116 protein-coding genes, 1 tRNA gene and 1 riboswitch (2 of these 118 cut by a window edge) are annotated in these 112376 nt (G+C 70.1%); of the genes, 48 read left to right on the plus strand and 69 right to left on the minus strand.

The features are described 5' to 3' along the window. The 5 genes from BLQ91_RS23325 to typA all read right to left on the minus strand — a co-directional run. A protein-coding gene (locus BLQ91_RS23325) for an ABC transporter permease (RefSeq protein WP_425412525.1) crosses the window boundary here: on the minus strand, positions 1-223 show its 5' portion. Its footprint begins 710 nt before the window's first position; the window shows 223 of its 933 coding nt (coding positions 1-223); its start codon is at positions 221-223; its stop codon lies off the left edge, out of view. Continuing rightward, entirely contained in the window at positions 216-1214 is a 999-nt protein-coding gene (locus tag BLQ91_RS23330; RefSeq protein WP_090099771.1) for an ABC transporter permease, read from the minus strand. The genes BLQ91_RS23325 and BLQ91_RS23330 overlap by 8 nt, the downstream gene beginning before the upstream one ends. 92 nt (positions 1215-1306) lie before the next feature. Beyond that, entirely contained in the window at positions 1307-2962 is a 1656-nt protein-coding gene (locus BLQ91_RS23335) for an ABC transporter family substrate-binding protein (RefSeq protein WP_342670664.1), read from the minus strand. A gap of 423 nt (positions 2963-3385) precedes the next feature. Further along, positions 3386-5047, minus strand: a complete 1662-nt coding sequence (locus tag BLQ91_RS23340) for an ABC transporter family substrate-binding protein (RefSeq protein WP_090099776.1) — start codon at positions 5045-5047, stop codon at positions 3386-3388. 310 nt (positions 5048-5357) lie between these two features. Further along, positions 5358-7253 carry a translational GTPase TypA gene (gene typA, locus BLQ91_RS23345; RefSeq protein ID WP_090099778.1) on the minus strand — a complete coding sequence of 632 codons (1896 nt, stop codon included), beginning with the start codon at positions 7251-7253 and terminating at the stop codon, positions 5358-5360. 165 nt (positions 7254-7418) lie between these two features. On the opposite strand from typA, the gene BLQ91_RS41570 reads away from it, so the two are divergent. Next, on the plus strand, positions 7419-7574 hold the full coding sequence (locus tag BLQ91_RS41570) for a hypothetical protein (RefSeq protein WP_176959914.1): 156 nt from the start codon (positions 7419-7421) through the stop codon (positions 7572-7574). Beyond that, a complete protein-coding gene (locus tag BLQ91_RS23350) occupies positions 7571-8404 on the plus strand; it encodes a S41 family peptidase (RefSeq protein ID WP_176959915.1) in 834 nt (277 codons plus the stop codon). The genes BLQ91_RS41570 and BLQ91_RS23350 overlap by 4 nt, the downstream gene beginning before the upstream one ends. Here the strand turns inward: BLQ91_RS23350 and BLQ91_RS23355 are convergent. After that, positions 8401-8703, minus strand: a complete 303-nt coding sequence (locus BLQ91_RS23355; RefSeq protein ID WP_090099783.1) for a YciI family protein — start codon at positions 8701-8703, stop codon at positions 8401-8403. The genes BLQ91_RS23350 and BLQ91_RS23355 overlap by 4 nt on opposite strands. 179 nt (positions 8704-8882) lie before the next feature. Here BLQ91_RS23355 and trpS point away from each other — a divergent pair, with 179 nt between their 5' ends. Next, positions 8883-9806 carry a tryptophan--tRNA ligase gene (trpS, locus tag BLQ91_RS23360; protein WP_090099785.1) on the plus strand — a complete coding sequence of 308 codons (924 nt, stop codon included), beginning with the start codon at positions 8883-8885 and terminating at the stop codon, positions 9804-9806. On the opposite strand, the gene BLQ91_RS42845 is transcribed toward trpS, so the two are convergent. From BLQ91_RS42845 to BLQ91_RS23375, 3 genes are read right to left on the minus strand one after another with little or no spacing between them, the layout of a single operon-like run. After that, complete coding sequence (locus tag BLQ91_RS42845) at positions 9799-10572, minus strand: (deoxy)nucleoside triphosphate pyrophosphohydrolase (RefSeq protein WP_245733762.1); 774 nt, start codon at positions 10570-10572, stop codon at positions 9799-9801. The two genes, trpS and BLQ91_RS42845, sit on opposite strands and share 8 nt — an antisense overlap. 9 nt (positions 10573-10581) lie before the next feature. Then, on the minus strand, positions 10582-11841 hold the full coding sequence (locus tag BLQ91_RS23370; protein ID WP_245733763.1) for a sensor histidine kinase: 1260 nt from the start codon (positions 11839-11841) through the stop codon (positions 10582-10584). Beyond that, positions 11838-12551, minus strand: a complete 714-nt coding sequence (locus tag BLQ91_RS23375; RefSeq protein WP_176959927.1) for a response regulator transcription factor — start codon at positions 12549-12551, stop codon at positions 11838-11840. Before BLQ91_RS23375 ends, BLQ91_RS23370 begins: the two co-directional genes overlap by 4 nt. Positions 12552-12704: 153 nt before the next feature. On the opposite strand from BLQ91_RS23375, the gene BLQ91_RS23380 reads away from it, so the two are divergent. The 3 genes from BLQ91_RS23380 to BLQ91_RS23390 are packed head-to-tail and all read left to right on the plus strand — an operon-like array spanning position 12705 to position 15594. Beyond that, positions 12705-13790 (plus strand): LolA family protein, encoded by a 1086-nt coding sequence (locus BLQ91_RS23380; RefSeq protein ID WP_090099789.1) that lies wholly within the window; start codon positions 12705-12707, stop codon positions 13788-13790. Next, a complete protein-coding gene (locus BLQ91_RS23385) occupies positions 13787-14791 on the plus strand; it encodes an ABC transporter ATP-binding protein (RefSeq protein ID WP_090099792.1) in 1005 nt (334 codons plus the stop codon). The genes BLQ91_RS23380 and BLQ91_RS23385 overlap by 4 nt, the downstream gene beginning before the upstream one ends. A 32-nt stretch (positions 14792-14823) precedes the next feature. Then, entirely contained in the window at positions 14824-15594 is a 771-nt protein-coding gene (locus BLQ91_RS23390; protein WP_245733764.1) for an ABC transporter permease, read from the plus strand. Here the strand turns inward: BLQ91_RS23390 and BLQ91_RS23395 are convergent. The 4 genes from BLQ91_RS23395 to BLQ91_RS23410 all read right to left on the minus strand — a co-directional run bounded on the left by BLQ91_RS23395 (position 15591) and on the right by BLQ91_RS23410 (position 19890). Then, positions 15591-16346: an SDR family oxidoreductase gene (locus tag BLQ91_RS23395; RefSeq protein ID WP_090099796.1), complete on the minus strand. Its 756-nt coding sequence runs from the start codon at positions 16344-16346 to the stop codon at positions 15591-15593. The two genes, BLQ91_RS23390 and BLQ91_RS23395, sit on opposite strands and share 4 nt — an antisense overlap. Before the next feature lie 12 nt (positions 16347-16358). Further along, positions 16359-17309, minus strand: coding sequence for an ABC transporter ATP-binding protein (locus BLQ91_RS23400; protein WP_090099798.1), 951 nt, complete (start codon positions 17307-17309; stop codon positions 16359-16361). After that, the gene (locus BLQ91_RS23405) at positions 17309-18916 is read right to left on the minus strand and encodes an ABC transporter permease (RefSeq protein WP_425412529.1); all 1608 of its coding nucleotides are present in this window, start codon (positions 18914-18916) and stop codon (positions 17309-17311) included. The genes BLQ91_RS23400 and BLQ91_RS23405 overlap by 1 nt, the downstream gene beginning before the upstream one ends. After that, complete coding sequence (locus BLQ91_RS23410; protein WP_090099800.1) at positions 18892-19890, minus strand: thiamine ABC transporter substrate-binding protein; 999 nt, start codon at positions 19888-19890, stop codon at positions 18892-18894. Before BLQ91_RS23410 ends, BLQ91_RS23405 begins: the two co-directional genes overlap by 25 nt. Beyond that, a riboswitch (TPP riboswitch) is annotated at positions 19884-19996 on the minus strand. Its footprint overlaps the gene before it by 7 nt. 32 nt (positions 19997-20028) lie before the next feature. Here BLQ91_RS23410 and BLQ91_RS23415 point away from each other — a divergent pair. After that, positions 20029-20322 (plus strand): 4a-hydroxytetrahydrobiopterin dehydratase, encoded by a 294-nt coding sequence (locus tag BLQ91_RS23415; protein WP_090099803.1) that lies wholly within the window; start codon positions 20029-20031, stop codon positions 20320-20322. Between the two features lie 15 nt (positions 20323-20337). Here BLQ91_RS23415 and BLQ91_RS23420 read toward each other — a convergent pair whose 3' ends face one another. The 3 genes from BLQ91_RS23420 to ychF all read right to left on the minus strand — a co-directional run bounded on the left by BLQ91_RS23420 (position 20338) and on the right by ychF (position 23520). Beyond that, complete coding sequence (locus BLQ91_RS23420; RefSeq protein ID WP_090099805.1) at positions 20338-21552, minus strand: mannosyltransferase; 1215 nt, start codon at positions 21550-21552, stop codon at positions 20338-20340. 273 nt (positions 21553-21825) lie between these two features. Then, positions 21826-21981, minus strand: a complete 156-nt coding sequence (locus BLQ91_RS41575; protein ID WP_090007203.1) for a DUF6131 family protein — start codon at positions 21979-21981, stop codon at positions 21826-21828. A 459-nt stretch (positions 21982-22440) separates the two neighbouring features. Next, a complete protein-coding gene (gene ychF, locus BLQ91_RS23430) occupies positions 22441-23520 on the minus strand; it encodes a redox-regulated ATPase YchF (protein WP_090099807.1) in 1080 nt (359 codons plus the stop codon). A gap of 80 nt (positions 23521-23600) precedes the next feature. Between ychF and BLQ91_RS23435 the strand changes: the two genes are divergently transcribed. Together BLQ91_RS23435 and BLQ91_RS23440 are read left to right on the plus strand one after the other, a co-directional pair. Beyond that, positions 23601-24887, plus strand: a complete 1287-nt coding sequence (locus BLQ91_RS23435; protein ID WP_090099809.1) for a bifunctional transcriptional activator/DNA repair enzyme AdaA — start codon at positions 23601-23603, stop codon at positions 24885-24887. After that, positions 24884-25381: a methylated-DNA--[protein]-cysteine S-methyltransferase gene (locus BLQ91_RS23440; protein ID WP_090099811.1), complete on the plus strand. Its 498-nt coding sequence runs from the start codon at positions 24884-24886 to the stop codon at positions 25379-25381. The genes BLQ91_RS23435 and BLQ91_RS23440 overlap by 4 nt, the downstream gene beginning before the upstream one ends. 61 nt (positions 25382-25442) lie before the next feature. On the opposite strand, the gene BLQ91_RS23445 is transcribed toward BLQ91_RS23440, so the two are convergent. After that, positions 25443-28319, minus strand: a complete 2877-nt coding sequence (locus BLQ91_RS23445) for an AAA family ATPase (RefSeq protein ID WP_090099813.1) — start codon at positions 28317-28319, stop codon at positions 25443-25445. Then, positions 28316-29455: an exonuclease SbcCD subunit D gene (locus BLQ91_RS23450; RefSeq protein WP_090100027.1), complete on the minus strand. Its 1140-nt coding sequence runs from the start codon at positions 29453-29455 to the stop codon at positions 28316-28318. Before BLQ91_RS23450 ends, BLQ91_RS23445 begins: the two co-directional genes overlap by 4 nt. Before the next feature lie 99 nt (positions 29456-29554). On the opposite strand from BLQ91_RS23450, the gene BLQ91_RS23455 reads away from it, so the two are divergent. Continuing rightward, complete coding sequence (locus BLQ91_RS23455) at positions 29555-30466, plus strand: DNA recombination protein RmuC (RefSeq protein ID WP_090099815.1); 912 nt, start codon at positions 29555-29557, stop codon at positions 30464-30466. An 89-nt stretch (positions 30467-30555) separates the two neighbouring features. Continuing rightward, the gene (locus BLQ91_RS23460; protein WP_245733765.1) at positions 30556-31284 is read left to right on the plus strand and encodes a DUF6542 domain-containing protein; all 729 of its coding nucleotides are present in this window, start codon (positions 30556-30558) and stop codon (positions 31282-31284) included. A gap of 61 nt (positions 31285-31345) precedes the next feature. On the opposite strand, the gene BLQ91_RS23465 is transcribed toward BLQ91_RS23460, so the two are convergent. Next, positions 31346-32290, minus strand: a complete 945-nt coding sequence (locus BLQ91_RS23465; RefSeq protein WP_176959917.1) for a 4-hydroxy-3-methylbut-2-enyl diphosphate reductase — start codon at positions 32288-32290, stop codon at positions 31346-31348. Between the two features lie 62 nt (positions 32291-32352). Here BLQ91_RS23465 and BLQ91_RS23470 point away from each other — a divergent pair, with 62 nt between their 5' ends. The 8 genes from BLQ91_RS23470 to BLQ91_RS23505 all read left to right on the plus strand — a co-directional run bounded on the left by BLQ91_RS23470 (position 32353) and on the right by BLQ91_RS23505 (position 37829). After that, positions 32353-32847 carry a lipid droplet-associated protein gene (locus BLQ91_RS23470; protein ID WP_090099820.1) on the plus strand — a complete coding sequence of 165 codons (495 nt, stop codon included), beginning with the start codon at positions 32353-32355 and terminating at the stop codon, positions 32845-32847. Next, a complete protein-coding gene (xseA, locus tag BLQ91_RS23475) occupies positions 32844-34094 on the plus strand; it encodes an exodeoxyribonuclease VII large subunit (RefSeq protein ID WP_090099822.1) in 1251 nt (416 codons plus the stop codon). Before BLQ91_RS23470 ends, xseA begins: the two co-directional genes overlap by 4 nt. Beyond that, on the plus strand, positions 34084-34428 hold the full coding sequence (locus BLQ91_RS23480) for a sugar ABC transporter substrate-binding protein (RefSeq protein WP_245733766.1): 345 nt from the start codon (positions 34084-34086) through the stop codon (positions 34426-34428). Before xseA ends, BLQ91_RS23480 begins: the two co-directional genes overlap by 11 nt. Continuing rightward, positions 34425-34640 (plus strand): exodeoxyribonuclease VII small subunit, encoded by a 216-nt coding sequence (locus tag BLQ91_RS23485; RefSeq protein WP_090099824.1) that lies wholly within the window; start codon positions 34425-34427, stop codon positions 34638-34640. The genes BLQ91_RS23480 and BLQ91_RS23485 overlap by 4 nt, the downstream gene beginning before the upstream one ends. A gap of 67 nt (positions 34641-34707) precedes the next feature. After that, a complete protein-coding gene (gene glpX / locus BLQ91_RS23490) occupies positions 34708-35748 on the plus strand; it encodes a class II fructose-bisphosphatase (RefSeq protein ID WP_090099826.1) in 1041 nt (346 codons plus the stop codon). A 132-nt stretch (positions 35749-35880) separates the two neighbouring features. Next, on the plus strand, positions 35881-36651 hold the full coding sequence (locus BLQ91_RS23495; protein WP_090099828.1) for a S1 family peptidase: 771 nt from the start codon (positions 35881-35883) through the stop codon (positions 36649-36651). 295 nt (positions 36652-36946) lie between these two features. Continuing rightward, positions 36947-37306 (plus strand): L,D-transpeptidase, encoded by a 360-nt coding sequence (locus tag BLQ91_RS23500; protein ID WP_245733767.1) that lies wholly within the window; start codon positions 36947-36949, stop codon positions 37304-37306. Positions 37307-37418: 112 nt separating this feature from the next. Then, positions 37419-37829 carry a L,D-transpeptidase gene (locus BLQ91_RS23505; RefSeq protein WP_090099830.1) on the plus strand — a complete coding sequence of 137 codons (411 nt, stop codon included), beginning with the start codon at positions 37419-37421 and terminating at the stop codon, positions 37827-37829. 32 nt (positions 37830-37861) lie between these two features. On the opposite strand, the gene BLQ91_RS23510 is transcribed toward BLQ91_RS23505, so the two are convergent. Continuing rightward, positions 37862-38830 (minus strand): Glu/Leu/Phe/Val dehydrogenase, encoded by a 969-nt coding sequence (locus BLQ91_RS23510; RefSeq protein ID WP_176959918.1) that lies wholly within the window; start codon positions 38828-38830, stop codon positions 37862-37864. A gap of 83 nt (positions 38831-38913) precedes the next feature. Between BLQ91_RS23510 and BLQ91_RS23515 the strand changes: the two genes are divergently transcribed. Beyond that, entirely contained in the window at positions 38914-39375 is a 462-nt protein-coding gene (locus BLQ91_RS23515) for an Lrp/AsnC family transcriptional regulator (RefSeq protein WP_090099832.1), read from the plus strand. An 18-nt stretch (positions 39376-39393) separates the two neighbouring features. On the opposite strand, the gene BLQ91_RS23520 is transcribed toward BLQ91_RS23515, so the two are convergent. After that, entirely contained in the window at positions 39394-40362 is a 969-nt protein-coding gene (locus BLQ91_RS23520) for an NAD(P)/FAD-dependent oxidoreductase (RefSeq protein ID WP_090099834.1), read from the minus strand. Positions 40363-40425: 63 nt separating this feature from the next. Here BLQ91_RS23520 and BLQ91_RS23525 point away from each other — a divergent pair, with 63 nt between their 5' ends. Continuing rightward, positions 40426-41820: a class II fumarate hydratase gene (locus BLQ91_RS23525; RefSeq protein WP_090099836.1), complete on the plus strand. Its 1395-nt coding sequence runs from the start codon at positions 40426-40428 to the stop codon at positions 41818-41820. A gap of 102 nt (positions 41821-41922) precedes the next feature. On the opposite strand, the gene trhA is transcribed toward BLQ91_RS23525, so the two are convergent. Beyond that, complete coding sequence (trhA, locus tag BLQ91_RS23530) at positions 41923-42606, minus strand: PAQR family membrane homeostasis protein TrhA (protein ID WP_090099838.1); 684 nt, start codon at positions 42604-42606, stop codon at positions 41923-41925. Between the two features lie 77 nt (positions 42607-42683). Here trhA and BLQ91_RS23535 point away from each other — a divergent pair, with 77 nt between their 5' ends. Then, a complete protein-coding gene (locus BLQ91_RS23535) occupies positions 42684-43466 on the plus strand; it encodes an isoprenyl transferase (protein WP_090099840.1) in 783 nt (260 codons plus the stop codon). Between the two features lie 53 nt (positions 43467-43519). On the opposite strand, the gene BLQ91_RS23540 is transcribed toward BLQ91_RS23535, so the two are convergent. After that, positions 43520-43792 carry a hypothetical protein gene (locus BLQ91_RS23540; RefSeq protein WP_090099842.1) on the minus strand — a complete coding sequence of 91 codons (273 nt, stop codon included), beginning with the start codon at positions 43790-43792 and terminating at the stop codon, positions 43520-43522. A gap of 89 nt (positions 43793-43881) precedes the next feature. After that, positions 43882-44247, minus strand: coding sequence for a hypothetical protein (locus tag BLQ91_RS23545; protein WP_245733768.1), 366 nt, complete (start codon positions 44245-44247; stop codon positions 43882-43884). Positions 44248-44473: 226 nt separating this feature from the next. Here BLQ91_RS23545 and BLQ91_RS23550 point away from each other — a divergent pair, with 226 nt between their 5' ends. Both BLQ91_RS23550 and phoH2 read left to right on the plus strand, forming a co-directional pair. Continuing rightward, complete coding sequence (locus tag BLQ91_RS23550) at positions 44474-45724, plus strand: DUF885 domain-containing protein (protein ID WP_090099846.1); 1251 nt, start codon at positions 44474-44476, stop codon at positions 45722-45724. 387 nt (positions 45725-46111) lie between these two features. Next, complete coding sequence (phoH2, locus tag BLQ91_RS23555) at positions 46112-47416, plus strand: RNA 5'-3' helicase PhoH2 (protein WP_425412530.1); 1305 nt, start codon at positions 46112-46114, stop codon at positions 47414-47416. A gap of 60 nt (positions 47417-47476) precedes the next feature. Here the strand turns inward: phoH2 and BLQ91_RS23560 are convergent, their stop codons facing one another. From BLQ91_RS23560 to pdxR, 6 genes are all read right to left on the minus strand, one after another. Further along, entirely contained in the window at positions 47477-48247 is a 771-nt protein-coding gene (locus BLQ91_RS23560; RefSeq protein ID WP_090099850.1) for an ABC transporter permease, read from the minus strand. Then, positions 48244-49197 carry an ABC transporter ATP-binding protein gene (locus BLQ91_RS23565; RefSeq protein WP_090099851.1) on the minus strand — a complete coding sequence of 318 codons (954 nt, stop codon included), beginning with the start codon at positions 49195-49197 and terminating at the stop codon, positions 48244-48246. The genes BLQ91_RS23560 and BLQ91_RS23565 overlap by 4 nt, the downstream gene beginning before the upstream one ends. Positions 49198-49201: 4 nt before the next feature. Further along, entirely contained in the window at positions 49202-50641 is a 1440-nt protein-coding gene (locus tag BLQ91_RS23570) for a GuaB1 family IMP dehydrogenase-related protein (RefSeq protein ID WP_090099853.1), read from the minus strand. A 136-nt stretch (positions 50642-50777) separates the two neighbouring features. Then, positions 50778-51563, minus strand: a complete 786-nt coding sequence (locus tag BLQ91_RS23575) for a GNAT family N-acetyltransferase (protein WP_090100032.1) — start codon at positions 51561-51563, stop codon at positions 50778-50780. A gap of 87 nt (positions 51564-51650) precedes the next feature. Next, positions 51651-53183, minus strand: coding sequence for an ATP-dependent DNA ligase (locus BLQ91_RS23580; protein WP_090099855.1), 1533 nt, complete (start codon positions 53181-53183; stop codon positions 51651-51653). A 131-nt stretch (positions 53184-53314) separates the two neighbouring features. Continuing rightward, positions 53315-54667 (minus strand): MocR-like pyridoxine biosynthesis transcription factor PdxR, encoded by a 1353-nt coding sequence (gene pdxR / locus BLQ91_RS23585; protein WP_090099857.1) that lies wholly within the window; start codon positions 54665-54667, stop codon positions 53315-53317. A 47-nt stretch (positions 54668-54714) separates the two neighbouring features. Here pdxR and BLQ91_RS23590 point away from each other — a divergent pair, with 47 nt between their 5' ends. After that, positions 54715-55617, plus strand: coding sequence for a DMT family transporter (locus tag BLQ91_RS23590; RefSeq protein ID WP_090100033.1), 903 nt, complete (start codon positions 54715-54717; stop codon positions 55615-55617). Positions 55618-55682: 65 nt separating this feature from the next. Here the strand turns inward: BLQ91_RS23590 and BLQ91_RS23595 are convergent, their stop codons facing one another. From BLQ91_RS23595 to BLQ91_RS23605, 3 genes are all read right to left on the minus strand, one after another. After that, positions 55683-56339: a hypothetical protein gene (locus BLQ91_RS23595; RefSeq protein ID WP_090099859.1), complete on the minus strand. Its 657-nt coding sequence runs from the start codon at positions 56337-56339 to the stop codon at positions 55683-55685. A gap of 106 nt (positions 56340-56445) precedes the next feature. Further along, positions 56446-57000: a hypothetical protein gene (locus BLQ91_RS23600; protein ID WP_090099861.1), complete on the minus strand. Its 555-nt coding sequence runs from the start codon at positions 56998-57000 to the stop codon at positions 56446-56448. A gap of 52 nt (positions 57001-57052) precedes the next feature. Then, positions 57053-59029, minus strand: coding sequence for a thioredoxin domain-containing protein (locus BLQ91_RS23605; RefSeq protein ID WP_090099863.1), 1977 nt, complete (start codon positions 59027-59029; stop codon positions 57053-57055). A 54-nt stretch (positions 59030-59083) separates the two neighbouring features. On the opposite strand from BLQ91_RS23605, the gene BLQ91_RS23610 reads away from it, so the two are divergent. Genes BLQ91_RS23610 through BLQ91_RS23620 form a run of 3 tightly spaced genes read left to right on the plus strand, consistent with a single transcriptional unit; the run spans position 59084 to position 63515 of the window. Next, positions 59084-60421: a 3' terminal RNA ribose 2'-O-methyltransferase Hen1 gene (locus tag BLQ91_RS23610; protein WP_090099866.1), complete on the plus strand. Its 1338-nt coding sequence runs from the start codon at positions 59084-59086 to the stop codon at positions 60419-60421. Beyond that, a complete protein-coding gene (locus BLQ91_RS23615; RefSeq protein ID WP_090099868.1) occupies positions 60421-62889 on the plus strand; it encodes a polynucleotide kinase-phosphatase in 2469 nt (822 codons plus the stop codon). Before BLQ91_RS23610 ends, BLQ91_RS23615 begins: the two co-directional genes overlap by 1 nt. After that, a complete protein-coding gene (locus BLQ91_RS23620) occupies positions 62886-63515 on the plus strand; it encodes a nucleotidyltransferase domain-containing protein (RefSeq protein ID WP_090099870.1) in 630 nt (209 codons plus the stop codon). The genes BLQ91_RS23615 and BLQ91_RS23620 overlap by 4 nt, the downstream gene beginning before the upstream one ends. A gap of 79 nt (positions 63516-63594) precedes the next feature. On the opposite strand, the gene BLQ91_RS23625 is transcribed toward BLQ91_RS23620, so the two are convergent. Further along, positions 63595-63867, minus strand: coding sequence for a hypothetical protein (locus tag BLQ91_RS23625; RefSeq protein WP_090099872.1), 273 nt, complete (start codon positions 63865-63867; stop codon positions 63595-63597). A gap of 2 nt (positions 63868-63869) precedes the next feature. Then, positions 63870-64739 carry a mycothiol conjugate amidase Mca gene (gene mca / locus BLQ91_RS23630; protein WP_090099874.1) on the minus strand — a complete coding sequence of 290 codons (870 nt, stop codon included), beginning with the start codon at positions 64737-64739 and terminating at the stop codon, positions 63870-63872. Between the two features lie 95 nt (positions 64740-64834). Here mca and BLQ91_RS23635 point away from each other — a divergent pair, with 95 nt between their 5' ends. Next, positions 64835-65257, plus strand: a complete 423-nt coding sequence (locus tag BLQ91_RS23635; RefSeq protein ID WP_245733769.1) for a DUF4307 domain-containing protein — start codon at positions 64835-64837, stop codon at positions 65255-65257. 186 nt (positions 65258-65443) lie between these two features. Then, positions 65444-65938, plus strand: a complete 495-nt coding sequence (gene greA, locus BLQ91_RS23640) for a transcription elongation factor GreA (protein WP_176959919.1) — start codon at positions 65444-65446, stop codon at positions 65936-65938. Positions 65939-65966: 28 nt separating this feature from the next. Here greA and BLQ91_RS23645 read toward each other — a convergent pair whose 3' ends face one another. Continuing rightward, a complete protein-coding gene (locus tag BLQ91_RS23645; RefSeq protein ID WP_090099878.1) occupies positions 65967-66476 on the minus strand; it encodes an Lrp/AsnC family transcriptional regulator in 510 nt (169 codons plus the stop codon). A gap of 74 nt (positions 66477-66550) precedes the next feature. Between BLQ91_RS23645 and hppD the strand changes: the two genes are divergently transcribed. Both hppD and BLQ91_RS23655 read left to right on the plus strand, forming a co-directional pair. Then, positions 66551-67732: a 4-hydroxyphenylpyruvate dioxygenase gene (gene hppD, locus BLQ91_RS23650; RefSeq protein ID WP_090100034.1), complete on the plus strand. Its 1182-nt coding sequence runs from the start codon at positions 66551-66553 to the stop codon at positions 67730-67732. Positions 67733-67787: 55 nt separating this feature from the next. Further along, entirely contained in the window at positions 67788-68033 is a 246-nt protein-coding gene (locus BLQ91_RS23655; RefSeq protein ID WP_090099880.1) for a hypothetical protein, read from the plus strand. Between the two features lie 56 nt (positions 68034-68089). Here BLQ91_RS23655 and BLQ91_RS23660 read toward each other — a convergent pair whose 3' ends face one another. The 3 genes from BLQ91_RS23660 to BLQ91_RS23670 all read right to left on the minus strand — a co-directional run bounded on the left by BLQ91_RS23660 (position 68090) and on the right by BLQ91_RS23670 (position 71931). Then, on the minus strand, positions 68090-69235 hold the full coding sequence (locus BLQ91_RS23660; protein WP_090100035.1) for a cystathionine gamma-synthase: 1146 nt from the start codon (positions 69233-69235) through the stop codon (positions 68090-68092). 118 nt (positions 69236-69353) lie between these two features. After that, entirely contained in the window at positions 69354-70475 is a 1122-nt protein-coding gene (locus BLQ91_RS23665; RefSeq protein WP_090099882.1) for an RDD family protein, read from the minus strand. A gap of 85 nt (positions 70476-70560) precedes the next feature. Beyond that, positions 70561-71931 carry a cystathionine beta-synthase gene (locus BLQ91_RS23670; RefSeq protein ID WP_090099884.1) on the minus strand — a complete coding sequence of 457 codons (1371 nt, stop codon included), beginning with the start codon at positions 71929-71931 and terminating at the stop codon, positions 70561-70563. A 118-nt stretch (positions 71932-72049) separates the two neighbouring features. On the opposite strand from BLQ91_RS23670, the gene BLQ91_RS43400 reads away from it, so the two are divergent. From BLQ91_RS43400 to BLQ91_RS23685, 3 genes are all read left to right on the plus strand, one after another. Then, positions 72050-72922: an SGNH/GDSL hydrolase family protein gene (locus BLQ91_RS43400; protein WP_090100036.1), complete on the plus strand. Its 873-nt coding sequence runs from the start codon at positions 72050-72052 to the stop codon at positions 72920-72922. A gap of 92 nt (positions 72923-73014) precedes the next feature. Continuing rightward, a complete protein-coding gene (locus BLQ91_RS23680) occupies positions 73015-74235 on the plus strand; it encodes an acetyl-CoA C-acetyltransferase (protein ID WP_090099886.1) in 1221 nt (406 codons plus the stop codon). Positions 74236-74395: 160 nt separating this feature from the next. Then, positions 74396-74605: a hypothetical protein gene (locus tag BLQ91_RS23685; protein WP_090099888.1), complete on the plus strand. Its 210-nt coding sequence runs from the start codon at positions 74396-74398 to the stop codon at positions 74603-74605. Here BLQ91_RS23685 and BLQ91_RS23690 read toward each other — a convergent pair. Then, complete coding sequence (locus BLQ91_RS23690) at positions 74602-74988, minus strand: GNAT family N-acetyltransferase (protein WP_245733770.1); 387 nt, start codon at positions 74986-74988, stop codon at positions 74602-74604. The genes BLQ91_RS23685 and BLQ91_RS23690 overlap by 4 nt on opposite strands. A 238-nt stretch (positions 74989-75226) precedes the next feature. Continuing rightward, complete coding sequence (locus tag BLQ91_RS23695) at positions 75227-76027, minus strand: Bax inhibitor-1/YccA family protein (protein WP_090099892.1); 801 nt, start codon at positions 76025-76027, stop codon at positions 75227-75229. A 320-nt stretch (positions 76028-76347) separates the two neighbouring features. Here BLQ91_RS23695 and BLQ91_RS23700 point away from each other — a divergent pair, with 320 nt between their 5' ends. Genes BLQ91_RS23700 through BLQ91_RS23710 form a run of 3 tightly spaced genes read left to right on the plus strand, consistent with a single transcriptional unit; the run spans position 76348 to position 79643 of the window. After that, complete coding sequence (locus tag BLQ91_RS23700) at positions 76348-77736, plus strand: SpaA isopeptide-forming pilin-related protein (protein ID WP_090099894.1); 1389 nt, start codon at positions 76348-76350, stop codon at positions 77734-77736. Then, entirely contained in the window at positions 77721-78434 is a 714-nt protein-coding gene (locus BLQ91_RS23705) for a class F sortase (protein WP_245733771.1), read from the plus strand. Before BLQ91_RS23700 ends, BLQ91_RS23705 begins: the two co-directional genes overlap by 16 nt. 57 nt (positions 78435-78491) lie before the next feature. Beyond that, positions 78492-79643 carry a polysaccharide deacetylase family protein gene (locus BLQ91_RS23710; protein ID WP_245733772.1) on the plus strand — a complete coding sequence of 384 codons (1152 nt, stop codon included), beginning with the start codon at positions 78492-78494 and terminating at the stop codon, positions 79641-79643. 6 nt (positions 79644-79649) lie between these two features. On the opposite strand, the gene BLQ91_RS23715 is transcribed toward BLQ91_RS23710, so the two are convergent. Beyond that, on the minus strand, positions 79650-80684 hold the full coding sequence (locus BLQ91_RS23715) for a PQQ-dependent sugar dehydrogenase (protein WP_090099899.1): 1035 nt from the start codon (positions 80682-80684) through the stop codon (positions 79650-79652). Between the two features lie 288 nt (positions 80685-80972). Between BLQ91_RS23715 and pqqA the strand changes: the two genes are divergently transcribed. The 7 genes from pqqA (at position 80973) to BLQ91_RS23750 (ending at position 85655) form a co-directional block, all read left to right on the plus strand. Then, entirely contained in the window at positions 80973-81095 is a 123-nt protein-coding gene (gene pqqA / locus BLQ91_RS40440) for a pyrroloquinoline quinone precursor peptide PqqA (protein ID WP_143022780.1), read from the plus strand. Between the two features lie 79 nt (positions 81096-81174). Beyond that, positions 81175-81870: a pyrroloquinoline-quinone synthase PqqC gene (pqqC, locus tag BLQ91_RS23725; RefSeq protein WP_090099903.1), complete on the plus strand. Its 696-nt coding sequence runs from the start codon at positions 81175-81177 to the stop codon at positions 81868-81870. Beyond that, positions 81867-82145, plus strand: coding sequence for a pyrroloquinoline quinone biosynthesis peptide chaperone PqqD (gene pqqD / locus BLQ91_RS23730; RefSeq protein ID WP_425412527.1), 279 nt, complete (start codon positions 81867-81869; stop codon positions 82143-82145). The genes pqqC and pqqD overlap by 4 nt, the downstream gene beginning before the upstream one ends. Continuing rightward, complete coding sequence (gene pqqE, locus BLQ91_RS23735) at positions 82138-83217, plus strand: pyrroloquinoline quinone biosynthesis protein PqqE (RefSeq protein WP_090099905.1); 1080 nt, start codon at positions 82138-82140, stop codon at positions 83215-83217. Before pqqD ends, pqqE begins: the two co-directional genes overlap by 8 nt. Next, on the plus strand, positions 83214-84086 hold the full coding sequence (gene pqqB / locus BLQ91_RS23740; RefSeq protein WP_090099907.1) for a pyrroloquinoline quinone biosynthesis protein PqqB: 873 nt from the start codon (positions 83214-83216) through the stop codon (positions 84084-84086). The genes pqqE and pqqB overlap by 4 nt, the downstream gene beginning before the upstream one ends. A 145-nt stretch (positions 84087-84231) precedes the next feature. Continuing rightward, entirely contained in the window at positions 84232-84972 is a 741-nt protein-coding gene (locus tag BLQ91_RS23745; protein ID WP_176959920.1) for an inositol monophosphatase family protein, read from the plus strand. Continuing rightward, positions 84969-85655 carry an SDR family NAD(P)-dependent oxidoreductase gene (locus BLQ91_RS23750; protein WP_090099911.1) on the plus strand — a complete coding sequence of 229 codons (687 nt, stop codon included), beginning with the start codon at positions 84969-84971 and terminating at the stop codon, positions 85653-85655. Before BLQ91_RS23745 ends, BLQ91_RS23750 begins: the two co-directional genes overlap by 4 nt. 370 nt (positions 85656-86025) lie before the next feature. On the opposite strand, the gene BLQ91_RS23755 is transcribed toward BLQ91_RS23750, so the two are convergent. The 12 genes from BLQ91_RS23755 to BLQ91_RS23805 form a co-directional block, all read right to left on the minus strand. After that, positions 86026-86102, minus strand: a tRNA-Leu gene (locus tag BLQ91_RS23755). 118 nt (positions 86103-86220) lie between these two features. After that, a complete protein-coding gene (locus tag BLQ91_RS23760) occupies positions 86221-87324 on the minus strand; it encodes an ATP-grasp domain-containing protein (RefSeq protein WP_245733773.1) in 1104 nt (367 codons plus the stop codon). Beyond that, entirely contained in the window at positions 87321-87443 is a 123-nt protein-coding gene (locus tag BLQ91_RS43405; RefSeq protein ID WP_256238980.1) for a hypothetical protein, read from the minus strand. The genes BLQ91_RS23760 and BLQ91_RS43405 overlap by 4 nt, the downstream gene beginning before the upstream one ends. Positions 87444-87675: 232 nt before the next feature. Next, entirely contained in the window at positions 87676-89001 is a 1326-nt protein-coding gene (locus BLQ91_RS23765; RefSeq protein WP_090099913.1) for an NAD(P)/FAD-dependent oxidoreductase, read from the minus strand. A gap of 142 nt (positions 89002-89143) precedes the next feature. After that, on the minus strand, positions 89144-89605 hold the full coding sequence (locus BLQ91_RS23770; protein ID WP_090099915.1) for a hypothetical protein: 462 nt from the start codon (positions 89603-89605) through the stop codon (positions 89144-89146). Next, positions 89599-90828 (minus strand): DUF58 domain-containing protein, encoded by a 1230-nt coding sequence (locus BLQ91_RS23775; RefSeq protein ID WP_090099917.1) that lies wholly within the window; start codon positions 90826-90828, stop codon positions 89599-89601. The genes BLQ91_RS23770 and BLQ91_RS23775 overlap by 7 nt, the downstream gene beginning before the upstream one ends. Next, positions 90825-91775 carry an AAA family ATPase gene (locus BLQ91_RS23780; RefSeq protein ID WP_218130388.1) on the minus strand — a complete coding sequence of 317 codons (951 nt, stop codon included), beginning with the start codon at positions 91773-91775 and terminating at the stop codon, positions 90825-90827. The genes BLQ91_RS23775 and BLQ91_RS23780 overlap by 4 nt, the downstream gene beginning before the upstream one ends. 2 nt (positions 91776-91777) lie before the next feature. Further along, entirely contained in the window at positions 91778-92128 is a 351-nt protein-coding gene (locus BLQ91_RS23785) for a hypothetical protein (protein ID WP_143022781.1), read from the minus strand. Further along, the gene (locus BLQ91_RS23790) at positions 92125-92727 is read right to left on the minus strand and encodes a DUF4129 domain-containing protein (protein WP_090099923.1); all 603 of its coding nucleotides are present in this window, start codon (positions 92725-92727) and stop codon (positions 92125-92127) included. The genes BLQ91_RS23785 and BLQ91_RS23790 overlap by 4 nt, the downstream gene beginning before the upstream one ends. 145 nt (positions 92728-92872) lie before the next feature. Beyond that, positions 92873-93082 carry a hypothetical protein gene (locus BLQ91_RS23795; protein WP_090099925.1) on the minus strand — a complete coding sequence of 70 codons (210 nt, stop codon included), beginning with the start codon at positions 93080-93082 and terminating at the stop codon, positions 92873-92875. Between the two features lie 24 nt (positions 93083-93106). Further along, positions 93107-93532, minus strand: a complete 426-nt coding sequence (locus BLQ91_RS23800) for a hypothetical protein (protein ID WP_090099927.1) — start codon at positions 93530-93532, stop codon at positions 93107-93109. A 332-nt stretch (positions 93533-93864) separates the two neighbouring features. Beyond that, a complete protein-coding gene (locus BLQ91_RS23805) occupies positions 93865-94485 on the minus strand; it encodes a uracil-DNA glycosylase (protein ID WP_236221094.1) in 621 nt (206 codons plus the stop codon). A 30-nt stretch (positions 94486-94515) separates the two neighbouring features. Here BLQ91_RS23805 and BLQ91_RS23810 point away from each other — a divergent pair, with 30 nt between their 5' ends. Further along, a complete protein-coding gene (locus BLQ91_RS23810; RefSeq protein WP_090099929.1) occupies positions 94516-95973 on the plus strand; it encodes a S10 family peptidase in 1458 nt (485 codons plus the stop codon). Continuing rightward, the gene (locus BLQ91_RS23815) at positions 95970-96398 is read left to right on the plus strand and encodes a GNAT family N-acetyltransferase (RefSeq protein WP_090099931.1); all 429 of its coding nucleotides are present in this window, start codon (positions 95970-95972) and stop codon (positions 96396-96398) included. The genes BLQ91_RS23810 and BLQ91_RS23815 overlap by 4 nt, the downstream gene beginning before the upstream one ends. Before the next feature lie 53 nt (positions 96399-96451). Here the strand turns inward: BLQ91_RS23815 and BLQ91_RS23820 are convergent, their stop codons facing one another. The 13 genes from BLQ91_RS23820 to BLQ91_RS23890 all read right to left on the minus strand — a co-directional run bounded on the left by BLQ91_RS23820 (position 96452) and on the right by BLQ91_RS23890 (position 109665). Continuing rightward, entirely contained in the window at positions 96452-97447 is a 996-nt protein-coding gene (locus tag BLQ91_RS23820; RefSeq protein WP_090099933.1) for an ABC transporter ATP-binding protein, read from the minus strand. Then, on the minus strand, positions 97440-98426 hold the full coding sequence (locus BLQ91_RS23825; protein WP_090099935.1) for an ABC transporter ATP-binding protein: 987 nt from the start codon (positions 98424-98426) through the stop codon (positions 97440-97442). The genes BLQ91_RS23820 and BLQ91_RS23825 overlap by 8 nt, the downstream gene beginning before the upstream one ends. 10 nt (positions 98427-98436) lie before the next feature. Continuing rightward, positions 98437-99411, minus strand: a complete 975-nt coding sequence (locus BLQ91_RS23830) for an ABC transporter permease (protein ID WP_090099937.1) — start codon at positions 99409-99411, stop codon at positions 98437-98439. After that, on the minus strand, positions 99404-100333 hold the full coding sequence (locus BLQ91_RS23835) for an ABC transporter permease (RefSeq protein WP_090099939.1): 930 nt from the start codon (positions 100331-100333) through the stop codon (positions 99404-99406). Before BLQ91_RS23835 ends, BLQ91_RS23830 begins: the two co-directional genes overlap by 8 nt. Positions 100334-100456: 123 nt before the next feature. Beyond that, entirely contained in the window at positions 100457-102079 is a 1623-nt protein-coding gene (locus tag BLQ91_RS23840) for a peptide ABC transporter substrate-binding protein (protein ID WP_090099941.1), read from the minus strand. 176 nt (positions 102080-102255) lie between these two features. Continuing rightward, the gene (locus BLQ91_RS23845) at positions 102256-103197 is read right to left on the minus strand and encodes a Ppx/GppA phosphatase family protein (protein ID WP_090099943.1); all 942 of its coding nucleotides are present in this window, start codon (positions 103195-103197) and stop codon (positions 102256-102258) included. Positions 103198-103360: 163 nt separating this feature from the next. Next, positions 103361-103519 carry a DUF397 domain-containing protein gene (locus tag BLQ91_RS23850; protein WP_090099945.1) on the minus strand — a complete coding sequence of 53 codons (159 nt, stop codon included), beginning with the start codon at positions 103517-103519 and terminating at the stop codon, positions 103361-103363. Positions 103520-103532: 13 nt separating this feature from the next. Beyond that, the gene (locus tag BLQ91_RS23855) at positions 103533-104363 is read right to left on the minus strand and encodes a helix-turn-helix domain-containing protein (RefSeq protein ID WP_090099947.1); all 831 of its coding nucleotides are present in this window, start codon (positions 104361-104363) and stop codon (positions 103533-103535) included. A gap of 102 nt (positions 104364-104465) precedes the next feature. Further along, a complete protein-coding gene (locus tag BLQ91_RS41580) occupies positions 104466-105809 on the minus strand; it encodes a lytic transglycosylase domain-containing protein (RefSeq protein WP_176959929.1) in 1344 nt (447 codons plus the stop codon). A 152-nt stretch (positions 105810-105961) separates the two neighbouring features. Beyond that, entirely contained in the window at positions 105962-106459 is a 498-nt protein-coding gene (locus tag BLQ91_RS23875; protein WP_090100043.1) for a DUF501 domain-containing protein, read from the minus strand. Beyond that, on the minus strand, positions 106441-106935 hold the full coding sequence (locus tag BLQ91_RS23880) for an FtsB family cell division protein (protein ID WP_236220434.1): 495 nt from the start codon (positions 106933-106935) through the stop codon (positions 106441-106443). The genes BLQ91_RS23875 and BLQ91_RS23880 overlap by 19 nt, the downstream gene beginning before the upstream one ends. Positions 106936-106946: 11 nt before the next feature. Continuing rightward, positions 106947-108233: a phosphopyruvate hydratase gene (gene eno, locus BLQ91_RS23885; RefSeq protein ID WP_090099955.1), complete on the minus strand. Its 1287-nt coding sequence runs from the start codon at positions 108231-108233 to the stop codon at positions 106947-106949. A 208-nt stretch (positions 108234-108441) separates the two neighbouring features. Then, positions 108442-109665, minus strand: a complete 1224-nt coding sequence (locus BLQ91_RS23890) for a cytochrome P450 (RefSeq protein WP_090099957.1) — start codon at positions 109663-109665, stop codon at positions 108442-108444. Between the two features lie 15 nt (positions 109666-109680). Between BLQ91_RS23890 and BLQ91_RS23895 the strand changes: the two genes are divergently transcribed. Continuing rightward, on the plus strand, positions 109681-110385 hold the full coding sequence (locus tag BLQ91_RS23895) for an alpha/beta fold hydrolase (RefSeq protein WP_090099959.1): 705 nt from the start codon (positions 109681-109683) through the stop codon (positions 110383-110385). Here BLQ91_RS23895 and BLQ91_RS23900 read toward each other — a convergent pair. Together BLQ91_RS23900 and BLQ91_RS23905 are read right to left on the minus strand one after the other, a co-directional pair. Beyond that, entirely contained in the window at positions 110375-111115 is a 741-nt protein-coding gene (locus BLQ91_RS23900; RefSeq protein ID WP_090100045.1) for a glucose 1-dehydrogenase, read from the minus strand. The two genes, BLQ91_RS23895 and BLQ91_RS23900, sit on opposite strands and share 11 nt — an antisense overlap. Positions 111116-111165: 50 nt before the next feature. Next, positions 111166-112376, minus strand: the 3' portion of a protein-coding gene (locus BLQ91_RS23905) for an AfsR/SARP family transcriptional regulator (protein WP_176959923.1). Its footprint extends 307 nt past the window's final position; the window shows 1211 of its 1518 coding nt (coding positions 308-1518); its start codon lies beyond the right edge, outside the window; its stop codon occupies positions 111166-111168.

Genomic DNA, 112376 nt, shown 5'->3' on the forward strand with positions numbered 1-112376 from the left:
TCACGTCCTCGTAGTCGTAGGTCCAGATGAACGGACCGACGAACGCGAAGAGCACGAGGAAGACGAAGACGCCGAGGCTCACCATGGCGAGCCGGTGGCGGAGGAAGCGCCGCAGGACGAGCTGGCCCTGGGTGCGGGTCTTGGTGGCGTCGAACTCGTGGGAGTCGGCCTCGGGAGCGCTGTTCACCACGCCGCCCTCGGACGCCAAGTTGATGTTAGCCAAGGCGAATCCTGGGGTCGAGGATGCCGTACACGACGTCGGCGATCAGGTTGAACAGCACGATCAGGGTCGCCGTGACGGCGAGCCAGCCCATCAGCATCGGCGGGTCGAACTGCCGCACGGAGTTCACGAGCAGCGTGCCCATGCCGGCCCAGCCGAACACGGTCTCGGTGATGATCGCGCCGGACAGCACGGCACCGAAGTTCAGCGAGAACAGGGTGGCGACGGGGATCAGCGCGTTGCGGAAGGCGTGGCGGAAGATCACCCGGCTCTGCGAGATGCCCTTCGCCCGCGCGGTGCGCACGAAGTCCGAGTGCAGGATCTCCAGCATGGAGGCCCGTTCGAACCGGCTGTAGGCGGCGAAGCTGATCAGCATCAGCGCGACGGTCGGCAGCAGGAACGTGCCGGTGTACTTGAAGACCACCTCACCGAAGCTGCCGGAGAACCCACCCGGCCGGGGACCGGCGGTGGTGAGCCAGCGGTCCAGCCCCATCGACTCCAGGACGTTGTTGAACTGGATGCCGTAGTTCTTCACGATCACCGCGACGCAGAAGATCGGCATCGAGAACATGAGGAACGCGGTGCTGGTGGCGAGGTAGTCGAAGATCGAGTACTGGCGCACGGCGGCGAGCACGCCGACCGAGACACCCAGTGTCAGAGCGAGCAGCTCAGCGCCGATGACGAGGCGGCCGGTGGTCCACAGCGCGTCCGTGACGGCCGGGAAGACAGCGGTCTTGGCCTGACCGAGGGCGATGCTCTGGCCCCAGTCGCCCGACAGGAAGTCGGTGAGCCAGTTCCAGTAGCGGACGATGACGGGCTTGTCCAAGCCCAGGGTGGCCTCGGCGGCCCTGATGTCGGCGTCGGTGACGCCGGGCCGGAAGCGCATCTCCGCCAAGGGGTTGCCGGCGGTGGCGACGAGGACGTAGCAGGCGAAACTGCCGATGATCAGGATGGGTATCGAGATCAGCAGCCGTCGGATGATGTAGCGGATCACGGCGGGCTCCTAGGGGGCAACCCGGCTCGGGCGGGGCCGGACTCGTGGTCCGGCCCCGCCCGATCAGGCGTTGCGCACTTCAGCTATGGCGATTACTTGGTCTGCCACTCGTTGGCGTTCCACAGCGCGCCGTAGTAGCTCTGGAAGTACACGCGGTCGAGCCCCTTGAAGGCCCACATGTTCGGCATCTGGAACAGCGGCAGCGAGCCGTAGGCGTTGGCCAGCTCCGCGTCCGCCTCGGCGAAGAACTTCAGCGAGTCGGAGATCGAGGTCTGCGAGACCGCCTGCTTCATGGCCTCGTCGGCCTTCGGCACGCTCAGGTTCTGCCAGTTCTGGCCGCCACCGGTCTCGTAGATCGACTTCTTGCTGCCCTTGAAGGGGCTGCCGGACCAGGCGAACAGCGCGACGTCGTAGTCACCCGCGGAGACGCGCTCGTCGAGGAAGTTCGGGTCGGTGTCGTCCTTGACCTCGATGCCGGCTTCCTTGCACTGGCCCTGGATGAGCTCGACGGTCTGCTTGCGGCGCGGGATGTCGGTGTGGCTGATCCGGAAGGAGGCACGCACGCCGTCCTTCGCGAACACGCCGTCGGCACCCTGCGTCCAGCCCGCGCCGGTCATGATCTTCTTGGACTCGGCCGCGTCACCCTTGGACTTGTCGGCGTAGTTGTCCTTGTAGCCCTCGTCCTTCGGGAAGAAGATCAGGCTGCCGAGCGGCTTGGCGTCGGTCTGGACCTCGCTGATGAGCTTGTCGATGATGTCCTGGCGCTTGACGCACATGAAGAAGGCCTTGCGGACCTCTTCCTTCGACAGCACCGGGTGCTTCATCTGGATGTCCAGGTGCTCGAACGACAGGCCGGGGCCCGCGCCGAACGTGACGCCCTGGGCGTTCAGGCTCTTGAGCTTGGTGGCCGCGTTCGCGTCCGGCTGCGCGAAGGAGTTGACGGCGACCTCACCGTTCTCCAGCGCCTGCGCCTGCGCGACCGGGTCCGAGATGGCCTTCAGCACGATCTTCTCGGGACCACCGGGCTTGCCGACCCACTTGGGGTTGCGCTCGAGCGTCACCGACTGGTTGGGCTCGAAGCCGGTCAGCACGTAGGAACCCGCGCCGGGCATGAGCTCCTTGGTGAAGCCGTTCCACTTCTCGTTCCAGAAGTCAGCGGCCTTCTGGATCTCGGCGGCGGCGCTGTCCTTGTTGAGCTTCGTGATGTCGGCGATGCCGGCGTTCTTCTCGAGGATGTGCGCCGGGAGGATGTCGTTGTTGAACATGTCCTCGTAGTCCGGGTACGGAGACGAGAACGTGCCGACGAACGTCTGGTCGTCCTTGCACTCACCGGTCGACAGGTCGTACCCCGTCGTGCCGGCGGGCTTGAAGTACTTGCCGCCGTCGGCCTTCTTCGCCGAGTTGCTCTGCGTGAACCACGCCATGTAGAAGTCGTCGCAGTCCCACGCCTCGCCGTCGGACCAGGTGACGCCCTTCTTCAGCTTCCAGGTCACGACCTGCGGAGACTTCGAGGTGACCTCGACGGACTCCATGACGTCCTTGTTCAGGACGACCTTGTTGTTGCCGTTCAGCAGGTGCGCACCAGGCTGCACGAGCGTCAGCGCGAACGTGTTGTAGGACTGGTTGGCGTCCTCCGTCGCGTTGTTGTACGAGGTGAACGGCTTGTCGGTCGTGACGACGACCTGACCGCTCTGCTTCGTCTCCGGCGCGGTGTAGCCGTCAGCGGACTCGCCGCGTGCGGTCGCCATCTCCGCGATGGTGGCGTCTCCACCATCTGCGTCGTTGGTCCCTCCACCGCCGCCACAGGCACTCAGCACGAGAGACGCGCTGGCCACCAGCGCGATCGCCGGCAGTGCTTTGGTTCTCCTCATCGACACGTGCCCTCCTAGCACTGGGCGGCTGCGGCCTGGTCGGCCTGCACGCCCATAACCGAGATGTGCCATACGCGCCCCGAACCGGCACATCGTGGGCAGCACGGTAGAAACCCGTTGAGGCGGCGGTCACTACCTGGGAGGGTGATCGTGACCCAATGGAAACAGGTTGTAGCAGGCCGCGATGGCCCGATTACCGGGCGACAGCGTTCGTTGACCGGGCACGTGAAATTCTGTCAACGAAGGCGCCCGAACGTATCAACGCGAAAAGGGCTTGCGCAACGGATTCCGGGGCGTCCGCTACCTGTCCAGACGCCGCCATTCGGGTGCACCGCTGAGCACGCCCGCCAAGGGTGCCCCGGCGTCGACCCCTGAAACCGTGGGAAGCACACCGAGCAGATCGACGACCTGGAAAAGGGGCACCGACACGGCCTGGGCGGCGATCAACGGCTCGACCCTCGCGAGCACGTCCGACAGCAGCACCTTGCCGTTGAGAGCGGCCTCGAGGTCGGCCTGGACCGCCGGGTCGCAGAAGCCCGCGGGGTTGCGCGGGTTCGGCGTCGCCCCGTCCGGAGCGTCACCGGCGCACCCGTACGAGCTCGCGAGCGCCGCCGCCGAGTCGCCGGCGTCGACCCTCGGCACGACAGCGATGTCAACGTTCGACTCGACCAGCTGCTTGCTGTGGAGGTCCTCCGCGGTCGGCGTGAGGACCTCGGAGTCGATCCCGCGCTCCTGCAGCTGCGCCTTGATCCGGTTCGCGATGGAGACGTACGGCTCTGCCTTGTCCGGCGCGACGATCCGGAGCTTGAGCGCCTTGCCCGCCTTCTGCCACCCACCACCGGTCTTCGAGTACCCGGCCCCGGTCAGCAGCTGCTCGCTCGCCGCGGCGTCGAGGGTGTTGGCGGTGATGGTCTTCCGGTACCCGGTGCGGCTCGGCGGCACCACGTAGGAGTCGGCCCGGAACTGGGCGCTGGGCCCGCTCTGCGTCCCGAAGGAGATGAGCGCCTCCCGGTCGAGCGCCGCCACGACCGCCTTGCGCACGTTCACGTCTCCGAGCTGCTCGCTCACGGGCCGCAGCAACACCTGCACGACCTCGTTGCGCGGCACCGGTTTCGTCGTGAGGTCCTTGATCCCCCGCAGCAGGTTCACGTCCGCCGCGTCGGCCCGCAGCAACACGGCCTGGTTGTCGCCTTTGGACAGCGACTCGGCCATCGCGCTGTGCGTGGCCCGGCGGATCACGACCCGGTCGAGCGTCGTCGGCACCTCCCAGTACCGGTCGCTGCGCTCGAGCACGACCTCCCCGCGCGGCTCGTCGAGGCTGCGCACCTGGAACGGCCCCGCCGTGGCGGGGAACCCGGTCGCGAGCACGTTCGACCACGTGCCGGGCGCGTCCTTGAGCAGGTGCGCCGGCAACAGGTTCGAGAACAGGCTCCGCCACCCCGGGAACGGCTTGCCGAAGGCGACCTCGACGACCTTGCCGCCCTCACGCGCGCTGATGTTGTTGATGAGCCGGTAACCCGCCGGATCCACGACTCCGGGCTCGGCGCGCATACGCTGCCACAGGTAGTAGAAGTCCTCGGCGGCGATGGGCGCGCTGTCGGACCAGCTGGCGTCCTTGCGGATCGTGTAGGTGACGGTGAACGGCTCGGCCTTGGTGACCTTCGCGCTGACCATGAGGTTCCGGTCGAGCTGCGGCGCACCGTCGTTGCCCGGCCGGAAGGGGCTCGGGAGCAGCAGGGAGCTGAGCGCCGTGGTGATGGGGCTCTGCGCGGCCAGCGAGTGCGGGTTGTAACCGCCCGCCACGTCGTCCACGCCGACCACGATCTCCGTGACCTTCGGCCCCGTCGTGGTGATCACGGGCGCCTCGGTCTTCGGCACCAGGGGCGGAGGCGGCGCGTTCGTGCACGCCGCCGCGGTGCCGCACAGGACGGCCGCGACCAGCACTCCCCCGAGACGCCTCATGGTCCTCACACTGCCAGAAGGATGGTGGTGGCGTTCGGGCAACCCGGCTTTTGTCACCCGCGCCACTTGGTGGGACGTGGGGGGTGGTCGGGGGGTTGCTCGCACGGTGAGCAGTACGGCTCACCCCGGTGGGTGGTTCGGGGTTTTGGACTCCGGTTGGTGTCGCGCCGGAATGGTCAGCCAGCCCCCGACACGGCGACCTCGCCCCCTTCCGAACCGGCTCACCACTCGACCCCGGACACGGCGAAGGGCGGCCGGGCCACGAGCCCGGCCGCCCTTCGCGGCGTTGCGCCAGTTCGACCGCAGGCGGTCAGCCGCGCTGCTTCAGGCGCGAGCGCTCCCGGCCTCGCAGGTTCGCGTCCAGGGTGACCTTGCGGACGCGGACGACCTCCGGGGCCACCTCCACGCACTCGTCGGAGGCGCAGAACTCCAGCGCCTCCTCCAGCGAGAGCTTGCGGGGGCGGGCCAGGGTCTCCATCACGTCCGCGGTGGAGGAGCGCATGTTCGTGAGCTTCTTCTCGCGGCAGACGTTGACGTCGAGGTCTTCGGCGCGCGGGTTCTCGCCCACGACCATGCCCTCGTAGGCGTCGGCGCCCGGCTCGACGAAGAAGGTGCCGCGGTCGGCCAGCTGGATCATCGCGTAGGCGGTGATGGAGCCGGCGCGGTCGGCGACCAGGGAGCCGTTGTGGCGGGTGCGGATTTCGCCCGCCCACGGGCCGTAGCCCTCGGAGACGGCGTTCGCGATGCCGGTGCCGCGGGTTTCGGTGAGGAACTCCGTGCGGAAGCCGATGAGGCCACGCGACGGGACCACGTAGTCGAGCTTGATGCGGCCGGTGCCGTGGCCCGACATGTTCTCCATGCGGCCCTTGCGGTTCGCGAGGAGCTGCGTGACGGCGCCGAGGTGCTCCTCGGGGCAGTCGACGGACAGGCGCTCGAACGGCTCGTGGATCTTGCCGTCGACGGTGCGGGTGACGACCTGGGGCTTGCCGACGGTCAGCTCGAAGCCCTCGCGGCGCATCTGCTCGACCAGGATGGCCAGCGCCAGCTCACCGCGGCCCTGCACCTCCCAGGTGTCCGGGCGCTCGGTCGGGAGGACGCGCACGGACACGTTGCCGATGAGCTCCGAGTCGAGGCGCGCCTTGAGCATGCGGGCGGTGAGCTTGGTGCCGCCGTTGCGGCCGGCCAGCGGCGAGGTGTTCACACCGACGGTCATCGAGATCGCGGGCTCGTCGACCGTGATGCGCGGCAGCGCGACCGGGGCCTCGGCGTCGGCCAGCGTGTCGCCGATCGTGATGTCCGGGATGCCGGCGATGGCGACCAGGTCACCGGCGCGGGCGACCTCGGCGGGCTGGCGGTCGAGCGCCTCGGTGATCAGCAGCTCGGTGATGCGGACCTTGACGGGCTCGCCGTCCTCGCGGCACCACGCCACGGTCTCGCCCTTGCGCAGCGTGCCCCGGTGGATGCGGCACAGCGCGATGCGGCCGAGGAACGTCGAGGCGTCGAGGTTCGTGACCAGCGCCTGGAGCGGGCCGTCGATGTCGACGTGGGGGGCGGGGATGTGCTCGAGCAGCACCTGGAACAGGGTGTCGAGGTTCTCCTCGTCCGGCAGGCCGCCGTCCTCGGGCTGGGTGAGCGACGCGCGACCGGCGCGCGCGGAGGCGTAGACGACCGGCAGGTCCAGCACGGACTCGTCGGCGCCGACCTCGGTCGCGAGGTCGAGCAGCAGGTCGTGGGCCTCCTCGACGACCTCGGAGATCCGGGCGTCGGGGCGGTCGACCTTGTTGACCAGCAGGATCACCGGCAGGCCGGCGGCCAGGGTCTTGCGGAGCACGAAGCGCGTCTGGGGCAGCGGGCCCTCGGACGCGTCGACGAGCAGGACGACGCCGTCGACCATGGCCAGCGCGCGCTCGACCTCGCCGCCGAAGTCGGCGTGGCCGGGGGTGTCGACGACGTTGATGATCACGTCGCCGTCCGGCGTGTGCCTGCGCACAGCCGTGTTCTTGGCGAGGATCGTGATGCCCTTCTCACGCTCGAGCTCGCCCGAGTCCATGACCCGGTCGACGAGCTCGGCACGCGCGGAGAAGGCGCCGGACTGGCGCAGCATGGCGTCGACCAGGGTGGTCTTGCCGTGGTCGACGTGCGCGACGATCGCGACATTTCGCAGGTCAGTTCGCGTCTGAAGGGCAGACGCGGTGGCCGTGGGCACGCAGAACTCCTAGAGCTTCGAAGGCGTTGGAGGGGCTCGCGCCGGACACTTCGATGCGCAGGGCCGCTTTTGATACTACCGGCTGCGTCGCCATTACCACACAAGAGTGCCAGTGAAGTGAGCCTCACCTACTCTAGCGATACGCGGCGGAGTGGAGTTCAACCAGTGGGTAAAAAGCTCAAGAAGAAGTGCTGCCGGTCGAAGCCCCGGTGCAAGCGCTGCCCGGTTCCGTTCCTGCTCGAGGAGCGCGACAAGGCCAGGAAGAAGGCGGCGAAGAAGGCCGAGAAGGCCGCCAAGAAGGCACTGAAGAAGGCCGCTTGAGACCCGAGGCGCGCGCCTGCGTCGACAGGGCGCTCGACCTCCTCCAGCGCCACTCGATCGACAGCAAGAAGGCCGACTGGCCCGCACTACGTGCTCAAGCTCACGCCACCGACGACCCCGACGAGGCGATCCGGGGCGTCATCGCCGCGCTCGGCAACCCGCACACCCACCTGGTCACGGCCGAGCGCGCGTCCTCCCCGCGGCGCACCGGCGTCCCGACCGGCCGCCTGACCGGCTCGACCGGATGGCTCGTCCTGCCCGGCACCCACGCGCGGTACGGCCGCGGGTACGTCACCGCGGGGCTGAAAGCGCTGCGGGAGCTCATCGCGGCGAGGCCCACGGGCTGGGTGGTCGACCTGCGCGGCAACGGCGGCGGCGCGATGCACCCGATGCTCGCGGTGGTCGCACCGCTGCTCGGCGACGGCGAGCTGGGCAGGTTCGTCGGGCCGCACGGTGGGACGAGCTGGGGCATCAGGCGCGGCCACGTCCGCAACGGCACGAAGACCGCGTTCCGCCTGCGGCGCGTCCCGGCCGCGCGGTCCGAACCGGTGGCCGTGCTCGTCGACCGCCGCACCGCGAGCTCGGGCGAGGCGGTGCTCATCTCGTTCCTGGGCGCGCCGGACGTCCGCACCTTCGGCGAGCCCACGGCCGGGTACGCGACGGCGAACCAGACGTTCCCGCTGCCCGGCGGCGCGCAGCTCGCCATCACCACCGCGCTGATGGCCGACCGCACGGGCCGGACGTACGGCAACAACCCGATCACCCCGCACGTGGTCGTCGAGGACGCGCTCGCGGCGGCGATCGAGTGGCTTTCCCCGAAGCAGCGCTAACCCTGCAGCACGGCTTCGTTCAGCTTCGAGAGCTCGGGCGCCGTCCTGGTCGCCTCGAACTCGCAGATCTCGTACTTCACGAGGTTCTGCTCGGCCCACGGGTCCGTGGCGAGCAGGGCCTCGAGCTTGCCCCGGGGCATGGGGCGCGTGATGATCACGCCGCCCGTCCTCGGCACCTGACGCCCCGAAGCGAGGAAGAGGCCCCGCTCGTACTGCTTCTCGACCCACTCGCGGTGGTCGGGAAGGGCGTAGTCGATCTGTTCCAGTGGCGCGACGTACTTCAGCAGCACGATGAACATGCGTTGACGGTAGACCTATACTCGGGATCGTGCGCATCCTCAACGCCTTCTGGCGGGCCGCTTCCAGGCGGCCGGAGTAGCAGCGCGCAGACACCACTGACGCGACACACGGGCCGCCCCGAGGGGCGGCTTTTTTGGTGCGTTCCCGACGGGCGGTCCTTTCGACGGAAGGACCGATCATGATCCGGCTCTCGGCCATCACCCCCTCCGGCCAGGTCCACCTGGGCAACTACCTCGGCGCGCTGCGGACGTGGGCGCGGGAGGGCACCGAGGAGGACGTGTACTTCATCAGCGACCTGCACGCGATGACGTCGTCGCACAACCCGCAACGCCTGCGATCCATGACGCGCGAGCAGCTCGCGGTGCTCGTCGCGTCCGGCATCGACCCGGCCAGCGTGTGCGTGCAGAGCGACCTCATCCGCGAGCTGGGGGCGCTCAACTGGGTCCTGGAGTGCACCTGCACCTACGGCGAGGCCGCGCGGATGATCCAGTTCAAGGAGAAGTCGCTCGGCCGCGAGTCGGTGCGGCTGAGCCTGCTCACCTACCCGGTGCTGATGGCGGCGGACATCCTGTTGCAGGGCACCGCGGAGGTGCCGGTCGGCGAGGACCAGCTCCAGCACGTCGAACTGGCCCGCGCGCTCGCCCGGCGGTTCAACCACGCCTACGGCGACGCGTTCATCGTGCCGACGGCGGTGGTGCCGAAGGTCGGGGCGCGCGTCAAGGACCTCTCGGACCCGGCGCGCAAGATGGACAAGTCGGCCCAGAGCTCCACGGGGGTCGTCTTCGTGCTCGACGAGCCGGACCTGGTGCGGCGCAAGGTCCGCAGGGCCGTCTCGTCGACCGACGGCATCGCGAACCTCGTCGAGGTCCTCGCCTCCTGCACCGGCAAGGAGCCCGAGGACTACACGAGCAGGTTCTCCGAGCTCAAGGACGTGGTGGCGGAGGCGGTGATCGAGGAACTGCGGCCCGTGCGCGACCGCACCCTCGAGCTCCTCGCCGACCCCGCCGAGCTGGACCGGATCCGGGCGGCGGGCGCCGACCGGGCGCGGGAGCGCGCCCAGCACCGGCTGAACGCGGCCCTGCGCCTGTCCGGGCTCAGTTGAGGAGCCGCTGAAGGGCCGGCACCAGCACCCTGTCGGCGGGCAGCCAGGGAAGACCGGGCAGCTCGCCGGCGGTGACCCACCGGACGGCGTTGTGCTCCAACGCTTCCGGCTCACCGCCGGCGAGCTCGGCCGAGAAGATCCGCAGCACCAGATCGCGCTTCAGCGGCACGTCCGGCCCGACCTGGTCGCCCACGACGACCGGGACCCCCAGCTCCTCCACGCACTCCCGCACCAGCGCGTCGACGGGCTTCTCGCCGGGCTCGACCCGGCCGCCGGGCAGTTCCCACTGCCCCGCATGGCTTTCCGGGAACGACCGCTGCTGCGCCAGCAACCGTCCACCTCGGACGATCGCGGCACCGACGACGACACGGGCGGAACGCAGCTCCGAGCACCGCCGCGCCAGCAACGCCGAACGCTTCTCCAGCACCCGCAAGGCCGTCCCGCGCCCGACCGTCATGTCCGCGAACCGCCCGACGACACCGCGCACGGAGGTCCACCCGACCCGGTCGACCACCATCGTCCCCGCGCCGGTGACCACGAGATCCGTGTGCAGCTCCAGGAAGTCACCCGCGGCCGACACCCCGGACAGGTCGGCGCGCGTCACCGCCAGCCGGACCCCGAACGGCCCGGCGAGCTCGTCGCCCACGCACAGCAGGGGTCCCGGGACCCGGACACCGAACCCGGTGATCAGCGAGGTGTCCAGCAGGGCACCCGCGACGACCGAAACAGGCGCGTCGACCAGTGCCGACGCTCGCAACTCTGGCACCCGAGCTTGCTACCAGGACGGCCAGCGGATCTCCAAACGCGCACCGCCGGCGGGCGACTCGGCGGCGCGCACCGAGCCACCGCGGCGCTGCACGAGGTGCGCCACCAGCGCGAGCCCGAGGCCGAAGCCGCCGGAGCCGCGCCCGCGGTCCTCCTCCACGCGGTAGAACCGGTCGAACACCTTCGTCCGGTGCTCGGCGGGAATGCCGTGCCCGTCGTCGTCCACGAGCAGGCGCACGTCCCGCCCCACCGGCACCAGCGTCAGCGTGATCGTCGAGTACGCGTACCGGGCGGCGTTGCGCAGCAGGTTGTCCAGCACCAGCTCGACCTCGGACCGCGTGGCCGACACCAGGCACGCCGACGGCGGCGCGGTCAGCCGCACCAGCAGCTCGGTGTCCAGCCGGGAGATCGCCGCCTCGGCCTCCAGCACCAGGTCCACGGCCTCGGCGCGCGGCGGCGCCCCCGTGTCGGCGCGGGCGAGGATCAGCAACGAGTCGACCAGCGCGCTCAGCCGGATCGACTCCTCGACCACCGACTCCAGGACCTCCAGCGAGAAGTCCGGGTCGGGGTGCGCCACCGCGACCTCCGCCTGGGCGCGCACGGACGCCACCGGCGAACGGAGCTCGTGCGCCGCGTCCCCGGTGAAGCGCCGCAACCGGTCGGAGGCCTCGTCACGCCGGGTCAGCAACGCGTTCAGGGCCTCGGCCAACGCCTGCAGCTCGTCCCGCGACGGCGGCACCGGCAACCGTTCGCCGTGCGGCAGCTCCCCCGCCGCGACGCGCATCCGTTCCACCGGCCGCAGCGACGACCGCACCGCCAGCCAGGTCGCGATGCCCACGAGCACGGCCACGAGCACCGCCGCGACGGCCAGCCAGCGCGTGCCGAGCGTGTTCGCCTTGCCGTACCCGAGCAACGTGCTCGCGTAGACCTCCAGCCTGGGCGTCCCGTCCCCGGCGAACACGACCTGCCCGCGGAACCGCAGCGCGGTCTCGCCCTCCAGCCGCAGCACCGGTTCCCCGGACTTGAGCTCCCGGATGTCCTGCGCCGTCAGCGGGAGCGGTGGCCCGCCGTCCACGGGCACCCCGGCCACGTCCAGCACGCGGGGCGGCGACTTCGCCAGCTCCTGGTCCACCGCGGTGATCTGGATCAGGCCGATCAACGCGGGCGCGAACCCGGTGAACGCCAGCAGGCACAGCAGCGCCATCCCGGTCGCCACCACGGTGATGCGGAAGCGCAGCGTGCGCCGCAACCACCAGCGGCGAGGGATCACCTGTTCCCCAGGGCGTTGTCCAGATCCGGGGTGGACGCGATGTACCCGTGCCCCCGGATGGTCCGCACGACCTCCCCCGCCCCCACGGCCTCCAGCTTCCGCCGCAGGTAGCCGACGTAGACCTCGACGGCGTTGCGGGTCGCGGCCTGCTCGTCGCCCCAGACGGTCCGCAGCAGCTCGTCCTTGGTCACCACGGACCCCGCCCTGGACGCCAGCACGTCGAGCACCGCGTACTCCCGCGGCGACAGCGAGACGTCCTGCCCGGCCCAGCTGACCTCGCGCAGCCCCCGGTCGATCACGAGGTTGCCCAGCGTGAGCTTGCGCCGCGCGCCCCCTCCGCGGCGCAGCAGGGCGCGGACCTGCGCGACCAGCACCACGAAGCTGAACGGCTTGACGAGGTACCCGTCGGCGCCGAGGTCCAGCCCGTCGGCCTGGTCGACCTCCCCGTCCTTGGCCGACACCATCAGCACGGGCGTGCGCACCCCGTCGGCCCGCATGCGCTGCAGCACCCGGTACCCGGACAGCCCCGGCAGCATGATGTCGAGCAGGACGACGTCGAACGCCCCCGTGAGCGCCACCCGCAGCGCGGTGGGCCCGTCGGACGCGGTGACGACCTCCATGCCCTCCGCCGACAGACCCCGTTCCAACGCCCGGCGCACGCCGACTTCGTCGTCCACGACCAGCACTCGAGGCTTCACACCGCACAGCATGCCGCCCGCTGCCCCCACCCGCCCGCAAGATCTCAGCCGACTCTCAGAAAGCCGTGCTGCGATCACCCAAAAGACCAGGTAGAACGGATCTCAGCACCATCTCAGCAACCCACCGCCAAGCTGTGGTCACAAGCCCTTGGAGGAGGGGACCAGATGAACAACCGAAAGGTGACCCTGGCCGCGGCAGCGGCCGGAGTGGTCGCCGGTGCGGCAGGCCTAGGCCTGCTCGCCATGCCAGCAGGCGCAGGCCAGCCACCCACGCTCCCGGACGTGTCCGCGGAGTCGCTCGTCGAGCAGGTGCTGACGAGCGAGCCCGGCGCGTTCGGCGGCACCGTGCAGGTCGACAACAAGCTCGGCCTGCCGTCGATCGCGGAGATCCCGCAGCTCGCCGACGGCAAGCACAGCGCGCGGATCTGGACCGACGGCAACGGCAGGTTCCGCGCCGCACTGCCGAACGGCCAGTCCGAGCAGACCGTCGTCCACGACGGCAAGACCACCTGGTCTTGGAACTCCGCCGACAACGAGGTCACGAAGGCCGAGCGCAAGCCGGACGGGTCCAAGCCGGACGAGCGGAAGCCGGACGCGAAGGCCGAGGCGGCCAACCCGGCCGAGGCGGCCAAGCAGGTCGTCGGCCTGACCAAGGAGTTCAGCGACATCAGCGTCGACGGCACCGCGCGGGTCGCGAACCGTGCCGCCTACGAGCTCGTGCTGACCCCCAAGGCCAGCGAGAAGACGCTGATCCGCGAGGTGCGGATCGCCGTCGACTCCGAGCTCAAGATGCCGCTGCGCGTCGCCGTGCTGACCAACGGCACGAGCGAGCCCGCGGGCATGGTCGGCTTCAGCGAGATCAACGTCGGCCCGCAGGACCCGAAGCTCTTCGAGTTCACGCCGCCGGCGCAGGCGAAGGTCACGACGCCGGAGGCCAAGGAGGAGCGCGACCGGGACCGCTCGCCGGAGCTCGGCCTCGAGCAGGCGCTGCAGGGTGAGAACCCGCAGGTCTTCGGCACGGGCTGGGACACGGTGGTCGGGGCGAGGATCCCGGCCGAGGCCATGTCGCAGGTCCCGGCGGAGGCGCAGGGCCTCGTCGACCGGTTCACCAAGAAGGTGAGCGGGTCCTGGGGCAGCGGCAAGGTCTTCACCACGAAGGTCGCCACGGTCCTGATCGCGGACGACGGCCGCGTTGTCGCGGGTGCCGTTCCCGAGCAGGTGCTGTTCGACACGATCGGACAGGTGAAGTGACCACCTCGACCAGCGCGCCGGTGACAGCGCCGTCCACCACCGCTGTCGCCGCGCGGACCAGGGGTCTGCGCAAGGAGTACGGGAGCACGGTCGCCGTGGACCGCGTCGACCTCGAGCTGCCGCAGGGAGCCGTGCTCGGCATGCTCGGGCCCAACGGGTCCGGCAAGACGACCACGATCCGGATGCTGCTCGGGTTGGTCCGCCCCACCGAGGGGGAGATCGAACTGCTCGGCCGGCGTCTTCCCGACGGCGCCGAGCAGGTGCTGCCGCACGTCGGCGCGCTGGTCGAGGGTCCGGGGTTCCACCCGTTCCTCAGCGGGCGGGAGAACCTCGTCAGGTGTGCCGCGTTCGAGCCGCTGCTGCCCCGGAAGCAGATCAAGCAGGCGGTGGAGGAGGCCCTCGATCGCGTCGGGCTCGCCCAGGCGGCCCACCGCAGGTACCGGGGGTACTCGCTCGGCATGAAGCAGCGTCTCGGCCTGGCCGGGGCGCTGCTCGTGCCGCGCAAGCTCGTCGTGCTCGACGAGCCGACCAACGGCCTCGACCCGGCCGGCACGCGGGAGATCCGCAAGATCATCGCGGAGCTCCACGCGGCGGGCAGCACCGTCCTCGTCTCCAGCCACCTGCTGAGCGAGGTCGAGGCCACCTGCACGCACGTCGCCGTGCTGCACCGCGGCACCGTGGTGGCGCAGGGCGAGCTGACCGAGCTGCTGCAGGCGGGGGGATCCGCCCTGCAGGTGATCACACCGGACGTCGAGAAGGCGCTGAGCGCGTTGCGCCAGGCCAAGATCTCCGCGCGGCCGCTGGGCGACGGGCTGCGGGTCGAGCTCGCCGGCACGAGCGCGCCGCAGGTGATCGAGACGCTCGTCCAGGGCGGTGCCAGGGTCTTCGAGGCCACCCGCTGGAAGACCGGCCTGGAGGAGCTGTTCGCGCGGCTCACCGAGGCCGAGGAGGCCGAGCGCGGGATGTCCGCCGTGGACACGCTGGACGGGGGCTCGCGATGATCACGCGTCAGTTCGGTTCCGAGGTGCGCTGGATGCTGCGCAGGCCTCGCACGCTCATCGGCCTGTTCGGCCTGGTGCTGGTGCCGATCGTCATCAGCTTCGGCATCTGGACCGCCGGCGAGGACGAGGGCGGCGGGCCTCCCGGGCTCGGGGCCATCCTGCAGGGCAACGGCATGGTCGTGCCGATCTTCACGTTGTTCCTGTCGCTCAACCTGCTGCTGCCGCTGGTGGCGTCGATCTGGGCGGCGGACGGCCTGGCGGGCGAGGCCCAGCACGGCACGTTGCGCGGCCTGCTGGTCGCACCGGTGTCCCGCGTGCGGCTGCTGTTCGTGAAGCTGTTCGGGCTCGCCGCGATGTCGTTGTTCGCCGTCACGCTGATGGCCGTCGTCGGCATCATCGCGGGCACGGCGTTCCTCGGCACCGACGGCATGATGACGCTGTCGGGCACCACGCTGGACACCGGTGAGGGCCTGCTGCGCATCGCGTTGTTCGTCGTCCTCGTGACGTTCCAGATGGTGTCGATCGGCGCCGTCGCCCTCGCCGTCTCGGCCGCCACCGAGCACCCGCTGGTGGTGCAGGCGGCGACCATGACGACGATCATCGTGTTCCAGGTGCTGGGGCAGTTCTCGTCGCTGGACTGGCTGCACCCGTTCCTGATCACGACGGGCTTCCCCGGCCTGATCGACGTGATGCGCGACCCGGTCCCGCTCGACCAGATCTGGGACAGCACCCTGCTCGCGGGCTGCTACCTGCTGATCGGCACGGGCCTGGCCGCGATGCGCCTCATCACGAAGGACAACTAGCGCCGGAACCCGCCCTCGCTGTTGATCACCTGACCGGTGATCCAGGCGGCGTCGCCGGTGCAGAGCCAGGAGATCAGCCGGGCGGCGTCGTCCGGCTGACCCCAGCGCTTCAACGGCATTCGCTCGTTCACGAAGTCCGCGAGCTCCGGTCCGGCCCACCCCGTGTCGGTCGGGCCGGGGTTCACGGCGTTGACGGTGATGCCCCGGTCCGCCAGCTCGTGCGACAGCGTCGCCACGATCGCCGCGAGGGCACCCTTCGACGCCGCGTAGGCGACCTCGCCGGGCATCGGCCCGAGGTTCTGCCCGGACGTCAGGAACACGACCCGACCGCCCTCACGTCCCTCCCACCTGCGCGCAAACGCTTGCGCCAGCAGGATCGACGAGCGCGTGTTCACCGCGTGGTGCCCGTCGAGCATCTCGGCGTCCACCTCGGCCAGCGACCCGTCGCCGCCGGACCGCGCGTGGTTGCACACCAGCACGTCGACGCGTCCGAACGCCTCGACGGCCGCGGCCACCAGCCGTTCCGGCCCTTCGGGGTCGGCCAGGTCCACGCCCAGCCCCTGAGCGCCGACACCGGCCAGCACCTCGTCCACGGAGTCCGCGCCCCACGGCTGCGCCTCGTCGTGCGGGACGTGGTGCTGCACGAACACCTCGGCACCCATCCCGCGCAGCCGGGACGCGATCGCGTAGCCGATGCCCTGCCGCCTGCTCACGCCGGTGACCAGCGCTACTCGTCCCTCGAGAAGTCCCATAGGGCTCAATGCCTACCCGACGCGCGCGACGCCGTCCAAGTCGATTGCGAGCCGCACGCGGTCCCCGACCGACACCGGCCCCACGGCCTCGTACTCCTCGCCGCCGATCTCCACGAGCAACCGCACGTGGTCGCGCCGGTGCACCCGCTCCAGCACCGTGCCCTCCAGCAGACCCTCGGAGTCGACCCGCAGCGCCGTGGCGCGCAACCCGACCCGTTCGACGTCCAGCCCGACGAACGAGCCGGGCACGAACCTGCTGCAGCCCAGGAACTTCGCCGTCTCGACGTCCACCGGCGACGACCACACCTCGGCGGGCGGGCCGACCTGCACGATCCGGCCGCGCGACATGATCGCCACCCGGTCGGCCAGCGTGAACGCCTCGTCGTGGTCGTGCGTCACGACCAGCGCCGTCGTGGCCGCCTCCCGCAGCAGCCGCGCCAGGTCGACCGCGAGCTGCTCGCGCAACGCCCGGTCCAGCGCCGAGAGCGGCTCGTCCAGCAGCAGCAACCGCGGTGACGGCGCCAGCGCGCGTGCCAGCGCCACCCGTTGCTGCTCCCCACCGGACAGCTGCGTGACCCGGCGATCGGCATAGCCCTCGAGGCCGACGAGCTCGAGCAGCGACAGCACGCGCTTGTCCCGCGCCTCGCGCTCGACCTTCTTCATCCGCAGGCCGAACGCCACGTTCCCGGCGACCGTGCGGTGCGGGAACAGCTGCCCGTCCTGGAACACCAGACCGAACTCGCGCCGGTGCACCGGGACGCCGGCCAGGTCGGCGCCATCCCACCGCACGGCACCGGACGAGGGCTTCTCCAGCCCCGCGACCGTGCGCAGCAGCGTCGACTTGCCGCACCCCGACGGCCCGAGCAACGCCACGACCTCGCCGTCCCGCACGGAGAGCGACACGTCCGAGACCGCCGTCGTCCGTCCATACCGGACGGTGATCGAGTCCAGCTCCAGCGCCATCAGAACTCCCCGCTGCTCGGCACGCGCAACCGCTCGATCAGCAGGACGCACCCGACCGTCACGACCATCAGCAGCGCGCACGCCGCGTAGGCCATCTGGCTGTTCAACTCCCCCGGCCGCGACATCAGCCGTGCGATCACCACCGGCAGCGTCGGCGCGTCCGGCCGGGCCAGGAAGCTCGTCGCCCCGAACTCCCCCAGCGCCACCACGTACCCGAACCCGGCCGCCGCCACCAGGGACCGTCCGACCAGCGGCAGGTCGACCTCGCGCCACACCCGGGAGGGCGAGGCCCCCAGCGCCGCCGCCGCCTGCCGCAGCCGTTCGTCGACGGCCCGCAGCACCGGCAGCACCATCCGCACGACCAGCGGCGTCACCACCAGCGCCTGCGCCAGCGGCACCAGCATCGGCGAGGTGCGGAAGTCGCCGGGCAACGCGTCCATGGTGATCAGGTAGCCGAAGCCGACCGTCACCGCGGACACCCCGAGCGGCAGCATCAGCGCCGTGTCGAGCACCTCGGCGAAACGCGCACCGGATCGCCGCAACCCCACCAGCACCACGGCCGAGAACACCCCGACCACCAGTGCCACGAGCGTCGCGTCGAAGGCCGTCCGCAGCGAGTTCACGGCGGCGTCGATGCCGGTCACCGCCAGCGTGCCCCGGTCGCCGCGGGTGTTCAGCGCCACGTACCCGGCGAGGCTCCAGCCGTCCCGGGTGGACAGCGACCGGGTCACCAGGCCCACGACCGGCGTCAGCAACGCGACCACCACGGCGAACGCGGCCCCGACGACGTACCACTCGCCACCGGCGGGCCGCCGGGCCAGCTCTTCCCTGCCGCGCAGCGCCAGAGCGGTCTCCCGCCGGCGCCGGGCGAGCGCGCCCAGCACGAGCACCACCAGCACGGCGGCGAACTGCAGCAGCGACAGGGCAGCCGCCCCGGACAGGTCGAACAGCTCGACCGTCCGCAGGTAGATCTCGGTCTCCAGCGTCCGGTACCGCGAGCCGCCGAGCACCAGCACGACGCCGAAGCTCGTGGCGCAGAACAGGAACACGACCGCCGCGGCCGACCCGATCGCGGGCGCGAGCGCCGGCAGCACCACCGACAGGAACGCCCGCGGGCGTGACGCCCCCAGCGCCCGTGCCGCGTCCTCGGCCCGCCGATCGGTGTGCGCCCACAGCCCGCCGACGGTCCGCGCGACCACGGCGACGTTGAAGAAGGCGTTCGCCAGCACGATCGGCAGCACCCCGCCGTCCGGCCAGAACGTCCGGAAGGCCAGGCCCACCACGACGGTCGGCAGCACGAACGGCACCATCACGGCGGCACGCACCAGCCCGAGCCCGCGGATCCGGCACCGCGCCAGCACGAACGCGAGCGGCATCCCGGCGACGACCGCCACGATCGTCGACGCCAGGGCCTGCCCGAGGGTGAAGCCGGCGAGCTCCCAGGTGTCGCCCTCGAAGACCGCCTCCAGGACACCGCCTTCACGCAGCCCGAGCGACACGATCGCCAGCACGGGCCACGCGAAGAACAGTCCCAGGAAGGCCAGCGGCAGCAGCGCCGCCGCCGACCACCCCGTGCGCGAGCTCAGCCCTGCACGAGCTTGCGCCACTGCTCGACCCACGCTTCGCGGTTGTCCTTGACCTTCTCGGCGGGCAACGACTGCGGCGAAGACGGCAGCGGGGCGTCCTCGGCCCAGGACTCGGGCAGCGCGACGCCCTCGCGCGAGGGGTAGACGTACATCTGCTCGGCCACCTGGGCCTGGAACGCCTCGCCGAGCAGGAAGTCGAGGACCTTCTCGGCGTCCTCCGGGTTCTTCGCGCCGGACAGCACGCCGGCGTACTCGACCTGGCGGTAGCAGGTGTCGAGCACGGCCTTGGTCTTGCCGCCCTCGGCCGACGGCGACGACGCGTACGACACGACGATCGGCCGGTCGCCCTTGGTGGCGGAGAACTCCTGGTTGTAGGCCTCTTCCCAGCCGCTCACGACCTTGACGCCGTTGGCCTTGAGCTTGGTCCAGTACTCCTGCCAGCCGTTCTCGCCGAACTTCGCGATCGTGCCGAGCAGGAAGGCGAGGCCGGGCGAGGACGTGGCCGGGTTCTCGACGACCAGCTTGTCCTTGAACTTCGGGTCGACCAGGTCCTCGTACGACTTCGGCTCGACCCCGCCGAGCTTGGCCGGATCGATGTTGAGGCACACGTCACCGACGTCGACGGCCTGCAGGCGGTTCGAGTCGTCCGCCTTGTACCGCTGGGCGCCCTTCGAGGCCTCCGGCGAGGCGTACTCGGCGAAGACGCCCTCGCTCAACGCGCGCGAGGCGAAGGTCGAGTCGACGCCGAACGCCACGTCACCGATCGGGTTCGCCTTGGTGAGCACCAGCTTGTTCGTCAGCTCGCCCGCGTCGCCGCTCGCGAGCTGCTTCACGGTGATGCCCGAGGACTTCTGGAACTCGTCCAGCACCTCCTGCTTGACCGCGAACGAGTCGTGGGTCACCAGCGTGACCTCGCGCGACTGCGGTGCGGTCGAGGTGCCGGCCGAGCACCCGGCCAGCACCAGAGCAGCGCAAACAGCCAAAATCCTTCTCACGTCAAACCTCTCCCTACGCCGGTATGACCCGGATCAGGTGGACGGTCGAGGGCTTGCGAGCCCTCCTCTCAGCCCGGCGCTTCACCGGACTCCCGTGGTGAACGCGCAGCCTACGTGACGTGGTGGGACGATCAGGACATGGCCGAGCTGTTGAGCGACGATCAGTTGGACGACCTGCTCCCCAAACTCCCCGGCTGGTGCCCCCAGGACGCGGCACTGGTGAAGACCGTGGAGCTGCCGAGCTTCTCCCAGGCGATCATGGTCGTGAACCGGGTCGCGGAGATCGCCGAGAACGACAACCACCACCCGGACATCGACATCCGGTACAAGACGCTGACATTCCGCCTGAGCACGCACTACAAGGGAGGAATCACCGCACTGGACGTGTCCCTCGCCGAGGAGATCGACGGGGTCCTGGACGCCCTGGGCTGACCCGGTCGGGAGGCCTCAGCCGGCGACCCTGCTGGGTTCGCCGTCGGCGGCTTCCTCGCCACCGGGGCGCGGCTCGGTGCGCTCGCGCCGGGCCGCCAGCCCGATCGCGACCAGCGTGAGCACGCCCGCGGCCGGATAGCCCCAGCCGAGCACCACGAAGACCCACGGCCGCGGGAAGTCCCAGATGTTCGGCTGGGCCAGCAGCAGGAACGAGATCAGGTAGCCGCCGGTCAGCAGCACCCACAGCCCGGCGGTGATCTTGCAGAGCAGGTGTCCGCCCTCGTGGACGAGCCAGAGCAGCGCGGGCACCATCCACACCCAGTGGTGGCTCCACGAGATCGGCGAGACGAGCAGGCCGAGCATCTGCACGCTCACGATCAACGCCAGCACGTCCCTGGTCCTGCTGACCGCGAACCACGTCAGCGCGGCGGCGACGAGCACGGCGACGATGTAGACCGGCCCCGTCTTGACGTCGTAGCCGACCGTGCGGCTGAGCGCTCCGCGCAGCGACTGGTTGATCGCGCTGCCGACCGGGCCGACCCGGCTCGCGTCACCGAGCAGCTGGAACCAGAACTTGTCCGACTGGGACGGTGAGATGGCCCACCCGATCCCGTACACCGCGGCGAAGGCGACGAACGACCACACAGCGGCCATCCACCGGCGCTGGACGAGGAAGTACAGCCCGGAGATCGCGGGCGTGAGCTTGATGCCCGCGGCGAACCCGACGCCGGCGCCGCCGACCCAGTTCCGCGCGCTGGCGAGCGTGCCGATCAGGATCGCGACCAGCACCAGGTTGATCTGACCGTAGTTGAGCGTGGTGCGGACCGGCTCGATCCACAGCGTCAGCGCGGTCCACATCATGGCGCGGCGCGGGTCCGGCAGCCGGAGCAGCTTCAGACTGGTGCGCACGATGAAGTACAGGCACCCCAGGCAGATCAGCTGCCAGATCCAGCGCGACGCCTCCCACGGCACCCAGCTCATCGGCGTGAAGATCGCGGCCGCGAACGGCGGGTAGGTGAACGGCAGCGGGAACACGTCCGCATACTGGTCGAGCCGCCACTCGTAGAGGTCGCCGGAGAACAGGTGCGGCGATCCGTTGCGGTAGACGAGCAGGTCGATCATGGTCATCTTCGCCTGGAACGCGACCATGAACAGGTGCCCGGCGACGGACAACGCGAGCAGCCACGGTGCTACGGAGAGCACACGCGCTTCCACAGCACGGAGTTTCACCCCGAAAACGTTACCCGAGGCAACGTTCTGGGGTACCCCGGCGTCATAACGGACGGGGAAGATCGCAAGAGGGAGTTTTTTCGACCATGTCAGTTGATCTTGTTGTTGCCGCTGTCGCCGCTCTGGCCATGCTGGGGGTCGCCTTCGGCGTGTTCGCCGCCGCCGCACGGGCCAAGAACAACGTGTGAACGTTGTGAGACATGAAGAAGGGGGAGCCTCCACAGTGGAGGCTCCCCCTTCTTCGTTCACCGCTTCCGAGGGGTGGAGCGGCTTTTAGAAGTAGTGCGCGCGCCCACCGATCGGCTTGCCGACCGCGCCGAGGACGGCCAGGATCGCGCCGATGACCAGCAGCACCACGCCCAGCGTCGTCAGGATGCTGATACCGGCCAGCCATCCGACGACGAGCAGAATCAGACCGAGGACGATCATTGCAACCTCCAGGTGGGGAAACCTGAACTCTGGCTACCCCACGGAGGTCGGTACAAACCTTCCATCAAAGATTCGTCGCCGATACAAACCGGGCGGGCGCACCTCCACCCCGCGGTTCCGGAACGCTTCGGCGGCAAAGGCTTTCGCGTCAGCTGCGCTTTCGCCATCGGTGATTGCCCACCGCATTCGCGCGTGCACTTGGAGCGACTGATTCCAGGTGGCTGAGTTGATGCGTGACAGGTCCAGCCGCAGCGCCTCACCGGCTTCCCCAACGCCAGGCTCAGCAAGGCGCTCCCTCAGGCCCTTCTCTCGCGGCTGAGGTGTGGTCTCGGCTCGTAGCGCTTCGGTCTCACCGAGGAGCCGCGCCGCCTACCGGGTCCACGTCCCCCGCCTGGCCTCTCCCGCGGAAAACGCGCGAAAGGCACCTTCCGCGCGGAAGGTGCCTTTCGCGAGCGTCCGTCAGACGTTGAAGCGGAACTCCACCACGTCGCCGTCGGCCATGACGTAGTCCTTGCCCTCCATGCGGACCTTGCCCGCCGCCTTCGCGTCGGCCTTCGAACCCGAGGCGACCAGGTCGTCGAACGACACGACCTCGGCCTTGATGAAGCCCTTCTCGAAGTCCGTGTGGATCACGCCGGCGGCCTGCGGAGCGGTGGCGCCCTGCGGGATCGTCCAGGCGCGCGCCTCCTTCGGACCCGCGGTGAGGTAGGTCTGCAGGCCGAGGGTGTGGAAGCCGGCGCGGGCGAGGGCGTGCAGGCCCGGCTCGGACTGGCCGATCGACTCCAGCAGCTCCAGCGCTTCGGACTCGTCGAGCTCCAGCAGTTCCGATTCGACCTTGGCGTCGAGGAACACCGCGTCGGCGGGGGCGACGAGCTCGCGCAGCTCCTTCCGACGGGCCTCGTCGGTCAGGACGCCCTCGTCGGCGTTGAAGACGTAGAGGAACGGCTTGGTGGTGAGCAGGGAGAGCTCGCGCAGCAGTTCGCCGTCCACTTCGGACTGCGCCGAGAACAGCGTGCGCCCCGAGTCGAGGAGGTCCTTGGCCTTCTTCGCGTTCTCGAGGGCGGCGCGGCGGTCCTTCTGCATCCGCGCCTCCTTCTCGATCCTCGGGATGGCCTTCTCGAGGGTCTGGAGGTCGGCGAGGATCAGCTCGGTGTTGATCGTCTCGATGTCGCTCGACGGATCGACGCGGCCGTCGACGTGCACGACGTCCGGGTCGTCGAAGACGCGGATGACCTGGCAGATGGCGTTCGCTTCGCGGATGTTCGCGAGGAACTTGTTGCCGAGGCCCTCGCCCTCCGACGCGCCCTTCACGATGCCCGCGATGTCGACGAACGACACCACGGCGGGCACCTCGCGCTCGGAGCCGAAGATCTCGGCGAGCCTGGTGAGGCGCGCGTCCGGCAGCGGCACGACGCCCACGTTCGGCTCGATGGTCGCGAACGGGTAGTTCGCGGCGAGCACGTCGTTGCGCGTCAGCGCATTGAACAGGGTGGACTTGCCGACGTTGGGCAGGCCGACGATACCGAGGGTCAAACTCACGAGCGACGAGTCTACGGCAGGCGACGGTCGTGTCCGATTCCCGCGAGCCATTGCCCGTTCCCGCTGGCAGGATCGGTGGCATGGTCATCGACGAAGAACACGCGTACCGGGTGTGCTCCGCACGTGACGCCCGTTTCGACGGGTGCTTCATCCACGCGGTGCGCACGACCGGCATCTACTGCCGGCCCTCGTGCCCCGCGGTGACCCCCAAGCGCCGCAACAGCCGGTTCTTCCTGACGGCGGCGGCCGCGCAGTCGGCGGGCTTCCGCGCCTGCCGCCGGTGCCTGCCGGACGCCACCCCCGGCTCGCCGGAGTGGGACCTGCGGGCGGACCTCGCGGGCCGGGCGATGCGCCTGATCAGCGACGGCGTCGTCGAACGCGACGGCGTCTGCGGGCTCGCGGCGAAGCTCGGCTACTCGGAACGCCACCTCACCCGCGTGCTGACCGCCGAACTGGGGGCCGGTCCGCTGGCGCTGGCCAGGGCCCACCGCGCCCACGCGGCGCGGTTGCTGATCGAGACGACCGAACTGCCGTTCGCCGACATCGCGTTCGCGGCGGGCTTCGCGTCGGTGCGCCAGTTCAACGACACCATCCGCATGGTGTTCGCCTCGACACCGTCGCAGATGCGCGGCCGCGGCAAGGCCCCGGTCGGCACCCCCGGCCGGATCGTGCTGCGCCTGCCGTACCGGCCGCCGTTCGACGCCACGGGCCTCCTCGCCCACTTCCGGGCGCACGCGCTGCCCGGCGTGGAGGAGGTGACCGCCGACTCCTACGCGCGGACGCTCTCGCTGCCCCACGGCGAGGCGACGGTCCGCCTGACGTTCCCCACCGGCCACGTCCTGTGCTCGCTGCGCCTCGCCGACGTGCGCGACCTGGGCACGGCGGTGGCCCGCGTGCGCCGCCTGCTGGACCTCGACGCCGACCCGGTCGCCGTGGACACGTTCCTCGGCGCCGACCCGGTCCTCGGCCCGCTGGTCCGCGAGACGCCGGGCATCCGGGTCGCGGGCAGCGTCGACGGCGCCGAGACGCTGCTGCGGCTGGTCGCCCCGTTCACCGGCGTCCCGCTGCGGATCCCGGACGGCGGCCTGACCCACCTCTACGCGGCGGGGGACCACCCCGTCACCGAGGCGCTCGCGAACGGCAGACTCGTGATCGACGTGGGTCGCTCGCCGGAGGACCTGACCGAAGAGCTGACACCGCTGGTCGGCGCCGATGTCGCCGACGAGGTGGCCATGCGCGTGCTCGGCGCACCGGACGTGCTGGTGCTGCCGAAGTCCCTGCGAGACCTGGCTTCCCACGGCCCCGAGTGGCGGCCGTGGCGCTCCTACGCCGGAGCACACCTGACGAGGAAGGCAGCAACACGATGAGCGTCGCACACGCGTCCACTGTGGACACCCCGGCGGGGCCGTTCACCGCGGTCGTCACGCCGGACGGGGCCGTGCTCGCGAGCGGCTGGACCGCCGACATCTCCAAGCTGACGCCGCAGATCCACGCGACCCTGACGCCGTCCGAGATCACCCCGCGCCCCGACCTCGGCGACGTCACCAAGGCCGTCGTCGCCTACCACGAGGGCGACCTCACCGCGATCGACACCGTCGAGGTCCGCCAGAAGTCCGGCCCGTTCCTGCAGCACGCCTGGGACGTCCTGCGCACCGTCAAGGCGGGCGAACCGGTCACCTACTCCGAGTACGCGGAGCTGTCCGGCCGTCCCGCCGCCATCCGCGCCGCAGCCTCGGCGTGCGCACGCAACTCGGCGGCGCTGTTCGTGCCGTGCCACCGCGTCATCCGGATCGGCGGCAACCTCGGCGGCTTCCGCTGGGGTCTCGACGTGAAGCGCTGGCTGCTCGCCCACGAGCGCTGACCGGCGAAGTCGGTTTCCGGCGCCGGGGGCCGGGCTCCCCCGCCGCCCGTCCGGGGCCGGGTCAGCCCAGCGACATCTCGAGCGTCGACCCGGTGCGCGCCTTGCGGACCCGCAGGCGCGTCGGGATGCGCTGCCGCAGCTCCTCGACGTGCGACACCAGCCCGACCACCCGGCCGCCCGCGCGCAGCTCGTCGAGCGTGTTCATCACGATGTCCAGCGTGTCGGAGTCGAGCGTGCCGAAGCCCTCGTCGACGAACAACGTGTCGAGAAGCGCGCCGCCCGTCTCGTTCGCCACCACGTCCGCCAGGCCCAGGGCCAGCGACAACGACGCCAGGAACGACTCGCCGCCGGACAACGTCTTGGCGGGACGTGACCGGCCCGAGTAGTCGTCCAGCACGTCGAGGCTCAGGCCGCCGCGGGTGCCGCGCGCTCCGGCCGAGTCGGAGTGCACGAAGCTGTAGCGGCCCTGGCTCATGCGGTGCAGGCGGGCCGAGGCCGCCACGGCGACCTCCTCCAGCCGGGCCGCGAGCACGTACGACCGCAGGGTCATCTTCTTCGAGTTCTGGCCGCGGCCGTTGATCACGTCCGTCAACGCGTCCAGCTCGGCGTACGAGGCTTCCAGCGGTTCCAGCGACTTCCGCTCGGCGCGCAGGCGCGCGGCCAGCTCGCTCACGCGCTCCAGGGCCGCCTGGGCACGGGCCAGGCCCGTCGCCGCGGAGGAGGCGGCGGCGCGGGCGGAGGAGGCCTGGGCCGTCACCCCGGCCAGGTCGACCTCCTCGTCCGGGTCGACCTCGGCGAGCTCCTCCAGCGTCGCGAGGGCGGAGGCGCGGGCGCGTTCCCAGGCCGCGATGCGCTCGTCCAGCGCCTGCACATCGGCCGCCGGGCGGTGGGCGGCCAGGGCGGCGTCCACGTCGGCGAAGCCCGCCTCGGTGGCCAGCGCGGCGACCGACGCCTGCTGCTCCCGCACGCGGGCCAGGGCGGCGGCACGGGCGTTGCGGCGCTCGTCCAGCTCCACCATGGCCTTCGCCAGGCGCAGCAGGTGATCGCGGCGGGTCAGGACGTCCTCGTGCTCGCCGCGGGCCTTGTCCAGGCGGGCGCCTCGTTCCTCGACGACCGCGACGAGCGACGCGTGCTCCGTGCGCAGGCCGACCAGGTCCTGCTCGACCTGGCCCTTCTCCGCTGCGAGGTCGCGGGTCTTGGCCTCGAGACCGACGAACTCCGTCTGCCGCTGCGACCGGGTGCGCGCCAGCTCCAGCGCCGCGCGGTGCTCGGCCAGCGCGGCGGCCGGCTCCTCGGAGCCCAGGGCCTCCCAGCAGGCTTGGATGCGCAGCTCGGCGGCGTGGGCGGCCCGTTCGGCCTCGTGGCGGCGCTCCAGGGCGGCCTGTTCCTCGCGGGCGGCCACCTCCTCGTCCGTCGCGCCGACGCCGCCCAGCATCGGCTGGGCGGGCGCGGGGTGGCTCGGGGAACCGCAGACGGCACAGGGCTTGCCGCGCTTGAGTGCCGCGGCCAGCTCGATGGCCATGTTCTCCAGGCGCTGGTGGCGGACCTGCTGCAGGACGTCCTTGGCCTTCTGGTGGACGTCGATCGCTTGGTGCAGCTCGTTCTTGGTGCGCTCCAGCGCCCGCGTCGCCCCCGGCAGCGCCTCGGCCGCGTCGGCACGGGCCCTCAGCGAGTCGAGCCGCCCCGACGCCTCGACCGCGGCGTCGAGCTGGGCACGGCACCGGGCCAGGCGCTCGGGGAGCACCTCCAGCTCGGCGTTGAGGGCCAGCAGCCGGCGTTCCACCTGGTACGAGGAGTTCTTCAGCACCGACAGCCTGCGCACGTCCGCCTGCTGGCGTTCCGCCTCGGCCGCCAGCTCGCCCAGGCCACCGGCCTCCTCGCGGTGGCGCTCGGCGTCCTCCCGCAACGCCGAACCCTCGTACCCCAGGCGCGCCAGCGCCTCCGCGGCCCTGCTCTCGTCGCGGACGGCGAACTCGTAGGACTGCTGGAGCTTCGCGATCTCGGCGTGCGCCGGCACGACGGGGATCGCACGCCGGGCGGCATCGCGCTCGGCGAACCACGACGCCGAATCGGCCGCCTCGACACGAGCGAGCAGCTCGCGGGCCTCCCTCACCCGGCGCAGCTGGTCGGCCTGCACGCGGGCGTGGGCCAGCACCGCGTCCGCGCCGTCGGCCACGCCCGCCGTGTCCTCCGACAGCGCCTCGGCCCGCTCCACCGCGAGGGAGAGCCGGTCCAGCACCGCCTCCAGCCAGCCGGGCTCGTCGGACGGCTCCTCGGACGAGGCCTCGGCGACGCGGTGCACCAGCTTCGCGGCGCCCTGACGACGCTCCTCCAGCACCCGGCCGGCCGCGAGCCGCCTGTCGCGGAACCACTTCTCCACGTCCAGGAACCGCTCGGTGCCGAAGAGCTTCTCCAGCAGCACCTCGCGCTCGGCCGTGTCCGACCGGAGGAACTTCGCGAACTCGCCCTGCGGCAGCAGCACGACCTGGAAGAACTGCTCGTACGACATGCCCAGCATGTCCTCGACCGCGCGCGCCACGTCGTCGATGCGGGTGATGCCCTCGCCGTCCCAGCCCTCGAGCCACGTCAGGGAGCACTTCGCGGGCTGCGTGGTGAAGCCGCCGCCGCGCTTCTTCGGCCGGTCGAACTCCGGCGAGCGCACGATCCGGAACCGCCGCGACTGCACGGTGAGCTCCAGCGACACCTCGGTCGGCACCTCGGGATCGGCGTACTCGCACCGGAGCTTCTTCACGTCGCCCCGCGCGCCGGGGACCTTGCCGAACAGCGCGAACGCCACCGCGTCGAGCAACGTCGTCTTGCCGGCGCCCGTGTCGCCGTGCAGCAGGAACAACCCGTCCGCACCCAGCTCGTCGAAGTCGACGGCCTCCGGTTTCGGGTAGGGACCGAACGCCGTCAGCTCCAGGCGGTGCAGTCTCATCGCTCCTGCTCCCCCGCCACCGACGCGAACGCCTCGCGCAACAACGCCATCTCGGCCCGGGAAGGCTCCGACCCGCGGGCGTCGGACACGAAGCAGCAGGCCACCTCCTCGTCGGAACGGCCGCGCACCCGTTCCGCGTAGGTCATGTCGTGCCGCGGGCCCTGCTCCGGCCGCCACTCCACGTGCACCGCGTGCTCGAACCGCTTCTGCAGCTGCCGCAGGGCGTCCATCGGCCGCACCCGGTCCGTCAGCACCACGGACAGGAAGTGGTCTTCCAGCGGCTTGTGCGCCGGGTCCTCCAGCACGCCGGCCAACGTACCGGTCACCGTCGCCAGCCGCCTCGGCACCGGCAGGTCGCGCCGCTCGACGCCGACGAGCCCGCCCTCGTCCAGCTCGACCAGCCACACCGACTTGCGGTGCCGCGCCTCGGAGAACGAGTACGCCAGCGGGCTGCCCGAGTACCGCAGGTTGTCCGCGAGCGTCTGCGGCCCGTGCAGGTGCCCCAGAGCCACGTAGTCGACGCCCGAGAACACGCGCATCGACACGTCCTGCACGCCACCCACCGCGATGGTGCGCTCCGACTCCGACGGCGCCCCGCCCGTCACGAAGGCGTGGGCCAGCACGACGGACCGCGCCCCACGCGATGCCAGGTCGGCGCGAATCCGCCGCATCGCCTCCGTCAGCACGGGCGCGTGGCCCTTGGCCGCCACGCCGAGCGCGTGCCGCGCCGGTTCCGGCTCCAGGAACGGGATGCCGTACACCGCGACCGGCCCGTGCTCGTCCTCCAGCTCGACGGGCTTGTCCAACGACGAGATCTGCGTGCGCAGGTGCAGCCCGCCCGCCGCGGCGAACTCCCCGAACACCCCGATCCGCGCCGCCGAGTCGTGGTTGCCCGGCGTGATCACGATCCGCGCCCCGGCCGCCCTGATCCGCATGAGCACCCGCGCGCACAACGCCACCGCGTCCGCCGACGGCACCGCCCGGTCGTACAGGTCGCCGGAGATGACCACGACGTCGACCTTCTCGGAGGACACCAGGTCAGCGAGGCCGCTCAGCACCGACTCCTGCTCGACGAGCAGGTCGCGGCCGTGGAAGGTCCGCCCCACGTGCCAGTCGGAGGTGTGCAGGATCCGCATGGCCACAACCGTAGAGACGGGGTCCGACAAAACTCCGGGAGGGTTCCCGGCGTGTCACCCGATCGAGTTCAACGTCCGTGGGGGAGCATCATCGGTGCCGTGACCGCCGTGATCATCACCGCCTCTCTCGTCCTGGCGCTCGTCTGCGCCGGGGCGCTGGTCTTCGTCCACCGCCTGTACCAGGACAGCGTCCGGCGCACCGACGAAGCGCTCCAGGCCATCGCGGCCGAACGCGCGCGCTACGACGCCCAGCAGGTGGCCCTCCAGCGCTACGAGGTGGCGTTCTCCAGCGTTTCGGGACGCGGCGAGCTGGGCGAGCAGGTGCTCGTCGAGACAGCGCGCGCACTGGGTCTGAGGGAAAACCTCCACTACACGCTGCAGACGGACGTGGCGGGCGGCGGAGCGGTCCGTCCGGACATGGTCCTGAACGTCGGCGGCGGCCGTCAGGTCCCGGTCGACTCGAAGATGTCCATGGCCACCTGGGCGGAAGCGGTCGAGACGGACGACCCGCAGGAACGCCAGGACGCGCTGCGGGTGCACGTCCGCAACATCCGTTCGCGCGCCGCCGAACTGGCCGGCAAGGGCTACCAGCGCTGGGCCGACGCCATCTACGGCACGATCATGTTCGTCCCCAACGACGGCGCCGTCGTCGCCGCGCTGGACACCGATCCGGAACTGCTGCGCTGGCTGCTCGACCGCCGCGTCTTCCTGTGCGGCCCGACCGGGTTCGCCGTGATCGCGTCCTCGGCGATGTTCGCGGTCACCGAACGCGCGCTCGCCGACGACGTCGAGCAGGTCAGGCTGCAGGCGGGCCGGGCGAACCGCGCCGCCGACACCGCCATCGAGGCCGTCAACCTCTCCACCACCCACCTGCAGCGGTTCCTCTCGGCGAGGCGCCGGGAGCTCGACGCCCTGGAGGGCTTCCGGGCGAGCGTGGAGCCGCTGACGGACGCCTCCGCCACGCCCACGCCCCTCCCCCTCGTCCGAAGGGCGGACGAACAGTCCGCTTGAAACGCACGCGGTGTGCCCGCGGGTTGCTTCTGAGTGAGAAAGCTGCGGACTGACGAACACCGAATGGCTGAACGGCTACCGTGTGCGTCGTGAGTGAGTTGCGCGAGCGGTCATCGGCCTTCGATGACGACGTCGAAGACCACGACGCGGTTCCGTGGAACTACCGGGCCCTCTTCGGCGAGTTCAGGGGAATCCCGTGGTGGGCGGCCATCCTGTGCGCCCTCGTCCCGGCGTTCATCGGCGCGTTCATCGACATCAGCTCCAGCAAGACGGTCGGCTGGACGTTCATCGTCGTGTTCTTCGCCGGCGCGCTCGCCGGGATCGTGCTGGTGCAGCGCCGCAGCCTGTTCGGGCCGATGGTGCAGCCACCGCTGGTCCTCGCCGCCACCGTGCCCACGCTCGTGCTGCTCACCGGCGGCGTGGCCAAGGGCGGTCTGTCCGCGATGGCGCTCGGCCTCGGCCGGCCGCTCATCGACAGCTTCCCGGTCATGGCGATCACCACCGCCGTCACCGTCGGCCTGGGCATCCTGCGGATCATCCTGCAGAAGAACCCGAACCGGCCGACGAAGGACGAGGTCCGCGAGGCCAAGGCGGAGATCAAGGCGGAGGTCAAGGACCGGTCCAAGCCGGCCCGCAAGCCGCGCGAGGAAGCCGACGAGGACCGCCCGCGCCGCGCCCGTCCCGAACGCATCGAGGGGACCCCGGCCCGCCGCCCGCGTCCCGAGGGCGCTTCGGCCCGCCGCCCGCGTCCGGACGGTGCCCGCGGCGAGCGCCCGTCGGGGCAGCGCAAGCCCCGCCCGCCGCGCGACGACCGCTGAGAAGCCCCGGAACACCGAAAGGGTCGCCACCGGCATCGGCGGCGACCCTTTCGCGTCAGCTCTAGCGCACCAGGTCCTTGCGGAGCTCTCGCGGCAGCGAGAAGGCGATCTTCTCGTTCGCCGTCGTGATCTCCTCGACCTCGCCGTAGCCCTGCGACTCCAGGTACTTCAGCAGTTCCATCACCAGCAGGTCGGGCACCGACGCGCCGGACGTGACGCCGACGGTCTCGACGCCCTCGAGCCACGCCGGGTCGACCTCCTTGGCGTAGTCGACGAGGTACGAGGCCTTGGCACCGTGCTGCAGCGCGACCTCGACCAGCCGGACGGAGTTGGACGAGTTCTTGGAGCCCACGACGAGCACCAGGTCGCACGACGGCGCCATCGTCTTCACCGCGGTCTGGCGGTTCGAGGTGGCGTAGCAGATGTCGTCCGAGGGCGGGTCCTGCAGCTCGGGGAAGCGGTCCTTGAGCTGCCGGACGCGCACCATGGTCTCGTCGACCGAGAGCGTCGTCTGCGACAGCCAGATGACCTTGGCGGGGTCGCGCACCTGGACGTTCGCGGCGTCCTCGGCGGTGTCGACGAGCTGGACGTGGTCCGGCGCCTCACCGGCGGTGCCCTCGACCTCCTCGTGGCCCTCGTGGCCGATCAGGAGGATGTCGTAGTCCTCCTTGGCGAACCGCACCGCTTCTTTGTGGACCTTGGTCACGAGCGGGCACGTCGCGTCGATCGTGCGCAACGACCGCTGCGCCGCTTCCTCGTGCACGGCGGGCGACACGCCGTGCGCCGAGAACACCACGAGTGCGCCCTCGGGAACCTCGTCGGTCTCGTTGACGAAGATGGCACCGCGGTCGGACAGCGTCTCCACGACGTACTTGTTGTGGACGATCTCCTTGCGCACGTAGACAGGTGCGCCGTACTTCTCGAGGGCGAGCTCGACCGTCTCGACGGCACGATCAACGCCCGCGCAGTAACCACGCGGCTTCGCCAACAGGACTCGCTTGGGCATGCCACCAGGGTACCCAGGCCCGGTCCTAGGCATTTCAGACGCGGTTGCGGCAGGCTAGACGCATGAAGCCACTGCCACTGGGTGTCCGCGTCGCCGCCGGCCTCGCCGCGACCGCCCTCGAACAGGCCCGCAAGCTGCCCCAGCAGCTCGCCGGACTCCCGTTGACGGTGGTCAGCGAGGCGATGCAGCTGTCGATGCGCGTGCAGCAGCATGTGACCGAACTCGCCATCAAGGGCGACGACGTCCTCTCCGGACTCAGGCCCGCCGAGGAAGAACCGGAGTGGGCGACCTTCGACGAGGACGAGACGCCCGTCACGACTTCTCAGGAAACCCCCGCGGACGACCCGTGGGAGGAGGAAGAGCGCGCGATCGCCGAGGTGCCGGCGTTCCTGCCGGCCTACGACGACCTGTCGATCGCCCAGCTGCGCGCCCGCCTGCGCAACCTGGGTGCGGCGCAGCTCGAGGAACTGCTGCGCTACGAGCAGGCGCACGAGGCCCGGCCCGAGTTCATCGGCATGCTCAACCGCCGGATCGCGACGGTCAAAGCGCAATCGTGACCGACGCGAAATCCACGCCGGAGAACCCGTGGCCGGTGCGGACGGTGGCCCGCAAGCTGCTCGACTGGATCAACCGGCTCGGCGACGTCTGGGTCGAGGGGCAGGTCACGCAGCTCAACGCGCGCAGCTCCACGGCGTTCCTGACGCTGCGCGACCCGAGCGTGGACATGTCCATGTCGATCACCTGCAACGCCGGGATGATCCGCGAGCTGCAGCTCACCGAGGGCAGCCGCGTGATCGTCCACGGCAAGATCAGCTTCTACCCGAACCGGGGGACGCTGTCGTTGCGGGCGGACGACATCCGCGCGGTCGGCGTCGGCGAGCTGCTGGCGCGCATCGAGCGCCTGCGCAAGCTGCTGCACGCCGAGGGCCTGTTCGACCCGCGCCGCAAGCGCCGGCCGCCGTTCCTGCCGGCCAAGATCGGTCTCATCACCGGGCGGGCGTCCGCGGCCGAGCGGGACGTGCTCACGAACGCGCGGAACCGGTGGCCCGGCGCGCACTTCCGCGTCATCAACGTGGCCGTGCAGGGGCCGACCGCCGTCACGCAGGTGATGACGGCGCTGTCCACTTTGGAACGCGACCCCGAGTGCGACGTGATCATCATCGCCCGCGGCGGCGGCAGCGTGGAGGACCTGCTGCCGTTCTCCGACGAGGCGCTGTGCCGCGCGGTCTCCCAGTGCCGCACGCCGGTGCTGTCGGCGATCGGGCACGAGCCGGACACGCCGCTGCTCGACCACGTCGCCGACGTGCGCTGTTCGACGCCGACCGACGCCGGCAAACGGGTGGTTCCCGACGTCGCCGAAGAGGGTGAACGGGTCCGCCAGATGCGCGATCGCGGCCGGCGCGCGCTGCACGGCTGGGTGGATCGAGAACGCAAACTGCTCGACGCGTTGCGCTCAAGACCAGTACTTTCGGACCCGTACGGCCCGCTGGAGCGCCGTTCGGAAGAGGTGAAGCGCTTTCGCGACCAGGGCCGCCGGGCGATCACGCAACGGCTCGACCGGGAAGACGTCCACCTCTCGGGGACCAAAGCCCGCTTGACGACCCTCGGACCAGCCGCCACGCTGGCCCGCGGATATGCCGTTGTGCAACTGGTCACACCTGACGGTCCCGACGGCGTGTTGCGTTCTGTGACGGACGCGCCCAGCGGAACACAGCTGCGGGTACGCGTCGTTGACGGAGCAGTGCGAGCGGTGGTCTCCCGCTCGGAAGTCGACTCGGAAGGGGGAGGTACCGATGATGCGTGATGCCGTGTTCCTGCCCCTCACCATGGAGGCGGCCGGTTCCTGCGGCTCCGGCCTGCGGACGAAGGCGGAGGCGGCGAACCGCGCCGCGGCGGAGTGCTGGACGGACATGGTGGGCGACTGCGACACCAAGAGCCGCCGCACGCTGATCCTCACGCTGCACGACCTGAGCGAGGCGACGGCCGGCACCGTGCAGTACCGGCGTGTCGCGGAGGCCGAGGCGCTGATCGACGAGGCGGTGCGAGAGGGTGACGGCGAGGAGTTCGCGGAGGCGCTGGTCGGCTACGACCTGGCCGTCGCGACCGTGCTGAGCCGTCTGAGGAGCCAGTCCGCGTGAGTTCGGAGACCCTGGGTTACGAAGCCGCCCGCGACGAGTTGGTCGAGGTGGTCCGCAAGCTGGAGGCCGGTGGCCTGTCGCTGGAGGACTCGCTCGCGCTGTGGGAACGCGGTGAGGCGCTCGCCAAGACGTGTGAGCAGCATCTCGCCGGCGCGCGCGAGCGAATCGATGCAGCTCTCGCCGTGGTCGAGGAGGACGTTTCCGACGCGTGATCCCGTGCAAGGATTCAGCTGCCGATCACAAAATCCGGCACGCTGAGTAGTCGCATGGAGGCGCGCAATGGTGAACACCCCCGCGGAACGACGTCGCGAAGCCCCCGACCGGAACCTGGCATTGGAGCTCGTGCGCGTCACCGAGGCGGCGGCGATGGCCGCGGGCCGGTGGGTGGGACGAGGCGACAAGAACGGCGGAGACGGCGCCGCGGTCGACGCGATGCGCAAGCTCATCCACACCGTCTCGATGAGGGGCGTGGTGGTGATCGGCGAGGGCGAGAAGGACGAGGCGCCCATGCTGTTCAACGGTGAAGAGGTCGGCAACGGCGAGGGCCCGGAGTGCGACGTCGCGGTCGACCCGATCGACGGCACCACGCTGATGTCCAAGGGCATGCCCAACGCCCTGGCGGTGCTGGCGGTGGCCGAGCGCGGCGCGATGTTCGACCCGTCCGCCGTGTTCTACATGGAGAAGCTCGCGGTGGGCCCGGAGGCGGCCGACGTCATCGACATCACCGCGCCGCTCGCGGAGAACATCCGCCGCGTCGCGAAGGCCAAGCACAGCGACGTCTCGGACGTGAACGTGTGCATCCTCGACCGGCCGCGGCACGAGAAGATCGTGCAGGAGGTCCGCCAGGCGGGCGCGCGCATCCACTTCATCTCCGACGGCGACGTGGCGGGCGCGATCTCGGCGGCACGCCCCACGTCGGGCGTGGACATGCTCGTGGGCATCGGCGGCACGCCCGAGGGCATCATCGCCGCGGCGGCCCTCAAGTGCGTGGGCGGGGCCATCCAGGGCCGGCTGTGGCCGAAGGACGACGAGGAGCGCGAGAAGGCGATCGGCGCGGGCCACGACCTGTCCCGCGTGCTCACCACGAACGATCTCGTGAGCGGTGACAACGTCTTCTTCTGCGCCACCGGCGTCACGGACGGAGACCTCTTGCGCGGCGTGCACTACCGGGCGGGCGGCTGCACGACCCAGTCGATCGTCATGCGCTCCAAGTCCGGCACCGTGCGCATGATCGACGGCTTCCACAGCCTGCACAAGCTGCGGGAATACGCCTCGGTGGACTTCGACCTGCCCGAGGACGTGCAGCAGCCGCTGCCCTGACCGGCTGTGAAAATGTGAACCGTCAACGGACGGTCACCCTCCGAGTGACCCTAGTGACGACGTGACCTCCGTCCCTAGTTTCCGTTCTGACCCCGGCAACCCTGCGCCGGGTTCGGGAAAGGACACTCAACGATGAGGGCACGTTCGTTGTTCTCCGCAGTCGTCGTGGCCGCGGGCGCCCTGCTCGCCTCGGTCACCGCGGCCACCGCGGCTCCGGCTCCCACCGCTGACGGCGAGGTCTCGCCGATGATCGTCGGCGGCACCAACGCCACGCAGGTCTACTCCTGGATGGTCTCCCTGCAGAGCACCTCCGGCAGCCACTTCTGCGGCGGCACGCTGATCAAGGCGAACTGGGTCGTGACGGCGAAGCACTGCGTCCAGGGCTCGACGGCGGCGTCGATCCGCACCCGGATCGGCACGACCAACCGCACCAGCGGCGGCACCACGACCGGTGCGTCGCGGATCATCAACCACCCGTCGGCCGACCTGGCGCTGGTGCAGCTCAACACCTCGGTCAGCCAGGCGCCCGCCCCGGTGGCGGCCTCGTCCGGCGCGGTCGGCACCGCCACCCGCATCATCGGCTGGGGCCAGACCTGCCCGACCCGCGGCTGCGGTGGCGCTCCGATCACGCTGCAGGAGCTGAACACGTCGATCGTGACGGACAGCCGTTGCGCCGGCATCAGCGGTGCTTCGGAGATCTGCACCAACAACACCGGTGGCAACAAGGGCGCCTGCTACGGCGACTCGGGTGGCCCGCAGGTGAAGTCCGTGAACGGCCGCTGGGAGCTCATCGGCGCGACCAGCCGCTCCGGTGGTGGCGCGACCTGCGCGACCGCTCCGTCGATCTACGTGGACGTCCCGTACTTCCGCTCGTGGATCAGCCAGTACGCCGGCACCGTCTGAGTCGGCAAGCGCGTTCCGAGGCCCGTCTCCCCACCGTTGCGGGAGGCGGGCCTCCGCCGTGCAACCCCGCTGGTCCTCCCGCCGTCTACCTCGGCAAGGGGTGGGAACGACCAGGGGGTGCGCGGTGCGGATGCTGCTCGTGGCGGTCACGTTGTTGTCGGTGGCGGGATGTGCGCAGGGGGCTGTGCACGCGGAAACGTCCGCAGCGCCACCATCTTCGTCTTCGGCGGCGCCGTCGTCCGCTCCGCCTCCGACCACCTCGCAGACGCCTCTCCCGCCGCCTCCTCCCCCGCCCGTGGTGAAGCCGACGCCGTGCACCATCAGCGACGGCGCGTGCATCCAGCTCTCCACGAACCAGTCCTGGGTCGTGCGCGGCGACAAGATCGTCTACGGCCCGGTGCCGATCACGCACGGCCGCAAGGGCCACGAGACGCCGCTCGGCGACTTCCCGGTGCTGCGCAAGGTGAAGAACGAGTGGAGCCGGCCGTACAACGCGCCGATGCCGTGGTCGACGTACTTCACCGAGAGCGGCATCGCCTTCCACGAGGGCTCGCTGACCGACCCGTCGCACGGCTGCATCCACCTCGACCCGAAGGCCGCGCAGTACTACTTCACGAACCTCTCGATCGGCGAGACCGTGCAGGTGGTCTCGTGATCATGCGTGCGATCCGCCCACACCCTCCACAAAGGAGCGTCCAGACGCTTTCACAACCAGGTGATTGAGATCACCCCATAGTGGTTATCCCACTACCGAGGGGTGATGTGAGATGCGAGTCCTGATCGCGACGGTGCTCCTGATCCTCGGTTTCGCCGTTCCCGCGCAAGCCCAGGCGGGATGCACCGTCCACAACGGAGCGTGCCTGGAGAAGTCCAAGAACCAGGCGTGGCTGGTTTTCAACGGCAAGACGAGCTACGGCCCGGTGCCGATCAGCCACGGCAAACCGGGGTACGAGACCCCGGTGGGCACGTTTCCGGTGCTGCGCAAGGTGAAGAACGACTGGAGCGTCCCCTACAACGGCCCGATGCCGAACGCGGTGTACTTCACCACGGACGGCATCGCGTTCCACCAGGGTGACACGAACGTCCAGTCGCACGGCTGCATCCGGCTGTCCTGGGATGCGTCGCTCGTCTTCTACGACAACCTGGTGGTCGGCGAGCAGGTCCAGGTCCTGCCCTGACCCGATGGGCGTGGAGGCCTGGACGGAGACGTTCAGGCCTCCACGCCCAGCAGTCGTTCGACGGTCTTCTCGATGCCGTCGACCCGCTTCAGCGCGGCCTCGTGATCAGCCCCGTCGTCCTCCCTGGCGAGCGTGTAGATGACCCCGCCGGCGCTCGCGACGTGGTCCGGCACCCAGACGATGCCGCGCTCGGCGAGCAGGTCCGCCACGCCGTCGTCGGTGAGCTGGTTGTTCGCAGGACCGACGATGAGCTTCACGCCGAGCCGCCGCACCGTCTCGGGGCTCAGCACCCCGCCCACGGCCGCCGGCACGAGGACGTCGGCCTCGACCTCGTACGCCTCGTCGGGGTGGACCCAGCCGTACTCGTCCGTCCGCCTGCTCTCGTCCACGTCCGACACGGTGATGTCCGCGCCCTCGATCCCCTTGGCGATCAGCTCCCCCACCGACCCGAACCCGCTGATCACGACCTTCCTGCCGGTCAGGTCGTCCGTGCCGAAGGTGTGCCGCGAGGCCGCCCGCAACGCCGCCAGCACGCCCCGCGCCGTGGGCCCGCTCGACGACCCCGTGCCGCCCTGCGCCTCGGGCAGGCAGTAGGCGTAGGGCGTGAGCTCCCTGAACACCGCCATGTCGTCGGGCCCGGTCCCGACGTCGGGGCCCGCCCGGTAGGCACCGCCGAACTCGTCGATCAGCTCGGCGTGGTCGAGCAGCACCGCGCGGCGGAGGTCCGGCGTGAGCTCGCGGCCGGCCACGATGACGCTCTTGGCTCCACCGTGCGGGATCCCCGCCGCCGCGCACTTCAGCGTCATGGCCTTCGACAGCCGCAGCACGTCGGTGACGGCGTCGGTGATGTGCCCGTACGCCTTCATCCGGCACCCGCCGACCGCCGGCCCGGCTTCCGTCGAGTGCACGGCGACCATGGTGGTGAGCCCCGACCGCCGCCCGGTGCGGACGACGAGCCGTTCGTGTTCCCACATCTTGCGTTCCTCCCGAACTTCGGCCATGTTCTGACCTCGAAGTTAGGGTGAACGCCAAGAGTGGTGGGATGTCACCGAACGTTGTTCGGCAGAGCGTCTCGGGAGACGTCGTGGATGAACTTGATTCGGCGATCGTGCGGGAACTGCAGCGCGATGCACGGCAGTCGAACCGCGACATCGCCCGCAAGGTCGGCGTCGCGCCCTCGACGTGCCTCGAACGCACCCGCCTGCTGCGCGAACGCGGCGTGATCCGCGGCTACCACGCCGACATCGCCCCGGCCGCGCTGAACCGCGGCGTGCAGGCGCTGGTGTCGGTGCAGGTCCGTCCCCTCAGTCGAGCCGTGATCGACGCCTTCAAGGCGTTCGCGCACGGCCTGCCCGAGGTGACGGCGGTGTTCGTGATGGCGGGCAACGACGACTTCGTGATCCACGTGGGCGCGCAGGACAACGAGCACCTGCACGCGTTCCTGGTGGACAGGCTGAGCCAGCGCAAGGAGATCGTCGGCTTCCGGACGTCGATCATCTTCCAGCACCTGGCGAAGCACGACCCGGCACCGCTGCCGGGGACCTGACGGCCCCCGGCCCGCGCGTCACGTGCCGTCGCTGGAGTGCCCGGGGAACAGGTGCGCCGAGGGGTTGAGCGCCACCGCGATGTTGTTGACCGCGGTCGCCGCCTCCCCGAACCCGGTGGCGATCAGCTTGACCTTGCCGGGGTACTGCGCGACGTCGCCCGCCGCGTAGACGCGGTCCAGCCTGGTCTTCATCGTGGTGTCGACGAGCACCGCGCGGTGGTCGAGCTCGAGTCCCCACGACTCGATCGGCCCGAGGTCGGCGGTGAAGCCGAGCGCGGCCACGACCGCCTGGGCGGGCAACGTGCGCGCGTCACCACCCTTGACCTTCACGTCCACTTCGGACAGAGGTTCGCCGCGCAGCGCCAGCACCTCCGCGTCGGTGATGATCTCGACGCCGAGTTCCCGCACCTGCCGCACGGTGGCGGCGTGAGCGCGGAAGCTGGCCCTGCGGTGCACGATCTTGACGCTCGCGGCGATCGGGTGCAGCGCCAGCGCCCAGTCGAAGGCCGAGTCACCGCCTCCCACGATCACCACGTGCTGGCCGGTGTGCTCGGCCAGCACCGGCACGAAGTGCACCATGCCGCGGCCCAGCCAGCCGTCACCCGCGGGCAGCGGGCGCGGGTTGAACTCGCCCATGCCCGCCGTGATCAGCACGGCCTTGGCGTTGATCGCGGAGCCGTCCGCGAGGCCGATCCGCACACCGTCCTCAGTGGACTCACAGGTGCGTGCCTGGCGGCCGAGGAGGTAGGTGGGCTTGAACTGCGCTGCCTGCTCCACCAGTCCGTTGACGAGGTCGCGTCCGCGCACGGCGGGGAACCCGGCCACGTCGAAAATCATCTTCTCCGGATACATCGCCGTCACCTGGCCGCCCGGTTCCGGCAGGGCGTCCACGACCGCGACGTTCATTTCCCGGAAGCCTGCGTAGTAAGCGGCGAACAACCCCGTGGGACCAGCTCCCACGATGAGGAGGTCGACGTCACGCTCCATGAGTGGTGCCCTTCTGCCAGTGGTGGGTGGCAGTGCTGTGATCGACCATAGAGACTCGGAGGTATGTCTGAACAGGAGTACCGCGTCGAGCACGACACGATGGGTGAGGTCCGCGTGCCGGTCGACGCATTGTGGCGCGCCCAAACCCAACGCGCGGTCGAGAACTTTCCGATTTCCGGTCGAGGCCTGGAACGCGCCCAGATCCGAGCACTGGGCCTGCTCAAGGCAGCGGCGGCCCGCGTGAACGCGCGACTGGGCGTTCTGGACGCGGACCTCGCCTCCGCCATCGCCGCCGCGGCCGACGAGGTCGCCGCCGGCCGGTGGGACGAGCACTTCCCGGTCGACGTCTTCCAGACGGGCTCCGGCACGTCGTCGAACATGAACGCCAACGAGGTCATCGCCACCCTGGCGACCCGGGCTCTCAGCAGCGACGTGCACCCGAACGACCACGTCAACGCCTCGCAGTCGTCCAACGACACGTTCCCCACGACCCTGCGCGTCGCCGCCACCGAGGCCGTGGTGACCGACGTGGTCCCCGCCCTGGAACACCTGCTGGGCGTGCTCGAGTCCCGTGCGGCGGAGTGGGCCGACCTGGTCAAGTCCGGCCGCACGCACCTCATGGACGCCGTCCCGATCACGCTGGGCCAGGAGGCGGGCGCCTGGGCGTCCCAGGTCCGCTACTCCGTCGAACGCCTGCGGGCGTCGGTCCCGCGCCTGGCGGAGCTCCCGATCGGCGGCACCGCGGTCGGCTCGGGCCTGAACGCCCCGGAGGGCTTCGGCACCGCCGTCGCCGCCGAGCTCGCCACCGCCACCGGCCTGCCCCTGACCGAGGCCCGCGACCACTTCGAGGCCCAGGCGACCCAGGACGGCGTGGTCGAGATCTCGGGCCAGCTCCGCGCCTCGGCCGTGGCGCTGTTCAAGATCGCCAACGACCTCCGCTGGCTGGGCTCCGGCCCCCGCACCGGCCTCGGCGAACTGGCGCTCCCCGACCTCCAGCCGGGCAGCTCGATCATGCCGGGCAAGGTCAACCCGGTGATCTCCGAGGCGACGATGATGGTCGTGGCCCAGGTGATCGGCAACGACGCCACCGTCGCCTTCGCGGGCTCGCAGGGCAACTTCCAGCTGAACGTGATGCTGCCGGTCATCGCCCGCAACGTCCTGGAGTCGTCCCGCCTCCTGGCCGCCGTGGCGCGCCTGCTCGCCGACAAGGTCCTCGTGGGCACCGAACCCGTCGCGGATCAGATGCGCGAGTACGCGGAGTCGTCACCGTCGATCGTGACGCCGCTGAACCGGTACATCGGCTACGAGGAGGCGGCGTCGATCGCCAAGCAGTCGCTCAAGGAGCGCAAGACCATCCGCGAGGTGGTGCTGGAACGCGGCCACGTGCCGGGCAAGCTCACCGAGGAGCAGCTGGACGCGGCCCTGGACGTGCTGCACATGGCGCGCGGAGGCCGCTGAAGCCGCTTCGGTCCAGGGCCGCGGGGTCAACCGCGGCCCTGGACCGAAGTGCTCCTCTTCGACCAGTCGCGCGACGAGGTGAACAGGCCGATCACGACGGCTTCAAGCGCCGGTTGAGGAGTACATCGCGAGCCAGATCGCGATGTAGTGGCAGATCGCCGCCACCACGGTCGCGGCGTGGAAGAACTCGTGGTACCCGAACACCTGGGGCCAAGGGTTGGGCCACCGGGTCGCGTAGAAGACAGCGCCGGCGGTGTAGAGCAGCCCACCCACCAGCAGCAGCACGAGAGCGGCGACCCCGGCGTAGTGCAGCAGCTCGGGCAGCACGAACACCGCGACCCACCCGAGGGCGATGTAGATCGGCACCCCGAGCCACCGCGGCGAGTGCGGCCAGGCGAGCTTCAGGGTCACGCCGGCCAGCGCCCCGATCCACACCACCGTCAGCACGACGCGCCCCGTGTCCGGGTTCATCGCCAGCAACGCGAACGGGGTGTAGGTGCCGGCGATGAACACGAAGATCATCGAGTGGTCCAGCCGCTTCATCCACGTGCGGACGCGGTCGGACTTCCACGTCACGCGGTGGTACAGCGCCGAGACGCCGAAGAGGCCGAGGACGGTCGCGCCGTAGACGGAGGTGGCGAGGGCGGCTCGCGCGGACACCGTGGACGCCGCGAGGGCGATCAGCGTCGCGCCTGTCGCCACGGAGGCTACGAACGACCAGAGGTGCAGCCACCCACGAAGGCGCGGCCGCAGTCCGGGCTGTGGAGGAATGGGCGCTGTGGTCACAGGTCCGTAGGTTACGCCACCGTAGGTTTCGGACCATGGCTCAGTGATGAACCTTGCACGGCGTACGCTGTTCGGACGTGGCACTCCGCACTCGTGTGAAAGACGTCGCTATCCACTTCTACGAGTGGATTCTCCGGCGTGAGCTGAGCGGGACGACACAGGGGCCCAAGCACGTGGGCGTGGTGTTGGACGGCAACCGCCGCTGGGCCCGGGAGGCCGGGTTCACCGACGTCGCGGACGGCCACAGGGCCGGTGCGCGCAAGATCCTGGAGCTGCTCGACTGGTGCGGTGACGCCCAGGTCGAGGTCGTCACGCTCTGGATGCTGAGCACCGACAACCTGAACCGCGACAACGCCGAACTGGCGCCGTTGCTCGACATCATCGCCGACATCACCGACGAGCTGGCCGGCGACGACAAGCCGTGGCGCGTCCGGCACGTCGGCGCCCTCGACATGCTGCCCGCCGAGCACGCCGAGCGGCTCACCAACGCGGCCAGCAAGACGAAGAACCGCACCGGGATCCAGGTCAACGTCGCCGTCGCGTACGGCGGGCGGCAGGAGATCGCGGACGCCGTCCGGAAGCTCCTGCAGGCGCACGCGGAGCGCGGCGGCACCATCGAGGAGCTCGCCGAGGTGCTCGACGTCGACCACATCGCGGAGCACCTCTACACGTCCGGGCAGCCCGATCCGGACCTCATCATCCGCACGTCCGGTGAGCAGCGGCTCTCCGGCTTCATGCTCTGGCAGTCGGCGCACTCGGAGTTCTGGTTCTGCGAGGCGTACTGGCCCGGCTTCCGCCGCACCGACTTCCTGCGGGCCATGCGCGAGTACGCCAAGCGCCACCGCCGTTACGGCAGCTGAGACGCCGAAAGGGCGCCCACCGCGAGGTGGGCGCCCTGTGCAACGCGAGAACGTCAGCCGTCGACGTTGACGTCGTCGCCGTCCACCACGCCGCCCGCGGCACAGGTCTCGGTGATGCTGGGCGAGTTGATCGGGATGGCGCCCAGCACGCCGATGTTGTTGCCGCAGGCGCCGACGACGGCGTTGATGTTGTTGCCGTTCAGCACGCTCAGCAGCGAACCGTTGGTCTGGTGGAAGCTGTCAGGCGCCGCGGACGCCATACCCGTGGCGCCGAACATCATGAAACCAGCCGCCGTGACCGCAGCGGCACACGCCTTCTTCAGCATTTCTTCTCCTCGTGGACGGTACTACTGCCAGAACGGTCCAGAGACGCCATGAAATGGCGTCTCTGGACACTAAACAGCCGAAAGTGAAATCAGCCGTCGACGTTGACGTCGTCGCCGTCCACGATGCCGCCCGCGGCGCAGGTCCCGGTGATGCTCGGCGAGTTGATCGGGATGGCGCCCAGCACGCCGACGTTGTTGCCGCAGACGCCGATGACGGCGTTGACGTTGTTGCCGTTCAGCACGCTCAGCAGCGAGCCGTTGGTCTGGTGGAAGCCGTTGTGGTAGTGGTGCTCGTGGTGGCCCTGGCTGTGGCCGTGACCGTGACCGTGACCGTGACCGTGGTGGCCGTGACCGTGATGGCCGTGACCGTGGTCGCCCTCTCCCGCCATGGCCGCAGGGGCGAACGCGAGCGACAGAGCAGCAGCGGCAGCAACCACTGCGAAGGTCTTCTTCACGTCATTCTCCTTCATGTCGGGTCAGCCCCGTCATTTCCGGAGTCTTCGGGGATCTCCGGACGGTGGGGTCCTCGAAAAAAATTTACCCGCGAGGATCTGACTTCATGTCTCCATTACTCCTATTGTGTGATCGCATGATCAACAATGGTCCCCGATCAGGTGATGTTCGATTTTCGATTCGGTCGCGAGCAAGCCGCTGTGGTAGACGCTCTACGCTCTCCGACTCATGGACGCCAACGAGCTGGTGCGCGGATATCTGGTGCTGGGGCTGCGGCTCGGACGCCTGGTGTCCGGGTTCGTCGACTCGTTCACCGGCGATCCCGCGCTGAGCCGCTCCGTCGACAACGAACCGCGCCTGCACCCGAGGGCCCTCGGGAACCACGCGAGGCAGCTGCGCGGAGAACTCCCCGGCAGCGACCTCGACGACCAGCGCAAGCAGTTCCTCGACGCCCACCTGCTCGCGCTCGAGTGCACCGCGCGCAAGCTCGACGGCGAGCGCATGACGTTCGTCGACGAGGTCGAGCGGTACTTCCAGGTGCGCGTCAAGCCCGGCGACCAGGACGCGTACGCGCTCGCCCACCGCCACCTCGACACCGTCCTCGAAGGCCCCGGCACGCTCGCCGACCGCCTGACGGCCTTCCGCGCCGCCGACGAGGTGCCCGCGCGCAGGCTCCAGGGCGCCGTGCACGCGCTGTCCAGCGCGCTGAGGGACAGGGTGCGCGGACGGTACGCCCTGCCCGAGCAGGAGATCGTGGAGTACCGGATCGTCACCAACAAGCCGTGGAGCGGCTTCAACCACTACCTCGGCGACTACCGCAGCAGGGTCTCCATCAACGCCGACCTGGGCCACCGCATGGCGAACCTGCCCCACCTCGTGGCGCACGAGTCGTACCCGGGCCACCACACCGAGCACTGCCGCAAGGAGGCGGGCCTGGTCGCGAAACGCGGCCACGCCGAGCAGTCGATCTTCCTGATCAACACGCCGCAGTGCCTGATGGCCGAGGGCATGGCCGACCTGGGCCTGCACGCCGTGGTCGGGCCGGGCTGGGGCCTCTGGACGGAGCGGATCTTCCGCGACCTGGGGTTGCGAATGGACGGCGAACTGTCCGAACAGGTCGAGGCGGCGGCGTCGGGCCTGCTCACGGTGCGGCAGGACGCCGCGCTGCTGCTGCACGACCGGGGCGCGGACCAGGACGACGTGGTCGCGTACCTGCGCAGGTGGCTGCTGGTTCCGGAGCGCCGCGCGCGGCAGATGGTCCGCTTCCTGGCCGACCCGCTCTGGCGCGCGTACACCACGACCTACGTGGAAGGGGTGCGCCTGGTGAGGGCGTGGCTCGACGTCCGCGCGCCGGGGGAACCGCTCGACTCGCGCTACCTGAGGCTCCTCGACGAGCCCCTGGTGCCGAGATCACTCGAGACCCAGGTCCGCGACGGCCTGTCCTGGCTCGCCCGCAACACCCACGAGAACACCACCTGACCAGTCCTGACACGGGTGCGGTCACGTTTCGGGCCGTTGTCCGGAAGATGACAAGTTCGGATTCACCTGGGTGGCTTCGTGCCGATCGGGCACTTCCACAGGTAACTTCGAAACCGGCGGGACGCGACCACTGCGGACCGCGCAGGGAGGCTCTGATCGTGGCAGACGACGTCGCGAGGGGGCCGGCACCCGGCCCTCGTGGTCGACCCGCCTGACGCCCACCGGCGGAAGGCGAGACGACCGATCAGGGTGGTGCCTGGCCCAGCGAGGAGCGGACGCGGGTGCCGCGTTCGTGAGGGAGTTGCCGTGAACGCACGACGTCCCGCGAGCCGTTCCTCAGGCTCATCGCGCAGTTCTTCCTCCCGGCGCAAGTCCGCCGCACCGGCCATCACGACCTATGTGCTGGACACGTCGGTCCTGCTGTCCGATCCTCTCGCCGCCACCCGCTTCGCGGAGCACGAGGTCGTGCTCCCGCTCGTGGTGATCAGCGAGCTGGAGGGCAAGCGCCACCACCCCGAACTGGGCTGGTTCGCGAGGGAAGCCCTGCGACTGCTCGACGACCTGCGCTTGCGGCATGGTCGCCTCGACTCGCCGATCCCGATCGGGGATCTGGGAGGCACCTTGCACGTCGAGCTCAACCACTCCGACCCGGAGGTGTTGCCATCAGGTTTCCGAACGGACTCCAACGACGCCCGGATCCTCGCCTGCTCCCTCAACCTCGCCGCTGAGGGGCGCAACGTCACCCTGGTGACCAAGGACATGCCGCTGCGGGTCAAGGCCGGATCGGTCGGCCTCCCGGCGGAGGAGTACCGGGCGCACGACGTCACCCTGTCGGGCTGGACGGGAATGTCCGATCTGGACGTTCCCCAGTCCCTCGTGGACGACCTGTTCAAGGAGAACGTCGTCGACCCGACCCGGTACGAGGACCTGGAGCACATCGCCGAACTGCCCTGCCACACCGGACTGAGGTTGCTGGCGGGCACGTCGAGCGCTCTGGGCCGGGTGACCGCGGACAAGCAGATCAGGCTGGTGCGCGGAGATCGGGAGGCGTTCGGACTGCACGGACGGTCCGCTGAGCAGCGGATCGCACTGGACCTGCTGCTCGACGCCGATGTCGGCATCGTCTCGCTGGGCGGACGTGCGGGCACCGGCAAGTCGGCACTGGCGCTGTGCGCCGGTCTCGAAGCGGTGATGGAACGCAGGCAGCACCGCAAGGTCGTGGTGTTCCGGCCGCTCTACGCGGTCGGTGGCCAGGAGCTCGGGTACCTGCCGGGCTCCGAGAACGAGAAGATGGGGCCGTGGGCGCAGGCGGTGTTCGACACCCTCGGCGCGCTGGTGAGCCAGGCGGTGCTGGAGGAGGTGCTGGACCGCGGGATGCTCGAGGTCCTGCCGCTCACCCACATCCGCGGCCGCTCGCTGCACGACTCCTTCGTGATCGTCGACGAGGCGCAGTCGTTGGAGCGCAACGTGTTGCTGACCGTGCTGTCGCGTCTGGGCAGCAACTCGCGGGTGGTGCTGACGCACGACGTGGCGCAGCGCGACAACCTGCGGGTCGGCCGGCACGACGGCGTGGCGGCGGTGATCGAGAAGCTGAAGGGCCACCCGCTCTTCGCCCACATCACCCTGACGCGCTCGGAGCGTTCGCCGATCGCGGCGCTCGTCACCGAGATGCTGGAGGACTACGCCTCCTAGCGTCCTGCACGAGGAGCGGCCCCGCGCTTTCGTCGCGCGGGGCCGCTCCTCGTGCTCTTCCTAGTCGAGCGCGCGCTTCATGAAGCCCCGCAGGCCGAGCCCGCCGAAGCCCGCGATCGCGATCACGAGCACGGCGAGGACGACGGGCAGCGGGATGTGCGGCACGTCCGGCACCAGTTCCGCGCGCATGCCCTCGCTCACGTACGTCAGCGGGTTGAGCGCGCAGACCACCTTGAACCACAACAGGTCGTCGCTCAGCGACCGCCACGGGAACTGCGCGGAGCCCGTGAACAGGATCGGCGTCAGGATCACCGCGAACATGACGTTGACGCGCCGCGCGGGCACCGACGTGCCGATCACCAGCCCGACCGAGCCGCCGGCGAGGCAGCCGAGCACGATCACGAGCAGCGCGCCGGGGATCCCCGACCACGCCCAGGAGACGTCGAGCATCACGAACCCGACCGGCACCATCAGCACGGCCGCGAAGAACCCGCGGATCGCACCGAACACGATCTTCTCGACCGCGACGAGCGGGATGGAGATCGGCGCGAGCAGCCGGTCCTCGATCTCCCGCGTCCACGAGAAGTCGAGCACCAGCGGCAGCGTCGTGTTCTGCAGCGCGCCCAGGAACCCGTTCATCGCGATGATGCCCGGCAACAGCACCTGCGCGAAGTCGTCCTGGACGTACCCGATGTCCCCCAGCACCTTCGCGAAGATGAAGAGGATGAAGAACGGCTGGATGATCACCTGCGCGAGGAAGCTCGGCAGCTCGCGACCCGTGACGAAGACGTCCCGCCACAGGATCGCCTGGAAGGTCCTGAGTTGGCTCACCGGAGCTCCCTGCCGGTCAGGTGGATGAAGACGTCCTCCAGGCTGGGCTTGCCGATCGCGACGTCGCTGACCGTGACGTCGAGGTCGCGCAGCACGTTCAGCACGGCGGGCAGCGTGATCGCGGTGTCGCTGTCGGTGTAGACGCGGAACATGTCGTTCAGCTCCTCCACGCGCTGCACACCGTCCAGTTCGGACAGCTCACGGGTGATCTTCGCGCGCTCGTGGCCGTTCGGGATCACCGTGACGCTGACCGTGTTGCTGCCGGGCAGGTTCTTCGTGAGCTCGCTCGGCGTGTCGAGCGTGAGCAGCTTGCCGTGGTCGACGATGCCGACGCGGTCGCACAGCTTGGTGGCCTCGTCCATGTCGTGCGTGGTGAGCACGACCGTGACGCCTTCCGCGTGCAGTGCGGCGACGCGTTCGTGGACGAAGAGCCGGGCCTGCGGGTCGAGCCCGGTGCTCGGTTCGTCGAGGAACAGCACCTTCGGCCGGTGCATGAGCGCGCGGGCGATCATCAGCCGTTGCGCCTGCCCGCCCGACAACGTGTCGACGAGCGCGTTCCGGTGGTCCTTGAGACCCATCCGCTCGATGATGTCGTCGGCGAGCTTCTGACGTTCCCTCGGCCCGATGCCGTGGTAGGCCGCGTGGAACAACAGGTTCTGCCGCGCGTTGAGCGACCGGTCGAGGTTGTTGCGCTGCGGCACGACCGCGAGCAGCTGCCGCGCCCGCTTGGAGTCGGCCACCACGTCGACGCCCTCCACGAGCGCCTGCCCCGAGGTGGGGCGGACGCGCGTGGTGAGGACACCGACCGTGGTCGTCTTGCCCGCGCCGTTCGGCCCGAGCAGTCCGAAGACCTCACCGCGGCGGACGTCGAAGCTCAACCCGTCCACCGCAGGCTTTTGTCCTGTTTTATAGACTTTGCGGAGATCTCTTACCGAGACCGCTTCGTCCACTTCCTCACCATCCCCCTGGCAACGGCCTTCCTTCCGCGAAGCCAGCGGCGGACTGAATGCCGAGCACAGCCTTGTCGTGGAATTCCTCCAGCGAGTTCGCACCGGCATACGTGCAGGCCGAGCGAACGCCGGACGTTATCGCATCGAGCAGGTCCTCCACGCTCGGACGCACCGGGTCCAACCGCATCTTCGACGTGGAGATGCCCTCCTCGAACAACCCCTTCTTGGCCCGGTCGAACGCGTTGTCACTGCGCGTCCGCGCCGTGACGGCCCGCTTGGACGCCATTCCGAAGGATTCCTTGTAGAGGTTCCCGCGCTCGTCCCGCTGCAGGTCGCCGGGCGACTCGTAGGTGCCGGCGAACCAGCTGCCGACCATCACGCTGCCGGCCCCGGCCGCGAGCGCGAGAGCCACGTCGCGGGGGTGCCGGACCCCGCCGTCGGCCCACACGTGCTTGCCGAGCCTGCGCGCCTCGGCCGCACACTCCGCGACAGCGCTGAACTGGGGCCGCCCCACCCCGGTCATCATGCGGGTGGTGCACATGGCCCCCGGCCCGACACCGACCTTGACGATGTCCGCGCCGGCCTCGACCAGGTCCCGAACCCCCTCCGCGGTGACGACGTTGCCCGCCGCGACCGGCACCCCGGGGTTCGCCTCCTTCACGGCCCTGAGCGCCGCGATCATCTTCTCCTGGTGCCCGTGCGCGGTGTCAACGACCAGGACGTCCACCCCGGCCTTGACCAACGCCTCCGCCTTGGCCCGCACGTCCCCGTTGACCCCGACAGCGGCCGCGACCCGCAACTTCCCGTCGCCATCGGCAGCGGGCCGGTACACCTCGGCCCGCAACGCGGCGAGCTCCGTCAACACCCCGCTCAGCCGCTGTTCGGAGTCCACCCCGAGCGCGATCCGGTGCGTGCTGTGGTGGAGCCGTTCGAACACGTCCTGCGGCTTCGTGTCGAGCGGCAACAACAGCACGTCCGTGTTCATCACGTCGCCAATGCGCGCAAACCGGTCGACACCCGTGAGCGCCGCCTCGTCCACAACACCGATGGGCCGCCCACCGTCGTCAACGACGACAACCGCCCCGTGCGCCCGCTTGTGCAACAGGTTGAGCGCATCCGCCACGGCATCACCCGTGGTGAGCGTCAACGGCGTGTCCCAGACAGGATGCCGCTCCTTGACCCAAGCGATGATCTCCGCGACCGCCTCGGTCGGCACGTCCTGCGGGATGACGACGAGCCCGCCCCGCCGCGCGATGGTCTCCGCCATCCGCCGCCCGGCCACGGCCGTCATGTTCGCGACGACGATCGGGATCGTGGCCCCGGTGCCGTCCGAAGTGGAGAGGTCGACGCCGAACCGCGACTCCACGGCGCTCCGGCCGGGAACGAGGAACACGTCGTCGTAGGTCAGGTCGTAAGAGGGTCGATGCCCTTCGATGAACCGCACGTGCTTCCACGCTACCCGCCGCGTCTCAGTTGGGCACCTCACCAGGGAGTACGCCACACATCTCGCCTCTGGAGCGCCGGCTGCGGGTGGCCGCGGCCGGCCCTGGGGTGGCTGTCGCGCGGATGACCAGCCCTGCTCAGCCCGTCGGGTTCCACACGTAGCCGGTGGTCGTGGTGACCGCGACGAAGCCGAGTCGTTCGAGGATCGGCCGGCTGTCCTCGGTCGCGTCCACCTGCAGGTACCTGATGCCCCGCGAGACCGCCAGGCGGGCCCGGTAGGCGACCAGTGCGCGGTAGATGCCCCTGCCGCGCCACTCGGCGAGCGTGCCACCGCCCCACAGCCCTGCGAACTCCGTGCCGGGGACGATCTCGATCCGCGACGACGAGACGACCCTGCCGTCGGCCTCCGCCAGCACCGCGATCATGTTCGGGTCGTCGCGCTTCTCGACCAGGCGGTCGACCAGCCAGTCGTGCGGGCGGCCGAAGACCTCGGTGGCGGTGGCGGCCAGGCGGTGGACGTCCTGCTCGTCGGCCACCTCGCGCAGGACCACGCCGTCGAGGTGGACCGGTGTGGCCATCTGCTCGGCCAGGCCGATCAGCACGGTTTCCCGGCCGTCCGGCTCGAAGCCGGCCGCGGTCAGGCGTTCGGGCAGGTCCGCGGGGGTGTCGTGGCTCCAGGTCTTCCACTCGAATGCCTGGTCGCGTGCGGCGAAGTGGTCGCGTTGGCGGGCGATCAGGGCGTCCAGGGCTGGGCCGTCCACGCCCAGGTGTGGTGGGCCGCCCACGAAGCCGCTTCGGCGGGGCCAGCTCACGCGGAACACCGGGCCGTCCCGGTGGACCTCGGCGCCGGGGTCGAGCACCGTCCACTCGGCGGGGCGGGCTTGGGCGTCGAAGGCGCTGAGCAGCGCGGAAGCGTCGGTCACCGGCTGCACGCTATTGCGGGGTGCCGCCGGACGCACGCGAATTCCGCGCGTCCCGGGGATTTGCCCGGTGTTCCGCGCCTAGCGGCGTCAGGCCTGCGGAGGGTTCTGCTGGGCGGCGGGCAGGAGTGCCCTCACCTCCTCGATGGTCGTCGCCTCCGACGGGTCCTTGTCCGGGCGGTAGCGCACCACTCGCGCGAAGCGCAGGGCGACGCCGCCGGGGTAGCGCGGGGAGACCTGCACGCCGTCCAGTTCGATCTCGATCACGAGCTCGGGGCGGACCGTGACCACCCAGTCGTCCTGGTCGGTGGCGATCTCCTGCAGGGCCTCGGTCTGCCACTTGAGCAGCTCGTCGGTGAGACCCTTGAAGGTCTTGCCGACCATCACGGGTGGGCCGCCGTCCGGGTCGCGGGCGCCCAGGTGCAGGTTCGACAGCCAGCCCCGGCGGCGGCCGCTGCCCCACTCGACGCCGAGCACGACCAGGTCGAGGGTGTGGACCGGCTTCACCTTCTGCCAGGCCCTGCCTCGCCTGCCGGCCGCGTAGGGCGAGACCAGCGACTTCACCACCACACCCTCGTGGCCCGCGGACAGCGCCGCCGTGACGACGCCTTCCGCCTCCTCCGGGGACGGGTCCAGGACGCCGGGGACGACGTGCTCGCCCGCCACCTGCCGCAGGGCGGCGAGGCGGTCGCGGAGCGGTTCGTCGAGGAGGTCCTCGCCGTCGAGGTGCAGGCAGTCGAAGAAGTACGGGTGCAGCAGCAGTTCGCGTTCGTCCTGCGCGCCGAAGCGGCTCATCGTCTCCTGGAACGGGCGCGGCCGGCCCTCGTCGGTCAGCGCGAGCGTCTCGCCGTCGAGCACCACCGACGTGCAGGGCAGGCCGCGGACGAGCTCGACCAGTTCGGGGACCGTCTTCGTGATCTCGCGCAGCGTGCGCGTGTAGATGTGGACCTCGTCGCCGGAGCGGTGCACCTGGATGCGAGCGCCGTCCAGCTTGTGCTCCACCACGCAGCTGCCCAGCTCGGTCAGCGCCTCGTCCAGGGACTCGGCGGGTGACGCCAGCATGGGGCGCAGCGGGCGGCCCACCTCCAGCCGGAACGCCTCCAGCGCCGTCGGGCCGCCCTCCAGCGCGGCCACCGCGGTCTCCGGCAGGCGGCCGGAGAGCATGAACGCGCGCCGCACCGTCTCGCCCGGCACGTCCGCCGCGGAGGCGATGGCGTCCAGCATCACGCCTTCCAGGGCGCCTTGGCGCAGCTCGCCGGTGAGCAGCCTGCGCAAGAAGTCCTGCTCCGCTTCGGTGGAACGCGCGAACAACGACGTCAGCAGGTCGACGCGGCGTTGCGCCGAGCCCTTGCCGGACGTCCCGGCCACCTCGGCGAGCGCGGCGTCGACCTCGGCGATCGTCAGTTCGGCGCGCTCGGCGGGAGGCACGGACAGGTCGAGGACCGTGCGCCAGCCGGCGCCGATCCGGCCCTGCCGCGGCGTGCCTATGAGGAAGGACACCACCGCGACCACCACGTCCGCCGTCGCCGCGCGCAGCAACGCGGACAGCGCCTTGACCTTGGCCAGGCGCGACCGGGTCGCCGCCACCGCGGCTGACGTGTCGACCACTTCGGAGAGGAGCACGGATCCATGGTGCACCCGAGCACCGACAATTTCTCGGGGCGCGGGTCAGGCCGGCGCGGGCGGCCGTTCTACCCGGGGGTTCACCGCACCCGTCGCAGCCGTCCCGGTGTCCGCCGGCGTGGGCACCTGCTCTAGGCCTCGGCGACCGCCGCGATCTCCCTGACCGCTTCCCGCAGGCGGTCGGGGGTGAGCGACGCGTACCCCAGCACCAAACCCGGCCACATCGGCGTGCGCGTGTACTGCGCCAACGCCCAGACGTGCACGCCTCGCTCCTCCAGCCTGCTCTTCAGCGCGAGGTCGTCCGTGCCGTCGGGCATGCGCAGCACGACGTGCAAACCCGCCGCGACACCGATGGGCTGCCATGCGGGCAGATGCTCGGCAACGGCCTCCAGCAACGCATCACGCCTCTTCCGGTAGAGCGCGCGCGTACGGCGTAGATGCCTGTCATAACCTCCCGTCCGCAACAGGTGCGCGAACGCGGCCTGCGGGATCGTCGCGGTGCCCATGTCGTTGTACCGCTTGCGGTTCACGATGTCCTCGCGCAACCGTTCCGGCACCACGAGCCATCCGAGGCGCAGCGCGGGCGCCAGCACCTTGCTCGTCGTCCCCTGGTACACGACGTGCTCGGGGGCGAGCGCCTGCAACGCGCTCAGCGCCGGCCGGTCGTAGCGGTGTTCGGCGTCGTAGTCGTCCTCGATGATCAACGCATCGCGCTCGCGCGCCCACTCGACGAGCGCGCGCCGCCGCTCCGGGTGCAGCACCACGCCGAGCGGGAACTGGTGCGCCGCGGTGACCAGCACCGCCCTGCAGTCCGTTTTGGACAGCAGGTCGACGCGGAGTCCTTTGTCGTCCACCGGAATCGGCACGGTCTTGACGCTGTGGGAGCGCAGCAGGTCTTCGCCGCCGATGTGGCTCGGTTCCTCGATCGCGATGCTGCCGTCCAGCATGCGCGCGGTGAGCTGCAACCCGTCCGCCGCGCCGTTGGTGATCACCGCGTCCTTGGTGACCACCGCCCGCACCCTCGCCAGGTAGTCGACGATCTCCTTGCGCAGCCCCACGAAACCGGCGGGGTCGGGGTAGGCGAGGTCGTCGTCGGGGAGGTCGGCGAGCGCCGCCCGGTGGGCCGCCACCCATTCGGCGCGGGGGAACGCGCCCAGCGCGGGCAGGCCGGGCCGCAGGTTGTAGCGCCACCGCTTCGGCGGTTCCGGCACCCCGCACGCGCCGGCCGGTCCGAGGCTCGCGACCGTCGTCCCCGAGCCGCGCCTGGTGGTCAGGTAGCCCTCCGCGACGAGCTGCGTGTAGGCCGAGGTGACGGTTCCACGCGCCACCTCGAGCTGCGCCGCCAGGTCCCGGCTCGACGGCAGCCGCGTGCCCGGTGCGAGCCGCCCGTCCCTGATCGCCCGGCGCAGCTCGACCTCGACCCCGCGACGCCTCTGGTGCCCCGGCAGTAGGAGCTCGCGCAAAGTGGTCCAGTTCGCAGTCATCGAAGTGGAGCTTAAAGCTGGACCAGTTCCGCGCAAGGGTGACGGACATGAAACTCGGGGTGGCCGCGGGAGCGGCAGCGGCATCGATCGTCGGCGCGTCGGTGCCGGTCACGGGAATGCTGGAGGGTTACCCGGTCCTGACCGGCCAGGCCATGCGCTACGCACTGGCCGCGGCAGTGTTGTTGCTGGTGGCACGCCGTCTGCCGATGCCGTCGTGGCGCGACGTGCCGCCGCTGCTGGGCGTCGTCGTCTCGGGCATGCTCGGCTTCAACGCCCTGCTCATCGCCGCCCAGCAGTACGCGGAGCCGGGCTTCGTCGCCGCTGTCATGGGCGGCTCCCCCGTCGTGCTGGCGCTGCTCTCGCGCCAACGCACCGCATCGGCTCTTGTGGGTGCCGCGGTGGTGGCGGCGGGCATCGTGCTGTTGTCCGGCGGCGGCTCGTGGCACGGTCCCGGGCTCGTTCTCGCGCTGCTCACGATGGTCGGCGAGGTGTGCTTCACGCTCTTCGCGGTCGGGGTGGTGCGGCGGCTCGGCGTGCTGGGGGTGGCGACGTGGACCTGCATCATCGCGACGGTGATCGGCGCGGTGCTGGGGACGTTCGTCGGCGGCTGGCAGGTGCCGGACACCCGGCAGGCCTCCGCGCTCGTGCTGCTGGCCGTGGTGGTGACCGCGGTGGCCTTCGGGCTGTGGTACTTCGCCGTGAACCGGCTGGGCTCGGACCGCGCCGGCGTGCTGATCGGCCTGATGCCGGTGGCCGGTCTCGCGACTTCGGTGCTTCTGGGCGTGCAGGAACTCACTCTCGTGTCCGTCATCGGGGTCACCACGGTCGCACTCGGGTGCGTCATCGGGCTCCGGAGAGCAACGCACCACACACACGACTCGGGCCGGGTTCCCCCAAAATCAACACTAGCGGCCGGGTCTGACAGTCCGGCGCAAGTTGTTGTGCCATAACGAAACCGGCTCAGCGGCCTGGCCTGAGGCCGCTGAGCCGGACGTGGCGAGGTCAGCCCAGCGGGCTAGTGGACCGGATACCCGATCGAGGCCACGTCGTCGGCGACGTCAGCCAGCGACGTGGCGGGGTTGAGCGCCGTCACGACCGCCGCCGTCAACGGCTTGCCCGCGTACACGTGCCGCACCGCGTCGAGGTCCACCGGAGTCTCGTAGTAGTCCTGCGCCCAGTCCTGGTACGCCTCCGGGGTGCCCTCGGTCAGCAGCGCGAACATCCAGTCCGCCCCGTCCTCCCCTTCGGAGAAGGCGATGTCCCCGTGCCGCCAGGCATCGTCCCCGTTCTCACGCCACAGGCAGACGGTGACGGACGGCGTGCCCTCATCGGAGAACGCGGGCTCCTCCACACACTCGCGGAACACCTCGGGTACGGAGTCGACGACGCCGGGCCACGGCTGCCCGTCGTCGGTGGCATAAGGGCTCATCAGCGACTCGTGGTCGAAGCCGCGCACATACGCACCCGCGGCCTTGAACACGATGGAGTACTCGTTGCCCGAACCGTCGTACATGGACGCCATCTCCTCGCCGGGCGCCCACTCGGTGTCGAAGAGGTGGTGCCGGTCGTCGCTGCCGGGATCCAGGACGACGTCCAGCACGGCCAGCGCACGGCACAGCGCGCGCAACTCCGGGATGGCGGGCAGCAGACGGGCGACGTCGTACGCGGTCACCGCCACATCCAAGCAGCCTCAAATGCCGAGCACGACTCGCATGTGCCGCCCGGATCTCCTGGCCTGGCCTGCGAAGCTCACGGCCGGATCTTCGCAGGCCCGCGGCTCAGGTCAGGTCCGGTCCCTGCGACCGGAGGTCGTCCACTCGCGACATGGCGTCACGCAGCTCGCCCAGCCACGCGTCGGCGTGCTCTCCAACGAGGCGCACGGCCCATGCGAGGGCATCAGCTCGTGAGCGAGCCACGCCGGCAGCCACGAGGGTGTCGAGCACCTGGCGTTCCGGCTGGCGCAGGCGCGTCATCACCGGCACGGCGAGGTGCGTGAACAGCTCGCGGGTGCCGCCCTGCACGGCTCCCCACGCCACCTTGCGGCCGTAGCGGTGCTCGGCTTGCCGCGCGATCTCGATGCGTTCGTCGCGGGTCTCCTCACGCCAGCGGGCGATGCGGCCCGATTCGGCGGCGGCGCGCGAGGCGTCGTCGAACTCGCCCTCCAGCGCCGCGAGCGTGCCGACGACGGTGATCTCCTCTCGGTCCACGACGACCTCGGGCGCGCCGGTGAACCACGCGTCGGGGAGCCTGCCCGCGAACCACGCCGCCGCGTCGTCGGCCGAGGGCAGGTCAGCCTGCTGCCAGCCGCCTCGTCCTCTCCATCCACGTCCCATTTCAACCACCTCTGATTACATGATTACGTCATTACTGACGTTACGCCTGCAATCAGGAAGTGGCGTTCGCCGTCAGCGAAGCGACCAGGGCATCCGCCGTGACGACGGGCCGGTCGCACACGTAGCCGCGGCACACATAGGCCGCCGGTCCTTCGTCGACCAACGGACGGTCTTCCAGCAACGGCACGGACGAGGGCTCACCGGCCACGACGACGCCGCCTCCGGGCACATGAGCGACCGCGGCCGCCCACAGCGACGCACGGCGTGAGTCGTCGGCACCTACTACTGCGACCTGCAACGGACCGGACACCAGAGCTTCGGCGACGGTCAGCCAGTGGCCGGCGAACCGGGGCGCGCGGGCGGCGAGCAGGCCGGCGCGCGTCACGGCGGCGGACGCGGCGTCGAAGTACCGTGCCCCACGATCGGCGCCGGACAGCAGCGACGCGGTCAGCAGGGCCGAGGCCAGCGAAGACGCACCGCTCGGAGACGCGTTGTCGGTCGAGTCGGCCGGGCGGCGAACGAGAGTCTCGGCGTCATCGGCCGTGTCGTGGTAAGCGCCCGGGGAGTCCGGCACGGCGAAACGGGAGAGTGCGGTGTCCAGCAGGCCGCACGCCAGGTCGAGCCACCGGATCGAGCCCGTCACCTGGTGCAACGCCAGCAGCCCGTCCGCGACGCAGCCGTAGTCCTCCAGCACGCCGAACGACGGACCGGCGACGCCGTCGCGCGAGGTGCGCAGCAGCCTGCCCTCGACGAGGTGCGCGGACGCCAGCAGCGACGCCGCGTCGGAAGCGGCCGAGATCCACGTCGGCTCACCGAAGAAGGCGCCCGCCTCGGCCAGCGCGGCGATCGCCAAGCCGTTCCAGGCCGCCACCACCTTGTCGTCCCGTCCGGGCTGCGGCCGCGCGGCACGCACCGCCAGCAGCGAGGCCCGCACCTCTTCCCCCGGCTCCGACACGAACCCCAGGGTGGACTTGCCGTCCTCGAAGTTCGGCTCGGGCGTCACGCCGAACGCAGCCGCCGCGGCACCCAGCTCCTCGAACGACCACACGTAGGTCAGGCCTTCGACGCCATCGGTGTCCGCGTCCAACGACGCCGCGAACCCACCGGAAGCCGTCCGCAGGTCCCGCACCAGGAACGCGGCCGTGTCCCGCGCGACCTGCTCGTAACGCTCCGAGGCGGTCACGCGCGCGAGGTGCGTGTAGAAGCGGAGCAGCAAAGCGTTGTCGTACAGCATCTTCTCGAAGTGCGGCACGACCCACGCGGCGTCGACGCTGTAGCGCGCGAACCCGCCGCCCAGCTGGTCGTACATGCCGCCGTTGGCCATCGCGTCGGCCGTCGAGGTCGCCATGGAGATCGCCTCGACCGAGCCGGTGCGCTCGTGGTGGCGCAGCAGGAACTCCACCACCATCGACGGCGGGAACTTCGGCGCCCCGCCGAACCCGCCGTTGCGCCGGTCGAACTCCCCCAGCAACGACACCACCGCACCGGCCAGCGCGTCGGCGTCCACAGTGGACGGCGGCAGCGGCACGGCCTGCCGGGCGATCTCCCGCACGACGGCGGAGGCCGACCGCAGGACCTCGTCGCGTTGCGAGCTCCACGTGGCCGCCACGGCCTGCACGAGCTGCGGGAACGACGGCATGCCCGGCCGCGGCGACGGCGGGTAGTAGGTGCCGGCGTGGAACGGTCGCGCGTCCGGCGTCAGGAACACCGTCATCGGCCACCCGCCGTGGCCGGTCATGGCCTGCGTGACCTCCATGTACACGGCGTCGACGTCCGGACGTTCCTCGCGATCGACCTTCACCGGCACGAAGTGCTCGTTCAGGAACGCCGCGACGCCGGCGTCCTCGAAGGACTCGTGCGCCATCACGTGGCACCAGTGGCAGGCCGAGTACCCGACCGACAGCAGCACCGGCACGTCGCGCCGCCGGGCCTCCTCGAACGCCTCCCCGCACCACGGCCACCAGTCCACCGGGTTGTCCGCGTGCTGCCGCAGGTAGGGGCTGGTCGCGTCCGCGAGTCGGTTCGCCATGCAATCACGGTAAATGAGCAGCGCGGAGACCGAATCTCGATCAGACTCGGGCCCGTGTTGCTCACCCTGACCACGACGCACCAGCCGGCGACCGGCCTCGGCCACCTGCTGCACAAACACCCCGACCGTGCTCAGTCCTTCACGACGAGCTCGGGCGTCGCGCACGTCTTCTACCCGAAGGCGACGAACGAGGAGTGCACGGTCGCCCTCCTGCTGGAGGTCGACCCCGTCGCGCTGGTCCGAGGTCCCGGCAGCACGCTCACGCAGTACGTCAACGACAGGCCGTACGCGGCCGGGTCGTTGCTCACGGTCGCGCTCGGCAGCGTGTTCCGCACCGCCATGAACGGCCGCAGCGAGAGCTACCCGGAGCTCGCGAGGACGCCGATCCCGCTGGTCGTCCGCATCCCCGCGCTGCCGCACCGCCTCGCGGAACGGCTGTTCACGCCGCTCGGCTGGACCGTCGAGGTCACCGGGCACGGCGACTCGCGCTACGGCGACGTGACGCTGACCGGCACCGTGAAGCTCAGCGACGCGTTGAAGCACCTCTACGTGCTGCTTCCCGTCCTCGACGGCGGCAAGCACTACTGGGTCGCGGCCGACGAGGTGGACAAGCTGCTCAAGGCCGGGGACGGCTGGCTGTCCGCGCACCCGGACAAGGAGCTCATCACCACCCGCTACCTGGCCCGCAGGCGCCCGTTGATCACCTCCGCCCTGGAGCGCCTCGCCGACGTCGACGAGGTCGAGCCGGAGGAGCTCGACAACGCCCTGGCCGAGCCGAAGATCTCCCTTGCCGCACAGCGCGAGGAAGCCGTGATCAAGGCGTTGAAGGCCGCGCGGGCCCAGCGCGTGCTGGACCTCGGTTGCGGTGGTGGCGCTCTGCTGCGCGCTCTCGTCGACGAGCCCGGGTTCACCGAGGTCCACGGTGTGGACGTGTCCCTGAAGGCGTTGCAGGAGGCCGCGCGCAAGCTGCACCTCGACCGCATGGGCGAGCGGCAGCGCGAGCGGATCACGCTGCGGCAGTCGGCTTTGACCTACGCCGACGCCGAGCTGGCGGGGTACGACGCGGCGGTGCTGATGGAGGTCGTCGAGCACATCGACCCGTCGCGCCTGCCCGCGCTGGAGCACTCGGTGTTCACCGTGGCACGCCCCGCGACCGTGCTGGTGACCACGCCGAACGTCGAGTACAACGCGCTGTTCGAGACGTTGCCGGAAGGGCAGATGCGCCACTCCGACCACCGTTTCGAATGGACTCGCGCGGAGTTCGCGCACTGGGCCGGCGGTGTCGCGGAACGCCGCGGCTACACCGTCACGTACGTGCCGATCGGGCCGGAGGACGCCGAGCGCGGCGCACCGACGCAGATGGCCGTGTTCACGCTGGGGGACGGGAACTGATGGAGCTGAAGATCCCCGACCTGTGCCTGGTGGTGCTGGTCGGCGCCTCGGGTTCGGGCAAGTCGACGTTCGCGCGCAGGCACTTCCTGCCCACGCAGGTGCTGTCGAGCGACTACTTCCGCGGGCTCGTGGCCGACGACGAGAACGACCAGTCGGCGTCCGCGGCGGCGTTCGACGTGCTGCACTTCGTGGCGTCGAAGCGGCTGGAGGCGGGGCGCGTCACCGTGGTCGACGCGACGAACGTCCAGCCCCAGGACCGCGCGAAGCTGGTCGAGGTCGCGCGCAGGGCGAACGTCCTGCCCGTCGCGATCGTGCTCGACACCCCGACCGACGTGTGCCTGAAGCGCAACGCGGAACGCCCCGACCGCGACTTCGGCGCGCACGTCGTCAAGCGGCACCGGGCCGCGCTGCGGCGCTCGCTGAAGCACCTCGGCAAGGAGGGCTTCAAGCGCGTCCACGTGCTGCGCTCCGAGTCCGATGTGGACAGCGTGACGATCGTGTACGAACGACTCCTCAACGACCTGAGGCACGAGACCGGGCCGTTCGACGTCTTCGGCGACGTGCACGGCTGCCGCGCGGAGCTGGAGGAGCTGCTCACCGAGCTGGGTTACGAGATCCAGCGCGACGACGAGGGCCGCGCGGTCGACGCGGTCCCTCCCGGCGACCGCAAGGCGGTGTTCGTCGGCGACCTGGTGGACCGCGGGCCGGACACCCCCGGCGTGCTGCGCCTCGTCATGGGCATGGTCGGCAACGGCCACGCCTTCAGCGTGCGCGGGAACCACGAGGAGAAGCTCGTCCGCGCCCTGCGCGGCCACAAGGTGACGGTCCGGCACGGGCTGGAGAAGTCGCTGGAGCAGCTCGCGCACGAGCCGGAGGAGTTCCGCCTCGCCGCCACGAAGTTCTGCGACGGCCTCGTCGCGCACTACGTCCTGGACGGCGGCAACCTCGTCGTCGCGCACGCCGGCCTGCCCGAGCGCTACCACGGCCGCGCGTCCGCGAAGGTGCGCAGCTTCGCCCTGTACGGCGACACGACCGGGGGGACCGACGCGTACGGGATGCCGGTGCGCCTGCCGTGGGCGAACGACTACCGCGGCTCGGCGATGGTGCTGTACGGGCACGTCCTGACGGCTGAGGCCGAGTGGGTCAACAACACCATGTGCCTGGAGACGGGCGTGGTGTTCGGCGGGAAGCTCACCGCGCTGCGCTACCCGGAGAAGGAGCTCGTCTCCGTCAAGGCGCACCAGGTCTGGTACGAGCACGACGCCCCGTTCCCGGTGAAGGCCGTCGAACGCGCGCCGGACGTGCTGGCGCTCAAGGACGTCACGGGTCTGCGCCGCGTCGACACGTCGGTGATGGGCGCCGTGACGATCCGCGCGGAGCAGTCCGCCTCGGCTCTCGAGGTCATGAGCAGGTTCGCGATCGCCCCGCACGACCTGCTGTACCTGCCGCCGACGATGGCGCCGACGGCGACCTCGCAGCGCGACGACGTGCTGGAGCACCCGGAGGACGCGTTCGCGGAGTACCGCGCGGCCCGCGTGAAGCAGGTGATCTGCGAGGAGAAGCACATGGGATCGCGCGCGGTCCTGCTGGTGCGCAAGGAAGGCGGCGCGATCCACACGCGCACCGGACGTGCGTTCTTCGACGGTGCGGCGGGCGACGAGCTGCTCGACCGCGTGCGGTCGGCCTGTTCCGGGCTGTTCGACGAGTTCGCCACGGACTGGCTGCTCATCGACGCCGAGCTGATGCCGTGGAACGCCAAGGCGTCCGGGCTGATCCGCGAGCAGTACGCGGCGGTCGGCGCGGCGGCGAACGGCGTGCTGCCGGTGGCGGTCGACGCCCTGGAGGCGGCCGCGGCCCGCGGTGTCGACGTCGCGGGTCTGCTGGAGCGCACGTCGAGGCGTGCCGCGAACGCCGCGGCCTACAGCGCGGCGTACGAGCGGTACTGCTGGCCGGTGGACGGCTTGGAGGGCGTGCGGATCGCGCCGTTCCAGCTGCTCGCCTCCGAGGGACGGGCCTTCCACGACCGCTCGCACCTGTGGCACCTGGAGACGCTGGGCGGGCTGGAGGGGCCGTTGTTCCAGCGGACGCGGCACCTCGTGGTCGACGTCGAGGACCCCGAGCAGGTCGCCGCCGGCGTGAAGTGGTGGGAGGAGCTGACCGCGGACGGCGGTGAGGGCATGGTCGTGAAGCCGCTGGCGAGCCCCGGCGGACGCGTCCAGCCGGGCGTGAAGGTGCGTGGGCGCGAGTACCTGCGGATCATCTACGGCCCGGACTACACGTCGCCGGAGAACCTCCAGCGGCTGCGCAAGCGTTCCCTCGGGCGCAAACGCGGACTCGCACTGCGCGAGTACGCCCTCGGCATCGAGGCGCTGGAACGCGTCGCACGCGGCGAACCGCTGTGGCGGGTGCACGAGTGCGTCTTCGGCGTGCTCGCGCTCGAGTCGGAACCCGTGGACCCGAGGCTGTGATCCTCGGGACCGCGATCCTCGAGGTGGTGGTCGGCTCGCACGCCTACGGGCTGGCGGGGCCTGACTCCGATGTGGACAGACGCGGGGTGTTCGCCGCGCCCGCGGAGGCGTTCTGGCGCCTGGACAAGCCTCCGACGTCGGTCGAGGGCCCGGACCCGGAGCAGCTCAGCTGGGAGGTCGAGCACTTCTGCCGGCTCGGCCTCAGGTCGAACCCGACGGTGCTCGAGACGCTGGTGAGCCCGCTGGTCGAGATCAGCACGCCGATCGGGGAGGAGCTGCGGGAGCTGCTGCCCGCGTTCCTCTCCCGGCACGCGGTGCGGTCGTTCACGCGAGCGACGGAGACGCAGCTGACGCGCTCGGGCCGCAACCTCAAGCCCAAGCAGCTCATGCACGTGGTGCGGCTGCGGCTGGTGGGGCTGAACCTGCTGCGCACCGGGCGGTACGACATCGCGGCGGACCGGTCGCTGCTGGCGATCCGCTCCGGGGAGATGGCGTGGGACGAGGCGTTGGCCTGGGCGCACCGGCTCGGCGACGAGATCGCCGCGGCTCGGGGGCCGTTGCCGGAGGAGCCGGACCGGGAGCGGGTGGAGGACTGGCTGGTGTCGGTGCGCAGGAGGACGTTGTGAGCTGTCTCTCCGCGCGCCGGCGAGCGGTGCGCACCGCTGAGGTCGATGCGCACCGGCCACGTCACCCGGCGGTGCTCGGCTAGTCCTTCTTCGGGGCGGTCTGCTCGGCCGGGGTCTCCTTCGAGCCCCCGGCCGGCTCGTCGAACGACGCCGGCAAGCCCTTGATGTGCTTGTTCATGGACTTGACGAGGAAGAAGACCGCGATGAAGAAGACGATGAGCAGGACGAGGCCGACCGGGGAGGACTTGCCGAAGTCCTCGCCCTGGCCGCCCTTGTCGTTCTCGTTCGGGGTCGACGGCTGCACGGCGACCAGCGCCACCGTGCTGCCGAGGGAGAAGTCTGGGGAGAGCACCCCTAGACCTTAACTCCGGCGAACAGGTCGTTCTCCGGCAGCGTCGAGTCGACCTGCGAGCGCACGAGCTCGTACTCCTCGGTCGGCCAGATCTCGCGCTGCAGGTCCATCGGGATCGCGAACCAGCGGCTGGTCGGGTCGATCTGGGTGGCGTGGGCCTTCAGCGCCTCGTCGCGGACGTCGAAGTAGTCCGCGCACTCGACCCGCGTCGTAACGCGCTCCATGACGTCGGGGCGGTCGGTGCTCCAGTTCGCGAGCCACTCGGCGTACGGCGACTCCATGCCGCGGGCTTCCATCGCCTCGTGGAACGCCAGGATCTTGGCGCGCGAGAAGCCGTGGCCGTAGTAGACCTTCGGCACCTCCCAGGCGTCGCCCAGGTCCGGCTCGAAGGCCGGGTCGGCGGCGGCGTCCAGGGCGGCCATCGAGATCTCGTGCGTGCGGATGTGGTCCGGGTGCGGGTAGCCGCCGTTCTCGTCGTAGGTCACGACGACGTGCGGGCGGAAGTCCCTGATGGCCTCGACCAGCGACGGCACCGACTCCTCCAGCGGCACCAGGGCGAAGCAGCCCTCGGGCAGCGGCGGGAGCGGATCGCCCTCGGGCAGGCCGGAGTCCTTGAAGCCCAGCCAGCGGTGCTGGATGCCGAGGATCTTGGCTGCGCGGGCCATCTCCTCGCGGCGGACCTCGATGATGTTCTCGAGCACGTCCGGCTTGTCCATCGCCGGGTTCAGAATGCTGCCCGCGCCACCGTCCGTACAGGTCACGACCATCACGTCGTGCCCTTCCGCGACGTAGCGGGCCATCGTGGCCGCGCCCTTGCTCGACTCGTCGTCGGGATGTGCGTGCACTGCCATAAGGCGCAGCTTGTCGGCCATGACCCCCGTGGTCCTCCTGTGTGAACGGTCCTGCGACACTCAACAACCGAATGCCGGGCACCATTGTTCCCCAGAGGCGAGGAGGGCGCGGACAAGTGGCACAACGCGTGCTCCCCGAGGGGCGCTACAGCAGGCAGAGCCGCAAGCCGGGGTCCAAGTGGGTCCGCTGGGCATTACTCGCCGTAGCTGTCGCGGCCGGTGCCCTGGTCGCCTTCGTCGGTTACCGGAATCTCGGCACAAAACCGATCGAGGCGAAGCAGACCGCGTTCACCATCCTCGGCGACGACCGCGTGCAGGTCAGTTTCGAGGTTTCCCGCGATCAGCCGGAGCGTGCCGCCGTCTGCATCATCCGGGCCCGGTCCAAGGACGGGGACGAAGCAGGCCGGCGCGAAGTTCTGGTGCCGCCGGGAAATGCGCTCGTCGTCGAGACAACTGTTCTCCGCACCTCCAAACCGCCGGTCACCGGTGAGGTCTTCGGGTGCTCCTACCAGGTTCCCGCCTACTTGTCCACGATCTAGCGGCCAAGCGGGTGATCTGCGGTTTAAACGGCGAGACGGGGAACAAATCGCCGTCGCTGAACGTTGTCTTCGTGTTACTATTGCAGCTCAAGCACGGCCCCGGCGCGGGCCGTGTTTTTCCGTTCCGGGCCAACGGCCCGGGAACTTCTGGTGTACACGCGTGCGTCAGAGCAAGACGAGGAGTTGGTGACCGTGAGCGACACCCAGGTGACCTGGTTGACCCAGGAGGCCTACGACCGGCTCAAGGCTGAGCTGGACGAACTGATCGCGTACCGCCCGGTCATGGCTGCCGAGATCAACGCCCGTCGCGAAGAGGGCGACCTCCGCGAGAACGGCGGCTACCACGCGGCTCGCGAGGAGCAGGGCAAGCAGGAGGCGCGCATCCGCCAGCTGCACGAGCTGCTCCAGGCCGCGAAGGTCGGCGAGGCTCCCACCACCAAGGGTGTCGCGGCACCGGGCACGGTGCTCACGATCCGCTACGAGGGTGACGACGAGACCGAGACCTTCCTGCTCGCCACGCGCGAAGAGGGCGCGCACGGCGAGATGGAGGTCTACTCCCCGGTTTCGCCGCTCGGCAAGGCTCTGAACGGCGCGAAGGACGGCGAGACCGTCGAGTACGAGCTGCCCAACGGCAAGCTCCAGAAGGTCACGCTGATCTCCGCGGTTCCTTACCAGGCGTAGTCACGCCACACGACGTGCGAAGGGCCGGTCACCTCGGTGGCCGGCCCTTCACGCGTTCCAGGAGCGGTCGCACGCGCGGGGGCACCGGCGTCGACAGCGCGATCGACGTCGAGAGCCGCCTCACGTGGGGCACGTCCACGACGTGGTCGACGACGCGCTGCAGGTCCGCGTTCGACCGAGCGACCATTCTCACGAAGAGGTCCCCCTGGCCAGTCGTCGCGTGCACCTCGCAGACCTCGGGGATGGCGGCCAGTCCCTCGCACACCTCGGCCCGGCGTCCCTGCGCGATCTCGACGACCGCGAACGCCGTCAGCCCGTACCCCATCGCGCCGAGGTCGAGCGCCGGCGGGAACCCCCCGAGCACGCCCCGGTCGGTCAGCCGGTCCAGCCTGGCCTGCACGGTTCCGCGGGCGACGCCGAGTCGGCGGGAGCATTCGAGGACGCCCAGGCGCGGCTCGTCCGTCAAGAGCAGGAGCAGCTTGGCGTCCAGTTCGTCCACGAGCTGGTCAGAGTGCTCACCCTGTTGATCTGAAGGCATAGATCACTATACAAATTGCACAGCTAAATCGCTGACTATTGCTCACCCTGTTAGGTCGACTCATGCTGTTCGACATGACTCAGCAGCTTGACGACGTGAGCTACGACCAGCTCCGGCAGCTCGTGGGGTTGGTCGACTACGACGCGACCAAGGACCCCTTCCCCGTGCGCGCCATGGACGCCGTGGTGTTCGTCGCGGGCAACGCCACGCAGACCGCGTGGCTCTACCAGGTGGCGTTCGGCATGGAGCTCGTGGCCTACGCGGGTCCCGAGACCGGCCAGCGCACCCACAAGTCGTTCGTGCTGAAGTCGGGCTCGGCCCGCTTCGTGATCAACGGCGGCGTCACGCCCGGCTCCGCACTCCTCGACCACCACCGCCGCCACGGCGACGGCGTCGTGGACCTCGCGCTGGAGGTCGGCGACGTCGACCGGTGCATCGAGCACGCCCGCAAGCAGGGCGCGACCGTCCTCGAGGAGCCGCACGACGTCTCCGACGAGCACGGCACCGTGCGCCTCGCGGCGATCGCGACCTACGGCGAAACCCGCCACACGCTCGTCGACCGCTCGAAGTACAACGGCGTCTACCTGCCCGGCTACGTCGCCCGGTCGTCGACGGTCAAGCGCCCGGAAGGCGCCCCGAAGCGCCTGTTCCAGGCCGTCGACCACTGCGTCGGCAACGTCGAGCTCGGCAAGATGGACTACTGGGTCGACTGGTACAACCGCGTCATGGGCTTCGTGAACATGGCGGAGTTCATCGGCGACGACATCGCCACGGACTACTCGGCGCTGATGTCGAAGGTCGTCTCGAACGGCAACCACCGCGTCAAGTTCCCGCTGAACGAGCCGGCGATCGCGAAGAAGAAGTCGCAGATCGACGAGTACCTCGAGTTCTACGAGGGCGCCGGCGTCCAGCACATCGCACTGGCCACCAACGACATCATCAAGACCGTCACCGCCATGCGCGACGCGGGCGTCGAGTTCCTCGAGACCCCGGACTCCTACTACGACGACCCGGAGCTGCGCGCCCGCATCGGCGAGGTCCGCGTCCCGATCGAGGTCCTCAAGGAGCACCGCATCCTCGTCGACCGCGACGAGGACGGCTACCTGCTGCAGATCTTCACGAAGCCGATCGGCGACCGCCCGACCGTCTTCTACGAGCTGATCGAACGCCACGGCTCCCTCGGCTTCGGCAAGGGCAACTTCAAGGCACTCTTCGAGGCGATCGAGCGCGAGCAGGAGCGACGCGGCAACCTCTGATGGCGTTCCCCCGGTAAGGTGGCTTCACGGGGGCAACACATCGTGGGGAGGTGGCATGGCACTCGTACGACGCGTGGCCGCGGTCATCCCGCTGATCGGAGCCGTGACCACGGCTGTGGCACTGACCGGCGCGGCGTTCTTGACCGTGGCCCACGCCGGCTGCGACGAGGCCGGCCGCTTCGTCCGCACGGGCGAGTCGATCCAGTTCGTCGGAGGCTGTGTGAACGGCGCCGACCTTCCGGCGGCGCCCACGGCCGAGGTCGAGAACGTCGACCGGTTCGGCGGCTCGAAGAAGCCCTAGGGCGCTGAGACGCAGAAAGGCCCTCCCGGATCGGGAGGGCCTTTCGCATGCGTGGATCAGCCCAGCGCGGCCAGCAGGTCGGCCACCAGGTCGTCCCCGGACTCGATCCCCACGGAGACCCGCACCAGATCGGCCGGAACCTCCAGCATCGACCCGGCCGTGGAGGCGTGGGTCATCTTCCCGGGGTGCTCGATCAACGACTCCACGCCGCCCAACGACTCGGCCAGCGTGAACAGCTTCGTCCGGGCGCACACCTCGAGGGCGGCCGCTTCCCCGCCCTCGACGAGGAACGACACCATCCCGCCGAACCGCCGCATCTGCTTGGCGGCGACGACGTGCCCGGGGTGCGACTCCAGACCGGGGTAGATGACCTTCCGGACCCGCGGGTGCCGGACCAGCGCCTCGGCCACGAGCTCCGCGTTGTCGGAGTGCTTCTCCATCCGCAGCTCGAGCGTCTTGAGCCCGCGCAGCGTCAGGTAGGCGTCGAACGGCCCCGGAACAGCTCCGGCGCCGTTCTGCAGGAAGCCGAAAGCGGCGTCGACCTCCTCGTCCGAGGTGATCAGCGCGCCACCCACGACGTCGGAGTGACCGCCGATGTACTTGGTGGTCGAGTGCAGCACCACGTCCGCACCCAGCTCCAGCGGCGTCTGCAGGGCGGGTGAGGCGAAGGTGTTGTCGACGACCAGCTTCGCGCCGGCGTCGTGGGCGACCGAGGCGATCGCGGCGATGTCGCCGATGTTCAGCAGCGGGTTGGTGGGCGTCTCGATCCAGATCAGCTTGGTCTCGGGGCGGACGGCCGCGCGGATCGCGTCGACGTCCGACACCGGCGCCGGGGAGTGGGTGACGCCCCACTTCGAGAAGACCTTGTCGATGAGCCGGAACGTGCCGCCGTAGGCGTCGTTCGGGATGACGACGTGGTCGCCGGGCTTGAGGAACGTGCGCAGCGCCGCGTCGGTCGCACCCATGCCGGAGGAGAACGCGCGGCCGTAGCGGCCGCGTTCGAGGGACGCGAGGCAGGTCTCCAGCGCGCGGCGGGTCGGGTTGCCGGTGCGGGAGTACTCGAAGCCCTCACGCAGGCCGCCGACGCCGTCCTGGGCGTAGGTGGAGGTTGCGTAGATGGGCACGTTCACCGCACCCGTGGTCGGGTCCGGGTCCTGACCGGCGTGGATCGCCCTGGTGGCGAAGCCGTATGGGGTGCTCATGTCCGAAGGGTACTCACCCGTACGGCCGTGCGACGTGATGGTCCAGGCAGTGGGCGCGAACGGCAACAGCCCCCGGTCACGTGAGGTGACCGGGGGCTGGAGAACCTGCTGGAGGGCTTTACCAGCCCTGCTGCTGCTGGCCGCCGTAACCCTGCTGGGGCGGCTGGCCGTAGCCACCGGGCTGCTGCTGCGGGTACCCGCCGGTGCCCGGCTGCGGGAAGCCGCCGGACTGCGGCTGGGCGTAGCCGCCCGTGCCGGGGTAGCCACCCGTCTCCGGCCAGTTGATCACGACGGTGCCGCAGATCTTGTCGGAGTAGGTCTCGTTCTTCGGCTTGTTCCACAGCGGCGACAGGTAGTTGATCAGCGAGCCGATGCCGCAGAGCAGACCGAACGCGTAGTTCAGCAGCAGGCGCAGGAAGGCCACGCCACCGCCGGGCGGCTGCTGCGTGTCCTCCTTGACGACCTTGATCTTCGCGACCTTCTTGCCGATCGACTGCCCCGTGGAACCGCCCTTGAGGACCGTGTTCCAGATGAAGAAGCCGAGCAGACCGCCGTAGCCGACGAGGTAGGCGACCAGCACCAGGATCCCCGCGGAGGACGGGTCGGCGGTGGTCGCGCCGATCCCGCCGAGCACGCCGACGATGATGCCGGCCACGACGCCGGGGGCGGCGTAGTCGATCAGACCGGCGACCGCGCGCGAACCCCACTCGGCGTAGCCGGTGGGAGGCGGCGGGGCCATGCCGGGAGCGCCGTAGCCGGGCGCGCCGTAGGCCGGCTGCCCGTAGGCACCCGCGGCGGGCTGGCCGTACGGGTTCGACTGCGGAGCGCCGTAGGGCTGCTGCGGCTGACCGTAGGCACCCGCGGCCGGCTGGCCGTACGGGTTGGACTGCGGGGCACCGTAGGCCTGCTGGTGCTGCTGCGGAGCACCGTAGGGCTGCTGCTGCGGCGGGGCACCGTACGCGGGCGGCTGCTGGGCGGGGAACCCGCCCGAGCCGGGGCCCTGCGCCGGGAAGCCGCCCGAACCGGGGGCCGACGGCACCTGGCCGGGGCTGACGACCTGGGTGGCGTCCGCGTTCTGCTGCGGTGCGGCAGGAGCCTGACCAGGCGAGACGACCTGCGTCGCGTCCGGGTTCGGGTTCGCCGCTGCCGGCTGCCCACCCCCCGGGACGACCTGCGTCGCGTCCGCGTTGGGCTCCTGCGGCTGACCGCCGAACTGGTGTGGCGGCTGCGGAGCGTTCATCCGGTTTCCAACCCCCTTGGCTGGGCCGTGCGAGTAAGACTGATGATCTGGGGCGTCACGCTATCGGACGCACGTTGCTCCACGCTCAGCGACCAGCCAAGAACCCCAGAATGTCCTGTCGGGTGACGACACCGGCGGGCTTGCCGTCCTCCAGGACGAGGGCGGCGTCGGCGTTCGAGAGGGCGTTCATCGCGATGCCGACCGGCTCACCCGCGCCGAGCGTGGGCAGCGGCGGCGACATGTGCTTGTCCAGGCGGTCGGAGAGCTGCGCCTTGCCGGTGAACAACGCGTCGAGCAGGTCGCGCTCGTTCACCGCGCCCGCGACCTCGGCGGCCATGACCGGCGGCTCGGCGTTGACGACGGGCATCTGCGAGACGCCGAACTCGCGCAGGATCGCGACGGCGTCACCCACGGTCTCGTTCGGGTGAGCGTGCACCAGGTCCGGGAGCATGCCGCCCTTGCGGCGCAGCACGTCGCCGACGGTCGCGCCGGTCGAGTCCGGCGGGAGGAAGCCGTAGGACGCCATCCAGCGGTCGTTGAAGACCTTGGACAGGTAGCCGCGGCCGCCGTCCGGGAGCAGCACGACGACGACGGCGTCCTCGGGCAGGTCCTTCGCGACGCGCAGCGCGGCGGCGGCCGCCATGCCGCAGGAACCGCCGACGAGCAGGCCCTCCTCGCGGGCGAGGCGGCGGGTGACGTCGAACGAGTCGGCGTCGGAGACCTCGACGATCCGGTCGGCGATGGTCTTGTCGTAGGCCTCGGGCCAGAAGTCCTCGCCGACGCCCTCGACGAGGTACGGGCGGCCGGTGCCGCCGGAGTAGACCGAGCCCTCCGGGTCCGCGCCGATGACCTGCACGGCCCCGTTCGAGGCCTCCTTGAGGTAGCGGCCGGTGCCGGAGATCGTGCCGCCGGTGCCGACACCCGCGACGAAGTGCGTGATCCTGCCCTCGGTCTGGCGCCAGATCTCGGGGCCGGTCTGGTGGTAGTGGCTCGCCGGGTTCTCCGGGTTGGCGTACTGGTTCGGCTTCCAGGCGCCGGGGATCTCGCGGACCAGGCGGTCGGAGACGTTGTAGTAGGAGTCCGGGTGCTCGGGCGCGACGGCCGTCGGGCACACCACGACCTCGGCGCCGTATGCCTTGAGGACGTTGCGCTTGTCCTCGCTGACCTTGTCCGGGCACACGAAGACGCACTTGTAGCCCTTGCGCTGGGCGACCAGGGCGAGGCCGACGCCGGTGTTGCCGGACGTGGGCTCGACGATCGTGCCGCCGGGCCGCAGCTCACCGGAGCGCTCGGCGGCCTCCACCATGCGCAGCGCGATGCGGTCCTTCACGCTGCCGCCGGGGTTCAGGTACTCGACCTTGGCCAGCACCGTGGCCTTGATGCCCGAGGTCAGCGAGTTCAGCTTCACCAGCGGCGTGTTGCCGACCAGATCGACGACGTGCTCGACGTACTCCACCGGTATCCACTCCCCTGCTCCCACTCTCCGAGATAGCGGGACGAAGCGTAGCTCTAGTGGCTGCGGATCCTGACTCGAACGGCGGCGCCGACGATTCGGGGGGAAAGGGGTGGCGCGGATGATCGGACTGCGGGCGCTGCGGGCGGCGGCCATGACGGCGGCGACGCTCGGCGGCCTCTCCGGCGCGCTGGCCGGCCTGCTCACCGAGCAGGGCAGACGTGCCCGCGCGGCCATCGGCGTGCTGGAGCACCTCTGGCCCGCACCGGACGGCGTGTACGCCGACGACGGCGGCGACCCGCTGCGGCTGGCGGTGCTCGGCGACTCGATGGCCGTGGGTGTCGGTGTGACGCATCCCTCGCAGATGCCGGGCGTGCTGCTGGCCCAGGCGCTGGCGGAGGAGGCGGGACGGCCGGTGCGGCTGTCCACCTACGCCATCAGCGGTTCCACCACGCGCGACCTGGTCCCGCAGGTCGACGCGGCCGTGCGGGACGAGCCCCGGGTCGCGCTGATCATCATCGGCGCGAACGACGTGACGTCGCGGATGGGCACCGGCGAGTCGGCCCGGCTGCTGGCCGAGCAGGTCCGCAGGCTGCGCGCCACCGGGTGCGGCGTGGTCGTCGGCACCTGCCCCGACCTGGGCATCGTGCGGCCGATCCCGCAGCCGTTGCGGATGGTCGGGCACCGGTACAGCCTGCGTCTCGCGGCCGCCCAGACCGCCGCGGTGCGGACAGCGGGCGGTGTCCCGGTGCCCCTCGCGAACCTGTTGGCACCGGAGTTCATGGCGCGGCACGCCGACATGTTCAGCTCGGACCGCTTCCACCCCAGCGCCGTCGGCTACGAGGCGGCCGCGGGCGTGCTGCTGGCGCCGTTGTGCCAGGTGGCGGGGCTGTGGGCGGGCTGGGTCGCACCGGTGGTGCCGCTGCGGTCGGCGGCGGCCCTCGCGGTGGGGCCGTCGCGGTGGCCTGCGTGGCTGCAGAAGCGGCACGCGTGAGTTTCGGAAATCCTCGTCACTCGCGCTGGCCGAGGTGAGCGGGCGTTAACTAGGCTCGACGGCAACCTTGACTCTCAACGAGGAGTTCCGTGATGCCTGAGGCCGTGATCGTCTCCGCCGCCCGCTCCCCCATCGGCCGCGCGGGCAAGGGTTCGCTGAAGGACGTTCGGCCCGACGACCTGGTGGCTCGGATGATCCGCGCGGCGCTCGACAAGGTGCCGCAGCTCGACCCCGCGCAGATCGACGACCTGATGCTCGGCTGCGGCCTCCCCGGCGGCGAGCAGGGCTTCAACATGGCGCGCGTCGTCTCCGTGCTGCTCGGCTACGACAACCTGCCCGGCACGACCGTCACGCGGTACTGCGCCTCGTCGCTGCAGACGACCCGCATGGCCCTGCACGCCATCAAGGCGGGCGAGGGCGACGTGTTCATCAGCGCCGGCGTCGAGACGGTGTCGCGGTTCGCCAAGGGCAGCTCCGACTCGTGGCCCGACACGCACAACCCGCTCTTCGCCGACGCCGAGGCCCGCACCGCCGCCACCAAGGCCGCCGGCGCGCAGGAGTGGGTCGACCCGCGCACGCTCGACGTCGTGCCGGACGTCTACATCCCCATGGGCGAGACCGCCGAGAACCTGGCTCTGCTCAAGGGCGTCTCGCGCCAGGAGATGGACGAGTTCGGTGTCCGCTCGCAGAACCTCGCCGAGAAGGCCATCGCCGACGGCTTCTGGGCCCGCGAGATCACGCCCGTGACGCTGCCGGACGGCACCGTGGTCTCCACCGACGACGGCCCGCGCGCCGGCGTCACCTACGAGGCCGTGTCGCAGCTCAAGCCGGTCTTCCGCCCCAACGGCCGGATCAACGCGGGCAACTGCTGCCCGCTCAACGACGGCGCCGCGGCCCTCGTGGTCATGTCCGACACCAAGGCCCGCGAGCTCGGCATCACCCCGCTCGCCCGCATCGTGTCGACCGGCGTCTCCGGGCTGTCGCCGGAGATCATGGGCCTCGGCCCGGTCGAGGCCTCGAAGCGCGCACTGGCGCTCGCGGGCCTGTCGATCTCCGACATCGACCTCGTGGAGATCAACGAGGCGTTCGCCGCCCAGGTGATCCCGTCCTACCGGGACCTCGGCATCGACCTGGACCGCCTGAACGTCAACGGTGGCGCCATCGCCGTCGGCCACCCGTTCGGCATGACCGGCGCGCGCATCACCACGACGCTGATCAACTCGCTGCAGTTCCACGACAAGCAGTTCGGACTCGAGACCATGTGCGTCGGCGGCGGCCAGGGCATGGCGATGGTGATCGAGCGCCTGAGCTGAGCTCCCTCCAAAATCTGCAAATTGACGCCTGCAAGTAGCTCCGCATCACTCGAACGGAGCTACTCGCAGGCACCCTTCCTGCCGATGAGATGAATCGTCGCTCGTTGACGTCATCAGGTGAGGGGAGTCGGTCCCTGCCGATGAACCAGGAGGGCCGGACATGCCCTACGTGTGGTGGCAAAGCGAATACGACCTGCGGTGCCACGCGTTCTCCCTCGACCAGGCCAACGGACCGCGCACCTTCTACGAGGCCGTCTGCGAGCACTCGGTCCCCGGCGAACGGGTCTCGCGCGCCCAGGCCGGCGCGCTCTGCACCACCTGCCTGGTCAAGGTCGGCACCGAACTGCCCGACGTCCGCTGGCGGGCCTAGCGGCGCCACATCCCCACCGAGTCCGGTGCGCTCTCCACGAACCCGTGACGGGCGTAGAGACGACGGCCCGGCGGATCGGCGAGCAGGCTCACCTGAGCCGCGGGCGCGGCCTCGCGGATCTTCTCCAGCAACGCGGTCATGATCGCGTCACCGATTCCCTTGCGCTGGTGGTCCGGCAACACCGCCATGTCGATGACGACGAAGTACGTGCCGCCGTCACCGATCACCCGGCCCATGCCGACGGTTTCGCCCGATTCCACGTGGACGACGTGCGCGCTCACCCACGCGCCTTCGACACCGATCTCGGCTTGCGCCCGAGTGCGTTCGCTCAGTCCCGATTCCTTGCGCAGGCGCAGGTAGTCGTCGACATTCGGTGGTGCCACGACAAGCTGATATGCGGAGTCCACACATTCCCCCTCATTTGTGCGCGTTGTTCGCCCGATGACGGCAAAGGGCCGTCCGGGCTCCTCCGATGCCGAGCTTTCGGAGCCGGTGACGGCCTTGGCCGTTGGCGCATGAGCCGCATGGCCTCGGCGAACCTCTTCGTCATCCCGCTCCCCCACAACGCCGAAGGGGCGCCCCGCCGCAGCGGAACGCCCCTTCACAGCACTTGCCCGGACGTCAGTCCGAGTTGAAGTACGACAGCAGGCGCAGGATCTCGGTGTAGAGCCACACGAGGGTGACGGTGAGACCGAACGCGATCTGCCACGCGAACTTGGCCGGCACGCCGGCGCGGATCGCCTGGTCGGCGGCGTCGAAGTCGATCAGGAAGCTGAACGCCGCGAGGCCGATGCAGACGAGGCTGAAGATGATGGCGATCGTGCCGCCGGAGCGGATGCCGATGCCGCCGCCACCGTTGAAGAAGCTCAGCACGAAGTTGAACAGCATCAGCACGCCGACGCCGATGATGGCGCCGGTGATCCACTTGGTGAACTTCGGCGTCACCCGGATCGCGCCGGTCTTGTAGACCACGAGCATGCCGAGGAACACGCCGAGCGTGCCGATCACGGCCTGGCCGATCACCGCGATGCCGTTGCCCGGCACCACGTTGTCGAGCGCACGACCGATGATGTAGCTGATGCCGCCGAGGAAGATGCCCTCTGCGACGGCGTACGCGATCACGAGCGGCGGGCTCGGGTTGCGCTTGAACATGATGATCAGCGCGAGCACGAGGCCGATGATCGCCGCGGGGAACGCGAGGAAGTACAGCCCCGTCACGAACGTGGTGACAGCGCCTGCGGCCACCACACCGAGGGTGATGGCGGTCTTGGTGACGACGTCGTCGATCGTCATCGGCCGCTCGCTGGTCAGCGGCGGCGGAGCCTGCTGGTAGCCAGCCTCTGGCTGGCCGAAGCCTGCGTAGCCTCCGTACCCGCCGCCTGTCGGCAGGTTACGAAAAGCCGGGTTGCTGCTCGAGCGCACCTGGTCCTCCTGGGGCGTTGCTTTACGCCGTCACGGGGTACAACGAGCACGCTCGGTGCCATGTTCCCCGTCGGTAAAGGCGACTTTACCCCCGACGACGATCACACGTGCGCAAATACTGCACTAACTCCGGAGCGTAGTGACGCTACGGCGTGTCGCAGCGTGTCCCCGCGAAACCGAGTAATGCGCGTCACATTCCGATCACGATCACACTTCCTCGCAGCGCCAGACTTCCCCCTCGTGGGGGCTTGTCCCCGGGGAGGGGGACCGACAAGCTCGCACGCGGGATGTACACAGGTCAGAGGGGATCGAGATTCAAAATGGGCTGGAAACGTCTGGCCGCCGTGGCGGTGGTTTCGGGGCTCGCGCTCCTGACCGTCCCCGCGACGGCGACAGCTGTCGGCGTCAAGGGCATCGGCCACAACGCGTCAGGGCTCCAACCCAACGCCACACCGGGTAGCGAGTGGCACGGCTCATACGTCTGGCAGGACAAGCACGTGTGGTGCGTGCAGTACGCGCTGCCGGCTCCGGACAGCAACGTCGGCTACAAGGAAGGCGACGCGCTGCGCACCAAGGCGGGCAAGGACCTCGCGCCGGACATCGCGGCGAACATCTCCTACCTGCTGCTGCGCTACTCGACGACGAAGTCCGCGGAGGAGGCCGCCGCTCTCGCGCACCTCCTGCACAGCTGGACGTCGGCACCCGACGGCGCCGTGCGCCTCGACACGACCGACCCGAAGTTCCTCGCCTACGACGCGGCCTTCTACGCCGCACGGCTGCCGCAGCCGGTCCTGGACGCCGTCGCGCGCCTGAAGGCCGACGCCGAGGCCAACCGCGGCCCGTGGGCGCTCAGCGCCACCGCGCCGAAGGAGCCGCTGGTCATCGGCACCGAATCCACCTGGACCGTGTCGCTGCTCAAGGCGGACAAGAAGGGCGTCACGAACGCCCCGATCGACTTCACCCTGACCGACGCGAAGCTGGCCGACGGCAGCACGAGCGGCAAGGCCACCACGGGTCCGGACGGCAGCCCCGCCACGATCAAGCTCGTCGCGACCGGCCCCAAGCCGTCGATCGCGGCCGTCGCGGACTCCCCCGCCGACCGCCCGGTCGTGCACTTCCCGATCCAGACCGAGAACATGCAGCGCATGGTCACGACCGGTGGCGAGAAGAAGCTCAAGGCCGCCGCCGCCGGCCAGGCCAAGACCGCGCCGGGCGCCGTGAAGATCACGAAGATCGACTCCGAGACCAAGAGGGCGATCGCGGGCGTCGCGCTGCGCGTCACGACCAAGGACCAGACGTCCGCGGCGAAGAAGCAGGACGACACGGACCTCGTCGGCACGGACGGCAAGCCGCTCGTGCTGCAGACCGGCCCCGACGGCACGGTCGAGGTGCCGGACCTGCGCACCCCGCAGGAGATCTGCCTCGTCGAGGTGGCCGCCCCCAAGGGCTACGAGGAGTTCTTCGACCCGAAGGCGCCGCCGGCGGCCTGCGGCACGCTCGCGGCCGGCCAGACGCTGGCGCTCGAGCTGGTGAACAAGCCGAACAAGCCCGTCGTGCCGAGCACGATCCCGGCGGGCGCGGACGGCAGGACGCCCGTCGCCACCGCGTCGTTCGACACCCAGCTGCGCCCCGGCGTGATGCTCGGGGTGGGTGGACTGGTGCTGCTCGGTGCGGCGCTGGCAGGCTTCCTGGTGTGGCGCAGGCAGTGAGTCCCAAGGCGTTCCTGACCGGTGCGCTGGTAGCGGCTGTCGCCGCTACCAGCGTGCTGGTCACCACGCCGCGAGCCGAGGTCCTCCCCGGACGCGCGATCGCGGCCGAGATCCCGGTCGTCGGACCGGGACCGGTGGCCGACAGCCTCAGCACCGGCCGCGGGGCCGACCTCACCGGCCTCGTCGGCGGGGCGAACACGGCCAACGCCAAGCCCGCCGACCCCGCTCCCCCGCAGCAACAGCAGCCCGCGCCGCCCAAGGCCGGTCCGGGCTCCGTGCGGCTGCCCTCGGGCGGCTCGGCGACGTTGGTGCGCAAGGAGGTCAAGGACGGCGTGCTGCCCGTTCCGGACGGCATCGGCGAGGCGACGTGGTGGGGCACCGAGCTCGCGGCCCCCGAAGGCGCCACGGTGCTCGCCGGGCACGTCGACTGGAAGGGCGCGAAGGGCCCGTTCGCGGAGCTGTGGCAGGCGCAGAACGGCCGCGAGGTCGTGATCGCCGACAGCGCGGGCAAGGAGTTCCGGTTCCGCATCAAGCAGATCGAGACCGTGCGCAAGGAGGAGCTGCCCGCTCGCGCCGTCGAGTTCTTCGGACCGCGCGGCCCGCACCGGTTGGTGCTGGTCACGTGCGGCGGGACGTGGATCGGCGGGCAGCAGGGGTACGAGGCGAACCGGGTCGTGATCGCCGAACCCGTTCAGTAGCGAAGCAACCCGTTCGGGTGACCAGTCGTCTCCTAAGGTGTGAAACGGTGGGGATGGTTGACCACGGGCCTGGCTCTGGGGCTGGTTCTGGCGGTGGTGATGACCCTCGGGTCGCAGAAGGACCAGGTCCCCGCGGCTGATCCCGGTCCCCTGCCGATGGCACCGAGACTGCCGGCCCCGAAGGACTCCGGTCCGACGCCGACGGTGCCCGCCCCCACCCGCGAGCAGCTGGGCAAGCAGCCGTGGATGCACAAGCTCGCTCCCGGCGAGAAGCCCCCGCAGTTCGTGCTCTTCTCCTTCGACGGCGCGGTGTCGAAGAAGCACTGGGACAAGGTCCTGCCGATCGCCAAGGCCAAGAACGCGCACGTCACGGGTTTGCTGTCCGGCGTCTACCTGCTGGCCGACCAGGACAGGAACCAGTACCAGCCCCCGGCCGGGCTCAAGCGCGGCGTCTCCGACATCCAGTTCGGCGGCAGCCGGCAGGACATCGCGGCCCGCATCGGCTACCTGAACCAGGTGATCGCCGACGGCCACGAGATCGGCACGCACTACAACGGCCACTTCTGCTCGGGCGGCACCCAGCCGTCGGTCGACAAGTGGGACAACGCGGCCTGGAACGCCGAGCTGCAGCAGTTCAGGCAGATCGTCGACAGGTCGCGCGCCGCCGGGCTCCACCTCCCCGCCGACGCCGTCCGGGGTGGACGGACGCCGTGCCTGGAAGGCAACTGGGACCAGGCTTTCCCGGCGATGGCCGCGAACGGCCTCGTCTACGACACCAGCAAGGTCGCGCTGGGCGTGCAGTGGCCGACCGTCCAGAACGGACTGTACGAGTTCCCCATGCCCGAGGTGCGGGTTCCCGCACTGGGCAAGCAGGTCGTCATGATGGACTTCAACCTCTGGTACGCGCTCAACCAGGCCAAGGACGAACCGCACCGCGCGCCCGAGTTCACCCAGATCGTGTTCGACACCTACAGGTCCGTGCACCAGGCCGCGTTGAACGGCAACCGTGCGCCGATCGTCGTCGGCAACCACTTCAACGAGTGGAACGGGTCGGCGTTCTCGAACGCGATGGAGCAGTTCCTCGAGCACGTGTGCGACAAGCCGGAGACGGTGTGCGCCACCTACACCGAGGTGATCCAGTGGATGCAGCTGCAGGACCCGGCGGTGCTGGACCAGCTCCGCCGGATACCCGCAGCCCGCAACTGGTAGTGGGAGCTAGCCGTCGGTCGAAATGATCCGGTCGTCGGTCGCGCCGGGCTGGCCGTTCGCGTCCTGGTTGGACGTTCCGATCCACAGCGTGCCGTCCGGCGCGGGAGCCACCGAGCGCACGCGGCCGTAGCTCGTGAACACCGCCTGCGGCGTGCCGAGCGTGGTGCCGCTGACCGGGACCTTCCAGACCCGGCGGCCGGTGACGGCGCCGACGTAGAGGGCGTTCTTGTAGTACGCGATGCCGGACGGACCGGCCTGCCTGTTGGACCACGTCTTGACCGGGTTGGTCATGCCCGCGACCGAGCAGGTGCCCTCGCACGTGGGCCAGCCGTAGTTCTTGCCCGCCTCGATGCGGTTGATCTCGTCGGTGGTGTTGTTGCCGAACTCCGTGGCGTACGCGGTGTTCCCGGCCCAGGTGATGCCCTGGACGTTGCGGTGGCCGATGGAGTAGACGACGCTGCCGGCGCGGGGGTTGCCGGTGGCGGGCCTGCCCGCCGTGTCGAAGCGGAGGACCTTGCCGCCCAGCGAGTTCCAGTTCTGCGCGGTGCCGGTGTTCTGGCCGTCGCCCGTGGTGGCCCACAGGAAGCCGTCCGGACCCCACTCGAGGCCGCCGCCGTTGTGGTAGCGGTTCTTGGGGATGCCGGTGACGATCGGCTGGGGCGTGCCGCCGAGCTGCAGCTTGGCGACTCGGTTGTCGGTCGCCGTCGAGTAGTAGATGAAGACGGAGTTGTCGGTCGCGAAGCTCTTCGAGACGGCGAGGCCGAGCAAGCCTCCCTCACCGCCCGTCGTCTGGGCCTGTTCCACCGTGTCCAGCTCGGTCACGGTCGTGCCCGAGAGCTTCTTGATCTTGCGGGTGTCCCGCTCGGTGAAGATGCCGCTGCCGTCGGGCAGGAACTCGATGTCCCAGGGTATGTCGAGGTTGGTGGCGAGCGTGCGCTCGGCCAGGACGGAGGGGTCGTCCTGCGCTGAAGCGGGGATCACGCACAGGGACGCGGCCAGGGCAGTGCAGGCTGCCGCCGCTGCGATTCGACGAGCACGCATCTGTGCTCTCCTTCGGGTCCGCTCGGAGTTTGGCTGCGGCGGCGGCGTTGCAGGGCGTGCTTACGCAATCACAGATCGCATGCCCTCGCAACAGTCGTCGGAGGTCCCGGTGTTTCCGGCTGACGAGCAGAACAAACTGACCATCATCCATCCGATGACTTCCGGACACCTTCTGTACGGTCTAGACCGTGGCGGCGTGGACCACCTACGGTGGGAACCGCCGCCGCGCCCCACGGAAAGCGCTTGCAGGTCCTCCGGGACCGCAGGCAGGAGACCGAGGAGTTGCGCATGAACGAAGCCGTCACCACCACCGGGACCGAGCTCCCCGAGATCAGGCGCGAGTGGGTCAAGCCCGACTTCCGCGACTTCGAGACGCCGATGGAGGTCACCGCCTACGCGGCTCGCAGCTGACGTCAGGTGGCGGGCCGGGGTTCCCGGTGGAGCCCCGGCCTCTCCGCGCGTCCTCTCCCTGGCCGACCGAGGAGTCCCCATGACTGCCGTTCCCCCCGCGCGGTTCGTCGCCGAACTGCGCGCCCTCGCACCCCGGTACTGGGACAGCCACCCGTTCCACCTGCGCATGCACGCCGGTCAGCTGAGCAAGCACGAGCTGCAGTCGTGGGCCGCGAACCGCTGGTACTACCAGCGCTGCATCGCGCAGAAGGACGCCGCGATCCTGTCCAACTGCCCGGTGCCCGAGATCCGCCGCCAGTGGCGCGAGCGGATCGTCTGGCACGACGGCACGCAGCCGGGTGAAGGGGGCGCGGAGAACTGGATCCGCCTCGCGGAGGCCGTGGGCCTGACCCGGGAGGAGGTGCTCGACGAGCGGCACGTCCTGCCCGGCACGCGGTTCGCCGTGGACGCCTACGTGAACTTCGCGCGCACCAAGCCGTGGGTCGAGGCCATCGCGTCCGGGCTCACCGAGATGTTCTCCGGCGCTCTGATGCGCAAGCGCTTGGCGGCGTTGCGGGAGCAGTACCCGTGGATCGCCGAGGAGGGCTTCGCCTACTTCACCAACCGCATCGAAGCGGTGGCGGGTGAGGGGAAGGCCACCGTGGACATCGTGGTCGCGCACGCGCTGACCCGCGAGCAGCAACTGGCCGCCGTGGCCGCGCTGTCGTTCAAGTGCGACGTCCTGCGCGCCGTGCTGGACGCGGTCGACTACTACTCGGGCAAGGGCAAGCCGTGACGTCCGTGGTCGCGCTGGACGCCGTGCCGCGGATCCGGCGTGGCGTGAAGTGCGCCTACGACCAGATCCGGTCCGCGCACGTCGTGCTGTTCCCCGAGGGAGTGCTGGTGCTCAACGAGACCGCAGCGTCCGTCGTGGCGCTGTGCGACGGCGTTCGTTCCGTCGGCGACATCGCCCTCGCGCTGGGCGACGAGTACGCCGGCGTGGAACCCGAGGACGTGGCCTCACTGGTGGCCCGCCTCGTCGAGCGAAGGGTGGTGGACGTCGATGGCTGAGGCGCCCTTCGGCCTGCTGGCCGAGCTGACGCACCGGTGCCCGCTGCAGTGCGGTTACTGCTCGAACCCGCTGGAGCTGGTGCGCCGCGACGCCGAGCTGTCGACCGAGGACTGGCGGCGCGTCTTCGACCAGGCCCGCTCACTGGGCTGCCTGCAGGTCCACCTGTCCGGCGGGGAACCGCTGCTGCGCCAGGACCTCCCCGAACTGGTCTCGCACGCGAACAGCCTCGGCTGCTACGTCAACCTCGTCACGTCCGGGGTGGGTCTCTCGCGAGACCGGTTGCGCTCGCTGGCGTCCCTGGGCGTCGACCACGTGCAGCTGTCGTTGCAGGACGCGACCCGTGCGGGCAACGACCGGATCGCGGGCATCAAGGCGTTCGACCGGAAGGTGGAGGCGGCGGCTTTCGTCCGCGAGGAAGGCCTGCCGCTGACGGTGAACACCGTGCTGCACCGGCAGAACCTCGACCACGTCGCCGGCATCATCGCGATGGCCGAGGAGATGGGCGCCGAGCGCCTGGAGCTCGCGAACACCCAGTACTACGGCTGGGCGCTGCGCAACCGCGCGGCACTCCTGCCCACCCGAGAGCAGCTCGCCGCCGCCGATCCGGTCGTCGCCTCGGCGCAGGAACGCCTGCGCGGGCGGATGGAGATCGTCTACGTGATCGCGGACTACCACGAGGCCCACCCGAAGCCCTGCATGTACGGGTGGGGTGCGCGGCAGCTGACGGTGGCGCCCAACGGCGACGTGCTCCCCTGCCCCGCCGCCACGGTGATCTCGTCGCTGCGGATCGAGAACGTGCGCGAGTCGTCGTTGCACGACATCTGGCACTCCTCGTCGTCGTTCAACGCGTTCCGCGGCTTCGACTGGATGCAGGACCCGTGCCGGTCGTGCCCGCGCAAGGAGGTCGACTTCGGCGGGTGCCGCTGCCAGGCCTTCCAGCTGACCGGTGACGCGGCGGCGACCGACCCCGTCTGCTCGCTGTCGCCGTCCCGGTCCACTGTGGACCAGATCCTGGCGACCGAGATGGCGCCGGCCGACGTTCCCGCGATGGCCATGAGGAAGATGCGGTGAAGGCGGTTCTGCTCGGCACGACGGCCGGTGGCGGGTTCCCCCAGTGGAACTGCGCCTGCTCGTTGTGCGTGCGCGCCCGGTACGGCGCGTTGCCCTCCCGGACGCAGGACTGCCTGGCGATCACCGGCAACGGCACCGACTGGTGGCTCGTCAACGCTTCCCCGGACATCCGCACGCAGATCACGTCGTGCGCGTTGTTGAACCCCGGTCCGGGCGCGCGGCAGACCCCGTTGCGCGGTGCGTTGTTCACCGACGCGGAACTCGACCACACCCTCGGCCTGCTGACCCTGCGCGGCGGGGCGGGGTTGACGGTCTGGGCACCTCCCGCGGTCCTGCACGCGGTGAAGGACCAGTTCGACCTGCGCTCGGTGATCGACGGGTACTCGCCGCTGTCGTGGCGCGAGGCCGGTTCCTTCACGGTGGACGGCCTTCGCGTCACGGCCGTCCCGATCAGCGACAAGCGCCCGAAGTACGCGCGTTCCTCCACTGTGGACGGCCCCTGGGTGGTCGCGTACCGCTTCGAGGACGTCGTTTCCGGTGGTGTGCTGGTCTACGCGCCCTGCCTGGCGTCGTGGCCCGGCGGTTTCGACGAGGTGGTGGCCTCGGCCGACTGCGTGCTGCTCGACGGCACCTTCTACGCCGCCTCCGAGATGGGGTCGGCGACCGGCAGCTCGTCCGGCCAGGCTTCGATGGGCCACCTGCCGATCACCGCGAGCCTGGCCGAGCTGCGCCGGTTCCCCTCCGTGCGGCGGATGTACACGCACCTCAACAACACCAACCCGGTGCTCGACCCGTCGTCCCCGGAAGCGGCTTCGGTGCGCGAGGCCGGCGTCGAAGTGCCCGGGGACGGCACGGTGATCGAGCTCTAGGTGAGAATCGGCGGATGCCCTGCGTGATCGGGGGCCGTCCTCCACCGCGTCAGGTGAGTTCATCGGGGTGGCACAGATCACCGGCGCGCGTGGGACGTTGCCCGGAGTCGTCCGGCCGAGTTCGTGACCGATCACAATGGCACCCGTGACTCCCGGCGCTCTCCTCTCGCTGGCGGTGCAGTCCTGTGTGGACGCCGCCGAGCTCCTGCACGGCCTGACCGTCGACGTGGCGGCGAAGGGCGCCTTCGACCAGGTGAGCAACGCCGACCTGGAGGTGGAGGCGTTCCTGCGGCGTTCGTTGACCGACGGCGCCCCCGGCTCGGCGGTCGTCGGCGAGGAGCTCGGCAGCGCGTCGGCCCCCGTCACCTGGTTCGTCGACCCGATCGACGGCACGCGGAACTTCGTGCGCGGCATCCCGCTGTCCTGCATCTCGGTCGCCGCGGCGGTCGACGGCACGCTGGTCGCGGGCTGCGTGCTGGACCCGTTCCGCGACGAGCTCTTCACCGCGGCCGTGGACGTGCCTTTCGCCGTGCGGTCGTCCGGTCTGGTGATCACGCCGGGGGTGAGCCCGCGTCCGCTGGTGCTGACCGACATCCCGTTGCCCGGCAGCCCGTACAGCGGCGAGATGGACCTCTTGAGCTCGCTCCTGGCCGTTGCCGACGTGCGCCGCGTGTACTCGACGGCCCTGTCGCTCGCCTGGGTCGCCGCGGGCCGGGCCGACGCCGCGGCCAACATCGGCACGCACCCGTGGGACGTGGCCGCCGGCGCCGTCCTGGTGCGCGCGGCCGGCGGCCAGTTCCGCGAGATCAGCGCGAACGCCTTCGTCGCCGGCCGTGGTGAGATCGTCGACTGGCTGGCGTCGCGCGTGAAGGGCATCGTCTCGTGATCGATCTCAACGGCAAGGTCGTGCTGGTCACCGGAGCCGGCGGCACCATCGGCGCCGGCATCGTCCGCCGCTTCACCGACGCGGGCGCACGCGTCGTGAGCCACAGCGGGCAGGACGACGGCGACCTGCGCACCTCGGCCCGCCGCGTGGTCGACGACGCCTTCGCGCGCTACGGCCGCCTGGACGCCGTGGTCAACAACGCGGGCATCCAACCCGTAGAACCGTTGCCCGGCATGACATCCGAGCAATGGCAGTCCGTGGTGGACACCAACCTGATGGCACCGTTCGCCGTCACCCAGGCCGCAGTGGCACACCTGCCGGCAGGCGGCTCGGTCACGCACATCGCGTCGATCGAGGGCAGGCACCCCGCCCCCGGCCACGCCCACTACGCGGCCTCGAAGGCGGGCCTGATCATGCACGCCCGCGCCGCCGCACTGGAGTACGGCCCGCAGTTCGGCATCCGCGTGAACACGGTGTCGCCCGGGCTGATCGCGCGGCCCGGCATCGAGGCGCAGTGGCCGGAGGGCGTGGCGCGGTGGCAGGCCGCGGCGCCGTTGGGTCGGCTCGGGACGCCTTCGGACGTCGGGGACGCCTGCGTGTTCCTGGCTTCGGACCTGGCGTCCTGGATCACCGGGCACGACCTCGTGGTGGACGGGGGCGTGACGGCCCGCCCGACCTGGTGAGGCGCGCTGCTGAAACGCGCCGACTCGCCGTTCCTCGGCTGGATGAGCAGAAGCAGGGGCTCGTGACGAACACCACGGCGATTGGTACACCAGTGCCAACCGGGCCGGAAGCCGAGGACATCGCGCCGCTCGACGCCCTTCACGCCTGGAAGCGGACCTGAGCAGACTCCTGACCTGCTGCTACGACGGCCCTCCAGGATCGCCCAGCTCGGCGTCCGCCTGAACGATGACCATGATCATCATCTGGTTACTCTCCGGCTCCCCTCTCCGCATCGTTGGAGGTAGTCGAAGCAGCCGAACGGATCGCCGAAGCGACCTGCGAAACCAGTGAAACACCTGACCAGGCACCTGATCCTGGTGCGGATCCGGTTGGTACCCCCGACGGGATTCGAACCCGTACTGTGATCCTTTTAAGGGACCTGCCTCTACCGATTGGGCTACGGGGGCGCGGTGAGCCTAGGCCTTGATCGTCGGCTTGTGTGAGCGGATGGTCGTTTCTCGCCCGAGCGGCCCAGCGAATTGGACTGGAGCGAGCAACCGGGTAAGCGTCGAACGGACCCGAACATCAGCGGGCCCTCCCGGCTCCGAGCAGTTCCCGGAAGCGCAGCGCCACCCAGTCGTGCACGGCCGCGGAGACGCTGTTGTCGCCTGCCCTGTGCTCGAACCAGCGCCAGTCGCAGTTGACGTTGATCTCCAGGAACACGTGGTCACCGCCGGTCACGAGAAGGTCGAACGCCGCCACCTGGACGCGCCAGTGGCGGGCCAGGGCGAGCAGCTTGTCCGAGAGGGACGTCGGGACCTCGGTGGGCGTGACGCGGACCGCGTCGGGATCCACCCAGAGTTGTGCCGGGTCGAGCTTGTCGACCTGGAACGCCAGGCAGCGTTCGCCGACGACGAAGACGCGCAGTTCGGTGTCGGAGGGGACGTACTCCTGCACGATCACCGGGGCGGGTTCCGGGGTGTCAGAGGCCCTGGACGTCTCCAGGGGGCGGGGGAAGAGGCCGTGTTGCACGCCCGGGCGGGGCTCCAGCAGGTGTCTGCCGGCCGTTTTGACGATGCAGTGGCCTCCGCCGGGGCGGGTGCGGCCCGGGCGGGTCGTGACGGCGGTACGGGGGACGCGCAGGCCGAAGGCAGCGGCGTCCGAGAGCTGCGTCAGGCGGTCCAGGTGCGTCGAGAAGCGCGACGGGTTCACGTGGGCCCAGTCGGAGCGGGAGGACAGCCAGTTGGCCACTGAGGCCCACTGGTCGACGGCGTAGGCGCCGGCCAGGGTTCCCGGTTCCACCGGGACGGCGGAGAGTTCGAAGTGGCGGCGCCAGACCAGCAGGGGGCGCAGGAGCCAGCGGTCGAGCTCGACCAGCGGCTGGTCGGTGTAGACGGAGAGCGGGAGGTCGACGCAGCGGTCGGCGTCGATGCGGGCCATTCGGATGCCGCGCTCTGCCAGGGCGATGGAGAGCTCGTTCATCTCCATGTCGGCGGCGCGGGCCAGGACGAGCACGCAGGGTTGCGGGTTGCCGTCGCCCTCGTCGACCATGCCGAGGCGGTGGACCTGCTCCTGGAAGTCGAGGCACTTGGGCGGGGAGCGGAAGAGGTAGTCCTGCCCCTGGAGCAGCAGGGGTCTGGCAGCTTCGGACGGGGCACCCGGCACCCGTCCGTCAGCCGACCTGCTCAATCGTCCTTCTTGCTGCGGAAAACCTGCCCCGCCTGCGCGTACTCTGCGGCGTACTGCGCCAACGCGGGGTCCTCGATCTCGCCACGACGAAGCTGTGCGGCCAGCTCCTCGAGAGACATCGGGATCACCCCTCTCCCCACATGGCGAATCACGCATTCAGGTGATGCACCAGCCGTAGTTTCTGAAACACGTAACGCAATGTCAAGGCAGCCTCGGGAGCTTACTCCGATTGGGCGCTCAAGTTCCGCCTCTAGATGTTCGAAGTGCCCCGAACGAGGTTGCGTTCGGGGCACTTCGACACTCACAACGAGTGACGGCGGCGCGGGTTACGGCTCCCGCGTGCGCGTGTTGTCAGCTCTGCACCGCGCGGTCGAAGTCCGACTTCGGGTCGTTGATCTGGCCGAGCGCCACGACCTCGCGGCCGTAGAACAGCGCCTGCGTCCAGTCCATCAGCACGCGCAGCTTGCGGTTCACGGTGGGCATGAACATCACGTGGTAGCTGCGGTGCATGAACCACGCCGGCACGCCCTTGAAGCGCAGGCCGAACACGTCCGCGACGCCCTTGTAGAGGCCGAGGCCGGCGACCGAGCCGAGGTACTTGTGGAAGTAGTCCTTCGGCTTCTGGCCGCGCAGCGACGCGACGATGTTCTTCGCGAGCAGCTTCGACTGGCGGATGGCGTGCTGCGCGTTCGGCACGCACGTCGCCGTCGGGTCCTCCTCGATGCGCGAGAGGTCCGGCACCGCGGAGCAGTCACCGGCGGCCCACACGCCGTCGAGGCCCTGGACCTGCATGGCGGCGGTGCACCGGACGCGGCCGCGCTCGTCGAGCGGGAGGTCCGTGTTGCGCAGCACCGGGTTCGCCTTCATGCCGGCGGTCCAGATGATCGTGTCGGAGTCGAACTCGGTGCCGTCGTCGAGAACGACGTGGCCGTTCTCCAGCGACTTCACGCGGGTGTCGAGGTAGATCTTGATGCCGCGCTTCTCGAGCGCCTCGACGGTCCAGGCGCCGAGCTTGGCGGACACCTCGGGCATGATCCGGCCGGCGGCCTCGACCAGTACCCAGTTCATCTCTTCGGGCTTGATGCCTTCGTAGTACTTGAGCGCATACCGCGTCATGTCCTCGAGCTCGGCGAGCGTCTCGATGCCCGCGAAGCCACCACCGATCACGACGAAGCTCAGGAGCTTCTTGCGCAGGTCCGCGTTGTTGGTGCTGGCGGCCTGGTCCAGGCGCGAGAGCACGTGGTTGCGGACGTAGATCGCCTCGCCGATCGTCTTCATGCCGATTCCGACCTCGGCCAGGCCGGGGATCGGGAGCGTGCGGGAGATCGCACCCAGTGCGGAGACGAGCACGTCGTACTCGATCTCCTCGACGTGACCGTCCGACAGCTCGGCGGTCACGATCTTGCGCGCGTGCTCGACCTTGGTGACGCGGCCGGTGACGACGTGGCAGCGCTTGAGCACCTTGCGCAAAGGAGCGACGACGTGGCGCGGCTCGATCGAGCCGGCCGCCGCCTCGGGCAGGAAGGGCTGGTAGGTCATGTGCGGCTGCGGGTCGATCACCGTCACGGAGGCCTCACCGGAACGCAGTTTCTTCTGCAGACCGAGAGCCGTGTACATCCCGACGTACCCACCGCCGACAATGACGATTCGTGTGGGTTGCGACTTCACAGCAGCCATACACACATGGTGGCACCACGACCCCCTTTTTCGCGCGTCCGGAGGGGCCGTTGTGACTACCGTCGCCGGGTGATGCCGGACACCCTCCCGGCTGACCTGCGCCTTGACCGGAACTTGGGGAGTTCTCCCTGAGAGTACCGATTCAGATCCTCAGCGCGACGACCCCGATCACCACCGTCAGAGCGCCCAGTCCGAGCACCTCGGCGAGGCCCGTGTTCGGCCCCGAAGGAAGTACGGCCGCGAAGGCCGCGACAACGAATGCGATCGCCTGGACAATGGCGAACCGGCGTGCCGGTGCTTTTAACGCCGCGGGCTCGATTTTCGTTTTCACCGGAACGACCGCCGCGAGTGCCGCGGTCACGTGAACCAGGTGCAGCGCCGGAATCAGGACCAGCACACCGAGCCGCAACGGGTGCCCGTCCCCGAACGCCATCGCCAGGGCCGCGTAGCCGATCAGCAACGCCGCGCCCGCGCTGCCGGGCATCAGCACCGTGACCACTGTCAGCGCCGTCACGACCAGCAGCGGTGCGATCGACTCCGACTCCAGGTGCAGGACCAGCGCCACGGGCAACGCCGCGAGCACGATCGCGAGGCGCATCAGCATTCGCGGGTCACCGCCACCCCGTGCTCGGCCATCCTGCGCAGCCTCAGCCGGTGCTCCGCGGCGATCATCTCGGCCGCGACCTCGCCCCACGGCGTGTCCGCGTCGGGCCGCAACGGCAGCGGCAGGGTGTTCACCGCCAGCACGACGTGCCCGTTCTTGCGCGTCTGCACGGCCAGCTCCGCGATCTCGTCGTCGAGGAACGGCGACAGCAGCACGACCACGCATCCGTGCGGCAGCTTGCGCAACGCCACGCGCGACGACCAGCCCGCGGCCTGCACGCACACGACGAGCTGCGTGCGGATGCGCATCAGGTGCCGCCGCCCCACCCCGGGACGCACGTTGAGCTGGGGACGCGACAGGTCCACCAGTCCCACCCGGTCGCCCTGCCGCAGGTAGCCGGCGGCCATCGACGCCGCCCGCCGCACCGCCCGGTCCAGGCTGCCGTCCGGCCGCGTCGTGGCGCCGTGGTGCGGTGACGACCACTGCGCCACGTCCGTGCCGACGTCGCTGCGGGTGTCGAGCGCCAGCACGACCTCCGCGTCGGCCTCGGCGTGCCGCTCGCGCACGTGGACGGTGCCGGTGCGGGTGGTGACGCGCCAGTCGATCCGCCGGAGCCTGTCCCCCGGCTGGAACGCCCTGATGTCGCGCAGTTCGGTGGAGTCGCCCACGCGCGGCGAGCGGTGGATGCCGACCAGGCCCGCGGGACGGGGAGGCAGCGGTCCGGACGGGTGGTGCTCGACCGGCGGCAGGATCGTGCGCACGTGCTCGGCGCCGACGACCGGTCCGTAGACGTGCATGCCGTCCGGACCGGCGAACAGGTGGTCCAGACGCAGGTCGACGCCTGGTCCCCACGCGTCGCGCCGGATCCGCACCGGCAGGTCGGGCGAGTGCGCGGGAACCGCTCGCATGCCACCGGGCAGCCGCACGACCGCGATCTCCGCGTCCGCGCCGTCGAGGTGCGCGACGGTGTGCACGACGCCGGCACCCGCACCGCGCGGCACGGGCTTCACGCTCACCTTCGGCACGCCGCGGGGTTTGTGCGTGAGCAGGACGGACAGGACGAGCGGCACGCCGAACAGCACCAGCTCGACCTGGTGCAGGAACATCCCGCACACGACGAGCCCGACACCGAGCCAGACGGCGCGGGAGTACGCGTCCGTGGGGTGCCAGTGGGCGCCGTGCGACTGGGCGAACGCCTCCCGGAGCTTGTCCGCCCTGCTCATGAGCTGGGCGGGCCCGGGACCTTGGCGAGCAGCTCGGTGACGACCTGCACGCCGCTGACCCCGGACGTCCACGTCTCGGGCTTCATCACGAGCCGGTGCGCGAGGACGGCGACCGCGCACTCCTTGACGTCCTCGGGCGTCACGTACCCGCGGTCGTCCAGGGTGGCCAGTGCGCGGGCGACGAGCACGAGCGCCTGCGCACCTCGCGGCGACGCACCGACCTCGACGGACGGGTGGCGCCGCGTCGCGACGGCCAGGTCGACGCAGTAGCGCAGGAGGTCGTCGTCCACGGTCGACCGCTCGATCGCGGCCTGCAGCTCCGCGAGCCGCCCGTCCGCGAGGACCCGCGGCACCTCGGCCTCCTCCCGCTGCCGCGCGATCCGCCGGCGCAGGACCTCGACCTCCTCCTCGGCGGGCGGGTAGCCGATGTCGAGCCGCACGAGGAACCGGTCGAGCTGCGCCTCGGGCAACGGGTAGGTGCCCTCGTACTCGACGGGGTTCGAGGTCGCGAGCACGTGGAACGGCCTGGGCAGCGCGAACGTGCGCCCCTCGACCGTCACCTGCCGCTCCTGCATGGCCTCCAGCAGCGCCGACTGCGTCTTGGGCGGCGTCCGGTTGATCTCGTCGGCGAGCAGCAGCCCGGTGAAGACGGGGCCTTCGCGGAACTCGAACTCGCGGGTGCCGGGGTCGTAGAGGAACGAGCCGGTGACGTCCGCGGGCAGCAGGTCGGGCGTGCACTGCAGGCGGCGGAAGCCGAGGCCCAGCGCCTGTGCGAGCGACCGCGCGATCAGCGTCTTGCCGAGGCCCGGCACGTCCTCCAGCAGCACGTGCCCGCCCGCCAGCACGGCCGCGAGCGCGAGCCGCAGCGTCCGCGTGCGCCCGACGACGACGTCGCCGATCGCGTCGAGGACCGCCTTGGCGTCGTGCGCCACCGATTCCTGGCTGATCGTCACTCGACCCTCCTGAGCCTGTCCGCGAGTTCGTCCGGACCGGGCATCTCGGACGCCTCGATCCCCAGTCGTGCGAGCCGGGCGCGGAACCGCTCCCGGTAGCGCCTCGGGTCCTTCTCCGCCTCCGCCAGCCTGCTCGCGAGGGTGCTGGCGTGCGCGGAGCTGATCGAGTCCGGTGGTGGCGGCGGAGGGCTCCAGACGATGTCGGTGGCGCGCGGCAGCCGGGTGACCAGCACCCCGAACGCCGTCGGCGGCACCGCCAGCACCGCCGCCCACGGTGGTGAGGCGCCGAGCCACCAGACGACGACACCGATCGCCACCCCGACCACCAACGCCAGCACGGTTCTCACGCGAGCTCCCGGACGATGCGGCTCAGCTCTCGCCGCGCCTGCTCGGCTTGCGCGGCCGTCACGTCCTCGTGTCCGAACCGCGCGCGCCGGTAGAGGTCCTTCAGCACGACCGCGTCCACGCCGAGTTCTTCGGTGAACTCGGTGGGCGTCTGGTGCGGTGCCCTCGGTTCCGCCGCCTCCAGCGCGAGCCAGGCGGCGATCACGGCGTCGCGCGGGGGCCGGCCGGGGTGCCCGGTGAACTCCTGCAACGCCTTCTCGACGCGCCGGACCACCGGCACCTGCTCCCCGAGCTCGAACTCCTCGACCTCGACGCCGCGCACGCCACGGCGGCGGCGCCGGCGGGGCAGCTCGATCGCGAGGACCATGCCGGCCAGTCCGAACAGGACGAGCCCGACGAGCACCAGCAGGTACACCGTGAGCGGCGCCGCGACCACGGCCGGCAGGTCGCCCGGCACGGCGATGTCGGCGTCCGGGGAGCGGTCCTGCGGCGGCGGGCGGTCGTCCAGGCGGTTGACGAGGGTGATCGGGGACGTGCCGGAGGCCGCGACGACGACGATCAGCAACGCCGCCACCGCCACTCCGGCCCGCCACCACTTCATGCGGGTCAGCCTCGCACGGCCGCGGAGACTTCGGATGATCCTTTGGTCGGTCAGTCGAAGCCCGTTTCGGGCACCAGGCCGTCGAGGAAACGTCCGGAGGTCCGGTGCCAGGTCGGGCTCGGGCTCGAGCCAGACCCCGGACTGCTCACCGCCTGCCCAGGTGGTCCAGCGCGATCCGCGTATGGCCCCAATCCTCGGCCAGGTACGGCATGCCGAGCAACGACAGCGTGCGTTCCGCGGTGCCGACGCCCATGAGGCTGTCGAACGGGACGCGATCGGATGCCCACGAGGTCGGCTCGGTGGTCGAGAACGCGGACCGCTCGCTCACCACCGTGCCACCGCTCCAGGACTCCACGGGCGAATCCCAAGTCCAGCTCGATCACCTCCGCCGCAGGCCGTCGAACTCCTGCAGGAGGTCCTCGACCAGCACGACCACCGACATCTTGATCTCATCTGGGTCGCTGAAACCCATCTCCGCCTCGGCGGCAAGACGTGGAAGCAACTCCTCAGGTCCTCCCGCGAGTCCACGGAGGTCTTCGACGGCACCCGCCACCACCGTGCTCGGCAGCTCGTCCTCCGCGACGCGCGCCAGGCTCGACGCCAACGGTGCGGTGTCGATGGCACGGAGCAGGCGAAGGACGTCCAACCCGTCCTTGGGCTTCAGGCGGTGTGGCTGCTCCCGTCGCTCGGCGATCTTGACGATCTTGGATACCAGGAGGGCAGCGGGTCCCGCCACCTTGATCTCGAACGTCCGCTGATCGCGGGGATCGAGCGCACCGATCCGGCGAACCTCGTGGTCCACCACGGCCGGTTCCAGTCCCGGCGTCCTGCGCGCGGTCGCCGTGGCATCGTGCGGTGGACTGAGATGAGCGGACCTCCGCCCTCCTCGGCCGCACGACGCCTCGGGTGTCATGAGGTCGACCGCGATGTCACCCGGACCCCACCCAGCTTCCCGGCTGCCGGCCGGGAGCGAATCCAGCGGCCTGCATGGCGTCGACGATCGTGAGCTCGTCCTCGATCAGCTCGCCTTTTGACGTTCCACGCTTCCCGGTGTTCCGCGACACATGGAACAGCCTGATACATGGAACACGTCCAAGGCGCCGGACGGATTCACACGCCGGGCTGAACGCGACTGCGTCAGCCCTTCGCCCTCCTCAACACGTCCTGCAGCATCTCCTGCGTCAGCCGTCCGGTGTAGGTGTTGTGCGGCGACACGTGGTAGCACCCGAACACCCGCAGCCCACCCGCCTCGACCTCCACGCCGTGCCCGAACTTCGGCGGCCGCGCGACCCCCAGCAGCGGCAGGAACGCCTTCCAGCCGAACCCGCCGAGCACCACCACCGACCGCAGCCGGGGCATCAGCGAGATCTCCTCGCGCAGGAACGGCGAGCACCGGTCGCGTTCCTCGGCGGTGGGCTTGTTCTCGGGCGGCGCGCACCGCACCGGTGAGGCCATCCGCACGCCGTACAGCTCCATGCCGTCGTCCCGGGACCACGCGGACGGCTGGGAGGCCAGGCCTACCTCGTACAGGGCCCGGTACAGGAAGTCGCCGGACGGGTCGCCGGTGAACATGCGGCCCGTCCGGTTGCCGCCGTGCGCGGCGGGGGCGAGGCCCACGATCAGCAGCGAGGCGTCGAGGGGTCCGAAGCCCGGCACGGGTCTGCCCCAGTACTCCTGGTCCTGGAACGCCGCGCGCTTCACCGAGGCGACCGACTCGCGCCAGGCGACCAGGCGCGGGCACGCTCGGCAGGACGTTATCCGCTCGTCGAGTTCCGTAGTGTTGCTCCCATGTCCGAGGAGAAGACCGAAGAGAAGCCCGAGTCTCCTGCTGATGATCTGGTCACCACCCAGCACAGCATCACCGTCAAGGGCCGCGAGCTGAACTACACGGCCACCACCGGGCGTGTCGTCCTCAAGGAAGAGGTGCTCAAGGACGGCGTGTTCGAGGGCCACAAGCCCAAGGCCGAGGTGTTCCTGACCGCCTACACGCTCGACGGCGCCGACCCGCTGAAGAGGCCGGTGACGTTCGCGTTCAACGGTGGGCCCGGGTCCGCCAGCGTGTGGCTGCACATGGGGCTCCTCGGGCCCCGCCGGGTGCTCAGCGGTGACGTCGGCGACCTCATGCCGCCGCCGTACGGGATCGCGGACAACGAGGAGACGCTGCTCGCCGAGAGCGACCTGGTGTTCATCGACCCGGTGTCGACCGGTTTCTCCCGGGCCGCGCAGGGTGAGAAGCCCGGCGACTTCCACGGCTACCAGCCCGACATCGACTCCATCGCCGAGATCATCCGGCTGTGGACGTCGCGCAACGGGCGCTGGATGTCGCCGAAGTTCCTCTGCGGCGAGTCGTACGGCACGCTGCGCGCGGCCGGGCTCGCCGAGCACCTGCAGAAGAAGAACGGCATGTACCTCAACGGGCTCATGCTGATCTCCTCGGTGCTCGACTTCGCGTCGATCGAGTTCAACGAGGGCCACGACCTCGGCTACACGCTCTTCCTGCCGACGTACGCGGCCATCGCGCACTACCACGGCCTGCACGGCGACCGGCCGCTCGAGGAGGTGCTCGCCGAGGCCGAGGAGTTCGCGGTCCGCGACTACCCCTACGCCCTCGCGCGCGGCAACCGGCTCTCCGACGTGGAGCGCGCCGCGACGATCGAGAAGCTCGCGCGGCTCACCGGCCTGTCCGAGGAGTACGTGGACGCGGTCGACCTGCGCATCGAGCACATCCGGTTCTTCACCGAGCTGCTGCGCCGCGACCGCAAGACCGTCGGCCGCATCGACGCCCGCTTCACCGGCTGGGACACCGACTACGGCCGTGAGGGCATCTCCGCGGATCCGTCGATCGACGCGATCCTCGGCCCGTACGCGGCCGTGCTCAACCACTACCTGCACAGCGAGCTCGGGTACTCGAGCGACCTGCCGTACGAGGTGCTCTCGCGGGTCATCGAGCAGTGGTCCTACAAGGAGTTCGAGGGCCGCCACGTCACGACGGCGGGCAAGCTGTCGGCGGCGATGCGCGCGAACCCGCACCTCAAGGTCCACGTCGCGTTCGGCTGGTACGACGGCGCCACGCCGTATTTCGCGGCCGAGCACCTCCTCGCGCACCTGCAGATCCCCAAGGAGCTCACGGCGAACATCGAGTCGGCCTACTACCCGGCCGGCCACATGATGTACGTGCACGAGCCCAGCAGGATCCAGCAGTCCGAGGACCTCGCGGCGTTCGTGCGGAACTCGTCCAACACGTGATCCTCGACCTGTCCGACGACACCGTCCTGCACGAGCTGTGGACGGTGCAACGGCTGGCGTACGCCGTCGAGGCCGAGATCATCGGCTTCGACGGCATCCCGCCGCTGCACGAGTCGCTCGAGGAACTCCGGGCGTGTGGTGAGACCTTCCTCGGCCTGCACGACGAGGAAGGTCTGGTCGGCGCGGTGTCCTACCGCCTCGACGGGTCCACTGTGGACATCCACCGGCTGGTCGTGCACCCGCGGGCGTTCCGGCGCGGGATCGCCTCCCGGCTGCTGGACGCGCTGCCGGAGGGGCCGCAGGTCGTCAGCACCGGCACGGGGAACGAGCCGGCGCTGCGCCTGTACCGCAAGCGCGGGTTCGTGGAGACCGGCACGCGCGAGATCGGTCCGGGCGTGTCGCTCACGGACCTCTCCCGGCCCTGAACGGGATGAGGGGCCGCGCCCGCAGGCACGACCCCTCATCCCGTGAAACCCGATCAGACGACCGCGCGCTCCTCGGCGAAGTGGCACGCCGCGGGGTGGCCCCCGTTGCGCGGCACCAGCTCCGGGACCTCGGTGGCGCAGATGTCCTGCGCCTTCCAGCACCGCGTGCGGAACCGGCAGCCCGACGGCGGGTCGATCGGCGACGGCACGTCACCCGTCAGGCGGATGACGTCACGACGTCCGCGCTGAGTCGGGTCCGGCACGGGCACGGCGGACAGCAGCGCCTGCGTGTACGGGTGCATCGGGCGCTCGTAGATCTCGTCCTCGGTGCCGATCTCCACGATCTTGCCGAGGTACATCACCGCGACGCGGTCCGACAGGTGGCGGACCACCGACAGGTCGTGCGCGATGAAGATGTACGACAGGCCCATCTCGGACTGGAGGTCGCCCAGCAGGTTCATGACCTGCGCCTGGATCGACACGTCCAGGGCGGACACCGGCTCGTCGCACACGATCACCTTGGGCTTCAGCGCCAGCGCACGCGCGATGCCGATGCGCTGGCGCTGGCCGCCGGAGAACTGGTGCGGGTACCGGTTGATGTGCTCCGGGTTCAGGCCGACGATCTCCAGCAGTTCCTGGACCTTTTGCCGGCGCGAGCCCTTCGGCGCGACCTCGGTGTGGATCTCGTAGGGCTCTCCGACGATGTCGCCGACCGTCATGCGCGGGTTCAGCGACGTGTACGGGTCCTGCAGCACGATCTGGATGTCGCGGCGCAGCTTGCGCAGCTCCGCGCCCTTCATGGCGAACATGTCGCGGCCCTCGAAGCGCGCGACGCCCGACGTCGGCGGTTCCAGGCGCATCAGCACCTGGGCCAGCGTCGACTTGCCGCAGCCCGACTCGCCCACGACGCCCAGGGTCTCGCCCTTGTTCAGCGAGAACGAGACGCCGTCGACGGCCTGGACGTGGCCCACGGTGCGCTTGAACAGCACGCCGACGCGGACCGGGAAGTGCTTGACGAGGTTCTCGACCTCGATGATGGGCTCAGCCACGAGCGACCACCTCCTCCGCGATGTGGCACCGGCTGGTGCGGCCCATGCCCAGGTTGTGCACGGCAGGGACCTCGGTGGGACAACGGTCGAACGCCCGCGGGCAGCGCGGGTGGAACGGGCAGCCCGACGGGATGTTGGTCAGCGACGGCGGCAGGCCCTTGATCGTCTTGAGCTCCTGGCCCTTGAGGTCCAGGCGCGGCAACGACTCGAGCAGCGACTCGGTGTACGGGTGCCCCGGCGCGCGGAACAGCTCGTAGACGTCGGCGTGCTCGACGATGCGGCCCGCGTACATGACCGAGATCCGGTCCGCGACGTCGGCGACGACGCCGAGGTCGTGGGTGATCAGGATCATGCCCATGTCGCGTTCCTTCTGGATCTCCGCCAGCAGGTCCATGATCTGGGCCTGCACGGTGACGTCCAGAGCGGTCGTGGGCTCGTCCGCGATCAGCAGCTCCGGGTCGAGCGCCAGCGACATCGCGATCATCGCGCGCTGCCGCATGCCCCCGGAGAACTGGTGCGGGTAGTCCGAGACCCGGCCCTTCGCGTTCGGGATCTTGACCTGGTCGAGCAGCTCGACCGCCCGCTTGCGGGCGTCCGCCTTGGACATGCCGCGGCGGACCTTGAGCTGCTCCTCGATCTGGAACCCGACCGTGAACACGGGGTTCAGGGCGGAGAGGGCGTCCTGGAAGATCATGGCGATGCCCTCGCCACGAACCGCGCGACGCTCGTCCGCCGACTTGGTCAGCAGGTCCTCACCGCGGAACTTGATGGAGCCGTTGGTGATGAACGCCGGCGGCATGTCCAGGATGCCCATGATCGTCTGAGCGGTCACGGACTTGCCGGAGCCGGATTCACCCAGCACAGCAAGGGTTTCGCCCGCCGAGACGTGGTACGAAACGCCGTTGAGCACCTTCGCGACACCGTCGCGTGTGCGGAATTCCACGTGGAGATCCTCGACCTCCAGCAATGGCTGAGTCACGGGATCTCCCCTATCGGGACTTGGGGTCGAGGGCGTCGCGCACGGCGTCACCCAGCATGACGAAGGCCAGCACGGTGATCGTGACGAAGCCCGCGGGGAACAGCAGCATGTGCGGAGCCGACTGGAAGTAGTCGCGCGACTCCGAGATCATCACGCCCCACGACACGACCGGCGGACGCAGGCCGATGCCGAGGAACGCCAGCGTCGCCTCGGCGCCGATGAAGGCACCCAGGGCGATCGTCGCGTACACCAGCACGGGCGCCACGGTGTTCGGCAGCAGGTGCCGGAACACGATCCGCAACGGCGAGGCACCGAGGCCACGCGCGGCACGCACGTAGTCCTGCTGCTTCGCCACGAGCGTCGCGGACCGCATGATGCGCATCGCGACCGGCCACGACAGCACGGCGATCGAGAGCACCACCTGCGTGATGATCCGGACCTGGCCGGGGTTCTCCGAAGGCGCGTTGAGCGTCGTCAGGATGACGATCGCACCGAGCACGAACGGGATACCGGCGAAGATGTCGCCGAACCGCGAGAGCAGCGAGTCGAGCCACGTCTTCGCGTAGCCCGCGATGATGCCGATGATCGAGCCGATCAGCACGGTCAGCAGCGTCGCGAACAGGCCGACGAGCAGCGACGCGCGGGTGCCGTGCATCGCGCGGGCGTAGACGTCGTAGCCCTGCAGGTCGTAGCCGAACCACGCGTCGCCGGACGGCGACTGCAGCGACTTGTCGAGGTTCGCGGCACGCGGGTCGACCGACGTGAACAGCGTCGGCCAGATCGCCATCAGGACGATGACCGCGATGATCACCAGCGAGATGATGAACGTGGGCTTGCGCCGCAGCTCACCCCACGCGTCGCTCCAGAGCGACCGGGGCTTGCGCTGCTTCTGCGACGAGTCGTCGAGGTGGCTGGCCTGGTCGACACCGGCCGCCGCGGACGCCTCGAGTCCGGCTCCACCGGACACGGATCCTGGGTCACTCATAGCGAATCCTCGGGTCGAGAACGGCGTACAGGAGGTCGACGAGCAGGCTCATCAGCAGGTACACCAGCACCAGCAGGGTCACGATGCCCGTGACCATGACGCCTTCCTTCTCCTGGATGCCGCGGAAGATCAGGCCGCCGATGCCGTTGATGTTGAAGACGCCCTCGGTGACGATCGCGCCGCCGAGGAGGCTGCCGAGGTCGGTGCCGAGGAACGTGATCACCGGGATCAGCGAGTTGCGCAGCAGGTGGATGCCGACGACGCGGCTCTGCGGCTGCCCCTTCGCGATGGCCGTGCGCACGTAGTCGGCGCGCCGGTTCTCGACGATGCTGGAGCGGGTCAGGCGGGCCACGTAGGCCATCGACAGGCTGCCGAGCACGAAGCCGGGCAGGATCAGCTCCCCGAACGTCGGATCGGAGCTGACCGAGGTGTCCATGAGGTCGAAGCCCTGCGGGCCGAGGTAGAGCCGCAGCACGAAACCGGTGACGAAGACCGGCAGCGAGATCAGGAACAGGGTCGAGACCAGGACGAGGTTGTCCAGGAAGCCCGACTTGCGCAGACCGGTGAGGACACCGGCGATGATGCCGATGACGGCTTCGATGATCAGCGCGATGATGCCCATCTTGAGCGTGATCGGCCACGAGGTGCTGATCTGCTCGCCGACGGAGACGCCGTTGAAGGTGGTGCCGAAGTCACCGACGACCAGGTTGCCGAGGTACTTGAAGTACTGGAGCAGCAACGGGTCGTTGAGGTTGAGCTTCTCGCTCATCTCGGCGATGTAGGCCGGATCGCACGGCCGCTGGCCGCACTTGCCCGCGAAGGGGTCCTGCGGGATCGCCCACACGAGGGCGTAGATCAGGAAGGTGGTCCCCAGGAAGACCGGTATCAGCTGCAGCAGACGGCGCAGCACATAGCGACCCATGAGGTCGGCTCCTTGCGTGGTGGGGGGCACCCGAGGTTCCCGGACACCGGTCCGGCCCCGCGCCCGTAACGCTCGAGGGACGCGGGGCCGGACGGTGTTGCCCAGAACTCAGGTGTCAGGCGATCAGGCCTTGACGCGGAGGGACTCCAGCACAGGCTGACGCTTGAACGACATCTTGGCCTCGAGCAGGTTCTTCGAACGGCCGCCGATGCCCTTCTCGTTCCAGGTCGGCATGGAGGGCAGGTCCTTGGCGATCAGGTCCTCGGCCTGCTGGTAGAGCTTGATCGCCTCGTCCTCGTTCGCGGTCTCGTCGGCCTTCTTCAGGAGCGCGTCGACCTGCGGGTTCGAGTAGTTCGAGTCGTTGGACGAACCACCCGTGCGGTACAGCGGGTTGAGGAAGTTCTCGATCGACGGGTAGTCGGCCGACCAGTCCGAACGGCTCATGCCGGTCAGCTGCTTGCCGTCGACGATCTGGCGGAACGCACCGAAGTTGGTGGCACCGACGAACTCGCACTCAACGCCCAGGGCCTGCTTGATGCTGTTGCACGCGGCCTCGAGCGGCTCCTTGCGGCCACCGTCCTGGTTGGACTGGATGGTCAGCTTGCCGGTGAAGCCGGACTCCTGGAAGAGCTGCTTCGCCTTCTCGGGGTTGTACTTGCAGTACTCGCCGCAGGTGTCGGGGCGGTAGCCCTTGATGCCGGGCGAGACGAAGCTGGTGGACGGCACGTACGAGCCGGCCAGCACGGTCTTCGTGATCTGCTCCCGGTTGATGGCCATCGAGACGGCCTGGCGCAGCTTCACGTTCTTGAACGCGTCGATGTACTGCGGGAACGCGATGGCGCTCTGGCCGAGCAGGTTCGCGGTCACGACGGCGTCACCGAGGTCGGCCTTGTACTTCTCGCCGACCTTGGCCGACGGGGGAAGGGCCTCCATGAAGTCCAGCTTGCCCGCGACCAGGTCCTGGTACGCGGTCTCCTGGGAGGAGTAGATCTTGTAGTCCAAGGTCTTGAAGTTGACCTTGTCCTCGCCCTTGTAGTCGTCGAAGCGCTCCATCTTGATCAGCGCGTTCGGCGTGCGGGAGACGAACTTGACCGGGCCGTTGCCGATCGGCTTGGCCTCGAACGCCTTCGTGTCGGCGAAGAACGACTTGGGCAGCGGCGAGAACGGCGTGTAGCCGATCATCGTCGTGAAGACCGAGGTCGGGCCGTTGAGGGTGACCTTGAACTCGTAGTCGCCCACGACCTCGAGGCCGGACATCTTGTCCTTGGCCGGCTTGGCGTTCTCGTCGGCCGGGTGGACCTCGTCGAAGCCCTGGATCACGGAGAAGAACGACGCCGCCTGCTGGGCGTTCGGCGCGTACGCGGCCCAGTTCCAGGCGTCGACGAAGTTCTCGGCCTTGACGTCGGTGCCGTCGTGGAACTTCCAGCCCTGCTTGACCTTGATGTTGTAGACCTTGGCGTCACTCGAGGTGATCGACTCGGCCATCAGGTTGTAGGGCGCGCCGTCTTCGGCCTTGTACCCGACCAGACGCGAGAACAGCGAGTCGGTGACCTTGCCACCGCCGGCCTCGGTCGTGTTGGCCGGGAACAGCGTGCTCTTGGGCTCGGTGCCGTAGATCGACACCGTGCCGTCCGGGTTGGCCTTGCCCTCTCCGGTGGAGGAGCTACCACCACCGCCGCCGCATGCGCTGAGCGTCATGGCGAGCGCGGCTGGCAAAGCCACCCACGCAACCCGTGATCGCGACATCAGTCTCTCCCGCCTTTCCCCGGCGCCGCCGCAGATATTGCGTGCGCGCGCCTCCCCGGGAGGTCTCGTCCACCTCCCAAAACGTGAGAGGACGTTAACCGGGGTGTCCAGCAGTACGCGCATCGAAATCGGTCACAAAACTGTCACGATCACCTCAAGCAAACCCTAATTCGGGCTCAGACCAGCGAAAACGCGATGCCGTCGAGGATGTCGTGCTCACTGCACACGAGCGTGCGAATACCCGCGCGATTCTCCAGCTCCTCGGCAATCGCGCGCAGCACCACCGCTCCACCGCAGATCACGTCCACTCGGCCGGGGTGCATGGGCCCCAACGAGGCACGATCATCATGCGTCATGGAGAGGATACGGTCGGTGATTTCGTGAACATTGTCAAGTGTGATGCGGCTGAGGTGAATATCGTCGCTGTTGTACACCTCCAGCCCCTGGACCAGGGCTGACAATGTCGTCACCGTCCCGGCGACCCCGATCCACGTCTTCGCCTTCTCCACGGGGACGATCTCGAATGCCTCACGGATCGCGGTCCGCGCAAACGCTTCCGCTTGTTCGATCTCATCCTTTTCCGGCGGATCGGAGTGCAGGAACCGCTCCGTCAGACGGACGCAGCCGATGTCCATCGACCTCGCCGCTTCGACCTCCGAGCCGCTGCCGAGGACGAACTCGGTCGAACCACCACCCAGATCGGTGACGAGGAAGGGACCCTCGCCGGGGTCGAGATCGGCTACCGCGCCGAGGTAGGACAGCCTCGCCTCCTCGTCCCCGGTGATCACCTCCGCGGGCGCGCCGAGGATCTGCTCGGTCATCCCGAAGAACTCGTCGCGGTTGCTCGCGTCCCGCGTCGCACTGGTCGCGACCATCCGTGCGACCTCCACGCCCTTGCGTTGCATCGTGCGCGCGTAGTCGAGCAACGCCTGCCGCGTGCGCTCGATCGCGTCCGGGTGCAACCGCCCGGTCGCGTCCACGCCCTGACCGAGCCGGACGATCTTCATCTCGCGGTGCACGTCCCGCAGCCAGGCGGTGCCGTCCTCCCGCTTCGTCACGTCGGCGATCAGCAGCCGGATCGAGTTGGTTCCGCAGTCGATGGCCGCAACCCGCGACATGGGCACTCCTCAGTGGTTCTTCGGTGGTCTCCGGCAAGCATCGCGCACACGAGGCTGTCGGCCCACTCGCCGTAGAGGTAGCGGCAGACGTCGGGGTGGGAGCACGCTCCGACGTCTGCCGAGGACCGCGGTCGCGCCCCCCGATTTGCTCGGGCCGGTGGCGTCACGCCACCTTCACGAGGTGCAGGAACGCCGACCACGCCTCTCCCGACACGGGCAGGTGGGTGGCGGGGGCCTTGCTGTCGCGGATGCCGACGCCGTGACCGACCTCCACGCAGTCACTTGCCTCTGGGCTGTAGCTGCTCTTACGCCACGTGGACATGCGGCACGCCTCCTCAGACAAGCAACGTGGTGATCAACCTCCTCGATTCTTCCGCACCCAAGGCGTCTCGATCCAACTGCTTCAGCACGTCGGAGTAGGCGGTGAGCGACGCCGCGTCCTCCAGGAAGAGGCCGGCGTTCTGGCTCTCGACGAAGACCACAGGCTCGAACTTGTCGTAGCTGAGCTGCGTGAACGATCCGGACATCCCCGCGTGCGCGCCGAGGGCGATCGGCACGACCCGGAAGGTGATGTACTGCCGCACCAGCATCACGTGGATGTGGGTGAGCTGTGCCCTCATCACCTCGGGTCCGCCGACCGGCAGGCGCAGAGCCTGCTCGTGCACGTAGAAGACGAACTCCCGGCCAGGCCTCAGGACCTCCTGGCGTTCGAGCTTCGCCCGGATCAACGCGTCGATGTCGGCAGGCTTGATCTTGGCCGACTTCTCGGCGGCCGCACGGATGTAGGCGGCGATCTGGAGCAGGCCCGGCACTAGGTTCATCGACCAGACGGTGATCTTGCTGGCCAGGCGTTCCTGGCTGATGAGCGAGTGCACCTGGTCCGGTACCCCGTCCTCGGGGAAGAGCAGCCAGCCCTTCTCGCGTGACTCCTTGAACAACGCGAGCATGTGCTCGACGTCGGCGGAGGGGGCGCGGCAGTAGGAGAGCAGGCGCACCAGGTCGGTTTCGGTGACGCCGCCCTTGCCCTGCACGAGGTCGGAGACCTTGGCTTCCTGCCAGTCCAGGAGTTCGGCGAGTCTGCGCTGGGTCATGCCGCTCTGCTCGACGGCGTCCCGGACGCCATTGCCGAACTCCCGGCCTGCCACGCTCGAGTTGCGCTTCGGCATGGGAGCGAAGCTAGGGCCTCAGATCCCTTCCGCCCCAACGTTTCTGCCCGAATCGCCCCGAACGAGGTACGACTTGGCAGCGTCCCAACGCGACACGCCGTGCTAGCTGGGCGTGCTCGTGACCAAGCTCTGCGAGGTCGTTCCCGCCGGGCTGCTGCCGCTGTCGGCGGCGGACGACTGCGCGGCGGACGACTGCGCCGTGGACGTCTGGGCGGTGGACGACTGCGAGGCGACCGACGACGAGGACTGCTGCGGCGGGGGCGTGGGCTCCGTCTGCGGCGGGTTGGTCGTCGTCGTGGTGGTCGTCGTGGTGGTCGACGGCGTGGTGGTCGTGGTCGTCGTGGTGCAGGTGGACGACGGCGGCGTGGTTGACGTGGTCGTCGACGTCGTGGTGGAGCTGGTGGTCGACGTCGTGGTCGTCGGGCAGCTCGGCGTCGTCGTCGTGGTGGTGCTCGTGGTGGTGGTGGTGGTGGTGGTGGTCGTCGGGTTCGACGGGTTGGTGGTGCCGCTGTTGCCGTTGGTGGGCGGGTTGCCCGTGTTCGGGTTGCCCGGCGTGGGTTCCTGCCGGTTGTTGCCCGTGTCCGGGAGCAGCGGGAGCGCGTCGACGTTCTCGCCGTACTCCTTGGCCCACTTGAGGACCGTCTGGACGTAGGAGTCGGACCTGTTGTAGCGGAAGATCGCCGCGGCGCGGTCGCCCTGCTTGCTGAGGTCGCCGCCGCCCGCGCACAGGTAGCGGCCGGCGCCCAGGGCGGCGTCGTAGATGTTGTTCGGGTTGACGTTGCCGTCGTCGTTCAGGTCGCCGCCGAAGCTCGCCCACGTCTCGGGGATGAACTGCATCGGGCCGACCGCGCGGTCCCAGGTGCTGTTGCCGTCCAGGCGGCCGCCGTCGGTGTCCTTGATCGCGGCCATGCCGGGGGCGCCGTTGAGGACCGGACCGAGGATCTTGGGGGTGGCGTCGCCGACGGCGTTCACGCGGCCGTTGTTGGCGTGGTTGGACTCGACCTTGCCGATGCCCGCGAGCAACGCCCAGTCGAGGTTGCAGCCCGGGACGAGCTCGCCCATCTTGTCCTCGGCGCGGAGGTAGGCCTCCAGGACGACGCCGGGGATGTCGTGCACGCCGGGGATGTCGTCGAGCACGAGGCCGGGGTCGATGTCGCCCTCGTCGTCGAGGTCGCCGTCCTCCAGGTCCGCGAGCAGCGAGGCGCTCAGCTCCTCCGAGAGCGGCAGCCGGCCGGACGCGCCGAGCTCGGCGGGGTCGCGGTGCAGGGCGCCGAAGACGTCGGCGGGACCGAGCGAGACAGCGATGTCATCGTGCTTGGCGAGGTTGACCCAGTCGACGAGCTTGGTGCCGACGATCATGGCCGGCGCGAGCATCGCAGCCAGCGCCGCCACGGCGAAGCCCTTTTGCCTGGGACTTAACGCCGACGGACCGCGCAGTTTGGCCATTGCCACGAATACTCACCTCTCGTGCGTCATCGCGGCTCGCCGTCTCGCAGTTACGGCGAACGCCCCAGTCCGTGACCTGTTCCACCCTGCCCCACAGAGAAGCCTAGGTGTACCCAAGACGGAGTTAAGCGTGCGTTCGGTTCCGTTGACTGTTAACGGACCGCGCAGTCGCCGGTGGGCCACAGGCCCTGCTCGCCCAGGACGGCCAGCGCTTCGTCGCCCATCGGGTTCACGCCGGGGCCCTTCGCGAGGGCGTGCGCGACGTGCACGTGCAGGCACTTGACCCGGACCGGCATGCCGCCGGCGGTGACCTGGGTGCCGAGCGACTCGATGGCGTCGCGCTCGGCGAGGTACGACTCGTGCGCGCGCTGGTAGGCCGCCGCGAGCTCCTCGTCGTGCGCCAGCCGGTCCTGCTGCTCCTTCATCAGCCCGCCGCTCTCCAGCGTGCTGACCAGGGAGTTCAGTTTCGGGCACGTCAGGTAGTACAGCGTCGGGAACGGCGTGCCGTCGGGCAGCCGCGGCGCCGTCTGCACGACGTTCGGGTGCCCGCTGGGGCACCTCGAGGCGATCGCACGTGTCCCACGCGGCGTGCGGCCGAGCTGCTGAGCGACCGTTTCCAGGTCAGCAGCACTTACTTGTGCGTCACCGATTCCCACAGTTCCTCGTACCAAGACCCTTGTGCCGCGGGCTTGCCCGACGGCCTCTCCGATTCGGTGTTGCGACTCTCGTCACCCGGCAGTTGCACGATGTAAGGCGTCTCGCCCGGCCGCACCCAGTGCAGCCGCTTGCGCGCCTCGATCTCCACGTACGCCGGGTCCTGCAGTTCCGCCTTGCGCTTTTCGAGCGCCGCGACGGTCTCGCGCAGCTTCTGCTGCTCCGCGCCCACGTCCCGCAGCTCGTCGCGCTGCGAGAGGTAGGTGCGCAACGGGACCGCGATGCTCAACGCCAGTGCGCACAGCACCATCGCGAACATCGCGGCCCGCCGCGTGCCGGTCATGCCGAACGCGCCACCCGTGCCGTCACCACGCCGCGCGGGCGCCTTCGGACGGGGAGGCTTGCGCGCGCGTGCGGGCCTCGCCTCCCGCTCTTCGCGAGGACGACGGGGACGACGCGCGCGCTCGGCCATGACTCAGCTTCTCAGCTCTCCGGCGTGTAGCGCGGGAACGCGAGCTCACCCGCGTAGCGCGCCGCGTCGCCGAGGCTCTCCTCGATGCGCAGGAGCTGGTTGTACTTCGCGGTGCGCTCACCACGCGCCGGAGCACCGGTCTTGATCTGACCGGCACCGGTCGCGACGGCGAGGTCGGCGATCGTCGTGTCCTCGGTCTCGCCGGAACGGTGCGACATCATCGACTTGTAGCCGTACGACGTGGCCAGCGAGACCGCGTCGAGCGTCTCGGACAGCGTGCCGATCTGGTTGACCTTCACCAGCAGCGCGTTGGCGGCGCGGCGGGAGATGCCCTCCTCCAGGCGCTCCGGGTTCGTGACGAACAGGTCGTCGCCGACGATCTGGACCTTCTCGCCCAGCTCGGCGGTCATCTGCACCCAGCCGTCCCAGTCGTCCTCGGACAGCGGGTCCTCGATCGACACCATCGGGTAGTCGCGGACCAGCTCCGAGTAGTAGCCGATCATCTGCTCGGCGGAGCGCTTGTTCTTCTCGAAGGTGTAGGCGCCGTCGGCGAAGAACTCCGTTGCGGCCACGTCGAGGGCGAGCGCGATGTCGCGGCCCGGCCGGTACCCGGCCTTCTCGATGGCCTCGAGGATGAGGTCGAGCGCGTCGCGGTTGCTGGCGAGGCTGGGCGCGAAGCCGCCCTCGTCACCCAGGCCCGTCGCGAGGCCCTTGCTCTTCAGCACGGACTTCAGCGCGTGGTAGACCTCGGTGCCCCAGCGGAGGCCCTCGCGGAACGTCTCCGCGCCGATCGGCGCGATCATGAACTCCTGGATGTCCACCTCGGTGTCGGCGTGCGAACCACCGTTGAGGATGTTCAGCATCGGCACCGGCAGCACGTGCGCGTTGGGGCCACCGACGTACCGGAACAGCTCCAGGCCGCTGGAGGTCGCCGCCGCCTTCGCGACCGCGAGGCTCACGCCGAGGATCGCGTTGGCGCCCAGGCGGCCCTTGTCCGGCGTGCCGTCGAGGTCGACGAGCTTCTGGTCGACGACGCGCTGCTCGACGGCCTCGATGCCGACCAGCTCGGGGCCGATCTCGTCGAGCACCGCGGTGACCGCGCGCTCGACACCCTTGCCCAGGTACCGCTTGGCGTCGCCGTCCCGCAGCTCCACCGCCTCGTGCTCACCGGTGGACGCGCCCGACGGAACAGCCGCACGCTCCAGCGTGCCGTCGTCCAGCGCCACCTCGACCTCGACGGTGGGGTTGCCGCGAGAGTCCAGGATCTCGCGTGCTCCGACCTGTTCGATGACCGCCACTTGCGCTCCCTGTTTCTCCTGCGTCTCGTCTCGCGACGAGCCTACTTGGGCCAGGTGACCGGCTGGGGCTCGACACCGTCAGATCACAGTGGTGCCCTCGCGCCTGTCGTCTGAATCGTGCCAGAAGGCGGGGTGGGTGGGAACCGCGCCTTCTCAGCCGACACGTCCGGCGACGTCCGGTCCCCAGGACTCCGGACGAACGGCGCGGTCAGCGCAGACGAACGGGCAGGTGCTTCACGCCGTTCTGGAAGTTCGACCGCAGCCGGCTGACCTCGCCGTCGAGCTCCAGCCGGCCGGGCAGGTCGAGGACGGCGTCGAACACCGCGCGCATCTGGGTCCGGGCCAGCTGCGCGCCCAGGCAGAAGTGCGGGCCGTGGCCGAAGCTCAGGTGGTCGGCCTCCCGCCGGCCCACGTCGAACCGGTCCGGCTCGGTGAAGACGCGCTCGTCGCGGTTGGCGGAGGAGAACCAGACGACCACCTTGTCCCCCGCCCTGATCTCCTGCCCGGCCAGCGAGGTGTCCCGCACGGCCGTGCGCCGGAAGTGCATGACCGGCGTCCACCACCTCAGCATCTCCTCGACCGCGGTCGGGAGCAGTGAGCGGTCGGCGCGCAGCCGCTCGTACTGGTCCGGGTGGGAGAGCAGGGCGATCAGGCCGCCGGGGATGCCGTTGCGCAGGGTCTCGTTGCCCGCCACCGAGAACAGCCAGAAGAGGTTCTCGAACTCCTCCGGCGAGATGTCCTCCCGCATGAGGTTGCTCAGCACGTCGTCCCCCGGCGACGAGCGCTTGTGCTCCGCCAACGCGTGCGCGTAGGCGTGGAGGTCGGGCATGCCGTCGCGGGCGCGCGGGTCGCGGCCGTCGGAGGGGCGCAGCTCCAGCGCGGCCAGCGCCATGCCGGTCATGCCCTCGGTCGAGCTGGACGACAGCGCGTACTCCGCGTCCTGGAAGCCGATCACGCGGTTGCTCCAGTCGTAGAGCAGCGCTCTGTCGCACCGCGGCACGCCGAAGACGTCGGCCAGCGTCAGCAGCGGGAGGTCGGCGACGTCGGCGGCGAAGTCGCCGGTCAGGCCCGCGACGATCGAGCGGGCGTTCTCGCGGATGCCGTCTTCCAGGCGGGCGACCGCGCGGGGCGTGAACGCGCTGGTCAGCATGCGGCGCAGCCGCGTGTGCGAGGGCGGGTCCTGGTTCAGCATCATCCGCTGGACGTAGGCGAGGTCGGCGGGCCGCGGGTCGCGGATCTGGGTGGCGCCGCGGTGCGAGGAGAAGACGGCGGGCGTGCGCAGGACCGTGCGGACGTCGTCGTGGCGGAAGACCGCCCAGAAGTCGTCGATCCGCACCACGTCCCTTTCGCGCAGCCGGGTTAATGCGTCGTGCGGGACTCCCGAGGTATACGTGTCCGGGTCGACGATGAGGTCGGCATCGGTCCTGGGCATAGAACGGATTCTGACGTGCTTCATGTCGAACGTGGTGGGAACGGGCCGTTGCTGGTGCTGCTGCACGGGCTGGGCGCGACCGGCGAGGTGTGGCAGGACGTCGTCGCCGGGTGGAGCGGGAGCTGGCTCGTCCCCGACCTGCCCGGCCACGGCCGGAGCGCGCCTCTCGACCGCTACTCGTTCGGTTCGATCGCCGCCGCCGTCGCGGAGGTGGTCCCCCGCGAGCCCGTCACGGTCGTCGGGCACTCGCTGGGCGGCGTCGTCGGGCTGACGCTCGCGAGCGGGTGGTTCGGCGTCGACGTGAGGACGTGCGTCGGGATCGGGATCAAGGTCCGGTGGACCGACGACGAGCTGGCGAAGGCCGCGTCACTCGCCCAGAAGCCCGCGAAGGTCTTCGAGACGCGGGACGAGGCGGTGCAGCGCGCCTCGAAGATGGCGGGTGTGCCGATCGCGCACGGGGTGTCCGAAGTGGACGGCGGGTGGACGCCCTCGCTGGACATGAGGGCCTTCGGCGTGGGCCGGCCGGACATGGCCGGGCTGGTCATGGCCTCGCAGGCCCACGTCGTGCTGGCGGCGGGCGAGAACGACCCGATGAGCCCCCAGGAGCACCTGGCGGAGCTGGTGCCCGAGCCGGTGGCGTTCCCCGGCCTGGGCCACAACGTGCACGTCGAGTCGCCCTCGTCCGTCAGCCTGCTGCTGTCCGGCCCCACTAGACGGTGACGAGGCCACCGTCGACGTTGATCACGGCGCCGTTGATGAAACCGGCGCCGTCGGAGGCGACGAACACGACGGTCTCCGCGATCTCCTCGGGCTCACCGGCACGGCCGAGCGGCACGACGTTCGCGAACTGCTCGAAGATCTCGCCGGCCTGCGTCACGGCCGCATCGGTGCGGATCGGGCCGGGCGCGACGGAGTTGACGCGGACGCCGGAGCCGCCGAACTCGCTGGCCCACGACCTGGTGAGGCCGTCCATCGCGGCCTTCGAGGCGTGGTAGACGGACCCGACCGGCGAGCCGAGCTGGCCCGCCACCGACGAGACGTTGACGATCACGCCCTTGCCCTTGGCGACCATCGCGGGGGCGAGGGCGGCCGTGAGGAAGTACGTGCCGCGGACGTTGACGTCGAACACCCGGTCGTAGTCCTCGACGGACTGCTCGGGGGTCGGCGAGAACGGGAAGATGCCCGCGTTGTTGACGAGGACGTCGACGTCGCCGACCTCCTGCGCCAGCTTGCGGACGTCGTCGAGGTCACCGACGTCGGCGACGACGAAGTGACCGGTGCCGCCGGCCTGCTCGATGAGCTCGACGGTCTCCTTGCCGAGCTCGGCGCGGCGGCCGGTGACGTAGACGGTGGCGCCCTCCTGCGCGAGCTTGACCGCGATGGCGCGGCCGATGCCCGAGGTGGCGCCGGTGACGAGGGCCTTCTTGCCGTGGAACTTCTTCGTTGACATGTCCACGAACTTGCCGACGCCTCGTCGTCGCGCCATAAATTCCGGATGAATCAGCTGGTCAGCGCGGGTGAGCGGAGCGAGAAGTAGATCCGCACGTACGACGGGACGCGGTACCGCCCGAGCTCCAGCGGCTCGACCAGGTGCACGTCCGCCAGAGCCTCCATCAGCGGTTCGACGGCCGAGATGTCACCGCCGCTCAGCCGCGCGGCCTCGCACACGTCGACCACCTCGGCGCCCTGCCGGGCGAAGCAGTCGAGCAGGTGCCGCTGCTCCCCGGTCAGCTGCCGGTCGGCCTCGACCATCGGCGCGAGCACCGCGCGGCAGTCCGACGGCACCGCCTCGCCGAGCACGGTCCCCCGTTCCATCTGCCTCAGCAGCATCGCGACCGTCCAGCGCGGGCGGCTGCTGAGCTTGCCGCCGAGCACGCGGATCGGGGTCGGCAGGTGCGAGACGCGGGCGAGGACCCGCGCCACCAGCTCGGGCTCCTCCGCGGTCCTGGCAGGGTCGACGACCTTGCCGAAGAACTCGTGCGCCTCCGGCACCGAGAGCCCGGCGATCGTCAGCCAGGTCACGCCGGACAGCTCGTTCCACCGCCGGACGCTGGTCAGGACCAGGCCGGAACCGGGCACGTGCAAGTCCCGCACCGAGGCCGCGTCCTGCAGGTCGTCGACGACGACCAGGAACCGCTTGCCGCGTGCTTTCTCGCGCCACAGCGCGGCTTTGTCGCCCACGGGGTTCTCCACGCCGACAGCGCGCAGCAACTCGTTCGCGACGTCGTGCCCGCGCACGAAGATCTGCCCGTCCGGGAACCGGTGCTTGACGAGGTGGCCGATGTGCACGGCCAGCGCGGTCTTGCCGCTGCCGTGCATGCCCGCGATGCCGACCGTGCGCGGCAACGTCCTCAGCGCCTGCTCGATCTCGGCGGTGCGGCCGGTGAAGTCCTCGACGCCGGGCGGCAGCTGCTCGGGCCTGCGCGGCAGCGTGAGCTCGCCCCGGAGGATCTGCTCGTGCACCTCGCGCAGCTCGGGACCAGGTTCGAGGCCGAGCTCGTCGTTCAGCAGGGCGCGCATCTCGTGGAACTGCTCCAGCGCCTCGACCTGCCTGCCGTCGCGGTAGAGGGCACGCATCAGCAGGGCGCGCGGGTGTTCGCGCAACGGGTACGCGGCGACGTGCTTCTGCAGCTCGAGCACGTCCAGCTCCCGTTCGAGGAAGATCTCACGGCACCGGAGCCGCTCGTTGCCGAGCCGCACCCGGTGCGCCT

The organism is Lentzea jiangxiensis (assembly GCF_900104175.1).
In the GTDB taxonomy this organism is placed as follows: Bacteria; Actinomycetota; Actinomycetes; order Mycobacteriales; family Pseudonocardiaceae; genus Lentzea; species Lentzea jiangxiensis.

Excerpts from the sequence above, each read along its gene's own strand:
- BLQ91_RS23335 (WP_342670664.1), bottom strand. The coding sequence starts at position 2,962 with ATGGCGACCGCACGCGGCGAGTCCGCTGACGGCTACACCGCGCCGGAG.
- BLQ91_RS23340 (WP_090099776.1), bottom strand. The coding sequence starts at position 5,047 with ATGAGGCGTCTCGGGGGAGTGCTGGTCGCGGCCGTCCTGTGCGGCACC.
- BLQ91_RS23355 (WP_090099783.1), bottom strand. The coding sequence starts at position 8,703 with ATGTTCATCGTGCTGCTGAAGTACGTCGCGCCACTGGAACAGATCGAC.
- trpS (WP_090099785.1), top strand. The coding sequence starts at position 8,883 with ATGATCCGGCTCTCGGCCATCACCCCCTCCGGCCAGGTCCACCTGGGC.
- BLQ91_RS23375 (WP_176959927.1), bottom strand. The coding sequence starts at position 12,551 with ATGCTGTGCGGTGTGAAGCCTCGAGTGCTGGTCGTGGACGACGAAGTC.
- BLQ91_RS23380 (WP_090099789.1), top strand. The coding sequence starts at position 12,705 with ATGAACAACCGAAAGGTGACCCTGGCCGCGGCAGCGGCCGGAGTGGTC.
- BLQ91_RS23390 (WP_245733764.1), top strand. The coding sequence starts at position 14,824 with ATGCTGCGCAGGCCTCGCACGCTCATCGGCCTGTTCGGCCTGGTGCTG.
- BLQ91_RS23395 (WP_090099796.1), bottom strand. The coding sequence starts at position 16,346 with ATGGGACTTCTCGAGGGACGAGTAGCGCTGGTCACCGGCGTGAGCAGG.
- BLQ91_RS23400 (WP_090099798.1), bottom strand. The coding sequence starts at position 17,309 with ATGGCGCTGGAGCTGGACTCGATCACCGTCCGGTATGGACGGACGACG.
- BLQ91_RS23415 (WP_090099803.1), top strand. The coding sequence starts at position 20,029 with ATGGCCGAGCTGTTGAGCGACGATCAGTTGGACGACCTGCTCCCCAAA.
- BLQ91_RS41575 (WP_090007203.1), bottom strand. The coding sequence starts at position 21,981 with ATGATCGTCCTCGGTCTGATTCTGCTCGTCGTCGGATGGCTGGCCGGT.
- BLQ91_RS23435 (WP_090099809.1), top strand. The coding sequence starts at position 23,601 with ATGGTCATCGACGAAGAACACGCGTACCGGGTGTGCTCCGCACGTGAC.
- BLQ91_RS23440 (WP_090099811.1), top strand. The coding sequence starts at position 24,884 with ATGAGCGTCGCACACGCGTCCACTGTGGACACCCCGGCGGGGCCGTTC.
- BLQ91_RS23445 (WP_090099813.1), bottom strand. The coding sequence starts at position 28,319 with ATGAGACTGCACCGCCTGGAGCTGACGGCGTTCGGTCCCTACCCGAAA.
- BLQ91_RS23450 (WP_090100027.1), bottom strand. The coding sequence starts at position 29,455 with ATGCGGATCCTGCACACCTCCGACTGGCACGTGGGGCGGACCTTCCAC.
- BLQ91_RS23465 (WP_176959917.1), bottom strand. The coding sequence starts at position 32,290 with ATGCCCAAGCGAGTCCTGTTGGCGAAGCCGCGTGGTTACTGCGCGGGC.
- BLQ91_RS23470 (WP_090099820.1), top strand. The coding sequence starts at position 32,353 with ATGAAGCCACTGCCACTGGGTGTCCGCGTCGCCGCCGGCCTCGCCGCG.
- BLQ91_RS23480 (WP_245733766.1), top strand. The coding sequence starts at position 34,084 with ATGATGCGTGATGCCGTGTTCCTGCCCCTCACCATGGAGGCGGCCGGT.
- glpX (WP_090099826.1), top strand. The coding sequence starts at position 34,708 with ATGGTGAACACCCCCGCGGAACGACGTCGCGAAGCCCCCGACCGGAAC.
- BLQ91_RS23495 (WP_090099828.1), top strand. The coding sequence starts at position 35,881 with ATGAGGGCACGTTCGTTGTTCTCCGCAGTCGTCGTGGCCGCGGGCGCC.
- BLQ91_RS23505 (WP_090099830.1), top strand. The coding sequence starts at position 37,419 with ATGCGAGTCCTGATCGCGACGGTGCTCCTGATCCTCGGTTTCGCCGTT.
- BLQ91_RS23510 (WP_176959918.1), bottom strand. The coding sequence starts at position 38,830 with ATGGCCGAAGTTCGGGAGGAACGCAAGATGTGGGAACACGAACGGCTC.
- BLQ91_RS23520 (WP_090099834.1), bottom strand. The coding sequence starts at position 40,362 with ATGGAGCGTGACGTCGACCTCCTCATCGTGGGAGCTGGTCCCACGGGG.
- BLQ91_RS23525 (WP_090099836.1), top strand. The coding sequence starts at position 40,426 with ATGTCTGAACAGGAGTACCGCGTCGAGCACGACACGATGGGTGAGGTC.
- BLQ91_RS23540 (WP_090099842.1), bottom strand. The coding sequence starts at position 43,792 with ATGCTGAAGAAGGCGTGTGCCGCTGCGGTCACGGCGGCTGGTTTCATG.
- BLQ91_RS23550 (WP_090099846.1), top strand. The coding sequence starts at position 44,474 with ATGGACGCCAACGAGCTGGTGCGCGGATATCTGGTGCTGGGGCTGCGG.
- pdxR (WP_090099857.1), bottom strand. The coding sequence starts at position 54,667 with ATGACTGCGAACTGGACCACTTTGCGCGAGCTCCTACTGCCGGGGCAC.
- BLQ91_RS23590 (WP_090100033.1), top strand. The coding sequence starts at position 54,715 with ATGAAACTCGGGGTGGCCGCGGGAGCGGCAGCGGCATCGATCGTCGGC.
- BLQ91_RS23600 (WP_090099861.1), bottom strand. The coding sequence starts at position 57,000 with ATGGGACGTGGATGGAGAGGACGAGGCGGCTGGCAGCAGGCTGACCTG.
- BLQ91_RS23605 (WP_090099863.1), bottom strand. The coding sequence starts at position 59,029 with ATGGCGAACCGACTCGCGGACGCGACCAGCCCCTACCTGCGGCAGCAC.
- BLQ91_RS23615 (WP_090099868.1), top strand. The coding sequence starts at position 60,421 with ATGGAGCTGAAGATCCCCGACCTGTGCCTGGTGGTGCTGGTCGGCGCC.
- mca (WP_090099874.1), bottom strand. The coding sequence starts at position 64,739 with ATGGCCGACAAGCTGCGCCTTATGGCAGTGCACGCACATCCCGACGAC.
- BLQ91_RS23645 (WP_090099878.1), bottom strand. The coding sequence starts at position 66,476 with ATGCCTTCAGATCAACAGGGTGAGCACTCTGACCAGCTCGTGGACGAA.
- hppD (WP_090100034.1), top strand. The coding sequence starts at position 66,551 with ATGACTCAGCAGCTTGACGACGTGAGCTACGACCAGCTCCGGCAGCTC.
- BLQ91_RS23655 (WP_090099880.1), top strand. The coding sequence starts at position 67,788 with ATGGCACTCGTACGACGCGTGGCCGCGGTCATCCCGCTGATCGGAGCC.
- BLQ91_RS23660 (WP_090100035.1), bottom strand. The coding sequence starts at position 69,235 with ATGAGCACCCCATACGGCTTCGCCACCAGGGCGATCCACGCCGGTCAG.
- BLQ91_RS23665 (WP_090099882.1), bottom strand. The coding sequence starts at position 70,475 with ATGAACGCTCCGCAGCCGCCACACCAGTTCGGCGGTCAGCCGCAGGAG.
- BLQ91_RS43400 (WP_090100036.1), top strand. The coding sequence starts at position 72,050 with ATGATCGGACTGCGGGCGCTGCGGGCGGCGGCCATGACGGCGGCGACG.
- BLQ91_RS23680 (WP_090099886.1), top strand. The coding sequence starts at position 73,015 with ATGCCTGAGGCCGTGATCGTCTCCGCCGCCCGCTCCCCCATCGGCCGC.
- BLQ91_RS23685 (WP_090099888.1), top strand. The coding sequence starts at position 74,396 with ATGCCCTACGTGTGGTGGCAAAGCGAATACGACCTGCGGTGCCACGCG.
- BLQ91_RS23700 (WP_090099894.1), top strand. The coding sequence starts at position 76,348 with ATGGGCTGGAAACGTCTGGCCGCCGTGGCGGTGGTTTCGGGGCTCGCG.
- BLQ91_RS23715 (WP_090099899.1), bottom strand. The coding sequence starts at position 80,684 with ATGCGTGCTCGTCGAATCGCAGCGGCGGCAGCCTGCACTGCCCTGGCC.
- pqqA (WP_143022780.1), top strand. The coding sequence starts at position 80,973 with ATGAACGAAGCCGTCACCACCACCGGGACCGAGCTCCCCGAGATCAGG.
- pqqC (WP_090099903.1), top strand. The coding sequence starts at position 81,175 with ATGACTGCCGTTCCCCCCGCGCGGTTCGTCGCCGAACTGCGCGCCCTC.
- pqqE (WP_090099905.1), top strand. The coding sequence starts at position 82,138 with ATGGCTGAGGCGCCCTTCGGCCTGCTGGCCGAGCTGACGCACCGGTGC.
- BLQ91_RS43405 (WP_256238980.1), bottom strand. The coding sequence starts at position 87,443 with ATGTCTCTCGAGGAGCTGGCCGCACAGCTTCGTCGTGGCGAGATCGAG.
- BLQ91_RS23765 (WP_090099913.1), bottom strand. The coding sequence starts at position 89,001 with ATGGCTGCTGTGAAGTCGCAACCCACACGAATCGTCATTGTCGGCGGT.
- BLQ91_RS23770 (WP_090099915.1), bottom strand. The coding sequence starts at position 89,605 with ATGCTGATGCGCCTCGCGATCGTGCTCGCGGCGTTGCCCGTGGCGCTG.
- BLQ91_RS23775 (WP_090099917.1), bottom strand. The coding sequence starts at position 90,828 with ATGAGCAGGGCGGACAAGCTCCGGGAGGCGTTCGCCCAGTCGCACGGC.
- BLQ91_RS23790 (WP_090099923.1), bottom strand. The coding sequence starts at position 92,727 with ATGAAGTGGTGGCGGGCCGGAGTGGCGGTGGCGGCGTTGCTGATCGTC.
- BLQ91_RS23810 (WP_090099929.1), top strand. The coding sequence starts at position 94,516 with ATGTCCGAGGAGAAGACCGAAGAGAAGCCCGAGTCTCCTGCTGATGAT.
- BLQ91_RS23830 (WP_090099937.1), bottom strand. The coding sequence starts at position 99,411 with ATGAGTGACCCAGGATCCGTGTCCGGTGGAGCCGGACTCGAGGCGTCC.
- BLQ91_RS23835 (WP_090099939.1), bottom strand. The coding sequence starts at position 100,333 with ATGGGTCGCTATGTGCTGCGCCGTCTGCTGCAGCTGATACCGGTCTTC.
- BLQ91_RS23840 (WP_090099941.1), bottom strand. The coding sequence starts at position 102,079 with ATGTCGCGATCACGGGTTGCGTGGGTGGCTTTGCCAGCCGCGCTCGCC.
- BLQ91_RS23845 (WP_090099943.1), bottom strand. The coding sequence starts at position 103,197 with ATGTCGCGGGTTGCGGCCATCGACTGCGGAACCAACTCGATCCGGCTG.
- BLQ91_RS23850 (WP_090099945.1), bottom strand. The coding sequence starts at position 103,519 with ATGTCCACGTGGCGTAAGAGCAGCTACAGCCCAGAGGCAAGTGACTGC.
- BLQ91_RS23855 (WP_090099947.1), bottom strand. The coding sequence starts at position 104,363 with ATGCCGAAGCGCAACTCGAGCGTGGCAGGCCGGGAGTTCGGCAATGGC.
- BLQ91_RS41580 (WP_176959929.1), bottom strand. The coding sequence starts at position 105,809 with ATGGCCAAACTGCGCGGTCCGTCGGCGTTAAGTCCCAGGCAAAAGGGC.
- BLQ91_RS23880 (WP_236220434.1), bottom strand. The coding sequence starts at position 106,935 with ATGGCCGAGCGCGCGCGTCGTCCCCGTCGTCCTCGCGAAGAGCGGGAG.
- BLQ91_RS23890 (WP_090099957.1), bottom strand. The coding sequence starts at position 109,665 with ATGCCCAGGACCGATGCCGACCTCATCGTCGACCCGGACACGTATACC.
- BLQ91_RS23900 (WP_090100045.1), bottom strand. The coding sequence starts at position 111,115 with ATGTCAACGAAGAAGTTCCACGGCAAGAAGGCCCTCGTCACCGGCGCC.